Source organism: Streptomyces sp. NPDC058880 (assembly GCF_042742535.1).
GTDB lineage: Bacteria > Actinomycetota > Actinomycetes > Streptomycetales > Streptomycetaceae > Streptomyces.
Genome location: NZ_JBHYMC010000001.1, coordinates 1 through 113,418, shown reverse-complemented (window position 1 = coordinate 113,418; position 113,418 = coordinate 1). Strand labels below are relative to the sequence as shown.

At 72.7% G+C, this 113,418-nt stretch carries 101 protein-coding genes and 1 pseudogene (1 of these 102 only partly in view); 60 read left to right on the top strand and 42 right to left on the bottom strand.

Going from position 1 to position 113,418, the window contains the following annotated elements; translation table 11 throughout:
* On the top strand, window positions 1-1,328 hold the 3' portion of the coding sequence (locus ACFW2G_RS00510; protein ID WP_037922130.1) for a LuxR family transcriptional regulator. 1,438 nt of this gene lie to the left of the window's left edge; only the last 1,328 of its 2,766 coding nucleotides appear in the window; the start codon falls outside the window, past its left edge; it ends in the stop codon at window positions 1,326-1,328.
* Window positions 1,329-1,344: 16 nt separating this feature from the next.
* Here ACFW2G_RS00510 and ACFW2G_RS00505 read toward each other — a convergent pair whose 3' ends face one another.
* The 3 genes from ACFW2G_RS00505 to ACFW2G_RS00495 all read right to left on the bottom strand — a co-directional run bounded on the left by ACFW2G_RS00505 (window position 1,345) and on the right by ACFW2G_RS00495 (window position 3,181).
* Complete coding sequence (locus ACFW2G_RS00505; protein ID WP_384583396.1) at window positions 1,345-2,262, bottom strand: glycoside hydrolase family 19 protein; 918 nt, start codon at window positions 2,260-2,262, stop codon at window positions 1,345-1,347.
* 140 nt (window positions 2,263-2,402) lie between these two features.
* Window positions 2,403-2,813, bottom strand: coding sequence for a rodlin (locus ACFW2G_RS00500; protein ID WP_037922132.1), 411 nt, complete (start codon window positions 2,811-2,813; stop codon window positions 2,403-2,405).
* Window positions 2,814-2,989: 176 nt separating this feature from the next.
* Entirely contained in the window at window positions 2,990-3,181 is a 192-nt protein-coding gene (locus tag ACFW2G_RS00495; protein ID WP_037922134.1) for a DUF5302 domain-containing protein, read from the bottom strand.
* Window positions 3,182-3,398: 217 nt separating this feature from the next.
* Here ACFW2G_RS00495 and ACFW2G_RS00490 point away from each other — a divergent pair, with 217 nt between their 5' ends.
* Window positions 3,399-4,760, top strand: coding sequence for an FAD-dependent oxidoreductase (locus tag ACFW2G_RS00490; RefSeq protein ID WP_384583399.1), 1,362 nt, complete (start codon window positions 3,399-3,401; stop codon window positions 4,758-4,760).
* 170 nt (window positions 4,761-4,930) lie between these two features.
* Window positions 4,931-5,593, top strand: a complete 663-nt coding sequence (locus ACFW2G_RS00485) for an NADPH-dependent F420 reductase (protein WP_037922138.1) — start codon at window positions 4,931-4,933, stop codon at window positions 5,591-5,593.
* 243 nt (window positions 5,594-5,836) lie between these two features.
* On the opposite strand, the gene ACFW2G_RS00480 is transcribed toward ACFW2G_RS00485, so the two are convergent.
* Window positions 5,837-6,343, bottom strand: coding sequence for a DinB family protein (locus tag ACFW2G_RS00480; protein WP_384583402.1), 507 nt, complete (start codon window positions 6,341-6,343; stop codon window positions 5,837-5,839).
* Window positions 6,344-6,422: 79 nt separating this feature from the next.
* Window positions 6,423-7,937: an MFS transporter gene (locus tag ACFW2G_RS00475; protein ID WP_384450637.1), complete on the bottom strand. Its 1,515-nt coding sequence runs from the start codon at window positions 7,935-7,937 to the stop codon at window positions 6,423-6,425.
* Between the two features lie 153 nt (window positions 7,938-8,090).
* Between ACFW2G_RS00475 and ACFW2G_RS00470 the strand changes: the two genes are divergently transcribed.
* The 3 genes from ACFW2G_RS00470 to ACFW2G_RS00460 are packed head-to-tail and all read left to right on the top strand — an operon-like array spanning window position 8,091 to window position 9,483.
* The gene (locus tag ACFW2G_RS00470) at window positions 8,091-8,528 is read left to right on the top strand and encodes a MarR family winged helix-turn-helix transcriptional regulator (RefSeq protein ID WP_037922144.1); all 438 of its coding nucleotides are present in this window, start codon (window positions 8,091-8,093) and stop codon (window positions 8,526-8,528) included.
* Between the two features lie 11 nt (window positions 8,529-8,539).
* Window positions 8,540-8,911, top strand: a complete 372-nt coding sequence (locus ACFW2G_RS00465) for a DUF4180 domain-containing protein (protein WP_384450633.1) — start codon at window positions 8,540-8,542, stop codon at window positions 8,909-8,911.
* A complete protein-coding gene (locus tag ACFW2G_RS00460) occupies window positions 8,908-9,483 on the top strand; it encodes a HutD family protein (protein ID WP_037922149.1) in 576 nt (191 codons plus the stop codon). Before ACFW2G_RS00465 ends, ACFW2G_RS00460 begins: the two co-directional genes overlap by 4 nt.
* On the opposite strand, the gene ACFW2G_RS00455 is transcribed toward ACFW2G_RS00460, so the two are convergent.
* The 4 genes from ACFW2G_RS00455 to ACFW2G_RS00440 form a co-directional block, all read right to left on the bottom strand.
* On the bottom strand, window positions 9,480-9,605 hold the full coding sequence (locus ACFW2G_RS00455) for a hypothetical protein (RefSeq protein ID WP_269084547.1): 126 nt from the start codon (window positions 9,603-9,605) through the stop codon (window positions 9,480-9,482). The genes ACFW2G_RS00460 and ACFW2G_RS00455 overlap by 4 nt on opposite strands.
* The gene (locus tag ACFW2G_RS00450) at window positions 9,602-10,198 is read right to left on the bottom strand and encodes a hypothetical protein (RefSeq protein ID WP_384450629.1); all 597 of its coding nucleotides are present in this window, start codon (window positions 10,196-10,198) and stop codon (window positions 9,602-9,604) included. Before ACFW2G_RS00450 ends, ACFW2G_RS00455 begins: the two co-directional genes overlap by 4 nt.
* 153 nt (window positions 10,199-10,351) lie before the next feature.
* Entirely contained in the window at window positions 10,352-10,699 is a 348-nt protein-coding gene (locus tag ACFW2G_RS00445; RefSeq protein WP_037922151.1) for a VOC family protein, read from the bottom strand.
* A 120-nt stretch (window positions 10,700-10,819) separates the two neighbouring features.
* Window positions 10,820-12,625: a galactose oxidase-like domain-containing protein gene (locus tag ACFW2G_RS00440; protein ID WP_384583405.1), complete on the bottom strand. Its 1,806-nt coding sequence runs from the start codon at window positions 12,623-12,625 to the stop codon at window positions 10,820-10,822.
* Between the two features lie 272 nt (window positions 12,626-12,897).
* Between ACFW2G_RS00440 and ACFW2G_RS00435 the strand changes: the two genes are divergently transcribed.
* Window positions 12,898-13,548, top strand: coding sequence for a DUF4360 domain-containing protein (locus ACFW2G_RS00435; protein WP_037922155.1), 651 nt, complete (start codon window positions 12,898-12,900; stop codon window positions 13,546-13,548).
* Window positions 13,549-13,890: 342 nt separating this feature from the next.
* Here the strand turns inward: ACFW2G_RS00435 and ACFW2G_RS00430 are convergent, their stop codons facing one another.
* The 5 genes from ACFW2G_RS00430 to ACFW2G_RS00410 form a co-directional block, all read right to left on the bottom strand.
* Entirely contained in the window at window positions 13,891-14,934 is a 1,044-nt protein-coding gene (locus ACFW2G_RS00430) for a LacI family DNA-binding transcriptional regulator (RefSeq protein ID WP_037922158.1), read from the bottom strand.
* 256 nt (window positions 14,935-15,190) lie between these two features.
* Window positions 15,191-15,544 carry a hypothetical protein gene (locus tag ACFW2G_RS00425; protein WP_037922163.1) on the bottom strand — a complete coding sequence of 118 codons (354 nt, stop codon included), beginning with the start codon at window positions 15,542-15,544 and terminating at the stop codon, window positions 15,191-15,193.
* Window positions 15,545-15,700: 156 nt separating this feature from the next.
* Window positions 15,701-15,958, bottom strand: coding sequence for a hypothetical protein (locus ACFW2G_RS00420; protein ID WP_384583408.1), 258 nt, complete (start codon window positions 15,956-15,958; stop codon window positions 15,701-15,703).
* 100 nt (window positions 15,959-16,058) lie between these two features.
* Window positions 16,059-17,147, bottom strand: a complete 1,089-nt coding sequence (locus tag ACFW2G_RS00415; protein WP_384583411.1) for a glutamate--cysteine ligase — start codon at window positions 17,145-17,147, stop codon at window positions 16,059-16,061.
* Window positions 17,148-17,396: 249 nt separating this feature from the next.
* Window positions 17,397-18,233 carry a class II glutamine amidotransferase gene (locus ACFW2G_RS00410; protein ID WP_037922931.1) on the bottom strand — a complete coding sequence of 279 codons (837 nt, stop codon included), beginning with the start codon at window positions 18,231-18,233 and terminating at the stop codon, window positions 17,397-17,399.
* Window positions 18,234-18,387: 154 nt separating this feature from the next.
* Here ACFW2G_RS00410 and ACFW2G_RS00405 point away from each other — a divergent pair, with 154 nt between their 5' ends.
* Window positions 18,388-20,817, top strand: coding sequence for a SpoIIE family protein phosphatase (locus tag ACFW2G_RS00405; protein WP_384450614.1), 2,430 nt, complete (start codon window positions 18,388-18,390; stop codon window positions 20,815-20,817).
* Between the two features lie 48 nt (window positions 20,818-20,865).
* On the opposite strand, the gene ACFW2G_RS00400 is transcribed toward ACFW2G_RS00405, so the two are convergent.
* The 3 genes from ACFW2G_RS00400 to ACFW2G_RS00390 all read right to left on the bottom strand — a co-directional run bounded on the left by ACFW2G_RS00400 (window position 20,866) and on the right by ACFW2G_RS00390 (window position 26,531).
* Window positions 20,866-21,351: a hypothetical protein gene (locus tag ACFW2G_RS00400; protein ID WP_384583414.1), complete on the bottom strand. Its 486-nt coding sequence runs from the start codon at window positions 21,349-21,351 to the stop codon at window positions 20,866-20,868.
* Between the two features lie 185 nt (window positions 21,352-21,536).
* The gene (locus ACFW2G_RS00395) at window positions 21,537-22,946 is read right to left on the bottom strand and encodes a glycoside hydrolase family 16 protein (protein WP_037922215.1); all 1,410 of its coding nucleotides are present in this window, start codon (window positions 22,944-22,946) and stop codon (window positions 21,537-21,539) included.
* Window positions 22,947-23,135: 189 nt separating this feature from the next.
* A complete protein-coding gene (locus ACFW2G_RS00390) occupies window positions 23,136-26,531 on the bottom strand; it encodes a hypothetical protein (RefSeq protein WP_384680804.1) in 3,396 nt (1,131 codons plus the stop codon).
* A gap of 209 nt (window positions 26,532-26,740) precedes the next feature.
* On the opposite strand from ACFW2G_RS00390, the gene ACFW2G_RS00385 reads away from it, so the two are divergent.
* The 5 genes and pseudogenes from ACFW2G_RS00385 (at window position 26,741) to ACFW2G_RS00365 (ending at window position 30,403) form a co-directional block, all read left to right on the top strand.
* A complete protein-coding gene (locus tag ACFW2G_RS00385; RefSeq protein ID WP_384583420.1) occupies window positions 26,741-27,319 on the top strand; it encodes a MepB family protein in 579 nt (192 codons plus the stop codon).
* Window positions 27,320-27,331: 12 nt separating this feature from the next.
* A pseudogene (locus tag ACFW2G_RS00380) lies at window positions 27,332-27,577 on the top strand (transposase); the annotation flags it as partial.
* Between the two features lie 150 nt (window positions 27,578-27,727).
* Window positions 27,728-28,726, top strand: coding sequence for a teichoic acid biosynthesis protein C (locus tag ACFW2G_RS00375; RefSeq protein ID WP_384680802.1), 999 nt, complete (start codon window positions 27,728-27,730; stop codon window positions 28,724-28,726).
* Window positions 28,727-28,917: 191 nt separating this feature from the next.
* Window positions 28,918-29,340 (top strand): hypothetical protein, encoded by a 423-nt coding sequence (locus ACFW2G_RS00370; protein ID WP_037922223.1) that lies wholly within the window; start codon window positions 28,918-28,920, stop codon window positions 29,338-29,340.
* 475 nt (window positions 29,341-29,815) lie between these two features.
* Window positions 29,816-30,403: a GNAT family N-acetyltransferase gene (locus tag ACFW2G_RS00365; protein WP_384583423.1), complete on the top strand. Its 588-nt coding sequence runs from the start codon at window positions 29,816-29,818 to the stop codon at window positions 30,401-30,403.
* 217 nt (window positions 30,404-30,620) lie between these two features.
* On the opposite strand, the gene ACFW2G_RS00360 is transcribed toward ACFW2G_RS00365, so the two are convergent.
* A complete protein-coding gene (locus ACFW2G_RS00360) occupies window positions 30,621-30,839 on the bottom strand; it encodes a hypothetical protein (protein WP_030848328.1) in 219 nt (72 codons plus the stop codon).
* A gap of 272 nt (window positions 30,840-31,111) precedes the next feature.
* On the opposite strand from ACFW2G_RS00360, the gene ACFW2G_RS00355 reads away from it, so the two are divergent.
* Window positions 31,112-31,321 carry an acyl-CoA carboxylase subunit epsilon gene (locus ACFW2G_RS00355; RefSeq protein WP_384450597.1) on the top strand — a complete coding sequence of 70 codons (210 nt, stop codon included), beginning with the start codon at window positions 31,112-31,114 and terminating at the stop codon, window positions 31,319-31,321.
* 50 nt (window positions 31,322-31,371) lie between these two features.
* On the opposite strand, the gene ACFW2G_RS00350 is transcribed toward ACFW2G_RS00355, so the two are convergent.
* Entirely contained in the window at window positions 31,372-33,006 is a 1,635-nt protein-coding gene (locus tag ACFW2G_RS00350; RefSeq protein WP_037922227.1) for an FAD-dependent monooxygenase, read from the bottom strand.
* A gap of 276 nt (window positions 33,007-33,282) precedes the next feature.
* On the opposite strand from ACFW2G_RS00350, the gene ACFW2G_RS00345 reads away from it, so the two are divergent.
* The 10 genes from ACFW2G_RS00345 (at window position 33,283) to ACFW2G_RS00300 (ending at window position 41,187) form a co-directional block, all read left to right on the top strand.
* Window positions 33,283-34,380, top strand: coding sequence for a SchA/CurD-like domain-containing protein (locus ACFW2G_RS00345; protein WP_037922229.1), 1,098 nt, complete (start codon window positions 33,283-33,285; stop codon window positions 34,378-34,380).
* A 101-nt stretch (window positions 34,381-34,481) separates the two neighbouring features.
* Window positions 34,482-34,925 (top strand): cupin domain-containing protein, encoded by a 444-nt coding sequence (locus ACFW2G_RS00340; RefSeq protein ID WP_384450592.1) that lies wholly within the window; start codon window positions 34,482-34,484, stop codon window positions 34,923-34,925.
* Complete coding sequence (locus tag ACFW2G_RS00335; RefSeq protein WP_037922230.1) at window positions 34,922-36,193, top strand: beta-ketoacyl synthase; 1,272 nt, start codon at window positions 34,922-34,924, stop codon at window positions 36,191-36,193. The genes ACFW2G_RS00340 and ACFW2G_RS00335 overlap by 4 nt, the downstream gene beginning before the upstream one ends.
* Entirely contained in the window at window positions 36,190-37,428 is a 1,239-nt protein-coding gene (locus ACFW2G_RS00330) for a beta-ketoacyl synthase N-terminal-like domain-containing protein (RefSeq protein WP_037922231.1), read from the top strand. The genes ACFW2G_RS00335 and ACFW2G_RS00330 overlap by 4 nt, the downstream gene beginning before the upstream one ends.
* Before the next feature lie 49 nt (window positions 37,429-37,477).
* Window positions 37,478-37,732 carry an acyl carrier protein gene (locus ACFW2G_RS00325; protein ID WP_037922233.1) on the top strand — a complete coding sequence of 85 codons (255 nt, stop codon included), beginning with the start codon at window positions 37,478-37,480 and terminating at the stop codon, window positions 37,730-37,732.
* A 1-nt stretch (window position 37,733) separates the two neighbouring features.
* The gene (locus ACFW2G_RS00320; RefSeq protein WP_037922235.1) at window positions 37,734-38,213 is read left to right on the top strand and encodes an SRPBCC family protein; all 480 of its coding nucleotides are present in this window, start codon (window positions 37,734-37,736) and stop codon (window positions 38,211-38,213) included.
* Window positions 38,214-38,234: 21 nt separating this feature from the next.
* A complete protein-coding gene (locus tag ACFW2G_RS00315) occupies window positions 38,235-38,576 on the top strand; it encodes a TcmI family type II polyketide cyclase (RefSeq protein WP_037922236.1) in 342 nt (113 codons plus the stop codon).
* Between the two features lie 211 nt (window positions 38,577-38,787).
* Window positions 38,788-39,495 (top strand): NADPH-dependent FMN reductase, encoded by a 708-nt coding sequence (locus tag ACFW2G_RS00310; RefSeq protein WP_384583426.1) that lies wholly within the window; start codon window positions 38,788-38,790, stop codon window positions 39,493-39,495.
* 62 nt (window positions 39,496-39,557) lie between these two features.
* On the top strand, window positions 39,558-40,475 hold the full coding sequence (locus tag ACFW2G_RS00305; protein WP_037922238.1) for a MurR/RpiR family transcriptional regulator: 918 nt from the start codon (window positions 39,558-39,560) through the stop codon (window positions 40,473-40,475).
* A gap of 325 nt (window positions 40,476-40,800) precedes the next feature.
* The gene (locus tag ACFW2G_RS00300) at window positions 40,801-41,187 is read left to right on the top strand and encodes a hypothetical protein (RefSeq protein WP_030848295.1); all 387 of its coding nucleotides are present in this window, start codon (window positions 40,801-40,803) and stop codon (window positions 41,185-41,187) included.
* Window positions 41,188-41,209: 22 nt separating this feature from the next.
* Here ACFW2G_RS00300 and ACFW2G_RS00295 read toward each other — a convergent pair whose 3' ends face one another.
* Window positions 41,210-41,584 carry a hypothetical protein gene (locus ACFW2G_RS00295; protein WP_037922243.1) on the bottom strand — a complete coding sequence of 125 codons (375 nt, stop codon included), beginning with the start codon at window positions 41,582-41,584 and terminating at the stop codon, window positions 41,210-41,212.
* 204 nt (window positions 41,585-41,788) lie between these two features.
* Between ACFW2G_RS00295 and ACFW2G_RS00290 the strand changes: the two genes are divergently transcribed.
* From ACFW2G_RS00290 to ACFW2G_RS00270, 5 genes are all read left to right on the top strand, one after another.
* Window positions 41,789-42,298: a hypothetical protein gene (locus tag ACFW2G_RS00290; RefSeq protein WP_384450582.1), complete on the top strand. Its 510-nt coding sequence runs from the start codon at window positions 41,789-41,791 to the stop codon at window positions 42,296-42,298.
* A gap of 43 nt (window positions 42,299-42,341) precedes the next feature.
* Entirely contained in the window at window positions 42,342-42,590 is a 249-nt protein-coding gene (locus ACFW2G_RS00285) for a hypothetical protein (RefSeq protein ID WP_384450579.1), read from the top strand.
* Between the two features lie 333 nt (window positions 42,591-42,923).
* Window positions 42,924-44,084, top strand: a complete 1,161-nt coding sequence (locus ACFW2G_RS00280) for a hypothetical protein (RefSeq protein WP_157840249.1) — start codon at window positions 42,924-42,926, stop codon at window positions 44,082-44,084.
* Window positions 44,085-44,455: 371 nt separating this feature from the next.
* Window positions 44,456-48,232: a CDP-glycerol glycerophosphotransferase family protein gene (locus ACFW2G_RS00275; RefSeq protein ID WP_384583460.1), complete on the top strand. Its 3,777-nt coding sequence runs from the start codon at window positions 44,456-44,458 to the stop codon at window positions 48,230-48,232.
* Entirely contained in the window at window positions 48,225-49,733 is a 1,509-nt protein-coding gene (locus tag ACFW2G_RS00270) for a hypothetical protein (protein ID WP_384450576.1), read from the top strand. Before ACFW2G_RS00275 ends, ACFW2G_RS00270 begins: the two co-directional genes overlap by 8 nt.
* Here ACFW2G_RS00270 and ACFW2G_RS00265 read toward each other — a convergent pair.
* Both ACFW2G_RS00265 and ACFW2G_RS00260 read right to left on the bottom strand, forming a co-directional pair.
* Window positions 49,717-50,661, bottom strand: coding sequence for an endonuclease/exonuclease/phosphatase family protein (locus ACFW2G_RS00265; protein ID WP_384583429.1), 945 nt, complete (start codon window positions 50,659-50,661; stop codon window positions 49,717-49,719). The two genes, ACFW2G_RS00270 and ACFW2G_RS00265, sit on opposite strands and share 17 nt — an antisense overlap.
* Window positions 50,662-50,803: 142 nt before the next feature.
* On the bottom strand, window positions 50,804-51,139 hold the full coding sequence (locus ACFW2G_RS00260) for a hypothetical protein (RefSeq protein ID WP_037922254.1): 336 nt from the start codon (window positions 51,137-51,139) through the stop codon (window positions 50,804-50,806).
* A 295-nt stretch (window positions 51,140-51,434) separates the two neighbouring features.
* On the opposite strand from ACFW2G_RS00260, the gene ACFW2G_RS00255 reads away from it, so the two are divergent.
* The 4 genes from ACFW2G_RS00255 to ACFW2G_RS00240 all read left to right on the top strand — a co-directional run bounded on the left by ACFW2G_RS00255 (window position 51,435) and on the right by ACFW2G_RS00240 (window position 55,953).
* Window positions 51,435-52,376 carry an aldo/keto reductase family oxidoreductase gene (locus tag ACFW2G_RS00255; RefSeq protein WP_384450569.1) on the top strand — a complete coding sequence of 314 codons (942 nt, stop codon included), beginning with the start codon at window positions 51,435-51,437 and terminating at the stop codon, window positions 52,374-52,376.
* A 135-nt stretch (window positions 52,377-52,511) separates the two neighbouring features.
* Window positions 52,512-52,685, top strand: coding sequence for a hypothetical protein (locus ACFW2G_RS00250; protein WP_157840251.1), 174 nt, complete (start codon window positions 52,512-52,514; stop codon window positions 52,683-52,685).
* Window positions 52,686-52,844: 159 nt separating this feature from the next.
* On the top strand, window positions 52,845-53,894 hold the full coding sequence (locus ACFW2G_RS00245) for an AI-2E family transporter (protein ID WP_384450566.1): 1,050 nt from the start codon (window positions 52,845-52,847) through the stop codon (window positions 53,892-53,894).
* Window positions 53,895-53,925: 31 nt separating this feature from the next.
* A complete protein-coding gene (locus ACFW2G_RS00240; protein ID WP_384583432.1) occupies window positions 53,926-55,953 on the top strand; it encodes a prolyl oligopeptidase family protein in 2,028 nt (675 codons plus the stop codon).
* A 68-nt stretch (window positions 55,954-56,021) separates the two neighbouring features.
* Here ACFW2G_RS00240 and ACFW2G_RS00235 read toward each other — a convergent pair whose 3' ends face one another.
* On the bottom strand, window positions 56,022-57,872 hold the full coding sequence (locus ACFW2G_RS00235; protein ID WP_384583435.1) for a glycoside hydrolase family 15 protein: 1,851 nt from the start codon (window positions 57,870-57,872) through the stop codon (window positions 56,022-56,024).
* Between the two features lie 337 nt (window positions 57,873-58,209).
* Here ACFW2G_RS00235 and ACFW2G_RS00230 point away from each other — a divergent pair, with 337 nt between their 5' ends.
* Window positions 58,210-58,995 carry a class I SAM-dependent methyltransferase gene (locus ACFW2G_RS00230; RefSeq protein ID WP_384583438.1) on the top strand — a complete coding sequence of 262 codons (786 nt, stop codon included), beginning with the start codon at window positions 58,210-58,212 and terminating at the stop codon, window positions 58,993-58,995.
* A 33-nt stretch (window positions 58,996-59,028) separates the two neighbouring features.
* Here ACFW2G_RS00230 and ACFW2G_RS00225 read toward each other — a convergent pair whose 3' ends face one another.
* A complete protein-coding gene (locus ACFW2G_RS00225; protein ID WP_384583441.1) occupies window positions 59,029-60,018 on the bottom strand; it encodes an NAD-dependent epimerase/dehydratase family protein in 990 nt (329 codons plus the stop codon).
* Between the two features lie 78 nt (window positions 60,019-60,096).
* Window positions 60,097-60,603 (bottom strand): GNAT family N-acetyltransferase, encoded by a 507-nt coding sequence (locus ACFW2G_RS00220; protein WP_384450553.1) that lies wholly within the window; start codon window positions 60,601-60,603, stop codon window positions 60,097-60,099.
* 182 nt (window positions 60,604-60,785) lie between these two features.
* On the opposite strand from ACFW2G_RS00220, the gene ACFW2G_RS00215 reads away from it, so the two are divergent.
* Complete coding sequence (locus ACFW2G_RS00215) at window positions 60,786-62,216, top strand: Ig-like domain-containing protein (RefSeq protein WP_384450551.1); 1,431 nt, start codon at window positions 60,786-60,788, stop codon at window positions 62,214-62,216.
* 44 nt (window positions 62,217-62,260) lie between these two features.
* On the top strand, window positions 62,261-62,959 hold the full coding sequence (locus tag ACFW2G_RS00210; RefSeq protein ID WP_384583444.1) for an HAD family hydrolase: 699 nt from the start codon (window positions 62,261-62,263) through the stop codon (window positions 62,957-62,959).
* 69 nt (window positions 62,960-63,028) lie between these two features.
* On the opposite strand, the gene ACFW2G_RS00205 is transcribed toward ACFW2G_RS00210, so the two are convergent.
* The 3 genes from ACFW2G_RS00205 to ACFW2G_RS00195 all read right to left on the bottom strand — a co-directional run bounded on the left by ACFW2G_RS00205 (window position 63,029) and on the right by ACFW2G_RS00195 (window position 65,337).
* Complete coding sequence (locus ACFW2G_RS00205) at window positions 63,029-64,183, bottom strand: PP2C family protein-serine/threonine phosphatase (RefSeq protein ID WP_384450545.1); 1,155 nt, start codon at window positions 64,181-64,183, stop codon at window positions 63,029-63,031.
* A gap of 20 nt (window positions 64,184-64,203) precedes the next feature.
* Complete coding sequence (locus ACFW2G_RS00200) at window positions 64,204-64,581, bottom strand: VOC family protein (protein WP_384583447.1); 378 nt, start codon at window positions 64,579-64,581, stop codon at window positions 64,204-64,206.
* 102 nt (window positions 64,582-64,683) lie between these two features.
* On the bottom strand, window positions 64,684-65,337 hold the full coding sequence (locus ACFW2G_RS00195; protein ID WP_384450539.1) for a DUF4389 domain-containing protein: 654 nt from the start codon (window positions 65,335-65,337) through the stop codon (window positions 64,684-64,686).
* 241 nt (window positions 65,338-65,578) lie between these two features.
* Between ACFW2G_RS00195 and ACFW2G_RS00190 the strand changes: the two genes are divergently transcribed.
* Entirely contained in the window at window positions 65,579-66,436 is an 858-nt protein-coding gene (locus ACFW2G_RS00190; RefSeq protein ID WP_078556509.1) for a 2OG-Fe(II) oxygenase, read from the top strand.
* Window positions 66,437-66,541: 105 nt separating this feature from the next.
* On the top strand, window positions 66,542-68,974 hold the full coding sequence (locus ACFW2G_RS00185) for a SpoIIE family protein phosphatase (RefSeq protein ID WP_384450535.1): 2,433 nt from the start codon (window positions 66,542-66,544) through the stop codon (window positions 68,972-68,974).
* A gap of 64 nt (window positions 68,975-69,038) precedes the next feature.
* On the opposite strand, the gene ACFW2G_RS00180 is transcribed toward ACFW2G_RS00185, so the two are convergent.
* Together ACFW2G_RS00180 and ACFW2G_RS00175 are read right to left on the bottom strand one after the other, a co-directional pair.
* Complete coding sequence (locus ACFW2G_RS00180) at window positions 69,039-69,470, bottom strand: VOC family protein (protein WP_384583450.1); 432 nt, start codon at window positions 69,468-69,470, stop codon at window positions 69,039-69,041.
* Between the two features lie 116 nt (window positions 69,471-69,586).
* A complete protein-coding gene (locus tag ACFW2G_RS00175; protein WP_384583454.1) occupies window positions 69,587-70,513 on the bottom strand; it encodes an NAD-dependent protein deacetylase in 927 nt (308 codons plus the stop codon).
* Between the two features lie 211 nt (window positions 70,514-70,724).
* On the opposite strand from ACFW2G_RS00175, the gene ACFW2G_RS00170 reads away from it, so the two are divergent.
* Window positions 70,725-72,332, top strand: coding sequence for a phospholipase (locus ACFW2G_RS00170; protein WP_384583457.1), 1,608 nt, complete (start codon window positions 70,725-70,727; stop codon window positions 72,330-72,332).
* Window positions 72,333-72,425: 93 nt separating this feature from the next.
* On the opposite strand, the gene ACFW2G_RS00165 is transcribed toward ACFW2G_RS00170, so the two are convergent.
* Together ACFW2G_RS00165 and ACFW2G_RS00160 are read right to left on the bottom strand one after the other, a co-directional pair.
* Window positions 72,426-72,785, bottom strand: a complete 360-nt coding sequence (locus ACFW2G_RS00165; protein ID WP_037922290.1) for a helix-turn-helix transcriptional regulator — start codon at window positions 72,783-72,785, stop codon at window positions 72,426-72,428.
* A 195-nt stretch (window positions 72,786-72,980) separates the two neighbouring features.
* Window positions 72,981-73,355 (bottom strand): hypothetical protein, encoded by a 375-nt coding sequence (locus ACFW2G_RS00160; protein ID WP_037922294.1) that lies wholly within the window; start codon window positions 73,353-73,355, stop codon window positions 72,981-72,983.
* 553 nt (window positions 73,356-73,908) lie between these two features.
* On the opposite strand from ACFW2G_RS00160, the gene ACFW2G_RS00155 reads away from it, so the two are divergent.
* The gene (locus ACFW2G_RS00155; protein ID WP_157840252.1) at window positions 73,909-74,118 is read left to right on the top strand and encodes a hypothetical protein; all 210 of its coding nucleotides are present in this window, start codon (window positions 73,909-73,911) and stop codon (window positions 74,116-74,118) included.
* Window positions 74,119-74,270: 152 nt separating this feature from the next.
* Here ACFW2G_RS00155 and ACFW2G_RS00150 read toward each other — a convergent pair whose 3' ends face one another.
* Window positions 74,271-74,711: an STAS domain-containing protein gene (locus tag ACFW2G_RS00150; protein WP_384585163.1), complete on the bottom strand. Its 441-nt coding sequence runs from the start codon at window positions 74,709-74,711 to the stop codon at window positions 74,271-74,273.
* Window positions 74,712-74,901: 190 nt separating this feature from the next.
* The gene (locus tag ACFW2G_RS00145; RefSeq protein ID WP_037922300.1) at window positions 74,902-75,396 is read right to left on the bottom strand and encodes a MarR family winged helix-turn-helix transcriptional regulator; all 495 of its coding nucleotides are present in this window, start codon (window positions 75,394-75,396) and stop codon (window positions 74,902-74,904) included.
* Between the two features lie 65 nt (window positions 75,397-75,461).
* Between ACFW2G_RS00145 and ACFW2G_RS00140 the strand changes: the two genes are divergently transcribed.
* The 10 genes from ACFW2G_RS00140 (at window position 75,462) to ACFW2G_RS00095 (ending at window position 93,716) form a co-directional block, all read left to right on the top strand.
* Complete coding sequence (locus ACFW2G_RS00140) at window positions 75,462-77,582, top strand: MMPL family transporter (RefSeq protein ID WP_384585166.1); 2,121 nt, start codon at window positions 75,462-75,464, stop codon at window positions 77,580-77,582.
* Between the two features lie 183 nt (window positions 77,583-77,765).
* A complete protein-coding gene (locus tag ACFW2G_RS00135) occupies window positions 77,766-78,641 on the top strand; it encodes a heavy metal-binding domain-containing protein (protein WP_384585160.1) in 876 nt (291 codons plus the stop codon).
* 1 nt (window position 78,642) lies between these two features.
* The gene (locus ACFW2G_RS00130) at window positions 78,643-79,506 is read left to right on the top strand and encodes a heavy metal-binding domain-containing protein (RefSeq protein ID WP_037922302.1); all 864 of its coding nucleotides are present in this window, start codon (window positions 78,643-78,645) and stop codon (window positions 79,504-79,506) included.
* Entirely contained in the window at window positions 79,499-79,891 is a 393-nt protein-coding gene (locus ACFW2G_RS00125; RefSeq protein WP_037922304.1) for a hypothetical protein, read from the top strand. The genes ACFW2G_RS00130 and ACFW2G_RS00125 overlap by 8 nt, the downstream gene beginning before the upstream one ends.
* Before the next feature lie 658 nt (window positions 79,892-80,549).
* Window positions 80,550-81,896, top strand: coding sequence for an MFS transporter (locus ACFW2G_RS00120; RefSeq protein WP_384448838.1), 1,347 nt, complete (start codon window positions 80,550-80,552; stop codon window positions 81,894-81,896).
* Window positions 81,897-81,977: 81 nt separating this feature from the next.
* Window positions 81,978-83,291 carry a condensation domain-containing protein gene (locus ACFW2G_RS00115; RefSeq protein ID WP_384585157.1) on the top strand — a complete coding sequence of 438 codons (1,314 nt, stop codon included), beginning with the start codon at window positions 81,978-81,980 and terminating at the stop codon, window positions 83,289-83,291.
* A 332-nt stretch (window positions 83,292-83,623) separates the two neighbouring features.
* Window positions 83,624-86,839 (top strand): amino acid adenylation domain-containing protein, encoded by a 3,216-nt coding sequence (locus ACFW2G_RS00110; RefSeq protein ID WP_384585154.1) that lies wholly within the window; start codon window positions 83,624-83,626, stop codon window positions 86,837-86,839.
* The gene (locus ACFW2G_RS00105) at window positions 86,839-88,785 is read left to right on the top strand and encodes a non-ribosomal peptide synthetase (RefSeq protein ID WP_384585151.1); all 1,947 of its coding nucleotides are present in this window, start codon (window positions 86,839-86,841) and stop codon (window positions 88,783-88,785) included. Before ACFW2G_RS00110 ends, ACFW2G_RS00105 begins: the two co-directional genes overlap by 1 nt.
* A gap of 1 nt (window position 88,786) precedes the next feature.
* Window positions 88,787-90,616, top strand: a complete 1,830-nt coding sequence (locus ACFW2G_RS00100) for an amino acid adenylation domain-containing protein (RefSeq protein WP_384448850.1) — start codon at window positions 88,787-88,789, stop codon at window positions 90,614-90,616.
* Window positions 90,606-93,716, top strand: a complete 3,111-nt coding sequence (locus tag ACFW2G_RS00095; RefSeq protein WP_384585148.1) for a condensation domain-containing protein — start codon at window positions 90,606-90,608, stop codon at window positions 93,714-93,716. Before ACFW2G_RS00100 ends, ACFW2G_RS00095 begins: the two co-directional genes overlap by 11 nt.
* A gap of 88 nt (window positions 93,717-93,804) precedes the next feature.
* On the opposite strand, the gene ACFW2G_RS00090 is transcribed toward ACFW2G_RS00095, so the two are convergent.
* On the bottom strand, window positions 93,805-94,047 hold the full coding sequence (locus ACFW2G_RS00090; RefSeq protein WP_384448856.1) for a DUF6332 family protein: 243 nt from the start codon (window positions 94,045-94,047) through the stop codon (window positions 93,805-93,807).
* A 185-nt stretch (window positions 94,048-94,232) separates the two neighbouring features.
* Between ACFW2G_RS00090 and ACFW2G_RS00085 the strand changes: the two genes are divergently transcribed.
* Complete coding sequence (locus ACFW2G_RS00085; protein ID WP_384448859.1) at window positions 94,233-95,474, top strand: NAD(P)/FAD-dependent oxidoreductase; 1,242 nt, start codon at window positions 94,233-94,235, stop codon at window positions 95,472-95,474.
* Between the two features lie 14 nt (window positions 95,475-95,488).
* Here the strand turns inward: ACFW2G_RS00085 and ACFW2G_RS00080 are convergent, their stop codons facing one another.
* Window positions 95,489-97,006: a serine/threonine-protein kinase gene (locus ACFW2G_RS00080; protein WP_384680798.1), complete on the bottom strand. Its 1,518-nt coding sequence runs from the start codon at window positions 97,004-97,006 to the stop codon at window positions 95,489-95,491.
* A gap of 356 nt (window positions 97,007-97,362) precedes the next feature.
* Between ACFW2G_RS00080 and ACFW2G_RS00075 the strand changes: the two genes are divergently transcribed.
* Both ACFW2G_RS00075 and ACFW2G_RS00070 read left to right on the top strand, forming a co-directional pair.
* Entirely contained in the window at window positions 97,363-98,541 is a 1,179-nt protein-coding gene (locus tag ACFW2G_RS00075) for a 4-hydroxybenzoate 3-monooxygenase (protein ID WP_384585276.1), read from the top strand.
* A 117-nt stretch (window positions 98,542-98,658) separates the two neighbouring features.
* Window positions 98,659-100,410 carry a methyltransferase gene (locus ACFW2G_RS00070; protein WP_384448868.1) on the top strand — a complete coding sequence of 584 codons (1,752 nt, stop codon included), beginning with the start codon at window positions 98,659-98,661 and terminating at the stop codon, window positions 100,408-100,410.
* Window positions 100,411-100,521: 111 nt separating this feature from the next.
* On the opposite strand, the gene ACFW2G_RS00065 is transcribed toward ACFW2G_RS00070, so the two are convergent.
* Window positions 100,522-100,929 carry a RidA family protein gene (locus ACFW2G_RS00065; protein WP_037922319.1) on the bottom strand — a complete coding sequence of 136 codons (408 nt, stop codon included), beginning with the start codon at window positions 100,927-100,929 and terminating at the stop codon, window positions 100,522-100,524.
* 98 nt (window positions 100,930-101,027) lie between these two features.
* Between ACFW2G_RS00065 and ACFW2G_RS00060 the strand changes: the two genes are divergently transcribed.
* The 3 genes from ACFW2G_RS00060 (at window position 101,028) to ACFW2G_RS00050 (ending at window position 102,119) form a co-directional block, all read left to right on the top strand.
* Window positions 101,028-101,423, top strand: coding sequence for a helix-turn-helix domain-containing protein (locus tag ACFW2G_RS00060; RefSeq protein ID WP_037922321.1), 396 nt, complete (start codon window positions 101,028-101,030; stop codon window positions 101,421-101,423).
* Window positions 101,424-101,490: 67 nt separating this feature from the next.
* Window positions 101,491-101,691, top strand: coding sequence for a three-helix bundle dimerization domain-containing protein (locus ACFW2G_RS00055; RefSeq protein ID WP_384448874.1), 201 nt, complete (start codon window positions 101,491-101,493; stop codon window positions 101,689-101,691).
* Window positions 101,692-101,729: 38 nt separating this feature from the next.
* Window positions 101,730-102,119 carry a hypothetical protein gene (locus tag ACFW2G_RS00050; protein ID WP_384585279.1) on the top strand — a complete coding sequence of 130 codons (390 nt, stop codon included), beginning with the start codon at window positions 101,730-101,732 and terminating at the stop codon, window positions 102,117-102,119.
* Between the two features lie 77 nt (window positions 102,120-102,196).
* Here ACFW2G_RS00050 and ACFW2G_RS00045 read toward each other — a convergent pair whose 3' ends face one another.
* From ACFW2G_RS00045 to ACFW2G_RS00035, 3 genes are all read right to left on the bottom strand, one after another.
* Complete coding sequence (locus ACFW2G_RS00045; protein ID WP_384585282.1) at window positions 102,197-103,447, bottom strand: cytochrome P450; 1,251 nt, start codon at window positions 103,445-103,447, stop codon at window positions 102,197-102,199.
* A 307-nt stretch (window positions 103,448-103,754) separates the two neighbouring features.
* Entirely contained in the window at window positions 103,755-104,186 is a 432-nt protein-coding gene (locus ACFW2G_RS00040; RefSeq protein ID WP_384448884.1) for a subtilase-type protease inhibitor, read from the bottom strand.
* Window positions 104,187-104,604: 418 nt separating this feature from the next.
* Window positions 104,605-106,146 (bottom strand): fused MFS/spermidine synthase, encoded by a 1,542-nt coding sequence (locus tag ACFW2G_RS00035; protein WP_384585285.1) that lies wholly within the window; start codon window positions 106,144-106,146, stop codon window positions 104,605-104,607.
* A 318-nt stretch (window positions 106,147-106,464) separates the two neighbouring features.
* Here ACFW2G_RS00035 and ACFW2G_RS00030 point away from each other — a divergent pair, with 318 nt between their 5' ends.
* Window positions 106,465-107,217: an SOS response-associated peptidase gene (locus ACFW2G_RS00030; RefSeq protein ID WP_384448891.1), complete on the top strand. Its 753-nt coding sequence runs from the start codon at window positions 106,465-106,467 to the stop codon at window positions 107,215-107,217.
* 31 nt (window positions 107,218-107,248) lie between these two features.
* Here ACFW2G_RS00030 and ACFW2G_RS00025 read toward each other — a convergent pair whose 3' ends face one another.
* Entirely contained in the window at window positions 107,249-108,187 is a 939-nt protein-coding gene (locus ACFW2G_RS00025; RefSeq protein ID WP_052030682.1) for a glycoside hydrolase family 16 protein, read from the bottom strand.
* A gap of 436 nt (window positions 108,188-108,623) precedes the next feature.
* Between ACFW2G_RS00025 and ACFW2G_RS00020 the strand changes: the two genes are divergently transcribed.
* The 3 genes from ACFW2G_RS00020 (at window position 108,624) to ACFW2G_RS00010 (ending at window position 112,620) form a co-directional block, all read left to right on the top strand.
* The gene (locus ACFW2G_RS00020) at window positions 108,624-109,094 is read left to right on the top strand and encodes a hypothetical protein (protein ID WP_384448894.1); all 471 of its coding nucleotides are present in this window, start codon (window positions 108,624-108,626) and stop codon (window positions 109,092-109,094) included.
* Between the two features lie 173 nt (window positions 109,095-109,267).
* On the top strand, window positions 109,268-111,355 hold the full coding sequence (locus ACFW2G_RS00015; RefSeq protein WP_384449003.1) for a bifunctional polysaccharide deacetylase/glycosyltransferase family 2 protein: 2,088 nt from the start codon (window positions 109,268-109,270) through the stop codon (window positions 111,353-111,355).
* Window positions 111,356-111,357: 2 nt separating this feature from the next.
* Window positions 111,358-112,620 (top strand): acyltransferase, encoded by a 1,263-nt coding sequence (locus tag ACFW2G_RS00010; protein ID WP_236647652.1) that lies wholly within the window; start codon window positions 111,358-111,360, stop codon window positions 112,618-112,620.
* A gap of 110 nt (window positions 112,621-112,730) precedes the next feature.
* On the opposite strand, the gene ACFW2G_RS00005 is transcribed toward ACFW2G_RS00010, so the two are convergent.
* Window positions 112,731-113,357, bottom strand: coding sequence for a hypothetical protein (locus tag ACFW2G_RS00005; RefSeq protein WP_384585288.1), 627 nt, complete (start codon window positions 113,355-113,357; stop codon window positions 112,731-112,733).
* Between the last annotated feature and the right edge of the window lie 61 nt (window positions 113,358-113,418).

The following is a 113,418-nucleotide window of genomic DNA, read 5'->3' as shown; positions in this document are numbered from 1 at the left end:
CCGCCCTGCAGGCCGCCGTCCAACTGCGGATCGCCTGGAAGCACAACCTCAGCGACGGCGACCCCGTCCGCTCCCGCGACGCCGCCGCCGCGGCCGGCGCCCTCGCCGCGCAGGGCGGCGACCAGACCGCCGAGGCCATGGCGCTGACCGTGCGGGCCCGCATGGGCCGCATCCTCGGGGACGCGGGAGCCGAGGAAATCCTCGACGAGGCCCTCGCCCTGCCCGCGCCCGAGGTGCCGCTCGGCATGCGCAACGCACCGCAGTACCTCGCCGTCCGGCACGCACTCTTCGACGACCGGCTCGCCGACGCCCGCCGCCAGCTGATGGTGCTGCTGCCGGCCGTCCGGCGGACCGGTTCGGCCGAGGACGTCTTCGAGGTGCTCCGCAGCCTCACCGAGGTGGAACTGCGCAGCGGCCGGTGCGAGGCCGCCTCGGCCCACGCCCGCAGGGCCCTGGAACTGACCATCGAGGCGGGCCTCTCGCCCGGCCCCGCCTGGTACGTCGCTGCGACGGCCGAGACCATGGGCGGCAGTTTCGCGCGCGCCGAGAGTTACGCGCGACGCGGCATCCAGGCCTCCCAGGAGGAACAGGACCAGGTCTTCCTCTCCCGCGGGCTGCACGCCCTCGGGCTGATCGAACTGGCCACGGGCGAAGCGGCGAAGGCCGTCGCCACCCTGCGCCGCGTCGCCGAACTGGAGGCCGCCCAGCAGGTGGTGGATCCCTCGATCCTGCGCTGGCACGGCGAACTCGCCGAGGCGCTGATCGCCGCGGACGCACCCGGCGAAGCCGCCGACCTGATCGGTCCCGTCCGCACGGTCGCCCTCGGGCTCGGCCGCACCGGCGTCGTCGCCGCCCTCGACCGGGCCCGCGCCCTCTGCCTGTCCGCGCAGGGCGAGGCGGACGCCGCCGTCCGGCTCCTGGAGGAGACGGCGCAGCGCTTCGACGGGCTCCGACTGCCGCTGGAGCGGGGCCGTACGTTGCTGGCCCTCGCCCGGGTGGAGCGCCGTCGCCGACGGCGGGCGCCGGCCCGGGCGGCGCTCCGGTCCGCGGCCGAGGTGTTCGAGCGGGCCGGGGCCGCGCCCTGGACTGCGCTTGCCCGGGAACCGGCTCCGGGCGACGCGGCGGGCTCTCCGGTCACCGCGGCCGCGACCCTGACCGAGGCCGAGAGCCGCCTGGCGCTCCTGGTCAGCCAGGGCGCGAGCAACCAGGAGGCCGCGGCGAAGCTGTTCCTCAGCGTCAAGACCGTCGAGTCCCGGCTGACCCGCATCTACCAGAAGCTGGATGTACGGTCACGGGCCCAGCTGGCCACCGCGCTGCGCACGCGGTGACCGCACGCACCCCGCGTCAGCAGCTCAGGTTGGCGCCCGGGGTGACGCCCAGCAGCTGGGTGAAGCTCTGGTACTTGGAGATCCGGCTCTGGACCTGGGCGGGGTTGCCGCCGTTGCACTCCAGGGCGCCGTTGATGGAGCGGATGGTCTCGCCGAAGCCCGCGCCGCTCACCATGGCGGCGTGAGCGGTCATCGTTCCCGGCCCGTTCTGCGTATTCCAGTACCAGAGCGCCGTCTTCATGGCGACGGCCGGATCCTGCTCCACGAGGTAGGGGTTGGCCAGGAGGTTGATGCCGAGGGCGTCACCGGCTGCCTTGTAGTTGAAGTTCCAGCTGAGCTGGATGGGCCCGCGGCCGTAGTAGGCGGCCTGTCCGGCCGGACAGCCGTACGGCTGCGTCGCGTCGCAGTAGTGCGGGTAATTGGCGGTGTTCTGCTCCACGATGTGCACGAGGCCGCCGGTCTCGTGCGAAACGTTCGCGAGGAAGGCGGCGGCCTCGCGGCGTTTGACCGTGTCGTCGCCGGTCCTGGCGAAGCCGGGATAGGCGGACAGCGCCGCGACCAGGCCGTTGTAGGTGTAGAAGGGATTGCGGTTCGGGAACATCTGGTGGAACTGGGCCTCGGAGACGACGAATCCGGACGGGTCGGGGTCGGGGTCCGGGTCCTGGCCGCCCCCGCCGCAGGTGCCCTGGTCCGCCCACACGCCCCACTGGCCGGTGGTGCCGGGCGTCTCGCCCTGGGTCCACCACTTGGCCTGCCAGTTGCGACCGCCGTACGAGGCGCTCATGCCGTTGGTGTAGATGGCCGAGGAGGCCCACGGGGAGGCGCAGGGGGCCGCCGCGGCGGCGGGGGAGGACGGAAGGGCGATGGCGAGACCGGCCGTGACGGCCGCGGCGGCGACCAGGCTGAGGGCGCGGCGGCGAAGCGCACGTATCACGTAACTGCTCCTTCAGTGGGGGGACTTGCCGTGGGGGCAACAGCGCCCACTGAAACGGAATGGTCTGAACCTGTCAAGGTCTAGACCAAAAGGAGCGCCGGTGTCACGCGTGTCGCGTGACACCGGCGCGGAAGACTCGATCAGCTGCCGGCGGAGAGGTTGCCGGACAGGACCGGGATGTTGCTGGCGATGTGCGAGAGGGACTCGTCGCCCTTGGCCTGGGTGGAGTTCTCCGCGCACTGCTGGTTCTGCGGGTTGGACAGGACGTTGACGTCCTGGACGCCGACGTTGGCGAGGACCGCGACCAGGGACTGGGCGTTGACCTTGGCCGGCAGGCCGACGCAGAGCTTGTTGAGGGAGCCCTGGATCGGGGCGAGCTGCGGGCTCTGGTTCCCGCGGGTCTCCGCGTTGCCGTAGATCTGCGCCGAGTCGTTGCCGTTCACGGTGCTGACGCCGTTGTCGTTGCCGATCGCCATCGCGGGCGAGGCGGCGGCGCCCGCGCCGAGCACGGCGGCGGTGGCGGCGGCGGTGGCCATGAACTTCTTGAGCATCTGGGGGATCCTTCGGTCGCGCTGTCGCATCGGATGGCTGCCCACGGCGGGGCGCGCTGATCAACTGCTGACGGCGCCCGGGGTTATGCCCCGTCACCCGAGTGGCCCAACGGACCGTCGGACCGGCCGGGCCCCGCCGCGGTGGCGGCGGGGCCCGGATCCCGGAGTGGGGAGGGTCAGCCGCTCTTGCGGCGGACCTTCTTGGTCTTGCCGCTCGCGGCGCTGCTGGAGCCCTGTACCTTGGCCCGGTTCTGGTGCGCCTGCTGGGAGTGGGCCTTCGCGGCGTTGCGCTCCAGGGCCTCCCGGAACCGGCGCTTGGCCGCTTCGGCCGGGGACTCGTCCTGCGGGATGCCTGCTTCGTCAGCCATTCGTCCTCCTGGAGTGATCAAGCGGCCCCAGTCTGTCAGTCGCCGTACCTGCTGACCAGCGAGTTCCTGGATGCCCCAAGGGTGCCTTGGGGAGGTTATAAGTTTGAGTTATGGGGGCATAAACCGGCACCGGGTGCCGGGTTAGGTTTACCTTCATTTAGGGTTCCCTTTGATCCGACGTGATCCACCCTGCCGTCGCTCGAAGGGAACCTCTGCCATGCCTCGCCCTCTGCGGGTAGCAATCGTCGGTGCCGGCCCGGCCGGCATCTATGCCGCCGACGCGCTGCTGAAGTCCGAGGCCGCCGTTGATCCCGGTGTGTCCATAGACCTCTTCGAGCGCATGCCCGCGCCCTTCGGCCTGATCCGCTACGGCGTCGCTCCCGACCACCCGCGGATCAAGGGCATCATCACGGCCCTGCACCAGGTGCTCGACAAGCCGCAGGTCCGCCTCTTCGGCAACGTCGACTACCCCGGCGACATCAGCCTCGACGAGCTGCGCTCCTTCTACGACGCCGTGATCTTCTCCACGGGCGCCACGGCCGACCGCGCGCTCTCCATCCCCGGTGTCGACCTCGACGGCTCCTACGGCGCGGCCGACTTCGTCTCCTGGTACGACGGCCACCCGGACGTGCCGCGGACCTGGCCGCTCGATGCCGAGAAGGTCGCCGTGCTCGGCGTCGGCAACGTCGCCCTGGACGTCGCGCGCATCCTCGCCAAGACCGCCGACGAACTGCTGCCCACCGAGATCCCGGCCAATGTCTACGACGGCCTCAAGGCCAACAAGGCCATGGAGGTGCACGTCTTCGGCCGCCGCGGCCCGGCCCAGGCCAAGTTCAGTCCGATGGAGCTGCGCGAGCTGGACCACTCGCCCCACATCGAGGTGATCGTCAACCCCGAGGACATCGACTACGACGAGGGCTCGATCGCCGAGCGGCGCGGGAACAAGCAGACCGACATGGTCGCCAAGACCCTGGAGAACTGGGCGATCCGCGACATCGGCGACCGGCCGCACAAGCTCTTCCTGCACTTCTTCGAGTCGCCCTCGGAGATCCTCGGCGAGGACGGCAGGGTCGTCGGTCTGCGGACCGAGCGCACCGAACTGGACGGCACCGGGAACGTCAGGGGAACCGGCCGGTTCACCGACTGGGACGTCCAGTCCGTCTACCGCGCGGTCGGCTACCTCTCGGACGAACTGCCCAAGCTTCCCTGGGACGTCGAGTCCGGCACCGTCCCGGACGAGGGCGGCCGTGTGATCGACGCCGGCGGCCACATGCAGTCGACATACGTGACCGGCTGGATCCGCCGCGGCCCGATCGGCCTGATCGGCCACACCAAGGGCGACGCCAACGAGACCGTCGCCAACCTGCTCGCCGACCACGCCGAGGGCCGCCTGGGCGCGCCGTCGTCCCCGGAGGCGGAAGCCGTCGAGTCCTTCCTTGCCGAGCGCGGCGTGCGCTACACCACTTGGGAGGGCTGGTACCGGCTGGACGCGGCGGAGAAGGCCCTCGGTGAGCCCCAGGGCCGTGCGCGCGTGAAGATCGTGGAACGCGAGGAGATGCTCGACGCGAGCGGCGCCTGATCGCTGCGGGCCGGGACCGGACGGGCCCGGCCCGTCCGTGCGAGCGGTGGCGGAGGGGAGGCCCGCCGCCGTCCCCCGTACGGGGGACGATTGCGCCGGAACGGAATTGTGGGCCGTGCAAGGGAGTTGGACACGAGCAGGACTCTGACCCCGCAGGCACTGGAGAGCTCATGAAGATCGGCATCATCGGCGCGGGCAACATCGGGGGCAACCTCACCCGCCGCCTCACCGCCCTCGGGCACGAGGTCGCGGTCGCCAACTCGCGGGGGCCCGAAACCCTCACCGCCCTCGCGCAGGAGACCGGCGCCACCCCCGTCACCGTGGCCGAGGCGGCGCAGGGTGCCGAGGTCGTCGTCGTCACCATCCCGTTCAAGAACGTGCCCGACCTGCCGGCAGGCGTCTTCGACGGCGCCGCTCCTGGCCTCGTGGTCATCGACACCGGCAACTACTACCCCCGGCAGCGCGACGGCCGGATCGCCGGCGTGGAGGACGAGGGACTGACCGAGAGCCGCTGGACCGAGCGGCAGCTCGGACGCCCCGTGATCAAGGCCTTCAACGGCACCTACGCCCAGGACCTCCTCGACCGGCACCGCCCGGCCGGTGCCGCGGACCGGATCGCGCTGCCCGTCGCGGGCGACGACGAGGCGGCGAAGAAGACCGTACGCGACCTCATCGAGGAGCTCGGCTTCGACACGGTCGACTCGGGCGGCCTCGACGACTCCTGGCGGCAGCAGCCCGACACCCCCGTCTACGGACTCCGGGAGGGCGTCGAAGGGGTCTCCCGGGCCCTCGCCGAGGCCTCCCCGGTACGCCCGGCGGCCTTCCGAGGCTGAGAGACGGCGGACCGCGGCCGGTAGGCGGCCGGCCGGTGGCAGCGGCCCTGTCCGGGCAACGGGACGGTGTCGGCCCCGCACCGGCTGCGGCAGAGCCCGTCCACGCTGACGCCTCTCGGAGGGCGGTCCGGCAGTGGGGGACACCGGCGGGCGGCGGGTCCGGAACGGGTCTGCGGGGGCTGCCCGGACCGCAGGGCGGCCGACCCGTGCGGGCCCCGTGGGCGGAAGTGGACCCGTAGGGGCTCAGGACGTCCGGCCCCGCTCCAGCACCCCGCGGACGAAGGCCGCCTGGCCCGCGTGCTGGAGGTCGTCGGCGAGCACGCTGACCAGGCGGACTCCGAGGGTGACCGGCGGGTCCCAGCGCTCGTCGACCACCCGGTCCAGGTCGGCGGCCGCGAGCCCCCGGACGAAGCCCAGGGTCTGCTCGTGCACCGCGTCGAAGTAGCCGAGCAGGAGCTCTCCCGCATCCACCCTCACGGCGCCCGCCTGCCGCGCGGAATGGGCGTAGCCGGTGGATTCGGTGGGCAGCCGCAGGGCGAACCGGTCCGCCCAGCCCCCGGCCTCCCACACCTGCTCCAGGCCTGCCGCGGCCGCGATGTGGTCGTCCTGGATCCGGGTCAGGTGCCAGACCAGCCAGGTGACGGAGTTCGCGGCCGGGTCGACGCGGGCGTTCAACAGGTCCGCGGGCGCGCCGTCCACGGCCTCGTACACGGCCTCCCGGATCCGGCCGAACCCGTCCGTAGCCTTCATGCACCCACCATGCAAGGCCCGGCGGCCCACCCGGTGCGAACGACACGCGGGGGCGGGGCGCCGGGCCGGCGGTCCCGGGTCAGCCGACGGCGTCGGCCTGTGCGGGCTCGGCGGTCCGGCCCGGTCCGGCCTCGGCCGGCCGCGCGGCAGCCGGCGCGGCGGGCCGGTGGCCAGCGCGCAGGCCGAACCGGCCGATCAGCCCGACCAGGGCGAAGGCCGCGGCGCCGATCCCGAAGGTCAGGGTGAACCCGGACTCGGCGGGCAGCGGGGGCACCCCTGCGGGCAGGTGCTCGATGGTGTTGGACGCGAGGATCGTGGTGACGACGGCACTGCCGATCGCGCTGCCCGTCGAGCGGGAGATCGAGTTGATGCCGTTGGCGATGCCGCTCTGGTGCGGCGGGACGCTGGACATGATCACAGCTGGCATGGCGGCGTACCCGAAGCTGACGGCCGCACCGACGACCAGACCGGAGCCGATCACCGAGAACGCGTGGCCGTGGTCGACGGCGAGCCAGCCGAAGCCGGCCGTGCCCAGCAGGGCGGCCATGCCCAGTGCCGTGCGCGGACCGCGATGGCGCACGATCCGGCCGCCGATGGGCGAGGCCAGCAGCGAGACGATCGCGCTGGGCAGCAGGAACTGCACGGAGGCGCGCAGGATCGACGCGTCGAAGCCGTAGCCGGTGAGCGCCTCGGGCATCTGCACGAGGTACGAGACGCCGAGGAAGCTCGCGAACATGCCGAAGCCGACGAGGAGGCCGGCCAGGTTGGCCATCAGGACCGGGCGGTGCGCGAACATCTTCATGTCGACCAGGGGCTCGCGGACCTTGAGCTCGGTCACCACCCACACGGCGGCCATCACGGCGGCGCCGGCGAAGCTGCCCAGCGTACGGCCGGAGGTCCAGCCCCACTCATGGCCCTGCGAGATCGCCAGCAGGAGCAGCAGCAGCGCGGTACCGAGGGTCAGGGCGCCGAGCACATCGGTGCGCCCCCCGGATCCGGTGCGGGTGCGGGGGACCAGCAGGACCACCGCGAGCAGGGCGAGCACCGCGAGGCCGGTCGCCATCCAGAAGGCGTTGCGGTAGTCCGCGTCGGGGCCGGAGGTGAGCAGGCCGGTGGCGACGAGCGCGAGGCCGCTGCCGAACGCGAGCGTGCCGCTGACCAGCGCCATCGCGCCAGGCAGCTTCTGCGGGCGGACCTCTTCGCGCAGCACCGAGAGCGCCAGCGGGAAGATCGCGGTGGCGGCGCCCTGCAGGACGCGGCCCAGGATCAGCAGCGGGAGCGAAGGGGCCAGCGCCGTGAGGACGGAGCCGGCGACCATCACGCCGAGGACGGCCACCAGGGTGGGCTTCTTTCCGTGCTGGTCTCCGAACCGGCCGAGGAGCGGTGTGAAGACCGCCGCGGACAGCAGAGTGGCGGTGGTCACCCAGCTCACGTCGGCGGTCGAGGAGCCGAGGTCGTCGCGGATGAGGCCGAGGATCGGGACCGGCAGGGTCTGCATCATCGACACGACCATCGCGGCGAGGCTCAGGGCGAAGACGACGGCCGTCTCGTGGCGCTGCCGGGAGGCTGCCGCGGCCGGGGAGGGGGTGCTCATGGCTGGGGGGACCTTCTTCGTGTTTCGGAGCTGAGGAGCTTCGGAACCCAGATGTTTGATGTCATCAAGTAACGCGATCGAAGGTAGAGCTCGATATTTCAGGTAGTCAAGTAAACAATTGATAATGTGAAGCAACCTGGGTAGGCTCCTCGCATGAGCGAGACCGCCACCCACACCCCGACGAAGGTCCAGCTGCTGGAGCTGCTCGCAGCCATCGGCACCGCCCAGTGGCGCGAGTTCGCCGCGGCCGCCGCCCAGTACGGCCTCACGCCCACCCAGGCGCGGGTCCTCGCCCAGCTGGACGGCCCGGTGCCCATGCGCGGCCTCGCCGCCCTGCTCGTCTGCGACGCGTCCAACGTGACCGGCATCGTGGACCGGCTGGAGGCCCGCGAGCTCGTGCGGAGGGAACCGTCCGCCGCCGACCGCCGCGTCAAGAACGTGGTGGCCACGGAAGCCGGCCGGGAGGTCATCCGCCGGGTGCGGGAGGAGATGCAGGCGGCCCACGGCGCGCTCGACACGCTCGACGACGCCGAGAGCGCGACGCTCTACGCCCTGCTGGCCCGGCTGAGGCCGTCGATGGAGAAGAGCTAGTCTCGACCCCCGTGGACACTCTTCAGCGGATCAACGACGTGCCCGTGCTGATGTGCGCGGCCGAGGGCGAGACCATCGCGGGTGAAAGCGAAGCCCTGGACTGCATCGGCAACGCCTCCTACCTGGGCGCCGAGTGGGCCGTCATACCCGTCGAACGCCTCGACGAGACGTTCTTCCGGCTGAGCACCCGGGTCGCCGGTGGGATCATCCAGAAGTTCGTCCAGTACCGGGTGGGCCTCGTCGTCCTCGGCGACGTCTCCCGCCACACGGAGGCCAGCACGGCGCTGCGCGACTTCGTCCGCGAGTGCAACCGGGGCCGCCAGACGTGGTTCCTCGCTGACACCGACGAGCTGCGCGACCGGCTGACGGGCGCCGGGGCGTGAACGGCGACCACATCCGGATCCTGCGCGCGGCCGACCGCCCCGCCACGGTCTGGAAGAACGGCGGGGGAGTCACCCGGGAGATCGCCGTCTGGCCCGCGGACGCCGACATGGACTCGTTCCGGTGGCGGGCGAGTCTGGCCGAGGTGGCCGCCGACGGCCCCTTCTCGGCCTTCCCCGGCATCGACCGCACCCTGACCCTCGCCGAGGGCGCGGGCATGGACCTCGTGGTGGGAGGCGAGCGCCGGCTCGTCACCGAACGCTTCGCACCGCAGGACTTCGCCGGGGACGAGCCGACGGACTGCCGGCTCGTCGGCGGTCCGGTCGTGAACTTCAACGTGATGTACCGCCGCGGCACGACGACGGCGCGGACCGTCGTCGTCCGGGACAGCCTCGCCCTGGCGGCCGAACCGGGCGAGACCCTGCTGGTGGTCGTCCTGGACGGCTCGGCGGCGCTGGACACCCCGCAGGGCCCGGCCCGCACCCTGGGCCCGTACGACGCGCTCCTCGCCCGGGGCGGGTTCGCCGGACGCGTACGGACCGACGGCCGCGCGGCTGTGGTCCGCTTCCGCTAGGGCAGGGGCCGATCGATCGGGAGCCCGTCCAGCCCGTCCAGCCCGTCCAGCCCGTCCAGCCCGTCCAGCGCGTCCCGGCGGGCTGACGGCGGCACCGGCGAGGGCGGAGCGGCCGACGTCATCTCGCGGGCACGGTGGGGGCCGGGGGGTGAACCTCCAGGACGACCGCGGTGCCGGCCACGGTCCGGTCCTCGTACATCTGGATCTGCTGGCCGGTCTCGACGTGGGTCCAGTGGGCGGGGGTGAGGGGAACGAGGCGGACGGTGGCCCGGCCGCCCGGCTGCAGCAGGGGCATGTCCTCGACCCACAGTCCTGCGATGCTCACCGCGACACCTCCGGTCGGTGAGAGGTTCCCGATGTCCCACAGGGGCCGCAGGACACCGTGACCGGAGATCGGCGTCCTGCGTCGGGCCTCCGTGGTGGGACGAAGCGTCAGATCGGCCCGGACCATTCCGTTGCGGATCTCGGCACACCGCCAGTGGCACCAGGCCCGGCTCTGCTCGAAGCCGAGCTGCTCGGCCGCCTCGGCAAGCTGCTCCCAGAACGCCGAGGGCAGCGGCGGCCCGTCTCCGAGCTCCTCCAGCAGGCCCACGGCCGTCCGCCATTCGTCGTGGGCGAGATAGTCCCAGACGTCCAGCACGGTGAGGTCGTTCTCGGTGGCGAGCTCCTCCGGGACGAGGAGCGAAGCCGCTTCGAGTAGCTCGGTGACATGCATGCAGTCATGGTCGGCCATGCTGTCGGGCCGCGTCGCATCGTCCCGCTCCAGGTCCTGTGCGGCGTCGGGATGACGAGCCCTTCCCGTACACCGCGTCCTGGCGCGCATCGCCCCGCCGGACGGCAGGCGTGCGGTCCGGCGGGGCGGAGTACGTCAGCGGTGGCCCAGTACGTTGACCACCCGGCCGTTGGGGTCACGGACGAAGAACCGCCGCACCCCCCACTCCTCGTCCTGAAGAGGGTGGACGATCTCCGCGCCGCTCTCCCGCACGGCCGTGTAGGCGGCGTCCACGTCGTCCACCTCGATGCTCATGTCGGGAACAACGGGTGCGGTCTTGTCCCGGGACATGATGCTGATCTGCGCCGTCGGACTGGACGGGGACGCGAGCGTCATGATCCAGCCGTGGTTCATGACCTCCTCGAACCCGAGCAGGCCGTAGAACTCGCGGCTCTCCTGTGCAGCCTCCGACTGGACATTGGGTACGACACGTCGCGTGGCCATCGATGTCTCCAAGGTGGGAACGAGCCGGCGTTGGGGCTCCCCAGAGGTACTACGGCCCGCGGGCCGCCGCACGCGCTTTCGGCGCACGCTCCGAACAAGCCGCTGCCGGCCGGTCGCCGATCAGCGGGTGCCGAGCTTGATCCATTTCGCCGTGCTGGGGACGCCCTGCGCGTCGAGCAGGAAGAGCATGTAGGAGCCGGGCGGCGCGTCGGCGGCACCGGGTGGGGTGCGCAGCGCGATCCGGTGGCCCTGGATGTCGGTGATCCGCAGGTCGAGGTGGCGCTGGCTGGTGTTGACCGAGTGCGTTGCCGTCGTCGGGGCCAGCAGTACGGCGCGCCTGACGTCCTCGGCCGTCGAGCTGGACACCTGGAAGGCCGTGTCGTACCGGAGGTCGCCCGCCGGGACCCGGTCGAGCGCCGGCCGGGCGCCCCGGTGCAGATAGGCGGGCTCGTAGAGCTCGATGCTGCCGTCCATCCCGTCCCCGACGTCGGGATCGTTGGCGATCTGCTGGAGTTCGTCGCCGGTGACCATCATCCGTCCGTCCGGCAGCACCAGGGCGTTGGAGTGGTAGCCGCGCGGCAGCCGTTGGGCCGGTCCCGTCCTCCACCGGCCGCTCGCGTCGCGCACCTCGATCTGTCGGTACTTCGGGTCGGCCTCCGGGTTGAACGGGCCGTGGCCGTAGTCCCTGGTGTCCAGGGCCCCGTTGACAGTGAGCAGCGTGCCGTCCGGCAGGATCAGGGTGTCGTCCTGGGTGCGGCCGAAGGCCCTGGGCTCCTCGGTCGTCCAGCGTCCCCCGGACAGCCGGTATGTGTGCGGGTCACGCGGGTCGCCGCCGAGGACGAGGACGGAGTCCGGGCCCCGGAAGCCCGCCGGCAGCGGCACGGCCGAGCCGTAGCCCCGGAAGTCGGCGGGCCGCCGAGGAAGCTCGCTGCGTACGTCCCCGACCGGGTCGAAGAGCCACTGCTGGTCGGCGTCGCGGCCGAGGCCGTAGATCATCCCGTCGCGCAGCGAGAACAGGTGCGGGTAGTCGTTGCGGAAGGGGGCGTCCGAGCGGAGCCGCTCGGCGGGGACGCCGGCGGGGATGTCGTACGGCCGCCAGGGCACGCGGTGTCCGAGCGCGGGGAAGCGTTCCACCACCGGGGTGGGGGTGCCCGTGCCGCGCTCGGACTGGCCGGACATGATGATCTGCCGGCCGTCCGCCCCGGTCACGACCGAGGGGTACCAGCGGCCGACGGCCAGGTCGCGGTTGCGGAACCACTTCTCGGTCCACGGGTCGAAGACGAAGGACAGCCGGGCGCCGCTGCCGCCCCTGCCGCCGAGGTTGCCGCCGAAGACCCCGACCATCCCGTTGGGCAGGTAGGAGTGCCCGGCACAGAAGAACGGCGCCGGGCGGGGGGAATGGGTGCCGTCGGGCATCAGCACCACCGGCGGCGGTACGTTCCGGAAGGCCCGGGGCCCGGTCCCCGCAGCGGGGTTCCAGAGCCAGGCGCGGCCCGCGTTGGCCGGGCCGACGGTGTTCGTCGGCCCGGTCTCCTTCGTGGGGTCGGACTCCACGCGTTCGAAGGAGAACAGCAGCACCTTCCCGGTGGGCAGCAGGGCCACGTGGACGCCGAAGTCGGGGGAGGGGAAGAACTGCGTGAAGCGGCCGAACCGGGCGGGGGCGAAGCCGGCGTTGACCCTGCGCTGGGACTCCTCCAGACCGGCCAGGCTCGCCGTGCGCCTCGCCTGCGGGTACCCCGTGGTGTCCTGGGCGGCCCGGCGCAGCCGGGCGTGGGCGCGGGCATGCTCCTCGCCCAGGACGCCGGCTTCGTCGCCGGTGTGGTGGACCGCGGCCCGGGCCGGCGCGGGCGGCCCGGCGGTGGGAAGGGCCAGGGCTGCGACGAGGGCCAGCGCCGACAGGGCGGCGGACCGGGACGGGCGGGACATCGAACTCCTCACCGCAGGATGGCCCGGAGCGGAGGTCGGGGACGGCTCCGGAAGCCGCTGAGGGACTGAAGGAACCAGCCGATATTAGGGCATAAGTGGAGCTATGCCATGGATGACCGGCCCGGCCGGTGCTTCTCGAAGGTCTCTTGGGGCCGATTGCCGGGCTATTTGGGGCGATTTATCGTTTCTGCGGTGAATCGTTTCGGCCGTCAAGGTGAGACCGCGTGCCCACCGGCCGGCTCCGTCCGGCGCGGACCGCTATCCATGTCGGTGTGATCAAGTCGCTCCGTACCGGATTCACCGCAGCCGCCGTGACCGCAACGCTCGTCACGCTCAGTCCCGCCGCCGGGGCCTCCCCCTCGGCCCCCCTCGACCAAGTGGCCGTGGATGTCGCCACGGTCAACGGATCGGGCTGCCGTCCCGGCAGTGCCGCCGTCGCCGTGTCGCCCGACAACTCGGCCTTCACCGTCACCTACAGCGAGTACGTGGCCCAGGCGGGCGGCGGCGCCCCCGCCGTCGAGGGCCGCAAGAACTGTCTCCTGTCCCTCGTCGTGCACGTCCCGCAGGGCTACACCTACGCCATCGCGAAGGTGGACTACCGGGGCTTCGGCAGCCTCCAGCCGGGCGCGGTCGGCACGCAGAAGGCCAGCTACTACTTCCAGGGCATGAGCCAGACCGCTTACCGGACCCACCGGTTCGTCGGGGCGCTCGACGACAACTGGCAGGCCACCGACACCACCGGCATCGAAGCCCTGGCCTGGTCGCCCTGCGGCGAGCAGCGCAACTTCAACATCAACACCGAACTGCGTGCGGAGGTGGGCACGTCCGACCCGTCGAGGACCAGCTTCATGGCCCTCGACTCGACGGACGGCAGCATCAACAGCGTGTACCACTTCTCCTGGAAGCAGTGCCCCCAGCGCTGACCGGCAGAGCACGCTGCCGGCCCCGTCGGGGACCGGTTTGCGGCATCGCCTCGCGGACGGATCCGTCCATCGAGCGGCTGTGGCCCGTAGGGCGTGTCCGGCCGTTCATGTGACTACTTCGTGCCCGAGTCGTTCCTGTGGGCATGGGGCGGGGCGATCTCGCGGATGCCGAGTGGGAACGGCTTCGGCCGTTCCCACCGGTCGGCAGCGGGCCTTGTGGCACGGTAGACGCTCCGGTTCTGGCGCCGGGCGCCCGGCGCGTGCCCCTTTCCCCACCCGTGTTGCCGGCGTGCAGGAGAACCTGAAGAGGGTCCGGGGCCTGCGTCGGGCGCGGGCTCCACGTCAGGCCGACGCGCGCTCCACCAGGATCGTTTCGGTGATCACCGGCCCCGGCGCGGTCCGGCCCTCGCGGCCGTCTCCCAGCCGCTCCATCAGCAGCCGGGCCATCGTCCGCCCCATGCCCTCGATGTCCTGACGCACCGTCGTCAGCGGAGGGTCGGCGCTCTCCGCCACCGGTTCGGCGTCGTCGAAGCCCACCACCGAGACCTCCCCGGGGACCACCCGGCCGCGCTCGCGCAGCACGCGCAGTGCCCCGGTCGCCATCAGGTCGTTGCCGGCGAACACCGCGTCGATCGAGGGGTCCCGGTCCAGCAGTTCGGCCATCGCGCGGGCTCCGCCCGCCGCGGTGAAGTCCCCCACGGCGACCAGCTCGGACCCCGCGGCCGGGAGTACGTCGCGATAGCCGCTCAGCCGGTCGGCCGCCGAGGTCTGGTCGAGCGGGCCGCAGATGTGCGCGATCCGTCGCCGTCCCCGCGCCAGCAAGTGGCGTACGGCGTCCCGGGCACCCCCGCGGTTGTCCGCGTCCACGTATGTCACCCGGCCGTCCTCCCCGGGCCCGGCGGTCCAGCCCGGACGCCCGCCGTAGACCATGGGCATGCCGATGCGGGCGGCGATGGAGGGCAGTGGGTCGTCGGTGTGCAGGGAGAAGGCGAGGGCTCCGTCGACATGGCCGCCGGCCAGGTACCGCTCGATGCGGTCGTAGTCGCAGTGGTCCTCCACCAGCAGCAGCACCAGCTGGGCGTCGTGCGCGGTCAACTCCTTGCTGATGCCGCGTATCTGACGGGAGAAGAAGGGGTCCGAGAAGATCCTCGCCTCGGGTTCGGGAATGATCACCGCGACGGCGCCGGTGCGTCGGGTGACCAGTGTGCGGGCCGCGTGGTTCGGGATGTAACCCAACTCCTGGATCGCCGTCTGCACCCGTTCGGCCAGATGCGGGCGGACTCCGTCACCGCCGTTGACCACACGGGAGACCGTGGCCCTCGACACGCCCGCGAGCGCCGCGACGGCCTCCAGGGTGGGACGGCTGCCGGAACGCGGTTCGGGCACGTGATTTCCTCCATGATCAACAGGCGGTGGCCTCGCCGAACAGAAGGGTAACGGGTGATCAACGTCCGGGGTGAGCCCAGGAGGTGGACCGGAGCGGGGAGGGGTGTTCCGCCGGTACGGCCTCCCCGGCACGGACCGCTCCGGCAGGGTGCCGTCGGCCGGGGCCGCGGGCGACGACGCGCCCGTCGGCGGTGACCCGCGGGAAACCGCCCGGTCCCGCGCGACCCGGGCAGGGGCACGCACCCCGCGCGGGCCCCTACATGTGGGACTGCCCGTAGTAGTGGCCGAACCGGTCCATGAAATTCGGCTCACCGGCGTACTTGGCCTCGTCGTAGTCGGGCGCGTTCCTGATCTGCTCCTTGGTCAGGCTCAGGTAGACCTTCTCCTCGGCCGTGTCGATGCGCTCGACGACGCCGGCCGGCAGGAGGACGTGCTTGCCGAGGATCCAGACGCCCGTGTCGACGACGATGTGGGAGGAGCGGAAGTCGGCGGAGTGCTTGTCGACCTTTCCGATGTGGCCGTCGGTGGCCTCGACCTTGTAGCCGACGAGGTCGATGCCGCTGTGGTGGCCGGCAGCCTCGTGGTATCCCCAGATGTCCTTCTCGGTCACGACTCCCGCCTCTCTGCAACCGTACGCGTAGCCGGCCCCAGGCCCCGCCCGACCGGTGACTCCGGTGAGGAGCCGAGGACGCCGCCCCGGTGGACGGCAAGGAAGGTGGGGGCGCGGCCCGTGGGCGCCCCGTGGCTCCGGTGCACGGCGACCTCCTCAGGAGGAAGGTCGCCGGGGGCCGGCGGGCCGTTCGCCGTCCGGCCCCGTCCAGCGGGTGCCCGGGCCGGACCGGCCGGGCTCGACCGGCCGGTCGAGGCGGCTCGCCTCGTCCGTGTCCGCGGCCCGCGTGGTCCCGTCGTCCCCGCCCGCGTCCCCGGGCGCCTTCCCGGCCCGGGGTGCGGCGTGCGGTGCCCGGTGCCGGTCTTCGTCGCCGTGGTGCAGCGGTACTCCTCCTGCGCCGCCCTGGTCGTCCATGACAGCTCCTTCCATGTCCCCGGAGCCCCCTCACCCGGCGCGTTCCCGGCCGAGGTGACGGGAAACCCCTCTCCTCGCGCGGCCCTCGTGTCGTCTCGTGTCATGCGGCCGCCGTTGCCGCCGCCAGGCTGTCGACCACGTCGGCCAGCCGTCCCCGCCGGGCACGGGCGGCCCGCTGACGGCTCGCACCACCGCCCTCCGCACGCAGCCGGTCGAGCAGGGTGTCCACCAGGAGCAGGTCGCCGACCGCGGCGAGTCCGGGTTCGGCCCGCTCCCGCAGCCGATCGAGCATGTCCCACACCGGCACGTGCGCCCCGCCGACCGGGTCGAGGCCCCATCCGCCGTCCAGCCCGTGCAGGGCCGCGAGCCGGTGCGCCTCGCGCAGCCGCCCGCACTCCAGGAACGGCGCGGGCCTGCCCTCGTCGCGCTCCGGCAACAGCACCCCCGCGAGTCCTCGGACGAGCGCCGCCAGCAGGACGACGGTGTCGAGGCGGGCGTTCACGTCGGCGACGCGGATCTCCAGCGTCGGCACGTGCTCGGACGGGCGGGCGTACCAGTAGATCATCCGTCGGTCCAGCAGGGCCCCGCACCGCACCAGATCATGGGCGATGCGCTCGTAGGCGGCCTCGTCCAGGAAGGGAGCGGGCCCCACCGTGGGCCATCGGGCGTGTTCGACCGCCCGCCAGCTGGCGTGGCCGGTGTCCCGGCCGCGGTCGAAGGGGGAGTTCGCGCTCAGGGCCTGCAGGACGGGCAGCCACGGCCTGAGCCGGTTGGCCAGATCCAGGGCCTGCGCCCGGGAGGACACGCCGATGTGGACGTGGCAGCCGCACACCGGCTGGTCGTGGCCCGCCACGGCCGAGGCGAAGCGGACCGCCATGCGCCGGTAGCGCTCGTCCGGAGTAACGGTCAGCGGACGCTCGGGCGGGATCACTGGAGTGCCGGTGCCGACGAGCAGGCAGTCCTGTGCCCGCGCCGCCCGGACCAGCTCGGCCCGCAGCCACGCCAGCTCGGCCCGCAGCACCGCCGTGCTCGACGTCGGGCTCGTGCACGACTCGACCTGTGCGGTGAAGAACTCCGGCTGGACCAGCGGCCCGAGTCTGCCCGAGGCCGCCTCGATGACCCCGGCCGCGCGGCCCACCGGAGCCCTGCTGCGGCGCTCTACGAGCAGGAACTCCTCCTCCACGCCCATGGTCGGTACGGTGGCCGCGGCGGGGCCGCCGCTTCCCGGTCCGACCGGCGCGCGCGGGGACCGGCTCCCGTGACGAGGCGCCGACGTGAACACGGCCAGTGACATCGGGGGTCCTCTCGGTGAGGGTGGGGGCCTCCGGCCTCCGGTAGGAACCGGCATGGCCGAGGCGGTGGTGCCGTCCTTCCAGGCCCTCCTCCTGTGCTTCGCCCACCCGCCGGACCACCCCGCGCGCGGGGGCCGCGGCCGTGGCTAGAGCTCCGGAATGAAAGGGAGGTAGTCCACGTCCCGACCGGACGGGACGACCGCGTAACTGCTCTCGGGGAGTTCGTTCCACACACCCGGAAGGTCACCCAGCGGCTCGGACACCACGATGCGGGTCTCGTCCGACACCTCCCTGAGGTAGTCGATCTCCGGGTAGAGGTGCCGGACCGTGTCGGCCCTGCTGCTGTAGTAGAGCGAGCGCGACCTCCCCTGACTGGAATACCGGAACGCCCACACGCGCTCACCGTCGCTCACCGCCACCGTCATCTGGAGCGGTTCCGCCACGCCGTGCTCCTTGCCGAGGCGCTCCACGAGCCCCGCCATCCTCGCCACCGCGCCCGGGGGGTCCTGGTCGAGCCCGTAGGTGACCGCGAGGTAGAACATCACCTCGGAGTCCGTGGACCCCTCGATGCACGAGAACAGGGCCGGGTCGACGGCCATGCACAGATCGCGCTGGAGCCGGTGGAAGTCCCCGATCGCCCCGTTGTGCATCCACAGCCAGCGGCCGTGCCGGAAAGGGTGGCAATTCGTCTGTTGGATCGCCGAGCCGGTCGAGGCCCGCACGTGCGCGAAGAACAGCGGCGAGCGGACGTGCGCGGCGAGCTCCTGGAGGTTGCGGTTGTTCCAGGCCGGGCCGATGTCGCGGAAGACCGCAGGCGTCCCGTTGCCGTCCGCGCTGTACCAGCCGAGCCCGAAGCCGTCGCCGTTGGTCGATTCCACACCCAGCCGGGAACGCAGGCTCTGGTTGATCAGCGAATGCTCGGGGCGGTAGAGCACGGTGTCGAGCAGCACGGGCGTACCCGAGTAGGCGAGCCACCGACACATGCGCACCATCCCTTTCGCGGCCTGCTCCGAGGGTAACTCCGCGGACGGCGCCCTTCCCGCGGGGCGCAGCCGCGCCCGAAGCGCGGCAGGCCCCCGGGCCGCGGCGGGCGGGCCGAGACCGCACACCGGCTGCGCGCCGTGCCATCCTCGACGTATGACGCACGACGTCGGACCCCCCGGCGAAGGCACCTCACCCGAGGTGCTCGCGCTGGCCAAGGTGGTCGCCAGGCTGCGATCGGAGATCGCGGACCTGGAGGGCGTCTCCGCGTCCACGGCCGTCCTGGAGCGCGCCAAGGGCGTCCTGATGGCACAGGAGGGCATCTCCGCGGACGCGGCCTACGAGAGGCTGCTGGAGCGTGCGACCAGGCAGGGCAGCACCCTCATGGAGGAGTGCTGGCTTGTCCTGGGCCGGGTCGGCCCCGGCCGGCCGCCCGCCGTACCGGCCGGCCCGTCGGTGCCGGCCGCCCCGGACCGCGGTGCCCGGCCGGAGCAGGCCGTCGGCGCCGGGGGCCCCTGCGACGGTCCGCCGGACGCGGACGGGCTGCGCCCGCTGCTGGCCCGGATCGCGGAGTGCCTGGCCGAGGCACGGGACGAGGCAGACGTCGCGGAGCTGCTGCGCGCCGTGCTCGCCGAGGCGATCGGCGTGGACGCCGTGATGATCTACACGGTGACGGTAGCGGGCAGCCTGGACCTGACCGGGCACGCCGGCATCGACGAGGAACTGGCTTGCCAATGGGCCCACGTTCCGCCGCTGAGTGGCGTCGCCGCCCTCGAAGCCATCGCCGCCGGGCACTCCGTGTGGCTCGAGGACCCGGCGCAGGACGCGCGCCGCTACCTGCTGATCGGCAACCCGCCCGAGCGCTGGCCCTCGCGCGCCTGGGTCCCCGTACCGTCCGACGGAGCCGTCAGGGCGGCCGTGGGGTTCCTGCGCACCAGGCCCGGCGTCTTCGACGCAGGTACCCGCACGCTGCTGCGCCAGGCCGTGCGGCTGTGCGGTGCGCTGCTGCGAGCCTTCGGCGCGCCCGGCGGCGGCGCGGCCGAGGGCGCGGCGGCCCCCGACGCCGCGGAACAGGTGCAGCGCATCCTGGACGTGCTGTCCGGCCCCGCGGTCCTGCTCACTCCGCTGCGTTCGGCGGCGGGGGAGATCGAGGACTACCGCATCGACGCGGCGGCGCCGGAGTCGGTCGACGTGGCCGGGCGCCGGGGCAAGGAGCTCATCGGCCGCAAGGTCCTGGAGACGTATCCCACCGTGGCGGGCACCGCACTGTGGGAGGGCTACCAGGACACGCTCGCCACGGGGGCGGTGTACGAGGGGGAGCCCTTCCGGTACCACGACGTGGGGGCCGGATTCCCCCAGGAGTCGGTGTACTCCGTCCGGGCCGCCCGTCTCGGGGACCGCCTGGCGGTCTCCTGGATCCGGCACGACACCAGCGAGCGCGAGATCCGCAGACTGGCCGAACTGCAGCGCCTGGGCAACCTCGGCTGGGCGGCCTGGCACCTGACGACGGACCGCGTCGTCTGGTCCGACCAGGTCTACGCCATCTTCGACCGGGAGCCCGCCCTGGGGCCGATCGGCCTGGAGGAGCTGCCCCGCCACGTGCTGCCCGGGGACCGCGAGGGTCTCGCCGCGTCCGTCCGGCGGCTGCTGAGACTGGGCCACCCCGTGGACCGGCCCTTCCGGATCACCACCGGCGAGGGCGTACGGGACCTGCGGATCGTCGTGGAGGCGCAGACCGCCGCCAACGGCACCCCGGTCGAGGTCCACGGCTTCTTCCAGGACGTCACCGCCCAGCGGGACGCCGAACGCGCGCTGCGGGAGAGCGAGCGGGCCGCCCTGGTCCAGCGCGGGATGCTCCAGGCCGAGCGCGCGCTCGCAGCCCGGCTCCAGTCGACCCTGCTACCCATCCCCGAACAGTCCCTGGAACTCGCCGGCCTGTGCGTCGGAGTGGCCTGCACGCCGGCCGACAGCGGGGCCAACGTCGGTGGCGACTGGTACAGCGCCATCGAACTGCCCGACAGGAGCGCGCTCTTCGTCGTCGGGGACGTGGCCGGCCACGGCCTCGCGGCCGTCGGGACCATGGCTCAACTGAGGTTCACCGCCAAGGGCATGGCCATCACCGGATCGGCCCTCATCGACGTCCTGCGCCGGCTCAACAACCTGCTGCTCCACACCGACGCGGAACCATCCGCCACCGCGACGATGGTCATCGCCCGCTACCAGCCCGAGGACCGGCGCCTGACCTGGGCCCGAGCCGGGCACTTGCCGCCGCTGCTGCTCCGCGGCGGCCGGGCGGGCTTCCTGCCACAGCCCGACGGCTGCCTCCTGGGCGCCGCCCACGACTCCGTCTACGGACAGGCCGTCATCGACCTGCTGCCCGGCGACCGCCTGCTGCTCTACACCGACGGTCTCGTGGAGGAGCCGGGCGAGGACATCGACCTCGGACTGGACCGGCTCGCGCAGGACGCCCTCCGACTTCTGGGGAGCGGCACGGACGAGGAGCTCGCCCGCACGCTGGCGGGGCGGCGTCGGGCGAACCGCGACGACATCTGCGTCCTGGACATCCACCTCCCGGACGAGGCGTGACCCCGTCCGGGACGTGGCTGCCCGGCTGGTGCGAGGGCGGCTGTCGGTTCAGGTGATGAGGAGCCGGTTGAAGAACGAGCGGTAGTGCTGCAACGCGACCCTCAGGTCCTCCGTCGCCACCTGCTCGCCGCGGTCCCACCGGCCCTCCAGGCCCTGCTTGCGCGTGGAGAAGCTGCCCGCCAGGGCCTGCATGACCTCCGTGACCAGGGTGTCCGCCGACCGCACGGCGTCCTGCGGGTCGTCGACGAATCGGCCCTGGACCTCACTCCACTTCCTGCGGTACTCCTCGGTCTCCGTCGTGCCGAGTAGCGGTTCCTCCGTGTCGGCGTCCACCCGTTTGCCGGTGCTGGCCCGCTCGGTCGTATCCACCGCCGCGTCCGCTTCGGCCGCATGCACCGCGGCGTCCGCCCTGTCCGGCCCGTTCGTCGCGGAACTCCGAGCGGGCTCCTCGTTCCGCACGCCCTCCGCCTTCTCGCCCGTGGCATCACCGGGGTAGAGGGGCGCCTGCCGCTCGTCGCCCGCACCGGACTTCACGATGTCCTCCGTGGTCGGCCCGCCCGATCCGGTAAACCCGGACCTTTCCCGCCCCGCGCCCGCCCACCCGCCCGTGCGGTCGCGGAGAGTGCCGTACGGGGGGCACGGCGGCAGGGAGGGGACGGCGCAGCGCGGCCGGTGCGCACCGGCCGCGCCCGCGAGCGGAAGCGGATCCCGCCGTCCCGTCAGTGGCCGAAGTCGAACCAGTTGACGTTCACGAAGTCGGCCGGCTGGCCGCTGGTGAAGGTCAGATAGACGTCGTGCGTGCCCGTGACCGCGGTGATGTTCGCCGGGATCGTGCGCCAGCTCTGCCAGCCGCCGGTGTCGGCGACGGAGAAGCTGCCCACCGGGGGCGAGGTCCGGCTGTCGAGCCGCACTTCGACGAGCCCGCTGACCCCGCCGGCGGCGCCGCCGGCGACCCTGCCGTGGAACTGCGTCGCCGGGGCGGAGCCGAAGTCCACGCCTCGGAAAAGGGCCCAGTCGCCGTTGCCGAGGGCCGCGAGGTTCTGGCCGCCGCCCGCGTCCGTGCAGGTCTCCTTGGCCACGCCCGACTGGTCGTCGTAGGACTCGGCCTGGATGGCGGCGTACGCGTCGCGGTTGCCGGACGGCGGGGTGGTCGGGGGAGTGGTGGGCGGAGTCGGGCCCCCCTCCGACCGCAGGACGGACACGTAGTCGACGACCATGGAGTGGCCCGGCTCGGTACCGGCGTCGGGTCCGCCCCCGAACGCGTCGGGGAAGCCGCCGCCCATCGCGACGTTCAGGATGATGAAGTAGCCGTGGTTCGTGGCGTCGGCCCAGGTCGCCGCATCGACCTGATCGGCGCGCACGGTGTGGAAGCCCAGTCCGTCGACGGAGAACCGCATCTGCTCGACCGCGGTCGAGCGGTCCCACTCGACGGCGTAGGTGTGGAAACCGGCCTGGCAGCCGGCCCCCGGGCAGGTGCGCTGGCCGCCGATCCCGGACGTCTCGCCGCAGGGGCCGCCAGGGCTCGTGCCGCAGTGCAGCGTCGCCCAGACGGTGTTGAGGCCCTGCACGTTCTCCATGATGTCGATCTCGCCGATGCCCGGCCAGTTCCACCAGTTCCCGCGGTACGGGGTGCCGAGCATCCAGAAGGCGGGCCAGTAGCCCTTGGCCGCCGGGCCGGTGACGTTGGGCATCTGGATGCGGGCCTCGGCGCGGAGCGTGCCGCCCGGCGGGGGCTGGAAGTCGCCCCGACGGGTCTCGACGCGGCCGGACGTCCACCGGCCCGCGGCATCCCGCCGGGGTGTGATGCGCAGGTGGCCCGCGCCGTCGAGCGACACGTTGGCGGGGTCGGCGGTCATCGTCTCGATCTCGCCGGTACCGAAGTTCGCGGGTCCGCCGGGGTAGCTGGTGCCGGTGGTGTACTGCCAGTCGGCGGTGTCCACCCCGGAGCCGGCGGGCCCGTCGAACTCCTCCAGGAACAGCTGGGTCCAGCCCGCGGGCGTGGGGGGAGCCGCGGCGTTCGCGGGCAGTACGGCTCCGGCCGCGGCGGTGGCGACCAGGGCGGTCGTGCCGATCGCGGCGAGGACGGCCCGCCGTAAGGCGGCTCGTTTCCTTCCTGATGTCTCGCGCATGGGTGCCCTCTCTGAAGCGCGCGCCGGGGCGCGGGTGCGGGGGGACGGGTAGCCCGGGTCCATCGTTCTGAGAGCGCTCTCAGAACGATGGCCACTGTGCTCTGCACCCCTGCGGCCGTCAAGAGCCGCGACAGCCGTCTCCCCGCCGGGTACGACCCGGCAGGGAGACGCAGGCGGGAGAACGACCCCTCAGCCGAAGTGGCCGAAGAGGTCGACGACGACGTGGGCGGAGCCCCAGCCGAGATTGGCGAGCTCGACCTTGCCGTCGGTGCCCACCGGTACCGTGACGAGGTTGGCGACGGTCCGTCCGGTCGTCCAGTTGAGGTTGGAGGAGTCGGGACGGGTGGTGCCGGAGGGCCAGACGGTCAGGTGTCCGTCGGACTCCGGGTCGGTGACGGTCACGTTCAGTACGACCGCCCTGGCCCGGCCGAGTTCACCGTTTCCGGAGAGGTCGAGCAGCGTGCTGCCACGGGCGGGCACGGAGCTGCCGGTCCGGGTGTCGAGCACCCGCTGGGGGGCGGCGGCATGGAAGCCGGCGCCGGCCTGGTCCTCGGAGTAGTAGCCGAAGACGTCGGCGATCAGGTGGGCGGTGCCCCAGCTCGCGTTGAACAGCTTCACCGTGCCGTCCGCGCCGACCGGGACCACGACGTGGTTGGGCACCGTCCGGCCCGCCGTCCAGTTGAGGTTGGAGGAGTCGGGCCGGGCGACGCCCGACGGCCACACCGTCAGGTGCCCGTCGTCCTGCGCGTCCGTCACCGTCACGTTGAGCACGACGGCCCTCACCCCGGACTGCGGCACCCCGTCACGGCCGGCCACCTGCAGCGACACCTCGCTGCGGGCGGCGACCGGGGCGGTGCCGGGCCGGCCCACGCCCGTACGGGAGTCCAACAGACGGGCCGGGCCCGCCGGGGTGAAGGTGCTGCCCGAGGTGTCCGCGGAGTAGTAGCCGAAGACGTCGGCGATCAGGTGCGCCGTGCCCCAGCCGGCGTTGTGCAGGGAGACCCTGCCGTCCGCGCCGAGCGGCACCACGACCTGGTTCGGCACCGTCCGTCCGGTCGTCCAGTTGAGGTTGGAGGAGTCGGGACGGGTGGTGCCGGAGGGCCAGACGGTCAGGTGTCCGTCGGACTCCGGGTCGGTGACGGTCACGTTCAGCACGACGGCGTCGGCCCCGGACTGCGGAACGCCCGCCCGGCCCGAGACCTGCAACGACACCTCGCCGCCGGCCGCCACCGGTGCCGTGCCGGGGCGGCCGACGCCCGCCCGGCCCGAGACCTGCAACGACACCTCGCCGCCGGCCGCCACCGGTGCCGTGCCGGGGCGGCCGACGCCCGCCCGGGTGTCCAGCAGCCGGGCCGGGGTCAGCGTGGTGAAGCGGTCACCGGCCTGCGCCGCGGCGATGCCGTTGTTGACGACGTGGATGCGCTGCCCGTCGGCGTCGGTCCACGCGATGTTCGGCCCGGTACGGTCCACCGCCCAGGACCGGTTCGGCCGCCGCTGGAGCTTCCACTCCTCGCCCTGGGCGAGCGTGCGGACCCGCACGGTGCTCTCACCGCCGGACGTCGTGATGCCGTCGTGGAAGTCGAGCAGCAGCAGCCGGCCGGCGGCCAGGTCCTGACGCACCAGATAGCCGTCGCCCAGCAGCGACTCCCGGCCCGAGATCCTGTTGGTCGCGTCGGTGCTCATCACCGGCAACGAAAGGGTCTGGCGGGTCGTGGTGTCGTACACGCCGCTGGTGCGCACCGTGCCCTGGCTGTCCTGGCAGGCCCAGCCGACGTAGCGTCCGACGGCCTCCAGCAGGGTGGCAGGGCAGGGTGTGGTGAAGGTGCCCCGGTCCGCCGAGCCCTGCATGTCCCTGGCGTAGACCGTCCTGTCGCCCTGCAGCGAGAGCCAGAGCGTGTCCCCCTGGATCGCGACGCCGGTCGCCTGCGTCGTGTACACCTGAGCGCGGGCGTCGAGATCACCGATCACGACCTTGTGGTTGGACGTCCAGTTGCCGTTCGCGGTCTGCGCGAGCGCCACGTAGCGGCCCGCGGCGTCGGCGGTCCGGAGGCCGTCGACGTCACCGGTGGGGATGGTGCCCGCCCAGTCGGGGTAGCCGATCCTGCGGAAGACGGCCGCCTTCCGCTGCACCGGCGCCTCCTCCAGGTACCGGCCGTCGCCGGTGGACCGCAGGCCGACGCAACCGGTTGCGTGGCTCGTGCACGTGTTGATGGAGTGCGTTCCGTCGAGGTTCTCGAAGGTCTTGACCGGGGTCGGGTCGTCGGAGATCCGGTAGCTGCGGAATGAACCGGTGGTGTCGCTCGGCTGGAAGCGCACGGTGTCCGACGCGGCGGTGAGCACCCCGCCGCCGATCGACAGGCCGAAGACGGTGGCCGGGGCCGGCGGGACGTCGGTGAGCTTCGCGGCCTGCGGCGTGCCGGTGCCGGCCGCGGTGATCCGCTGGACGGCCACCCGCGGCTGGGTGGCGTACGCGGGCGCCTTGGGGCTGCCGACCGCGATGAGCGAGCCGTCCGGCGCGGGCAGCAGTTGGGAGTCGGCGAGCTCCAGCACGTACTCGACCGCTCCGGACGTCGAGCCGACGGACGTGAAGCGCAGCGGACGGCCCCGATTGTCGCCCGGGGATGCCGAGACGGATTCGGTCACGACCAACCAGTCGCCGAGCAGCCTCAGTTCGCCCGAGAACAGGCCGAGATCGGTGGAACTCAGCACGTTCTGCGGCTGTGCCCGGTCCAGGACGTCCACCATGGTGCCGTCGCCGGTGCGCAGCACTCTGCCCCCGGCCAGCCTGAAGGTGTGCGAGGGCTCGGACCCGTCCCCGTCCGGAAGCGCGCTGGTCTGCCCCGTGACGACGTCGACGAGGGTGGATCGGTGCAGTTCGTCCAGGCGGTGACGCAGGATCAGCGAGTCCCGGTCGCCGTCCTGCACTGTGGTATCGAGGGTCGCGCCGGCCGGCAGCACCACCTTGGTGCGGATCGTGGAGCCGCCGTCCAGCCGGTTCAGGAACCAGCCGGTGACCGCGGAGCTGCTGCCCTCGAACGTCAGCACGGTGCGCCCGTACGTCCCCGCGTAGCTCTGCCCGGTGGGGATCGTGACGGTACCCGCTGCGACGGGCTTTCCGGTGGTCAGGTCGAACAGGTCGACCCGGGCGGGTGCCTGCGCCGTGGCCTCCGTGGGGACGGCGACGGTGTCGGAGGAGGTTCCGTAGCGGTGGTCAGGGGTTCCGCGGTATCCGCCGGCGGGCTGGCCCTGCTCCAGGTCTCCACTGACCGGGGCCGGCAGTCGCAGGCCGGTGTCGGTGGTGGCGCCGGTGTCGTAGCGGGTCCACAGCAGCTGGTCGCCGCCCTCGCGGGCGTGCAGGAGGCCGGTGTCGCCGGCCACGAAGAGCTGGTCCCGGGCGGGGAGGCCGCGCGGGGCAGCGGGCAGTACGAGTTCTGTGGGGCCTCCCGCGGCCGAGGCCCCGGCCGCCGGGGCGGCAGCCGCCCCGGCCGGTGCCGTGGCCAGTAGCGCGGCGGAGGTGACCAGGGCCAGCGCGGCAGCCCCGATCCCTCGGTGCGGGCGTGACGTTCGTCTTGCGGTGGGGTCCACAACCACCCTCTCCTGGGCGAACACGGAGGAAGGGGTCGTCAGGGAGCAGGCCTCGGGCAGCCGCTCGCGCGGGCCGGCCGGCCTGGCTCTTCGTGATCGGCCCCCTCCGATCGTGCGGGAGCATACCAACGGTGATCATTCGATCGCACAGGAGTTCAAGAGAAAGTCTCTACTCGTTCGCGTGTTCGATATCTGGCAAGATGGCTGGCATGCCGATGGAACGCGAAGTCCTCGAAGCCCGCGAAGGTCCTTCGCGGGTCCCTGGCGACCTGCTGAAGGCCATGGACCTGGCCTACGGTCCGGGCGGATTCACCTGCTCGCCGCCGGTGCCCGAGGCGGAGAGCGCCGACTACGGGGCGTGCGCGTTCACCCTGGACGGTCTCTCGGTCCGATTCCGTGTCGCCCGGACGACCCCGGCGAAGGCCGGCCAGTTCGTCACGGTGTGGAAGAGGTCCGCGGGCGGGCCGATCCAGCCCTTCGATGCCGCGGATCCCGTCGACCTGTTCGTCATCAGCGCCCGTCAGGGCGAGGACTTCGGGCAGTTCGTCTTCCCGCGGGAGGTGCTGCGCGAACGGAACGTCGTGTCGACGAACGGCTCCGGCGGGAAGAGGGCGTTCCGCGTCTATCCGCCATGGGCGGCCACCACGAGCCGGCAGGCCCGCAGTACGCAGGCCTGGCAGGTGGAACACTTCCTCCGGCTCTCCGGAGACGGCTCGGTCGACCTGTCCCGTGCGTACGCACTGTGTCACCCGGGGCAGGCTGGATCCTGGGACGTCCGAACGAAATGATCTTCGAGATGGTTGGATCGCTGCGGAAGCGACGATCCGGGATGCGGGGTCACTCGGCTGAAGCCGTGGCGTGTTGACGACGGGTCGTGGGCGGTGATCGAGCCGCTGCTGCCCAAGGTTGCAGGTCGGGAGCGGTATCCAGGACGCAAGCTGCATCCGGACCGGCTGGTGTTCCAGGGTGCTCTGTTCCTCCTGCACGCCGGGGTGAGTGGGGAGCGTCTCCCGCGGGAACTCGGTTTCGGGTCGGGCATGACCTGCCGGCCGAGCTCTGCAGCGTGAGCGCCCTGGACTTCTCCCGGGCACCAGGCGCTGTGGACGGCTCTCGCAACCGGGCGCGCACAGCCGTACGGCTGTGCCGCAGGCCCACATCCCGCCGGGGGCGCCCCGTTAGACTCCCCGAAGCGATCAGTGCGCACGACACTCGTCCAATCGGGGGAACTCATGCCGCAGGAACGTTTGAACCGCCGGAGTCTGCTGCGCGCGGGCGGCGGAATCGGGCTCGCGTCGCTCGGCCTGGGGTACGGAGCGGGAGTTGCCTCCGCGGCGGTGTCCGCGTCGCCGCGCTTCGATCTGACCAAGCCCTCGTATGACCTGTTCCGGCACAAGCCGCTGCACGACGACACCGTGCAGCAGAGCTTCGCCTTCGACAGCGTCAACAAGCGTCTGTTCGTGGCACAGCGGCGGAACGGCACCGACACCAAGGCCGGCGATCTGTGCATCACCCAGCTGGACTTCGCCGGCAACCATGTTTCGTACATGCATCTCAGCGGCTTCGGCCACGGGGTGTCGTTCGGTGTGGAACCCCGCGGCAGCGAGAGCTGGCTGTGGACCGAGGTGGACGCGAACTCGAACGGCTACGGCACCCGGCTTGGCCGCTTCAAGTTCGTGAAGGGCGGTTCGCTGTCCCGCACATCGTCGGCGATCACCAAGTACAGCCCCGTGTCGGGGGCCGTGGAGTACACCTGCTCCATCGACCCGGTCTACGACAACATGGCCGTCCGTCACCACAAGGACGGCGCGAAGTACATAGCGGTCTACGCCATGTCGGATGCAAAGGCAGGAGACTTCAGCAGTCCCAAGGCCTACTTCAAGCAGCCGTCGATTCGGGGCACCGCGCAGGGCTATACGACTTACGGTCAGCACCTGTACTACCTGACAGGCAACGCGTACTCGTCGAGCAACCCGGTGCCGGGCAACGCCGAGCTCACGAGCGTGAACCTGAACACGGGTGCGATAACGCAGGGTCCGGTTCTGACGAAGGCGGGCGGCACGTTGGAGTTCCGTGAGCCGGAGGGACTGGCGATCTACCGCACGAACGCCGGACAGTCCCGCCTTTTCCTGGGCTTCGCGTCGGGCGCCGCTGGTGACCGGCGCTCGAATCTGTTCTACAAGAACGTCCTGGTATAGCCGCTGATCAGGCCTTGGCAGGCCGGTCCGCACCCGCGCATACGTTCTCGACCGGGAAGCGGCAGGGCCATAGGATCCCCCACGCGCTCGAACGCGTATCCAGGCAGGGGACCTGGATGCGGCAGACCAGTCATGCGGGGGGACCCATGAACACGCGTCTCACCGCGGCCCGCCCTGACCAAGGAGGACCCATGAAGCGCACGATGAATCTGACCGCCAAGGCCGTCACCGCCGGTGCGGCCGCCGTCGGGATGATGGTCGGTTTCAGCGGTCAGGCCGCTGCATCCACCAGCGTGGAGATGACTGCCTACTATGGCGGCAAGTTGGCCGGCAGCGGCTACTTCAACGCCGACCCGTCCGGCTCCGTCCCGGGTGACGCCATCCGGGCCTGTGATCTCTACGCCGACGGCGTGGGCATCGAGGTCCGTATGGACATCAACCCGAGCGGTGCCTGGCACACCGACCGCGTCGCCAGCACCCGCGGCCACAATTCGCCGTACTGCTCGCCCTGGAAGAGCGGCAACATAGCCGAGGAGACCACGGTGGCTCTCAAGATCTGTGCGGTGAAGGGGACCTGGGAGGACTGCTCCCCGGTGCACTACGCCAAGGCGTGAGCCCGCGGCGGCACTGTTCGCCGTGACATCACTGACACGGCCCCGGACCAGGCGTCCGGGGCCGTGTCGCCGTTCAGCGGCGCGTCCGCCGGTCTGCTCGGTCGTGCGCAGCCCGGTATGCGCAGTCATCTTCTGGCGCCGTGCCTCACGGCCGGTCCGGGACGCCCCTGCCCCATAGCCATTCCTGGACGCTCGGGGAGCTGTCCAGCGGTGACGTCCCTCGGCCGCCGCATTCGCCCGCACCCATGCCGGGTCCAACCGCTGGTCGAGGCTGAGCTCGCATGCCCGTTCCTCCAGCCCGACCGGCGAGTTCGTATCGAGGACCTTCAACTCCCGAGGAACCGGCTCATGCGAGTTCATCGCCCCAAGCTGCCCGACAGCAACCCAGCGCCTGCAACCGCCCCTTCGAAGACCATTTCGTTGGGAGTTCTTAATGCCTTGCCGCAGGGAGCAGGGCCGAGAGAGCATCCGGTGCATGGAAGCACCGGCCGAAAGCCTTCGTTCGGACCACGTCGTCCTGCGCCGCTGGCGGACGGGCGATCTCGACGCTCTCGAACAGGCGATCCGCGAGTCGCTCGACCACCTGGTGCCGTGGCTGCCTTGGGCCGCCGACCCCGGCAGGCGGCAGACTGCCGAATACCTCGCCAGGGCCAAGGAGCAGTGGGAGGCCGGGCAGGACTTCAGCTACGCGATCACCTCGGGCGCCGAAGTGATCGGAGGCTGCGCCCTCATGCGCCGCGTCGGAGCGGGCGGCCTCGAAATCGGCTACTGGCTCCACCCCGCGTGGACCGGACGGGGCCTGGTCACCGCGGCCGTCGCCGGTCTGGTCGGCGAGGGCTTCCGGCTGGAGGGCATCGACCGCATCGAGATCCACCACGACGCCGCGAACCAGGCCAGCGGGGCCGTTGCCCGACGCTCGGGATTCACCGAGATCGGGCGCGGACCGGCGCCCGAAGAACCGCTCGCGCCCGGCGAATCGGGGATCGACGTCATCTGGCGGATGACGGCGGACCAGTGGCGGACGCGGACGGCCGAGGCCGTTGCCGCCCGCCGGTCCGGCTGACCGGCGAACCGGCGCACCGGTGTGCGGCGGGAGCCGGCCGGCGTCCGGCGCGGCTGCACCGACGACCGCTCCCGCTCCACGGCATCCGCGCCCGACCCGGCAGCCCGGGCGCGGGGCGGCAGTGTTCCGTCAGCAGGACCGGGACCCCGGCCGACTCGTCCGCCGCCGGATGCCGGCGGTGGACGGAACCCACCCGTTCGGCCCAGTCCGCCGGACTTCAGCGGCGGGGGCCCAGGACCTCCTCGGCGCCGGGCAGGTCGTGGACGCAGACGCCCCGCCCGGTCAGCGGCAACAGCCCCGCCAGCGGACACGACACCGGCATCTCGTGGTCGACCTCCCATTGCCCGACCTTGTTCCCACCCGTGTGATCCGTCGTGCAGACGGCGTACAGGTGGCCGGCGCACCCCCGGCAGAGCAGGGGCTGGTGGCCGCTCACGGCCGCCCCGCATGGTGCCGCGGACTCGCCGTGCCGCGCCCGGCGGGCGCTTGTACCGTCGGACGCGACAGGGGTCCTGGCGATCCGACCGGACCCCAGAGGCCGGTTCGCGCCTGCGGAAAACGTCCCGTCGGCGCGCCGAGCCACCCGTGTGCCGCCCGCGTCGACGCCGAGCCGGTCCGGCCCGCGCGATGCGACGGGGCGCACGCGCAGCCCCCGTGAGAGAGGCCGTGCCGATGCCGAACGATGCTCCGACAGCGAGCCTGCTGCGTGTGGAACGGGGCGTTGCCGCCCCGGAGGAACTGGCCGCGATCGCGGTCGTCGTCGCCTGCTACGCGAACCGGACCTCCCTCGACCGCGACCGTGGCCGTGACGGCTGCGCGACGGGCGGCGCCGGGACGGGGGCCGGCAGCGGCTCCGGCCGCCGCCCCACCGCCCAGCCCGACGCCGGCTGCTGGGCAGGTTGCTGGACCTGCCGCTGAACCCCGTCCGCCGGCCGCGCGCACGGCCGGCGGACGAGGGGCACGAGTGGTCACGCCCGGCGCAGCACCGTCGAGAGGACCTCGCGCAAGACCGCCGCGGGGTCGGCCGCGGCCCCTTCCGAGCGCCAGGCCACGAAGCCGTCAGGGCGTACGAGTACGGTGCCGTCGGCGTCCAGTCGGTGGACCTCGGTCCAGGGGGCGCCGCCCTCCGGGACCAGGTCCGCCCCCGGACCCGAGCCGATCGCGTACGCCTCCAGCCGCACCCCCAGCTCCCCGGCCACCTGCTCGGCCGCCGCCCGCCACGGCGTACCCGTGGCGCTGAGCAGCACGAAGGAACGCTCGTACAGGTCCAGGGTGGAGATCCGCTCACCGGCCCTGGACAGCCACATGTGTGGGGCGCGGGTCCCGGTGTCGCCCATCGAACCCAGCGTCTCCGGGATGACGGGCCGCCCCGGGTCGCCGCCGACGAGCGCGCCCTGCGGGTAGCAGTACGCCATCGCGGTGGTCAGGACACCGCTGCCCGGCCCGCCGCCCATGGTGGGCGGAGGCGCGTACCCGGGGTGGCTGTGCTCGGCCGAACGGGCCGACGCCCGCTCGCTCGTGGCCCTGGCCACCGGAAGCCGCTCGGCCTGGTAGGTGTCGAGGAGTCCGATGCCCGCCGCCCCGCCGAGCACTGCGGCGATCTTCCACGCGAGGTTGTGCGCGTCCTGGATGCCCGTGTTGGAGCCGAAGGCCCCGGTGGGAGACATCTCGTGGGCGGCGTCCCCGGCCAGGAACACCCGGCCGGACGCATACCGCTCGGCCACCCGTTCGGCCGCGTGCCACGGCGCCTTGCCGCCGATCTCCACGTCCAGATCGGGAACGCCGACCGCCTCCCGGATCTGGTCCACGCACCGCTCGTCGGTGAAGTCCTCCAGCGTTTCGCCCTGGTCGGGGTGCCAGGGAGCGTGGAACACCCACTGGGTGTCGTTGTCCACGGGCAGCAGCGCCCCGTCGGCACCGGGGCGCATCAGGTAGCAGACGATGAAGCGCAGGTCGCCCAGTACCTTCACCAGCCGCTCCGAGCGGAAGGTGACGCTCACGTTGTGGAACAGCTCGCCGTTGCCCGTCTGCGGGATCCGCAGCTGCTCGCGGACGGGGCTGCGCGGTCCGTCCGCCGCGATCAGGAAGTCCGCGCGCACCGTGATGTGCTCGCCCGTGGCACGGTCCTTCACCACGGCGTTCACCCCGGTGGCGTCCTGGTCGAAGCTCATCAGCTCGTGGCCGAAGCGGATGTCGGCACCCTGTGCCCGGCTCTGCTCGGCCAGCACCGGCTCGATGTTGTTCTGGCTGCACAGGCACCACTGCGTCGGGCTGAAACGCGCCAGTGCGCCGGACGGGTCGATGGACTTGATCAGCCAGTTGTGGTTGGCCGTGTCGGTCAGTGACTGCGCTTGCAGAATGCCCTGAATGCCCTCCAGTACGGACGCCGCCCGGCGGATCGCGTGCTCCGCCCCCGCTGTGCGGTACAGCTCCATCGTGCGGGCGTTGATGCCACGGCCGCGCGGGTGCGGGGAGGTACCGGAGTGCTTCTCGACCAGCAGGTGCCTCACTCCGTGGCGGCTCAGAAAAAGCGAGGTGGACAGGCCCACGAGGGAGCCGCCCACGACGAGAACCGGTACGCGAACATCGGCGTTGTCTTCCATCAGCTGCGGGCTCCTGTTTTCTGTGTGGGGGAGTGGACTCTTTATGCCCCCGATCCTGGACGAGGCCCGGTTGATTCGCCGGTTGTCACCCGCTTGATGCGGACATGTAGCGGTACGCCCCTCTCCGGATGACGATGAGCGACAGCGGCTCCCCCGGGACGCGCCGGTTTGTCCTTCCCCCGGTGAGGAGGCCGCCGGCCCGGGCGGATGCCACCGGTGACGGACGAGGGGTCCGTACGCGATGGATCTCCACCCCCCTCAAGAAGGAGTGAGTAGATGACAACCACCCTGCCCGAGCGGGTGTCGCAGTCAGCCTTCGACGGCTCCATGCTCCGGGTCGTCCTTCTGATGGACCTCCACGAGGGGACCCAGCAGCGGTTCTTCGAGGCGTACGAAAAGCTCCGCGACGACATCGCCTCAGTTCCGGGACACATCAGCGACCAGCTGTGCCAGTCCTTCGAGAACCCCTCACAGTGGCTCATCACGAGCGAGTGGGAGAGCGCCCCGCAGTACCTCGCCTGGGTCAACAGCGACCACCACGCCGAACAGGTGCGGCCGCTCGGTGCCTGCGCCCGCTCGATGCGCCCGCTGAAGTTCACCGTCCTGCGCGAGACCGGCCGCGGCTACGAGCAGACGTCCCGCCCTTCCTCGGCGCGTCTGCAGTCCACGCCCCGCCTGGGCGCCGGGATCGTGCGCCACGCCCTCACCTTCACCGTCAAGCCGGGCAGCGAGAAGGACGTCGCGGCCATCCTCTCCAGCTACGCCTCTCCGGCGGCCCGCGTCGACGACCACACCCGGCTGTGCCGCACCTCGCTGTTCATGCACGGCAACCGGGTGGTGCGGACGGTCGAGGTCCAGGGCGACCTGATGGCGGCCCTGCGGCACGTGTCGGAACAGCCCGAGGTCCGCGCCGTCGAGGAGGCCATCAACCCCTACCTCGAACAGGACCGCGACCTCGGCGACCCGGAATCGGCCCGCATGTTCTTCATGCGCGCCGCCGTTCCGGCCGTCCACCACATCGCCGCACCGGAGCCCGAGTCCGACGAGGTGCAGCGGCACGCGATCTACTACCCGGCGAAGCCCGGCTGCGGCCAGGCGCTCGCCCGGTTCCTGGCCGGGCAGGACGAGGCGGCAGCGCGCAGGTCCACGAGCCCCGTCCGGAGCAGCAGCATCTTCCAGCGCGACGACATCGTCGTCCGGCTGATCGACGTGCGCGGCCCGCTCGACGCCGACCCGGAGACCGTCCACGGCGTCGCGGGCCCCCGCAAGGCCGCGGTGCTCGCCCGCCTGACGGTCGCACCCGGCGGGCGGGGCCGTGCCGCGCACCACACCATGAACCTGATCACCGACCGCCGGGCACCCGCGCAGTCCTGATCCCCCGGGGCCGTCCGGCCCCACCCCCTTCCCCTCTTCCCCACCCTCTCCCCACCCCGATCTCCGTCGAGGCTCTCCCCACACGCCAGGAGGCAACCACCATGACCCAACAGCGCCCACGCATCGTGGACCTGAGCGAGACGCCGCCCAACCGCCGGCGCGGTGGCGACCTGAGGGCCGTACTCACCCCCACCTCGGTGGGTTCGACCAGCGGCTTCATGGGCCTGGCCATCATGGCCCCCGGGGAGTCGATCGCCGAGCACTACCACCCGTACTCCGAGGAGTTCGTGTACGTGGTCAGCGGCCGGCTGGAGGTCGACCTCGACGGGGAACCCCACCCGCTGCGCACCGACCAGGGGCTGCTCGTCCCGCTCAACACCCGTCACCGCTTCCGCAACGTCGGGGACATCGAGGCCCGCATGGTCTTCCACCTCGGCCCGCTCGCCCCGCGCCCCGAGCTGGGGCACGTGGACACCGAGCAGGCCCCGAATCCGGAGGGAACCGCGTGGGAGCAGCCGCCGGACCGCACGGGAGCGGTCTCGTGACCCGCCGGAGGGTGGCCGTCACCGGAGTGGGCGTGGTCGCCCCCGGTGGCATCGGAGTCCGCGACTTCTGGGACCTGCTGGCCGGCGGGCGCACGGCGACACGGGGCATCAGCCTCTTCGACCCGACCGGATTCCGCTCCCGGATAGCCGCCGAGGTCGACTTCGACCCTGCCGCGCACGGCCTCGACGACGAGGAGGCGGCCCGCGCGGACCGCTACATCCAGTTCGCCCTGGTCGCCGCCCGCGAGGCGGTGCGCGACGCCGGACTCGACCTCACCTCGGACGAGGCCTGGCGGACCGGTGTCTCCCTCGGCACCGCCGTCGGCGGCACCACCCGCCTGGAACACGACTACGTCGCCGTGAGCCAGTCCGGCTCCTGGTGGGACGTCGACCACAAGCTGGCCGGCCGCCACCTGCACCGCGCGTTCACGCCGGCCACCCTCGCCTCCGCCGTCGCGGAGCAGACGGGAGCACGCGGCCCCGTCCAGACCGTCTCCACCGGCTGCACCTCGGGACTCGACGCCATCGGGTACGCCGTGCACGCCATCGCCGAGGGCCGGATGGACGTGTGCATCGCCGGAGCGTCGGACTCGCCGATATCTCCGATCACCGTGGCCTGCTTCGACGCCATCAAGGCGACGTCGCCGAACAACGACGACCCGGCTCACGCCTCCCGCCCGTTCGACGCCGACCGGGACGGCTTCGTCCTCGGCGAGGGCGGCGCGGTCCTGGTGCTCGAAGACCTGGAACGGGCCCGCGCCCGCGGTGCGACCGTCTACTGCGAGATCGGCGGCTACGCCACCTTCGGCAACGCCCACCACATGACGGGCCTGACCGCCGAGGGCCTGGAGATGGCGAGGGCCATCGAGACCGCCCTCGCCCAGGCCGGGATCGCCGCCGACGAGATCGACTACGTCAACGCGCACGGCTCCGGTACCAAGCAGAACGACCGTCACGAGACCGCGGCGGTCAAGAAGGTCCTGGGAGACCACGCCTACAGGACGCCGATGACCTCCATCAAATCCATGGTGGGGCACTCCCTCGGGGCCATCGGCGCCATCGAACTCGCGGCCTGCGTCCTCGCCATGGTGCACCAGGTGGTGCCGCCGACCGCCAACTACGAGACGCCCGACCCCGAATGCGACCTGGACTACGTGCCCAAGGTCGCCCGGGAACGGAACCTGCGCAGTGTGCTCTCCGTGGGCAGCGGCTTCGGCGGCTTCCAGTCCGCCGTGGTCATGACCCGGCCGAAGGAGGAGGTCTCGTGACCAGCCGTACGGTCATCACGGGCATCGGGGTCGTCGCGCCCAACGGCGTCGGCGCCGACGCCTTCTGGAAGGCGACCCAGTCCGGCGTCAGCGTCCTGGACCGCGTCACCCGGGCGGGCTGCGAGCACCTGCCGCTGCGCGTCGCGGGCGAGGTCCGGGGCTTCGACCCGGGATCCCTGGTCGAGGACAAGTTCCTCGTGCAGACCGACCGGTTCACCCACCACGCCCTCGCCGCTGCCGACCTCGCCCTGGAGGACGCCCGGCTCGGCCGCGCCGACTACGAGGACGACCCCTTCTCCTTCGGTGTCGTCACCGCGGCCGGCTCCGGCGGCGGTGAGTTCGGCCAGCGCGAACTGCAGCACCTCTGGGAGCAGGGGCCGCGCTTCGTCGGCCCGTACCAGTCGATCGCCTGGTTCTACGCCGCGAGCACCGGCCAGATCTCCATCCGCCGCGGACTGAAGGGGCCCTGCGGGGTCGTCTGCAGCGACGAGGCGGGCGGGCTCGACGCCTTCGCGCACGCCGACCGGGCGATCCGCCGGGGCAGTCGGGCCATGCTGGTCGGAGCGACGGAGGCGCCCCTCGCGCCGTACTCCATCGTCTGCCAGCTGGGGTACGAGGGGCTGAGCACGCGGGACGACCCGGAGCGCGCCTACCGGCCGTTCACCGACCAGGCCTGCGGCTACGTCCCCGCCGAGGGCGGCGCCATGTTCGTCGTCGAGGACGAGGACGAGGCCCGACGCCGCGGCGCCACCGTACGCGCCGTACTCGCCGGCCACGCCGCGACCTTCAGCGGCACCCTGCGCCGGGACGAGGCGGGCGAGGGGCTGGCGCACGCCGTCCGCGGCGCCCTCCGGGAAGCCGGCTGCGGCCCCGAGGACATCGACGTGGTCTTCGCCGATGCCCTGGGGACCCCGGAGGCCGACGCGGCCGAAGCGGCCGCGATCCTCCACGCGCTCGGCGACCACGGGCGGAAGGTGCCGGTCACGGCACCCAAGTCCGGTATCGGCAGGGCGTACTGTGCGGCTCCCTCCCTCGACACCGCCGCCGCGGTCCTGGCACTGGAGCACGGAGTCGTCCCACCGACCCCGAACGTCTACGACGTGTGCCACGACCTGGACCTGGTGACGGGCCGTGCCCGCACGGCCGAGCTGCGGACCGCGCTCGTGCTCAGCCGCGGCCGAATGGGATCCAACTCCGCGCTCGTCGTCCGCAAGGCATCCCCGGCGGGCCCCTAGTCCGCCAGTGCGCCGCAACCGAGTGTCCCCCACAGGAAGAGAGCACGCGATGTCCGACCGACTGACAGTGGAGGAGCTGGCGGCCCTGATGAAGACCGCCGGCATCACCGTCGATCCCACCGAGATGGCAAGCCGTCCGGACTCCTCGTTCGACGAGTACGGCCTCGATTCGCTGGGCCTGCTCGGCATCGTCGGTGAGCTGGAGAACCGGCGCGGACGGGCCCTGCCCACCGACGCCGACCGCTGCAAGACCCCCGGGGAATTCCTCGACCTCGTCAACCACAGCCTGATGACTGGAGCCTGACATGCCAGGACACACCGAGAACGAGATCACCGTCAACGCGCCCGTGGAGCTCGTGTGGGAGATGACCAACGATCTCCCCGGCTGGCCGCAGCTGTTCAGCGAGTACGCCTCGCTGGAGATCCTGGAGCAGAAGGGGGACACGACCACCTTCCGCCTGACCATGCACCCCGACGAGAACGGCACGGTGTGGAGCTGGGTCTCCGAGCGGACCGTCGACCGCAAGGGCCTCACGGTCCGCGCACGGCGGGTGGAGACGGGCCCCTTCGCCCACATGGACATCCACTGGCAGTACTTCGAGGTGCCCGGCGGCACCCGGATGAAGTGGACCCAGGACTTCGCGATGAAGCCCGACGCGCCCGTGGACGACGCCTGGATGACCGACAACATCAACCGCAACTCACCGATCCAGATGGCGCTCATCCGGGACAAGATCGAGCAGCGCGTACGCGACGGCCACGCCCCGGCCGCCAGCCGTCTCTGAAACGAAAGGCGAGCACGTCGGATGAACGACACGCACCGCGCTCTCATCGTCGCCCGTATGGCGCCGGGATCGGGCCCCGACATCGCCGGGCTCTTCGCGGACTCGGACGCGGGTGAACTGCCGCACCTGGTAGGGGTCACACGCCGGAGCCTCTTCCAGTTCGGCGACGTGTACATGCACTTCATCGAGGCGGACCGGCCGCCCGGACCGGCCATCGCCAAGGTCACGGACCACCCGGAGTTCCGGATGCTGAGCGAGCGCCTCACGGCCTACGTCAGCCCGCACGACCCGGAGACCTGGCGCAGCCCGAAGGACGCGATGGCCCACGAGTTCTACCGCTGGGAGAACCCCCGCGCGAAGTGACCCGGCGGCCCGGACGGGACCCGCACACCGGCGTGTGCGGGTCCCGCCGCGCGTGGGCCGCGCCGTCCGCCGGTGTGGCGGGGAGGTGCGAAGCGGGAGGGGAGGGGAGCGGGGGAGGGAGCGGCGGCCGGTCCGGCAGCCGAGCAGTCCATAAGCCGAGCAGCCGAGCAGCCGAGCTGGGAAGCAGAGAAGCAGAGAAGCAGGAGGCGGCATGAACCCGACAGACACCGACCATTTCCCGGTGGACCCCGGACGTCCGCACGACGGCGAGCACCCGCGTTCCTCGCTGCGCGTGCTGGTCCTGTCCGGGTCCTCCCGGACCGGCTCGGTCAACGTCCGGCTCGCCGCCCTCGTCGCGGCGATGGTGCGCGAGGCCGGGGCCGTGGCGGAACCCGCGACCCTGCGCGACTTCCCGATGCCGCTCTACGACGGTGACGCCGAGGCCGGCGAGGGGCTGCCGGAGGGCGCCCTGGCCCTGTGCCGGCGGATCGAGGCCGCGCAGGCACTGATCATCGCCTCTCCCGAGTACAACGCCTCCGTGCCGGGCGTCCTGAAGAACGCCGTCGACTGGGTCTCCCGATACCGTCCGCAGCCCTTCAAGGACCAGCAGACCCTGCTGGTCTCGGCGTCGCCCTCGATGGTGGGAGGCAACCGCGGGCTGTGGGCCCTGCGCGTCCCCCTCGAACACCTCGGCGCCCGCGTCTACCCCGACATGTTCAGCCTGGCGGGCGCCCACCACGCCTTCACCGGGGACGGCACCCTCGGCGACCCGGACCTCGGCGAGCGGCTCGGCGCCACGATCGGCTCCTTCCTCGACCTCGCCGAGGCGGACACCCGCTATCTGTGCCTCCAACGGCGCTGGTACGAGTTCCTCGGCGACCGCACCGACGCTCCGGTCACCTCGCGCGCCCAGGACTGATCATCACCGGTCCGGGGGGTGAGCTATGTTTGGCGCGAGTGACGTGAGAAGGAGGCCCTCCGGTGTCATCGGGGCAGCAGGCACGCGCACAAGCGGCTGCGATCACGCCGAGCGGCCAGTCGTCCGTGGAGGTCCGCCCTCCGGCCGACCGGCTCCTCGCGCTCTTCGACGGCCGCCGCCTGTCCCCGGGCCAGCGGCGCATCGCGCAGTACCTGATCGACCACCTCACCGAGGCGGCGTTCCTGTCGATCACCGAGCTCGCCGAACGGGTGGGCGTCAGCCAGCCCTCCGTCACCCGGTTCGCGTCCTCCCTCGGCTTCAGCGGCTACCCGGCTCTGCGCGACGTGCTCCAGCCGATCGCACTGAGCGCGGTGGCCGGCGCCCCGGACACCCGTGAGCAGATCCGCCGCAACGAGCTGCAGGCGGCCGTCGACGCGGAGATCGAGAACCTGGAGAACGTGCGCCGGCTGCTCGCGGACACCAACCAGGTGCTCGACATCGGCCGTGAGCTGGCCGCCTCGGTCCCCCTGACGATCCTCGGCCTGCGCATCTCGGTCTCCCTCGCGGAGTACTTCGCGTACGCCGCCCGGCGCATCCACCCCGACGTACGCCTCGTCACGCGCGGCGGCAGCGTGGCCTTCGACGCGCTGCTGCAGTCCAGGGCGGCCGGCGGGACCTGGGTCCTGGCGTTCGCCATGCCGCGGCACGCCAGGGAGACCCTCTCCGCCGTCCGGGCGGCCCGCAGTACGGGGCTGCGCGTGGTCCTGATCACGGATCCCACCCTCGGGCCCTTGGTGGACGAGGCCGACGTGGCCCTGACAGCGGCGACCGGTTCCCGCCTGGTGTTCGACTCCTATGCGGCGCCGGGGATGCTCTCGGCGGCCCTGCTGCAGGCGATGGCGGACGCGGATCCCGAGCGGACACAGGCCCGTCTGGAGGACTACGAGCAGGTGGCCGACCAGCACGGCTTCTTCCTGTAGGCGTTCTTCGGCCCCCACGCCGACTTCACCAGGCGATATTCACCCTTTGATGTGCATGAAATTTTTCATGCGCTTGCTTACTCGACGGTATATATGTTTACTGACGACGGCGCTCCTGATCCACCAGATGCCAAGGAGGACGACCCCACGTCCTCTCGAACGCACCGCGGTACGGCGAACCTCCTCCTCACGTCGTGACCGCGGGTCGAGTCCAGGCTTTCGGATCCCGCTGAGCGCCCATGGCGGCCTCGGTCAACCCCTGGGCCGAGGCCGCCCCTCAGACACGTCTCGATCAGAGCTTCGAAACCACTCGGAAGTGACGAGAATGCCCCAGACGGCCACGTTTACGCTCAGCCCGGACTGGCCCCTGCAGGTCAAGGCACCCGGTACGCACGACTGGGAGCGCACGGCCACGCGCTGGCTGCGGGACCTCCTCCCGGCCCGCTACGGCGGCTACCTGACGCTGACCCGTCACCACGCTCTCCTCGCCCGGCACGTCCAGCTCCAGCTGCAGCACGAGATGCGCGCGGTGCGGGCGGCCCTGCAGACGAGCCGCGCGGAGCTGCCCACGATGGGCATCGCCGAATCGGTCATCGAGAACTCGATCAGGATGTACGCCCTGGAGCTGGAGCAGCTCGGCCGGCTCGCCCGCGGTGCCCGGCTGGTCTCCGACGCGCTCCTGGTGGGCACCCCCGCCCAGCGCCGCCGCTGACCGGCGCCCCGCCCGGCGGCTCTCAGGCGGGCTGCCACGACCGCAGCCGGGCGGCGACGTCGAAGACGCTGACGCGCAGCATGCGGATGTCGGTGATGAGCTCGCGCCACTGCTCGTAGGAGGCCTCCACCGCCTCTCCGGAGGCCTCGATGTAGGCGACGGCGACGCCGTAGGCGAAGTACTCGTTCGAGGCGGGCAGTGGTCGCAGCAGTACCAGCGCGTCGAGCAGGGCGGCCGCGCGCCAGTAGGCGTCGGGGTCGTCCACCGCCAGGCTGGGCGTGTTGACCCGGTGCCGGGCAACGGCGGCGACCAGGGCGGAATGGTCGGCCACCGCCACGTCCTTGAACAGCGCCTCCTGCCGCTCCAGCAGCCAGCGGTGATCGATGTGCAGTTCCACGCATCCGAGTATCCCCGCCCCGGGCCCGGCCGTGGGGCTTTTCGCACCGGGCGGCGGACGCGCGTGGGGCCGCGGCGGTGGACGCGGGCCGGGCCACGCGCACGTCCGGGGCGGAGGGCCGCGAGATCCGTCCGCGCAGAAGTGTTCCGCCGCGGGACTTCGCCTCCTACGGTCTGTGCACACAGTTCCGGACCAGGAGGCAGCGTGAAGCGCGAGATCGACATCGACATCGACCAGCTGGTGGCGGCGATGCAGGCGGTCGACGAGGCGGGGCGCCTCTTCGAGGAGGCGCTCGCGGTGTACGAGTCGCGGGGCCTGAAGCGCACCAGCGACGACTTCAAGGTGGCGGGCGGCTCCGTCCAGACGCTCCAGGGCGCCGAGGAGATGGCGCTGGGCACCCGGAAGTTCCTCGCCGAACTCGCGCTGATCCTCGGCTACGCGACGGCCGGCGTCGAGGACCGGGTGCCGGCCCGGCCCGCGGGCGCCCGGGCCGGCTTCACCGGCATCAGCGGCGGCGGCGCCCGGATGGCGAGACCGCTGCTGGACCCGACGCTGCGCGGACTGCGCCTGCTGCTCGGCGTCGGCTTCTTCGAGCCCGCCTTCAAGGCGGAGATCGAAGCGGTCCTCCTGGCCGAGAAGGCGACCTACCCGGACCCGGCCGCCTTCCGCGTCCGCCCGTCGGACGCCGCCGCCTCCGTCGCCAGAAGGCGCTGACCGCCGGGATGCCGGACCGGGCCGTCCCGGCGAGGCTGGGGGTATGCATCATGCGCCCGTCGTCGTGCACCGGATCCTCCCGTCGGGCGGCCGGCAGGTCACCCTGCGGACCGCCGGACGGGAGGAGCCCCTCGGCCTGGCCCGCTCGGACGAGGACGTCATCGAGTTCCTGCGGCGGGCGGGCATGCCGGACCCCGACGACGTCGTCCTCGGCGGCACCGGGCCGGTGGAGTGGGAGTCGGACACTCCGCACGTCTACGAGGCCGACCCGCCGACGGCGGACCTCCCCTGAACCCGTCCCCCCGGACGGCCGCACTGGAGGGGCCCACCGGTCCGTGCACCGCCCCCGCCCGGCCCGCAGGCAGAGCCGGACCCCCAGCGCCGCCTGAGGGGCGGTCAGGAGTCGTCCGCCCGCAGGCACCGCGCGGATCGCGGCGCCTGCGGGTACGGGGTGGGGAGGGGCGGCCGTCGGCGCGAACGGCGCCGTCACCCGGGGGCCTCCGCCGCGAGGAAGCGGATATTCCGGCCCTGGCGCCGACGGGTTCGCGTACTGACGTACATTGTCCAACGGCCCGCTGGGCCGGACGGACAAAACAGGGCGAGTGTGGGCAGGAGTGGCCAGGGCATGGCGCGACGCGGACGTGACGGGGTGGACCGCGGAGTCGGCTCCGTCGAGCCCGCGGTCCCGGGCCCCGAGATAGCCGCGGCGGCCGGCGAGGGGCACCTCGCGCCGGGATGGCTGCGCCTGGGGCGGGACGGCCGGCTGACCGCCTACGCGAGCTGTGCCGGGGGCCTGGTCCGCTGGACCGAGTCGGCGCCCGGCTCGGACGTCTGGCGTGGACCCGAACTGTTCCCCGTGGAGGGGTGGGCCGGCCGGTTCACCCTCAGCCAGGACGCGGGCGGTTTCGTCTGGTTCGCCGGCACCCGCCATCGGGACGGGGCGCCGGACGGTCGTGAGCTGGTCGTCGCCGCCCAGTACCAGACAGGCCGTCCTCTCGGAGAATGGCGAGCGCTGGGCAACCCCTTCCCGAAGGCGGAGGAGGGGGAGGGGCCGCGAGCCCCGCAGGGCGACCCGGTCGTGCTGTCCGACGGCGCCGGCGCACTCCACGTGCTCGCCACCCGGTTCGGGACCGGCGTCCGGGGCAGGACCCGCCGCCCGGACGGCATATGGGGCAATTGGCAGGACTATCAGGGCAAATGGGTGCGCGGTCCGCTGGCGCCGCTCGTGACGGCCCAGGGGCGTGCCGAGTTCCTCGCGCCCTTCCGAGGGGGCGCCTCGTACTGGGGCCAGGGTGGGCCGGGTGCCGCCTTCACCTGGCTCGGCCGCATGGAGGCCGACGCGGTCGAGGGGACGTTCAGCTCCCACGAGACGAGCCCCGGCTGCGGTACCTACTTCTGGCGCCACCCCGCGGACGGGGGAGTCGTCGCCTACCGCCCCCGGACGCCCGCCGGGGCCCCGAGCGCGCTCATGCCGCTGGGTGGTGCCGGGGGTGTCGGCCCCGTCGGCGTCACCCGCGCCCGGATCAACGGCTACGACTGCACGATCCTGCTCCAGCGGGGAGCCGAGGGGTGTCCCGAAATCGCTGCATATCCTACGGAGGGTGAACACTACGGCGCGTGGTGGGCGCCGGTGGGGGAGCGGTGCGCGGGGCTGCCCGCCCTCGCCCGCGACGCGCGGGGCGCCGTCACGATCGCGATGATCGACACGGACGGCGGGCTGCGGATCGCCCGACAGGACCTGACGGACGCGGGCCTCTCCTTCGGGCCCTGGTGTCACGTGGGGTGACCTACCTCACCGTACGCACGGGTGTGATGGCGCCGGAGTGACCCTCCCCGCGCAGGCCGCCCCAACTCGTGGGTAGTTGACGCGTCCAGTACTGCTTCGGCATCGCCGTCCGTTCGCGTGCGTGAAGGTTTGGACGCCTTGAGAGCTTGTGAATAGTTGCTCGTCGTCGAACGGTTGGCCTACGCTGCGCACACCCTGTGAAGGTCGTATAAGTGTGCGGTCACCGCGAGTGCGGTCACAGGCTGTAGGGGGAATCGAGCGTGCGGGGAGCGGTGGTGACCAGATCCCGGGGCGGGTCTGGGGGCGCGCCGCAGCACCTCCCTGCGCGCCGCGAGAAGTGTGTCTATCGAGGAGTTTGCTGAGTGGCAGGTATGCCCCGCCTGAGCGTCGTCGTGCCCTTCCAGGACGTCGAGATCTACCTCCAGGAGTGCCTGGAATCGATAGCCAGGCAGACGTTCCGCGACCTTGAGGTGATCATGGTCGACGACGGCTCGACCGACTCCTCGACCGCGATCGCCGCCGACTTCGCCCGCCGCGACCCGCGCTTCCGGCTCCTGCGGCAGGAGTCGATGGGCCCCGGCCACGCCCGCAACGTCGGCATCCGTGCCGCACACCCGCAGGCGGAGTTCCTCGCGTTCGTCGACGGTGACGACGTCATACCCGAATACGCCTACGAGTTGCTCGTGCAGACCCTGGAGGCCTCGGGCTCCGACTTCGTCTCCGGCAACGTGCAGATGATGAACTCCACCAAGAGGTGGCAGTCCCCGCTGCACAAGGCGCCGATGCGGGCCAACAAGCGCGGCACGCACATCACCAGGCTGCCCGACCTCATCTACGACCGCACCGTCTGGAACAAGCTGTTCCGGCGGTCCTTCTGGGACTACCACTACATCGCCTTCCCCGAAGGCGTCATGTACGAGGACTCCTGGGTGAACATGTTCGCCCACTTCCGGGCCGCCAAGGTCGACATCCTCACCGACATCGTCTACTTCTGGCGCCGGCGCGAGGGCGGGGCCGCGCCCTCCATCACCCAGCGGCACACCGAGTTCAGCAACCTTCAGGACCGCGTCGCCGCGGTGCAGTCGGTCAGCCGCTTCCTCGCCGGGCACCGGGCGCGGTCCTACTCCGACCACAAGCGCAAGTACGACCTCGCCTGCCTGAAGTCCGACCTGATGCTGCACCTGAAGGTGCTCCCGGACGCCGACGAGGAGTACCGCGACGCCTTCATGCGGTGGGCGAACGACTTCCTCGACGAGGCCGACGACGACATCATCCAGGAGCTGCCCGCCGACGCCCGCGTCAAGTGGCTGCTCGTGCGCGAGGGCCGGCTCAAAGAACTGCTCGACGTGGTCGAGTTCGAGCGCAAGGGCGGGCCCATGCCCGTCCAGCGCCGCCTCCACCGCTACCTCAACTACCCCTACCTCGGGGACCGGTCGGTGGGCATCGACAAGAGCGCCTATCGGCTGGACAAGGAGCTCTCGCTGCACGGCTCGCTGAGCAGCGCAGAGTGGGACGACTCCGACCACCTGGTCCTGGAAGGGGCCGCCTACGTCCGCTTCATCAACGTGCACAAGCGGCACATGTCGATGAAGGCGATCGCGCTGCGCAACAAGAAGCAGGGCCGCGTGGTCGTGGCCAAGGCGAAGACCACCTACTACCCGCAGGCCACCGAGTACTCGAACCAGAGCCGCTACTGCTACGACTGGTCCGGATTCCAGGTCCGCTTCGACACCGGCCGTCTCAAGCGCAAGGGCGAGTGGGTCGAGGGCACCTGGGACGTGGCGGCCGGCGTCCTGAGCCGCGGCCTGTTCCGCTACAAGGGGATCGTCCGGGGCGGAGCCGGCAGCGCGGCCAACCCGCCCTACCGGTACGTGGAGAAGAACACCCGCGTGGTGCCCCTCTTCCTCCAGGGCAAGCTCAAACTCCGGGTCGAGCGGGTCCGCTGCCGCATCACCCAGCACCGGATGGCCGGCGACCACCTCGAACTGCGCGGTGTCTACCTGGGCCCCGTGCTTCCCGAGTGGGGCAAGTTCCGGGTGACCAGCATGGGAGGCGCCGGCCGCCACGACGCGTGGGTCCATTTCACGCAGGGCGGCGAGGGCTGGTACACCTTCGTCACCCGCATCCCGGCCAAGGCGCTCGTTCCCGGCCACCGCACGAACTCCTCCGACGGGGTTCCGGAGACCTGGAGCACCGGGGCCAACGGCTGGAAGACCACTCTCCACGTCGAGGGACGCAAGGCCCCCATCTACCCCGTCATGGCCGAGGAGGCCGAGGACGGCCACTACCGCGTGCCGGCCGGGCTGCAGACCGAGGGCGGGGACCGCGAGGTCTTCGTCCACCGCAACGGCTCCGGCTACGTGGTGTTGTTCGAGCGGGACACCCTGCCCCTGGCCAAGTCCGCGACCTGGCTCCAGGACGGCTCCCTCGAGGTCGTCGCCGGCTACGCCGCGCAGGACCGGCTCGACGCGTCCGAGTACGCCACGGCGCACGTCGTCGTACGCTCCCGCGCCCACGGCGCGGAGCGCGTCGTCCCCCTCACCTGGCACGGCAGCGACTTCAGCTTCGTCGTCACCCCCGCCGCGATGCGCACGCTGGCCGGCGACATCCCGCTCGCCGCGGGCCGTTGGGACTTCTTCCTGCGCCGCCAGGACCCCTCCGCCGTCCGGCCCGAGGACCGCTCCGACGACCTCGTGGTCAAGATGACCCAGGAGCTGATCCCCACCCTGCCCCGGGACATGAGCAGCAACGACCGCAGGTACGAACTCCAGTCGGAGGCCTACGACCGGCTCTCGCTCCTGGTCCATTCGGCGATGCCGGACGAGGCCCGCGGACCCTACCGGCAGAAGCTGATGCGCACCAAGACGTACCCGGACGCCCGGCGCAAGCCGGTGACCGCGGCCGTGCTCTTCGACGCCTTCAAGGGCACCCAGTACTCCGACAGCCCGCGCGCCCTGCACGAGGAGATGGTCCGCCGGGGCACCGACCTCGAACACCTGTGGGTGGTGCGCGACGACCAGGTCGCCGTCCCGCCCACCGCCCGTCCCGTGCGCATGTGGTCCCCGGACTGGTACGAGGCCATGGGCCGGGCGAAGTACATCGTCGCCAACAACCACCTGCCCGACTGGTTCGAGAAGCGCGAGGGCCAGGTCGTCGTACAGACCTGGCACGGCACCCCGCTCAAGCGGATCGGTCACGACATCGAGGCCGTGCACTTCGCGGACAAGCGGTACCTGGAGCGCGTGGAGAAGGAGGTGCAGAACTGGGACATGCTGGTGTCCCCGAACAGCTTCAGCACCCCGATCCTCCAGCGCGCCTTCCAGTTCCCGGGGGAGATGGTCGAGAGCGGCTACCCGCGCAACGACATCCTGCGCCGGGCCGACTCCGGACGGGCGGCGCAGGTCCGCCGCCGCATCGGCCTGCCCCCGGGCAAGAAGGTCGTCATGTACGCGCCGACCTGGCGCGACGACCAGTTCTACGCACCCGGCAAGTACAAGCTCGACTTCCGCATCGACCTCGACGACGCCAGGGCGCGGCTCGGCCACGACCACGTCCTGCTCGTCCGGCGCCACCCGAACGTGGTGGACCCGGTACCCGGTGCCGGCGACGGCTTCGTCTTCGACGTGTCCGACTACCCGGACATGGCGGACCTGTCGCTCATCGCCGACGTGATGATCACGGACTACTCGTCCCTGATGTTCGACTTCGTCAACACCGGGCGGCCGATCCTGTTCTTCACCTACGACCTGGACCACTACCGGGACACCCTGCGCGGCTTCTACTTCGACTTCGAGCAGTCCGCACCGGGCCCGCTGGTGTTCACCTCTCCCGAACTGATCGGCGCGATCCGCAACGTCGACCGCATCCAGCACGGCTACGCCGCCCGCTACCGCTGGTTCCAGCAGGAGTTCTGCGACCTCGACGACGGCTACGCCTCGGCCCGGCTGACCGACCGCATCCTCATCGCGGGCGGGGACCTCGACCCGGCGCGGGCGCAGGCGCCGGCGGTCGGCAGGGCATCGGGCGGTGCGTCGGGCCACACGGTTTCTGCGGACCACCCCGCAGGCCAGCCAGGTCCCTGGAACGCTGGCACCCTCGGCCAGGTGCCGCGCCAGCCGGTGAGAAGAACGGATTCCGAGCATGTCTAAGGCAACCCAGAGCACACGCCGCGTCCTCAGCGGCGTGGACTCCGCCGGAGCGGTGCCCATCGAGTACAAGTTCTCGCACGCGCGCAACGGCAACCGCCACCTGGTCGTCGTCTTCGCGAACCGCTACGCGCCCGGCGAATGGGGGTGGGCGACCGGAAAGCTGGACCTCCTCCGGTCCAACATCCTGTGGATCCGCGACCTGTTCGACGGAGCGAACACCTACTACCTGTGCAAGCGGATGGACTTCTCCCTGGAGCAGTCCGTCGCCGGCGTCATCTCCCGCGTCATGAACGCTCTGGAGCTTTCGCCGGACCAGGTGACCATGTTCGGCAGCTCCAAGGGCGGCAGCGCCGCCCTCTTCTTCGGACTGAAGTACGGCTTCGGGAACATCGTCGCCAGCGTGCCCCAGTTCCAGATCGGCACCCGCGTGGCGGAGGGCAACCCCGACGCGGTGCGGGTGATGATGGGCGAAGCGACGGAGCAGAACATACGCGTCCTCGACTCGGTCCTCCCCGACCTCGTCCGCAGCGGTGCGAACCCGTCGGCCAACATCTACCTGATCACCTCGCCCCAGGACGAGCAGTACGCACGCCAGGTCGAGCCGTTCATCGGGCACTTCCAGGGCCGCGAGAACTTCAACTTCATCTACAACGACTCCTCCCTCATCACGGACCACGGGAAAGTCACCCTGCGCAACCTCCCCACCCTCATGGGACTGCTCAACCTCCTCGTCGAGGGCATGGCCCCCCGCCTGGGCATGGTCCGCAACGGCTACGAGCAGCCGGAGCGCGACAAGTCGGCCATCGAGGCCTTCCTCACGCAGACCTCCCTGGTGCAGTCCGGCGACTCCTTCCCCCGGCCGGTGGTCCGGACCCCGACGCCGGAGGAACGGGTCCCCGCCAACCAGGTCCGCTTCGTGGGAACGGCCGTGGGCGCGGCTCGGGTCAGCTTCTGGGAGGACGGCAAGCACAAGGGCTCCGCGCCCGTCGCCGCCGACGGTACCTGGGTCTGGGAACGCACCACCCCCTGGGCCAAGGGCCGGCACGTCATCAGGCTCTTCGCCGCGGACGTGAACAACTACCAGACCGAGCGCACGGAAGTCGCGTTCACCGCTGTGGAGCACGCCTTCGAGCCGCTGCCCGAGTACGCGGCGGCCCCGCCGCCGCCACCGCGCCCGGTCGAGCGCCTCGTGCTGACGGTGACCGCCCCGGCCGCCCACCAGCAGGTGCCCGCCACCGCCGTGGGATTCGCCGGCTATGCCCCCGGTGCCGTGCGCGTGGACTTCCACGAGGGCGGAGTGGGTCTGGGGACCTGCGAGGTCCGCTCCGACGGGAGCTGGGTGTGGGAGCCCGGCTGGGCCTGGAACGCGGGCGACCACTTCGTCGAGGCCATCGCCGTGGATGCCGTCGGCAACGCCTCCCCGTGGACGGCGGTCCCCTTCACCGCGACGACTGCCTACGGGACCCCGGCCCAGGGCGGTTACTTCAACGCGAGGCACTGACCTGTGGGGTGGCTGACGCCTCGGCCGTCCGGCGTACCCGGATCACCAGGGGCCGGTGGTCCGAGGCATCGGTGTCCACCACGTCGCAGCCGGTGCGGGGCAGCGCGGTGAACAGGTAGTCGAGCTTCGAATCGTCGGTGTGGGTGGGGCGGCCCTTCCGGGAGCCGCCCTTCTGATCGCACTCGCGGAACGTCGTGTACGCCTCCGACGGCCAGATCCAGGCGGACCTGTTCCCGTCGCCCACCGGAGGCGGAGAGTTGAAGTCCCCGCCGAACACCGTGCGGTCGTCCGTCGACGCGGCGGCGACCAGCGAGCTCAGCTGGTCGTCTCGCAGGTCCCAGTCCGGGTGCTCGGCGTCGCTCTTGCGCAGCGAGAGGTGGGCGTTGCACACCCGCAGGCCCTGGGCCGGGACGCGCGCGCACAGGATCCCCCGGTGCAGCCCCACCGTCGGCTGCTCGGTCGGGATCACCTCCACGTCCTGGAGCCGGGAGGCGGCCAGCAGCCCGAAGCCGGCCTGCCCGCGTCCCTGCCCGGTGCACTGGACGGCCGCGCGGGCACCCGCCGAGTCCACGTTGGCGTAGGGCTCGAAGGCGGTGTTCCATTCCGGCCCCAGTCGCGCCGCGGAGGACGACAGGTCCTCCGAGCACACCTCCTGGAGCAGCAGCACGCGCACGTCGGAGTCGCCGATCAGGTCGCGCAGCTGCTGGAACTTGTCCGTCGGGCTGCCCGTCCGCTCACAGCTCCACTGCTGCACCCCGCACATGTTCCAGGTCGCCACGGAGACCTCGTCCGGCTCCGCCGGGCCCAGGCCGGTGCCGGCGACGGGGGCGGACGTACACGCCGCCGCCGTCGACAGGGCGAGCGCCGTCGCCGCGCGGCCGAACCGGCGGCGGAGCGACCGCGGTCCGGTCTGCTTGTGCTTCTGCATTCCGACATCATTGGGTATCCCCCGGTCAGCCGCCGAACCGGCCCCCTCCGAGCCGTTCCGGAACGCGGCCCGAGCCGGTCACCGTCAGGTCTCCTCCGGCGGTGCGGGTGCGGTGCGGCGCTGCGCTGCGCCGCACCGCGCGTCAGCCCAGCGTCCAGGGCACGCGGCAGATGTGCGGAGCCGATCCCTGCGGGCACAGGGCGGTCGGCACGGCCTTGCGGACGGCCCGCCACGTCCGCAGGGAACACCGCAGGCGGACCTCCATGTCCACCGGCTGCCGTGTTCCGCTGCTCCGGCCGGGGTGCTCGATGCGCCACTGTTCCACCAGGAAGTCCAGCGAGTCGTCGTCCGCGTGCGCCACGCTCACGTCGAGGATCCGGGCCCGCCGGGAACCCGCGGCGTCCTCGACGAGCCCCTCGACCCAGGCCAGCCCCTGCTCGTCCGCGTACAGGCCCAGCCTCAGCAGCCGTCTCCTCATCCCACCGCTCCTTCGGGACGGCCGCCTCCGGCGCGGGCGCGGGCGGCACCCGTCGCCCGGTCGGGCGCGTCGAGTCCGTGGAGCCTGAAGCGGAGGGTCGCCACCGGCGGGCCGGTGCGGCGGGATGGTCCTCCGACGGAGCGGAGCACGTCGCTGTCCATGCCCCCAGCTTGGGGCCTGCCCTCACAGGAGCCACAACCGCCCCCTCCACCCGGACTGGCCCGCGGCCCCTCGCCCACGGCATGATCGGCACGACACGGCCCGGGGTGGCGTGGTGACGAACGAGGGTGTGGGCATGAGCGACGAAGACCGGGTGCTGTACGGGTGCATGGGCCTGGGCGGGAGCTGGGATCCACAGCCGTACGGGTCCGGGGACATCGATGCCGCCGAGGCGGCCGTCGAGGCTGCCCTCGACAGCGGGATCACCGCCTTCGACCACGCCGATATCTACCGGCACGGCAAGTCCGAGGCCGTGTTCGGCGAGGTCCTCAAGAGGACGCCGGGTCTGCGCGACCGGATCACCCTCCAAACGAAGTGCGGGATCCGGCTCGGCGACGAGCACCGCCCGGGCATGTACGACCTGCGCGGGGAGTCCATCACGCGACGCGTGGAGGAGAGTCTCACCCGGCTGCGGACCGACGTGATCGACGTCCTGCTCCTGCACCGGCCCGACCCCCTCGCCGATGTGGACGCCATCGCCTCCGCACTGGCATCCCTGCACCGGCAGGGCCTCGTGCGGCGCTTCGGGGTGTCCAACATGGGCGCGGCGCAGATCGCCCACCTCCAGGCCCGGCTGGACCAGCCGCTCGTGGTCAACCAGCTGGAGATGAGCCTGCACAGCCGGGACTGGGTGGAGGCCGGGGTCCTGCTCAACACCCCCGCGTCCACAGCAGGCGGTTTCCCCTTCGGGACCCTGGAGCACTGCCGCGACCACGGCATCCGCCTGCAGGCCTGGGGCGCGCTGGCCCAGGGCCGCTTCACCGGCCGCCAGCAGACGCCCGCCGAGACGGCCACAGCAGAGCTGCTGGCCGAACTGGCCCGCCGCAAGGGCACGACGCCCGAGACGGTCCTGCTGTGGTGGCTGATCCGGCACCCGTCGCGGATCGCACCGGTCATCGGCAGTGCGCGCCCCGACCGGATCCGTGCCTGCCGCGACGCGGCCCTGAGCGAACCCGACCTCACGCACGAGGAGTGGTACGCGCTCTGGGTCACGGCCCGCGGCGTTCCTCTGCCCTGACCTGACGGCGCCGCCGTTCCGTCGCGGCCATGTCATGCAGTAATCATCCGTACTTGTGGGTACTGCGGCCGAACGGCGCCGGATTTGATAGTTCTGGACAGGTCCGGTGTGAGAAACCTGCGGGAAGGACTGGGCATGTTCGATCTGCTGCGCCCGGAGACCGTCGTGTGCCCCTTCTGCAAGGCCACCGCCGCCGACGGCGCGGCGCGCACGCTGCGGACGGGCTCGGGCTCCCTCTCGGTGACCTGGCACGCCCTGAACTGCCCGCACTACGCGGCCGACCGGATCCTCGCCGAGAAGGAGGGCTGAGGGTCCGCACCCGACCCCGGGGGCCACACCGCCAGGCCTGCCTCCGCACCGCTCGGCCCGGCCACCCGCCCCGGCCACCCGCCCCGGCCATCCGCCCCGGACGGGCGAATCCGGGCCGCGGCGCGTGGTATCGCCGGCCCCGCGTGGCACCCATGGACCATGCCGCCGGTGTCCCCGTTCCTGCGTACGGCCGCGGCGTACGCCTGGCGCCTGCTGGTCGTCGGTGCCGCCGTCTACGCGGTCTTCGCCCTGCTCGGCCGCTTCCACGAGATCGCCGTCGCGGTCTTCCTCGGCCTCGTCGTCACCGCACTGCTGTGGGTGCCCACGCGGCGCCTGACCCGCGCCCTGCCCCGGGCGATCGCCGTCGCCCTGACCCTCATGGGCAGCGCGCTGCTCCTGCTGGGCGTACTGACCCTGGTCGGCGAGGCGGTGGCGGGGGAGAGCACGACCCTGGCCCGGGAGTTCCGGGAGGGACTGGCCAGCATCGAGGAGTGGCTGCAGAGACCGCCCTTCCGGCTGAACCCCGAGGCGCTCTCCGACGTCCAGTCCCGGATCGGCGAGTACCTCTCCAGTCACCGCTCCACGGTGCTCAGCCAGGCGGTCAGCGGGGCCGGGCGGCTCGTGCACGTCCTGACCGTCCTCGCGCTCGCGGTCTTCTGCTCGTTCTTCTTCCTCCACGGCGGCGACCGGCAGTGGGCGTGGTTCTGCGCACAGCTGCCCGAGACGGCCCGGGAGCGTGTGGCGATCGCCGGGCGCGCCGGCTGGCGCACCTTCACCGGGTACACCCGCGGGATCGTGGTCGTCGCGGCGACGAACGCGGTCCTCGTCGGGCTCGCCCTGTACTTCCTCGGCGTCCCGCTGGCCGTCCCGCTGGCCCTGCTGGAGTTCTTCGCGGCCTTCGTCCCCCTCGTCGGGTCACCAGTCGCGCTGGCGGTCGCCGCGGTGGTCGCCCTGGCCTCGAAGGGGCCGCTCGTCGCGGGGATCGTCGTCGCGCTGATCGTGGTCATCGGCCAGATCGAGGGACACCTGCTCCATCCGCTGGTGATGAGCCGCGCGGTCCGCCTGCACCCGCTGGTCGTGGCGATCTCGGTGGTCGCGGGCGCGATCGCCGCAGGCGTGGTCGGCGCCGTGGTCGCGGTCCCGCTGGTCTCCGTCGTCTGGTCGGTCCACTCTGCCCTGCGCGAGGCCCGGGGCACGGCCGACGAGTGACCACGCCCGCGGCTTCCTGCACAATCGCCTGATGAGCGATGACGACCCCTACCTGTGGTTGGAAGACGTATCCGGCGAGGAAGCCCTCGCCTGGGTCCGGGAGCGCAACGCCGAGACCGTGGGCGCGCTGACCGGCGCCCCCGGCTTCAAGGTGCTCGAGCAGGAGATGCGCGAGGTGCTGGACGACGACGGCCGGATCCCGTACGTCGTCCGCCGAGGCCCTCACCTCTACAACTTCTGGCAGGACGCCGACCACGAACGCGGACTGTGGCGGCGCACCACACTGGAGGAGTACCGCACCGACTGCCCGGCCTGGGAGGTCCTCCTGGACCTGGACGCGCTGGCCGAGGCCGAGGGGGAGAAGTGGGCCTGGGCCGGCAGCAGGGTCCTCGCCCCCGAGCACCGGCACGCCCTGGTCCTGCTCTCCCGGGACGGCGCCGACGCCTGCGTCGTGCGCGAGTTCGACCTGGAGGCCCTGGAGTTCGTCACGGACGGGTTCACGGTTGCCGAGGCCAAGACCCGGATCGGGTGGATCGACCACGACCGGGTCTGGATCGGTACGGACTTCGGTGCCGGTTCGATGTCCGCCTCCGGCTACCCGCTCCAGGTGCGCCGGTGGCACCGCGGCACCCCCTTGGAGGACGCCGAGCTCGTCTACCAGGGCCGCCCCGGCGACCTCTCGGCCTCCGGCTGGCACGACGACACCCCGGGCTTCGGGCGGGACTTCGTGCACCGGCAGATCGACTTCTGGAACCAGGAGCTGTTCCTCCTGCCCGAGGATCCCTGCGCCGCGCCCGTGAAAATCGACGTCCCGGACGACGCGAGCGCCTCCGTCCACCGGGAATGGCTGACCGTCACCACCAGGACGCCTTGGCTCGGCCACCCCGCGGGCAGCCTGCTGGCCTTCGACCTCCAGGCCTTCCTGGCCGGTGCGCGGCAGGCCGAGGTGCTGTTCACCCCGGACGAGCGCACCGCGCTCGCCGGATACAGCTGGACCCGCAACCACCTCGTCCTCGCCACCCGGGTCGACGTCTCCTCCGGCCTGGAGCTGCTCACCCCCGGGCCCGGCGGCTGGAGCCGCGCACCACTGCCGGGTCTGCCGCCGCTGTCCACCGCCTCGGTCACCTGCACCGACCCGGACGTCGGCGACGAGTACTTCCACCTCGTCACCGGCTTCCTCCAGCCCTCCACCCTCTACCGGGGCACAGCGGGCGAACAGGACGCCAGCGAGCCCGTCAAGCAGAGCCCCGCGCTGTTCGACACCGCAGGGCTCAGCGTGCGCCAGTTCTTCGCGACCTCCGCGGACGGCACCCGGGTGCCGTACTTCGTCGTCGGCCCCGAGGAGCGGTCCGGCCCCGGCCCCACCCTGCTCTACGGGTACGGCGGCTTCGAGATCTCCATGGTCCCGTCGTACAGCGCGGTCACCGGCCGCGCCTGGCTCGCGCGCGGCGGTACCTACGCCGTCGCCGGCATCCGGGGCGGGCACGAGTACGGGCCGGCCTGGCACCGGGCGGCGCTCGGCGCCCACCGGGTCCGGGCCTACGAGGACTTCGCCGCCGTCGCCCGGGACCTCGTCGCCCTGGACGTCACGACCCCGGCCCAGCTCGGCATCGAGGGTGGCAGCAACGGCGGCCTCCTCATGGGCGCGATGCTCACCCGCGAACCGGAGCTGTTCGGCGCGGTCGTCGCGCACGTGCCACTGCTCGACATGCTCCGCTTCCACAAGCTGCTCGCCGGCGCCAGCTGGATCGCCGAGTACGGCGACCCCGACGACCCGGCGGACCGGCTTCACCTGGAGGGCATCTCCCCCTACCACCGGATCCGGACGGACGGTCCCGCCTACCCGCCGCTGCTCCTGCTCACCTCGACCCGCGACGACCGTGTCCACCCGGGGCACGCCCGCAAGATGGCCGCCCGGCTGCGCGAGGCCGGCCATCCGGTGCTCTTCCACGAACACATCGGCGGCGGCCACGCGGGCGCCACCGACCACCGGCAGTCGGCCTTCAACGAGGCCCTCGTCCACACCTTCCTGTGGGAGCGGCTGGCCCCGCCGAAGTGAACGCCCAGCCGGGCACGCGCACACCGCGTGCCCGGCGCGACCGCGGCGCCCGGTCCGCCCCGGCGGCGTCAGCCCCCGGGGCCGCTCTCCTCCACGTGGTCGAGCTGCTCGTCCAGGGCGAGGGCCGCCGCGATCAGCGACAGGTGGGTGAAGGCCTGCGGGAAGTTGCCCAGCTGCTCGCCGGAGGGTCCCATCTCCTCGGCGAACAGGCCGACGTGGTTGGCGTAGGTGAGCATCTTGTCGAAGGCGTACCGGGCCTCATGCGGTTTGCCGGCCCGGGCCAGCGCCTCCACGTAGACGAAGCTGCAGAGGTTGAAGGTGCCCTCCGATCCTCGCAGCCCGTCCGGGGAAGCCTCCGGGTTGTAGCGGTAGACCAGGCTGTCGCTGACCAGTTCGCGGTCCATGGCGGCGAGCGTGCTGAGCCAGAGCGGGTCGGTGGGGGAGAGGAAACCGACCCGAGGCATGAGCAGGAGGGAGGCGTCCAGCACGTCGGTGTCGTAGTGCTGGACGAACGCCTGCTTGTCCGCGTTCCAGCCGCGCTCGACGATCTGCGCGAAGACGGTGTCGCGCACCCGCCTCCACCGGTCGACGTCGGCGGGGCGGGCGAAGGTGGAGGCGAGGCGGATCCCCCGGTCGAAGGCGACCCACGTCATGAGACGGCTGAAGGTGAAGTTCTGGCGGCCGCCCCGGGTCTCCCAGATGCCCTCGTCGGGACGGTCCCAGTTCTCGGCGAGCCAGTCGAGGACGCCGGCGTACGCCGTCCAGCCCTGGATGCCACCCATGTCGCGGGTCTGGGCCAGGGCGTCGGAGGCCTCGCCGTAGATGTCGAGCTGGATCTGGTCGGCGGCCGCGTTGCCCGCGCGCACCGGCTTGGAGCCCTCGTAGCCGTCGAGGTGGTCCAATATCTCCTCGGTGAGGCGGGCCTCGCCGTCGACGCGGTACATGATCTGCAGGGGTTCGCCCGACGCGGTGCCGCCGGCGGCGAGCCGGTCGAGCAGCCAGCGGCGGAAGGCGGAGGCCTCCTCGACGAACCCGAGGTCGATCAGGGCCCTGACGGAGAGGGAGGCGTCACGGACCCAGGTGAACCGGTAGTCCCAGTTGCGCTCGCCGCCGACCTGTTCGGGCAGCCCCATGGTGAGCGCGGCGATCGGCGCGCCGGTGGGCGCGTAGGTGAGCATCTTCAGGGTGATCGCCGAACGGTGCACGATGTCGCGCCAGCGGCCGCGGTAGGTGCAGGAGCGCAGCCAGGTGTGCCAGAAGCCGCGGCAGGCCTGCAGTTCGGCGCTGATCCCCTCGGCCGACAGCGGAGGTGGCATGGGGCCGTCGTCAGCGTCGCTGGTCAGCACCATGGCCGCCGCCTGCCCGGCCTCCAGGGTGAAGCGGGAGACGAGGTCCTCGCCGTCGCGCCGCAGCACGATGGGGCCGGCGGCGGTGGCGACCTGGAGGTGCAGCTTGGTGCCCGGACCCCGGAAGACCACCGACGTCCGGTCGAGCTCCTCGAACGTGTGGGGGGCGCGGCCGTAGTCGAACCGCGGGCGGCATTCGAGGTCGAAGTCCAGACGGCCCCGCACCACCCGCACCACCCGGACCAGACGGTGGCGCTCGGTGCGCGCGGTGGTGTTCAACGGCACCATGAAGTCGGCGACCTCGCCGACCCCGCAGGGCCCCATGTACCGAGTCACCAGCACGGCCGTGTCCGCCTGGTAGAGCTGACGCACCACGGCTCCCGGCTCGTGGGCGAGATCGGCCGCGAGCCGGCAGTAGCCCCCGCGCTCGCTGTCGAGCAGGGACCCGAAGAGGCTGGGGGAGTCGAACCGGGGGGTGCACCACCAGTCGACCGTTCCCCGCGAGGACACCAGCGCGGCGGTCTGGAGGTCGCCGATCATTCCGTGATCGGCGATGGGCGGGTAAGCGTTCACACGTGCCTCCCTCGCTCGGACCGGGATCCGGCACATGCCGACCGGCGCCTTCCCGGCCCGTGTCCCGGTGCCGCGACAGCCTGGGACCGCCCCGTCCGCGGCGTCCGGGCTGCCGCCGTGCTCCGTCACCCCCAGCGTGCACCGCGGCCGTGACCGCCGCACTTCCGGCGCGGGCCGGGAAACACCGGGCGGACGCCGCCGGAACGCAGGATGGCGGGAGAACGGCCCCCAGGGGTTCCGCGCGGACATCCGATCGGGGGATTCGCGGCCCACGGCGGCGGCGGAAGCCGCTCGGATGCACCACGATCGGCGGGTGCACTTCCGAAGGGAGGACCCCATGAGCACCCCGTTCGCGTCCGCCGCCCCCTACTACGCCCGCTACCGGTCCCCGTACCCGAGGGAGATCCACACGCTGCTCGCGGACCGCTTCGCGCTCGACGGATCCCAGACCGTGCTGGACCTCGGCGCCGGCCCCGGCACGCTCGGCCTGCCCCTGGCCTCCCTGGCCGACCACGTGTACGCCGTCGATCCGGAGCCGGCGATGCTCGCCGAGGGGACCCGGCTCGCCGAGGAGCGAGGCCTGACGAACATCTCGTGGCTGCGCGGCGACGCCGCCCGCGTCACCCGGCTGTGCCTGCCCCGGATCGACCTGTGCGTCATCGGCAAGGCGTTCCACCGGATGGACCGCGGCCGGCTGCTGGCCGACCTGGACGACGTGCTCGCGCCCCGGGGCGGGCTCGGCGTCGTCGTCTCGCTGCGCCGGCCCGGTGATCGGGGACCGGCCTGGCTGGCCGCCGTCGAAGAGGTACGCGAGCGCTTCCTGGGCCCCGGCATCCCCGGGCAGTCCGACCTCGACGACTGGGAAGACCTCGGCGACCTTCTCGCGAAGTCGCCGTTCTCCCGGGTCGAGACCCACCAGTGCGACCTGCTCGTCCGCCGCACGGTGGACGAGGTGATCGGCCTCCAGCTGTCCTTTCCCTCCTCCAGCCCGGCCGTGCTGGGCGACCGGATGGCCGCCTTCGAGGCGGAGCTGCGCCGGGCCCTGCTCGACCACGACCCCCGCGGCACGTACGCCCGGACCCTCCGCATCGGGGCCGCCGTGGCCACCAGGCCGCGGCGCTGAGCCCGCTCCGGCCCCCGGGGCGACCGATCCGGCTCAGCCGTCGAGCGCGGCGAGGAGTTCGCCTTCGCGGACGGCACTCAGCCCGGCTCGCCGGGTGCGGTCCAAGCCCTCGGAACGCTCCCACTCCAGGATGTCCGCGAGCATCTCCGCACGCGGCCGGTGCCGCAGCCCGGCCGCGTGCGCCGCGGCTCCGCTGCGGGCGCTGAAGCCCGCCCACTGCGGGTCCGGCAGCCACATGGCCAGCGACTCCGGCCCCATGAACGGAGCCACCCCCTGGTCCAGGAGCCACTGGGGGTCCGCCTCCACGACCTCCCCGGCGTGCCCGCCCACACGGCGCGACAGGGCGACCCACTCGTCGAACGGCACGACGGGCCCCACGGCGTCGAAGGTCCCGACCGTGCCCTTCTGCGCGAGGTCGAGCATCCAGCCCGCGAGATCGCGCACGTCCACCACCTGCGTCGGCAGCCCGGGGGAGCGCGGTACGAGCATCGGCCGATCCACCGCGCGGGCGGCTCGGGCCACCCAGTAGCCCGAGCGCCCCGTGTGGTCGCCGGGGCCGCCGATCAGGCCGGCCCGGGCGACCACCAGGCGGTCACCGACCGCCGCGCGCACCGCCGCCTCACAGGCGACCTTGGCCTCGCCGTAGTCCTCCCGTCCCACGTACTGCTGCTCGGTGGGTGCCAGCAGCGCGGCCGACTCGTCGGCGCCGACCGTGCCGTGGTCGGCGTAGGCGCTGGCGGACGAGACGTACGTCCAGTGCCGGGTCCGCTCCGCCAGTGCCACGAGCGCGTCGCGAACGAACGCAGGCTGCCACGACACCTCCAGCACGGCGTCCCAGTCGCGGTCCAGGAGCCCGGCGTAGGCGTCCGGGTCCTTCCGATCAGCCGTCACCAGCCGCGCCCCGGGCGCGACGTCACCGCTCTCGCCGCGCGCCAGACACGTGACACCGTGTCCGCGCTCCACCGCCTGCCGCGTGATCTCACGGCCCAGCCACGCGGTCCCGCCCAATATCAGGAGATCCATCGGCCCACCCCAGCACACTGCCGACCCGACCGCGACCCCGGTTCGCGGTCGGCGAAGAGCGGGGCGCGGGCCCGGGGGTCACAGGTCGCGGCGCATGCAGACACGCGGCCACCGGTCCAGGCCGTGTGCCGCCTCACGCGCCCGGATCTCCCGCAGGCCGGGAGTCAGCGTGGCCTCGCCGAGGGGACGGAAGCCGCAGCGGACGTAGTACGGCGCGTTCCAGGGGACTTCGGCGAAGGTGGTGAGCGTCAGCGCCGGCACACCCCCGCCCACCGCGACCGCCGCGAGGCGCTCCAGCAGGGAGCGGCCGATGCCCCGGCGGGAGTGGTCCGGGTGCACGGACACCTGCTCGACGTGGAGGTTACCGTCCACATGATCGGCGATCAGGTAGGCGACCGGGACGTCCGCCCCGTCCACCGCGACCCAGGCGAGGCCCGCCTCCCGGAAGGCGGCGAGCACGGCGAGCGGCGGCGGCTCGTCGTCCGCGATCTCGGGCATGCCGATGTCCCGGAAGCAGAGCCCCGCGGCCCTCTCGATGTCCTGGAGGGCGGTCAGTTCGTCCTGACGTACAGCGCGCACAGACATGGGGCCATTGTCCGTACGGAGCCGCGCGGGGGCACGCGGGTTTCCGCGGCCCCGTCCGGCCGTGTCCACCCCTTCGCGGACTGTGCTCCGTACGAGTTCACTTCGGGTGCCCGTTCGGCCCCAGGGCCGAGCGCGTGATCATCGGGTTGGCTCCTCATCGGTTTGATACGGCTATGCCACGAATGCGACGCACACGACCGACCACGACGTGGGGCGCGGTGGCTGCGGTGACGGGGGCCATGCTGGTCGTCGCCGCAGCGCCGGGACGGGGGCCCGATGCGGACACCGCGGACGCGACCTCGGCCGGCCCCCCGCGGGAAGCGGCGGTCACGCTGCTGGTGGGAAGGGTGCTGGAGGGGGCCCGCCAGGCCGGCGAAGGGCGGTGCGCGGCCCGGCTGTTCCGCACCCGGCTGTGCGACGGCTGGCAGGAGCAGAGGGTACGGGCCACGGCGCGCGGGGTGGGTTCCGTCCTGGAGGAGCCCGCCGTCGCCGGCGCCGCCTGGGCGCAGGCCCTGCCCACGGACTCCGGCGGGCCGCTGGAGATCGCCCTCACCGAACCGGGCCGCATCACGGACGTGACCGTCTCCGACGCGCACGGCCGCCACCTGTCCGGTGAACTCGGCCCGCACGGTGACCGCTGGCTGAACACCGAGTCGTTGCGCGCGGGGGAGGAGTACACCGTGCGGGTCGGCGCGCAGGACGCGGCCGGTCACCCGGTCGCGGTGACGATGGCCTTCCGGACCGCTCCGCCCGCGGACGGCGGCAGGCTGACCGTCGAGTTCGGGCCGCGCCCCGGCACGTACGGGGCCGGCGAGATCGTGACGGCCGCCCTCAGCCGCCCGGTACCCGCCGACGACCCGGTGGCGCGCGCCCGGCTGGAACAGGCGCTGGAGGTGACCTCGCAGCCGCACGTCGAGGGCGCCTGGCACTGGGTCGACGCCTCGACCCTGCACTTCCGGCCCCGCACCTACTGGCCCGCGCACGCGGTGGTCCGCGTCCGCAGCGGGCTGGACGGGGTCGAGGTCGGGGACGCCCACGGCGGCCCCTCCGAGGACCTGCGTTTCACCATCGGCGACCGGATCGAGGCCGTCACCGACTCCGCCACCCACCGGATGACCGTACGCCGCAACGGACGGGTCATCAGAACGATCCCGGTCACCACCGGAAAGGAGGGCTTCCGGACCCGCAGCGGCATCAAGGTGGTCCTGCGCAAGGAGTCCAAGGTCCGCATGCGCGGCGACACGGTCGGCATCGAGCGCGGCACCAAGGAGTTCTACGACCTGCCCGTCTCCTACGCGACCCGGGTGACGTGGAGCGGCGAGTACATCCACGCCGCGCCCTGGTCGGTCGAGGCGCAGGGCGAGGAGAACGTCAGCCACGGCTGCACGGGCATGAGCACCGAGAACGCTGCCTGGTTCTTCGAAGCGGTCCGCGAGGGGGACATCGTGGAGGTGGTCAACAGCGGGGGACCGCCGATGGCCCCCTTCGGCAACGGGTTCGGCGACTGGAACCTGGACTGGCGCGAGTGGCTCGCCGGCAGTGCGCTGGCCAACGTCGACGCCGCCGCGCCCCGTTCGCCGCTGGCCCCGTCCCGCCTGCACCCCACGACCTGAGCGCGGCCGCCCGGTGCCTGACCTGCCTGACCTACGATCACCACATGATCACAGGTGTGATGTTCGACTTCTCCGGCACGCTGCTGCGCATCGAGTCGACCGAGGACTGGCTCAGCGCGGGCCTGGCGGCCACCGGCGTCCGGCTGTCCGACGAGGAGTTCCGCGAGACGGCCGGAAGGCTCGCGGAGTACGGGGCCCTGCCGGGCGGCCGCCCGCCCCGGAAGGTCCCCGCCGACCTCGAAGCCCTGTGGCACGAAAGGGATGTGAGCGCCCGTCGGCACCGGGCGGCCTACCAAGGCCTGGCGCTGGCGGCCGGCCTCCCGGAGCCGGCGGCCGAGCTGGCCCGGGCGCTCTACGACCGCCACATGAGCCCGGCCGCCTGGCGGCCCTACCCGGATACCGCACCGACCCTGCGCGAACTGCGTCGCCGGGGCATCGCGGTGGCCGTCGTGAGCAACATCGGATGGGACCTGCGGCCGGTGTTCCGCGCACACGGCCTGGACGGACTGGTCGACGTCTACGTGCTCTCCTACGAGCTCGGCGTCCAGAAGCCCGACCCGCTGATCTTCCGGACGGCCTGTGACGGGCTCGGGCTGCCGCCGTCGAAGGTGTTGATGGTCGGCGACGACCGCACCGCGGACGGCGGCGCCGCCGCGCTCGGCTGCCCCGTGCACTTCGTCGAGCACCTGCCGGTCGAGCGGCGGCCGCACGGCCTGGCACCCCTCCTGGACCTGCTGGGGTAGCACTCCGGGCGCCGGCGGCGTTCCGACGGCAGGGCGGCGGCCCGACCGCGCAGGACGCCCGCGGAGCCGTCACCGCGCCGCCGCCTCCGGGGGCGGCCGGAGGCGGAGACGGGCGGCGAGTACGGCCACGTCGTCCTCGGCGTGCCGCGCGTCGAGGCCGGTGCAGACCCTGTCCACCACCTCCGGGGCCCCGCTGCCGGCGGGCATCCTCAGGGCCGCGAGCCGGGCCAGGGACGCGTCGATGTCCTCGCCGCGGCGCTCGACCAGCCCGTCCGTGTAGAGCAGGATCGTCTGGTCCGCGGTGAAGGGCAGGGCGACGGCCTCGTAGCCGCCGATGCCGGTGCCGAGCGGCGGGCCGACGGGCACGTCGAGGAGGGTCCCCGGGCCGTTCGCTGTGAAGGCCGCGGGCGGCAGGTGACCCGCGCTCGCGTACGCAGCCGTACGGCGGGCCGGATCGACCCGGACGAGGAGGCAGGTCGCGGGACGGCGGTCGTCCTCGGCGGCGGCCAGCGTGTCCAACTGGCGCAGCACGCGGTGCGGGGCGAGATCGGTGGAGGCCACGTCGCGCAGGGTGGAGCGGTAGGCGTTCATGTCGACGGCGGCCTCCAGGCCGTGGCCCATGACGTCCCCGATCACCAGTAGGGTGCGGCCGAAGTGGAGCCGTACGGTCTCGAACCAGTCGCCGCCGACGAGGGCGCGCGAGCCCATCGGCAGATAGCGGCTGGCGACTTCCAGGTTCGGGTGCGGCCGGCCGGGCTCGGCGACCAGGGCACGCTGGAGGTCGAGTGCGATCTCCTCGGTGGCCGCCAGCCGGCGGGCGTGCCCGACGTGCGCGCACGCCAGGCGTGCTGCGAAGCGCACGGTCGCCGCCTCGTCGGCGCCGAAGGCGGTGTCCGCGCGGGCCGCGAGCAGCCGTCCGTAGACCTCGCCCCGGCCGGCCAGGGGCACCGGGACGACGTGCGTGGAAGCGGGCGGACCGTGCGGAGGGTCGAGGAGGCCCGCCGTGTCGCCCGCGGCGGCGACCCGACCGCCCGGGCCGTTCCGGCCGCCGGTCAGCTCCACCGCCACGGCGTCGCACGGGCCGCTGACGAGGAACTCGGCGAGCTCCCGCCAGACCGCCACTTCGTCGGAGGACGTACCGATCCGGTCGACGGCCTCCTCCATGGCGCTCATCCGTGCCCGGGGGCCGTACGGGTCCGACGGGTCCGACGGGTCCGACGCCATGGTCCGGTGTCCTGCGCGGGTCAGCCGCCCGCCTCCAGCACGGACAGGACGTTCCCCGCCGGATCCCTGAACCAGGCGATCGGGGGGCCGCCTGCGGTGCGCGAGATGCCCTTCGGGTCCTGTCCGAAGCCGTCGTAGCGCTCGAAGGCCACACCGCGGGCGCCGAGGTCGTCGACGGCCCGGTCGATGTCGGGTACCGGGAAGTTCAGCACGGTGAAGGTGGCCGGGACGTGGTTCTCCTTGGGGTACACCAGCACCTCGGTGTCACCGCCGAGATGGAGGGACAGCATCCCGTTTTCCTCGGAGACCCGCAGGCCGAGGGTCGAGCCGTAGAACTCTCTGGCGGCGTCGATGCTGTCGACCGAAAAGCCGCTGAACGCCCTGCTGTCTCCCAGCATGGTCTTCCTCCGCCCGTCCCGACTCCGGCCGATGCGGCCCTGCCCGCCCTCATCGTCCCTCCGAAGCCGGGCAGCCGCACGGCCGGCGTCGGGGCCGCCGCCTCAGACCGGGGCGTCCCCGGGCTCGTCGCCGCCCATGTCGAGACGGAATGGCGGGTAGGCGTCCGTCATCAGGGAGGCGTAGGCGGTCACCCGGAGCACCCACCGGTTGAGGCCGATGAGCAGGTCGAACAGGTCGCGCGGGTACTTCTCCGTGAAGGCCAGGGTGACGACCGCGATCAGGGCGAGGAGTCCGATCAGACCGCCGGCCGACCAGCCGGAGTGCGCGGCGCCGGTGAACAGGCCGATGACGAGGTACTGCGGGATGGCCAGCAGCCACCACTTCACCAGGACCAGGCCGCGGGAGAGCCGCTCGGGGTAGACGATGTCCAGCCGGGCCGGGTAGTCGGGCTCGGGGCCCAGGCTGAAGGGCGGGTACCGGTCCGTGCCGAGGGCGCCGTAGGCGTAGTAGGAGACCCGCCAGGACCAGCGGAGCACTCCGAGGTTGAAGTCGAACAGGGCACGCGGATAGCGCTCGGTGAAGAGGATCGAGAAGAACGCGATCACGCTGACCACCAGGAACGCCAGCCACAGGAAGGCCAGCACGACGTAGTGGGGGATCGCCAGGAGCCACTTCACCAGCCACAGCCAGCGCGACAGCGGCGTGTCCAGCCTGGCCGACACCGTGACCGGCGGATAGCGGGTCTGCAGGGTCATGGCGCTCACCTCATCGCGTCGCCCGGTTCTCCTCCATCTTCCTTCCCGCCCGCGCGCACCGCACCGTGCGGCCGCCGGATGGCGGTGTGCGCCGGCGTACGCCCTAGGCCGCCGGGAGCGGCCCCGTGCGGCGGGGGCGGGCCCAGCCCGCCGCAAGCGCACGGCGCCCGGCCCGTGTTCTCCCTTGCGCCCCCATGTGCCCCTACGGCGGGTCCCGCCACCGCGCGTACGGTTCCGGGCCATGAGCGGATACGCGATGGAATCGGCCACCCCGGCGGAAATCGGCGCCCAGGCCCTGCCTCCCTCCGACCAGTGGTCCACGGCCCCCGTGGTCCCGGCACCGGTGTGCCGCTTCGAGAACTTCCTCGGCGCCGAACGCGCCGCCACCCTCCTGTCGTACGCGATCTCCCGCGAGGCCGACTTCCGTGCAGGGACGGTCCTCGACCCCCTCTCGGGCCAGGTCTCCCACAAGGGCCGCAGCTCACTCGTCCTGCCCGTCACGAGCTCCGTGTTCAGCGCGCACCTGGCGGACTGCCTGCCGCTCGTCCAGGAGGTCCTCGGCCACCGGGCGGCGCTCACACAGACCCGGACGGTCCTGACCGCGCACGGCGAAGGGGGCCACTACGGCATCCACACCGACGCCTCACGGGTCCGTGACGTCGCGACGGCCCTGTCCGCCGTGTACTACCTCCACCGCGCCCCGCGGGGATTCGGCGGCGGCCGGCTCCGGCTGTACGACACGGTGCTCGCGGACGGCGGCGCCCGGCCGGCGGATTCCTACCGCACCATCGAGCCCGAACACGACACGATCGTGTTCTTCCCGGCCGGCGCCTTCCACGAAGTCGTCCCCTCCACCTGCCCCAGTGGGCACTTCGCGGACCACCGCTTCACGCTCACGACGTGGATCAGCGGCACCGGGTCCGCGGCGACGGCGCCCGACGAACCCTTCCGGATCTGGCCGTGGCTGGCCCAGGCGGCCGAACGCACCCGCCCGCTCGCCGACGTCGAACACGATCACGACGGCGCCGACCCTGTCGCCCTGCCCGTCGCGGACCCCGCCACCCGTCTCACCCTTCCAGCGCCCCGCAGGACGCGTTAGGGCCTGTCCGACGCCCTCCGACTCGCCCGAAAGGTCTCGGGCGCGACAGCATGGAGGGAGAGCGGGCGCTCGGCGGGACGGCGTCGGGAGGAGGCGACACGCGCAGTGAGCAGACATCGCTTTGCGTTCTGCGGGGCGCAGCTCGCCGCCGTCTACGTGGCTGCCGACCAGGACCGGGAACTCCATCTGGCCGAGCTCACCGGCAACCGCGGGGTCCTCTACGGGCTGCCCGCGATCCTCGCCGTCGCAGGCCATTCACCGGCCGCCAACGCCTTCCGCACCGGGCGCCCGCTGTGGTTGACCCCCAAGGAACTCGCCGCGTTCATCGAGGAGGACCCCCACCACTTCCCCAGCCGGGTCCGGGACGGGGCGCCGAGCTCGCCGGCCCGGGTCTCGCTGGGCGCCCTGCCCCTGGGACACGGCGATCAGGAGCTCGGCTGCCTGATCGTCGCGGGCGACGTGGGGGAGGGCTTCAGCGCCGACGACCGCAGTCTGCTGGAGCTGTACGCCGACCAGGTGGCGGCCCGACTCGAATCGGTCGCCGCCCGCTTCGCCGGGCGCCGGGCCCCGCAGGCCCACCTGGTCCAGTCACTGGTCCCCGACCAGGGCGGCGCCTTCATCCTGGACCTGGCCACCGGCCGGATGGAGGCCCACGCGCACGTGCTGGAACTGCTCGGCCTGGCTCCCGAGCAGTTCGACGGACAAGTGGAGACCCTGCTCGCCTGCGCCGTGCCCGACGACATGCCCGCGCTGATGGCGATCGTCGAGCCCGACCGGCTGGCCACCACCGGTCAGCAGCTGGCGTTTCGCATCCGTCGGCCGGGCGGGGAGCTGCGCTGGCTGGGCCTGCGCTGCCGGGTGGAAGTGGACTCCGACGGCGCCCCGCGGCGCGTCCTGGGCGTGGTGGCCGACGCCTCCTATCTGCGGCCCAGCGCGGACGAGGTGTCCCTCGTACAGCGCCTGTCAGCCACCCTCGCGGGGGCCGCGACCATCCGGGAGGTCAGTCGGCTCGCGATCGCGGCCCTGCGCGAGCCGCTCGGCGCGTCCCGCGTCGCGGTGGGCGAACTGGAGCCCGAACACCTCATCGTCACCGCACTCGACCCCCCGGAACCCGATGCCTGGCCGGAATCCTGGCGCGCGGAATGGCGCTCGGAGTGGCCCGACGTGTCACTGGGCGACCTGCCCACCCTGCAGAGCGCGCTCCGCGCCGGTCACATGAGCCTGTGGCCGCCGGGCGCGGCCCTGGAGCCCGGGCTCCAGGGCGTCGGGCCCGGCGGTCTCGCGGTGCTGCCGCTGCCCGCCGAGGGCCGCATGGTCGGGGTGTGCCTGGTGGGCTGGGGCGAGGAGCACCGGTTCGCCCCCGAGGAGCGTTCGCTGCTGACCGCGACCGCCGGCCTGCTGGGCCAGGCCCTGGTGCGCGCCCACGCTCTGGACGCGGGCCACGAACTGGCCACGATGCTTCAGCGCAGCCTGCTGCCCCGTAAGCTCCCCGAGCTGCCGGGCGGGGTCGCCGTCGCCCGCTACCTGCCCGCGACCGCGGGACTGGAGGTCGGCGGGGACTGGTACGACGTCATCCCCCTCGGCGACGGCCACGTGGCCTTCGTCATCGGGGACGTCCAGGGCCACAGCGCCGGAGCCGCCACCATCATGGGCCAGATGCGCACGGCGGTCAGGGCCTACGCCGTGGAGGGGCACCCGCCCGACGTGGTGGTGGCGCGCGCCAACCGGCTGCTCGTCGGCATGGAGACCGACCTCTTCGCCACCTGCACGTACGTGGACCTCGACATGGAGGAGGGCATCGCCAGGGTCGTACGGGCCGGCCACCTGCCGCCGGTGCTGCGCCATCCCGACGGCGTGGCCGAGGAGTTGGCGGTGGAGGGCGGGCCGCCTCTGGGCGTGCTCGCGGAAGCCGCCTTCCCCATGACCGAGACGGGACTGCTCCCCGGAACCCTGCTCGTCCTGTTGACGGACGGCCTGGTGGAGTCCGCACGGCTGCCCCTGGAGGAGGGCATGCACCGGGTGTGCGAGGCGCTCACCGAGTCGGACCCGGTCGATGTCGGAGGGGTGGCCGACGACCTGGTCGCGGGCGTGGGCCGGCGTGACGACGACGTGGCGCTGCTGCTGCTGCGCTACGACGGTACGGGCGGCCGGCCCAGGCGGAGCCACTGGACGGTGTGGCGCCTGCCCAAGGCCGTCCTGCACGCGCGCCGCTTCACGGCGCGCACGCTGCGGTCCTGGGGAGTGGTGGAGGAGATCGACACGGCCCTGCTGATCGTGTCCGAGCTGGTGACCAACGCGATCGCGCACACCCAGGGCGAGGTGGGCATGGACCTGACCCTGTCCACCGACCGGCTGCGGATCGCCGTGAACGACGCGTCGCCGCGCAGCCCCGTCAAACCGGTGTCGGTGAGCTGGGAGTCGACCGGAGGCCGCGGCCTGCTCATCGTCGAGGCGACGGCGACGGCTTGGGGCTCGGTGCCGCTCAGCGGCGGCAAGCAGGTCTGGGCCGAGATCCCCTGGCACCCGCGGACCGCCTGATCCGGCACGGCCGGAGCTCCCCGCCCGCCCCCGGCGGCGGCCCGGACGCCGTGCGGCCGGACCGTCAGCCGGGCCCGGGGCGGCTGCCGGCCACCAGTTCGACCTCGAACCCGTCGGTGTTGACCAGGTACGCGGCATAGGTCCGCTCGCCGCCGGCGTACGGGTGGCGGTCGGGGTACATCAAACTCCAGCCGTGCCGCTTCCCCTCGACGACCAGGAGTTCCACCGACGCGTGGTCCTCCAGGTGGAACGCCAGGTGGTTCAGCCCGGGCCGGCAGCGGTCGTGGTGGTCGTCGGTGAGGGCCGGGGACCGCTCGAACACCAGATAGGTCGCGCCGAGCCGCCAGCTCCGTCCGTCGCCCCAGCTCTGGTACGGCGTGTAGCCCATGGCCTCCAGCAGCCAGCCGAAGGAGGCGACCGCCCGGTCGAGGTCGGGCACCCAGATCTCCACGTGGTGCAGCATTCCGGTGGTCCCGGCCGACGGTACGTCGGACATCGCCCGTCTCCCCCTCCTCGTGTTCCTCCTGCTCCGCTGACGGCGCTCCCCATGATGACGGACGTCGGCGGTGCGGCCGTCCGGCGGCCGCTGTGGCAGCCGTCGCTGCCGCGGCTCTACGCCTGCGGCCGCGGGCGTCCCCGTACCGACGCGTCACCGCCGTCGACCGGGATGCCCAGGCGGTCCGCCAGAGTGGTGAGGGCCGTGCCCAGAGGGAGGGCGACACGGGTCACGGCGTGGCGGTCGCCGCGGGTCGGGTCCCGGTTGACGATCAGTACCGGCTTGCCCGCCTGGGCCGCCTGGCGGACGAACCGGAGGCCGGACATCACCGTGAGTGACGATCCCAGGACCAGCAGCGAGGTAGCGCTGTCGACCAGCTCGCGGCAGCGTTCGACGCGCCGAGGGGGAACCGTTTCTCCGAAGAACACCACGTCCGGTTTCAGGACGCCCCCGCACTGTGCGCACGGCGCTACGGAGAAGTCCCCGACCTGGTCGTCCGTGAGGTCGGCGTCGCCGTCCGGGTTCAGCCGTGGGGCGACCGGCTCGAAGCCCGCGTTGGCCTCCTCCAGTCGTCGCGCCAGGTCGCGGCGCGAGCCGGAGGCGCCGCAGGCGAGGCACACGACCCGGCCCAGGCTGCCGTGGAGTTCCACCACGTCCTCGCTGCCGGCCGCCTGGTGCAGGCCGTCGACGTTCTGGGTGATCACTCCTGCGAGCAGCCCGTGCCGCCCGAACGCCGTCACGGCGCGATGTCCGGCGTTGGGGGCCGCGCGGCCGAAGGTCCGCCAGCCGAGGTGGCTGCGCGCCCAGTACCGGCGCCTCGCGCGCGCACTCGCGGTGAACTCCTGGTAGGTCATCGGGGTGTGCCTGCGCAGGCTCCCGCCCTCCCCCCGGTAGTCGGGGATGCCCGACTCGGTGGAGAGGCCCGCCCCGCTGAGCACCAGCACGCCGCCGGCCCGCAGCGCGTCGGCGACCGGCCCCGGATCCGCGGTCCCGGGCGGCAGGTCATCGGTGGGCGTCCAGCTCAGAGTGGGGCGCGTGCGCATGCGACCAGCGTACGGAAGCAGCCGGCTGGACACCGCCCCGCCCGCGTGCCGACCGAGGTGGCCGGAACTCGCCCGGCGAAGGTGAACAGAGGTCTACCTACTGGTAACTTGCGCGAGTTGATCAAGGCCAGGGGCGTGGTCGACCCACGCCACGGGCCCAGCCCCCCGGTCGGCCCCCCGGCCCCAGCCACCCCCCAGTCAAGGACCCACATTGGCACGCACCGTCCGGACGACGGCCATCGTCTCCACGTCGGCCCTCGCCCTCGGCCTCTCCCTCCTCGGAGCCGCCGCCCCCGTCCACGCCGCGGAGGCGCCCACACCGCACCTGGACTCGGTCGAGCAGACCCTGCGGCAGGTGTCACCGGGCCTGGAGGGCTCGGTCTGGGAGCGCACCTCCGGCAACCGGTTCGGCTCCTCGGCCCCCGGCGGCGCCGACTGGCTGCTCCAGACACCCGGTTGCTGGGGCGACGCCGCGTGCACCGACCGGCCCGGATCGCGCCGCCTCCTGGACAAGATGCGCCAGGACATCGCGGCCGCCCGGGAGACGGTGGACATATCGACGCTCGCGCCCTTCCCCAACGGCGGCTACCAGGACGCGATCGTCGCGGGTCTGCAGGAGTCCGCGCAGAAGGGCAACCGGCTCAAGGTGCGCGTGATGGTGGGCGCCGCACCCCTTTACCACTCCACCGTGATCCCCTCGTCCTATCGGGACGAACTGCTCGGGAGGCTCGGCCCGGCCGCCGCGGCCAACATCACCCTCAACGTGGCCTCGATGACCACGTCGAAGACCGCCTTCTCCTGGAACCACTCCAAGCTGATCGTGGTGGACGGCGGGTCGGTGATCACCGGCGGCATCAACAGCTGGAAGGACGACTACCTGGAGACCGCGCACCCGGTCGCCGACGTCGACCTCGCGCTGTCCGGGCCCGCCGCCGGCTCCGCGGGCCGCTACCTGGACTCCCTGTGGGACTGGACCTGCCGCAACAAGAGCAACTGGAGCGCGGTCTGGTTCGCGGCCTCACCCGGCGCGGACTGCATGCCCTCCCTGCCCCGGCCCGCCTCCCCGGCGGGCGGCGGGAACGTACCCGCGCTCGCCGTCGGCGGTCTCGGCGTCGGCATCCGCCAGAACGACCCCACCTCGCCGTTCCGTCCCGTACTGCCCACGGCCGGCGACACCAAGTGCGGGATCGGGGTGCCCGACAGGACCAACGCGGACCGGGACTATGACACCGTCAACCCGGAGGAGAGTGCCCTGCGCGCCCTCGTTTCCAGCGCGACCTCGCACATCGAGATCTCCCAGCAGGACATCCACGCCACCTGCCCGCCACTGCCGCGCTACGACGTGCGCCTCTACGACGCCCTCGCCGCCAAGCTCGTCGCCGGTGTGAAGGTCCGCATCGTGGTCAGTGACCCGGCGAACCGCGGCACCATCGGCAGTGGGGGCTACTCGCAGATCAAGTCCCTCTCCGAGGTGAGCGACGCGCTGCGCGGCCGGGTGGTGGCCTTGACCGGTGACGGTGGCCGTGCGCGGACGGCCATGTGCGAGAACCTCCAGCTGGCGACGTTCCGGGCGTCCGACCGACCGACGTGGGCGGACGGCAAGCCCTACGCCCAGCACCACAAGCTGGTCTCGGTGGACGGAGCGGCCTTCTACATCGGATCCAAGAACCTCTACCCGTCCTGGCTCCAGGACTTCGGCTACATCGTGGAGAGCCCGACCGCGGCCGGACAGCTCAGGAGCGACCTGCTGGACCCGCAGTGGCGCTACTCGCAGGCCACCGCGACGTACGACTACGCGCGCGGCCTCTGCCGGGCCTGACGCGCCGCAGGCAGGGCCGACGCGCCACCCCGCACGAAGCCGCCGGGGCACCTCGACAGAGGTGCCCCGGCGGCTTCGTGTACTGGCGCCCGGCTACAGCGACGGAGGGCCCGAGTGGACCGAGGTGTCGGCGTGCCGGAGCTCGGCGAGCAGTTCGCTCTGGCCCACCAGGAGTTCGGTGAGGATGCGTCGTGCGGCTCTCAGGAGCTCCGCCACATCGCCGCCGGCCAAGGCGTAACTGACCGTGGATCCGTCACGTATGGACACCACGATGCCGGACCGGCGCAGTACCGCCAGCTGTTGCGAGAGGTTGGACGGTTCGATCTCGATTTCGTTCAGCAGCTCGCGCACGGGTACGGGGCCGTTCTGGAGGAGTTCGAGTACGCGGATGCGGACGGGGTGTCCGAGCATCCGGAAGAACTCCGCCTTGGCCTGGTACAGCGGGACCTGCATGTGGCAACGCTCCTACCCGGGTTCCGACCTATGGACGGGGACGGCGTCCGGTTCCGCCGGGCCCGCCCCCGTTGACCATGACCAGCCATTCTCCTGTACCCCGGCTTGGCCCTACCCGGCGCTGACTGAATTCGGATGTGCCGAGTTGAAGATTTCTTCAATTCGTGGGCAAAAAAAGATGCGGGGTACGGGCGGCTAGAGTTCCAGGTCCGCTTCGATGCGCTTGAGCTGGTGCCGGGCCATGGCGAGGTTCGACTTGCCCTTGTCCAGGACGATGTAGAGGAACAGGCCGTTGCCCCCGCGCCCCTTGAGCAGTCGGATGAGGTGGTACTGGCTGCCGAGGGTGATCAGTACGTCCTCGATGTCCTCCTTGATGCCCAGCATCTCCATGGTCCGGGCCTTCGCCCGGATCACGTCGGTGTTCCCCGCTGCCGCGACCGTCAGGTCGAGGTCCTTGCCGCCCCCCAGCATGCCGAGGGCCATGCCACTCGTGTAGTCGACCAGTGCCGCGCCGACGCTCCCCTCGATCGAGGTCATCGCCTCTTTCAGGGACGTCTCCACGTTCACCATTGCAGCCTCCTCGTTTTTTTCACGGCCCTGGTCGGCTTCACGTCTCCGACCGGGTTGCAGGAGGGACGCTACGCGCCCGCGGCCAGGATCGTGGCGAACATCAGGTTTCTCGGCAGGATATGGAGCTCGATCCGCTAGTGTGCGGGCCCGTGATCGCCCGACTGCCGGAAAACGTAAGGGAGTCGGGGTCGTGTCGGCAGTCCCCGGCCGGGCCGGCGGGAGCCCCGGTAGAGCGCATCCGTGCAGCTCGGAGCCGGTCGGTGGGCCCACTGCGGCCTCCGGTGCGCCCAAGTTGCGTGCACGGCGAAGCGGTTGGCGGGATTGGCCGAGAGGTGCCGGTCGGCGGGCGGTGGGGCGGTCCGCGCTGCCCGCGGGCCGAAGTCGGCTTGCCCGAGAGGGGATCGGCGCCCGGACGGAGACGGGGGCGCCCACCTGCGGGGCGAGGCGGCGTAACGCGCTCCGCTATCACTCAACGTGTTTAGAGCCGTGGATTCTGGAAACGCTGAGTAGCCACAAGGTGTAAAGGTCAAGGCGAAAGGTGGGATTCATGTCCGTGAGCATTGCAATCATCCTCGTCGTGGTGGCGGCGTCCGTCGCCGCGATCGCACTCTTCCCGGCGGTTGCACCCGCGCCACCCGACCAGACCGCAGACCGGTCCGGTGGGGAGGACCCCCGCGGGAGCGAATCGGGCCGGCCCCCGGCCCGCCGACTGCGCAACATCCCACCGCAGCAGACCAGGGAACGACGGCGAAGCTTCGGCTGATTCGGTGCCCCACCCCACCCCACCCCACCCCACCCCACCCCGCCCCACGCGCGTCGTCCCGGGCAGGGCGCGGTGCCGTCGCAGGGGGGCGCGGGGTGGCCGGTGCCGGTGGTGGGCCCGCGGGGCGAGCGGCCCCACCACCGTTGCGTCGGCTACCCCGTGGGGCTCAGCAGAGGGGGCACCGGGCGGCCGTGGCCGGCGGGTCCGAGCGGAAGCCGTGCCGTCCCGGCCGCCGCGCGCAGGAGGCGCTCCACGGCCCGGGAGCGGTGGGTGAGCCTGAGGTGGCGTCCCTGTCGGAGCCACCCGTCCAGAGCCGCCAGGAAGCCGGAGTCGCAGAAGGTGACCCGTGAGCAGTCCAGGACCAGCCCGGTGTGACCGCGGTCGGCCGCCGAGGCCAGAAACGCCCGCAGTGGAGCGGCGCTGAAGTGGTCGATCTCGCCCGCGAGGTGGGCGACCAGGGTGGCGCCGAGGGTGGTGCAGGAGCGGATGAGTATGACGCCGGGCGCGGGGTCCGCGCCCGAATCGTGCACGGTGGGCGGGGCCCCGGTCGCGAGAGGGGCGGGCAGTATCGGGGCGGTGCTTGAGGTATTCACGTCCCCGTCAACGCCTCCCGCAGGGGGTCGGGAAACGACCGGCGGGTTCCTTTCACCCCATGTGATCAGCGGGGATCCCCAGTCGAGGGAAAGATTCCACCCGGACGGGGCATGGGGGCACCCGGGTGCGTCCGCGCGTGGGGCGGCCCGCCGGCAGACGTCGGCGCCGGCTCCACGACGCGGGAGGCGCTCAGCGGCGCACGCGTGACAGCTGGTCGTTCATCTCGCTCAGGAAGCGCACCACCGTGTGCAGTTCGTCCGGGCTGAAGCGGGCGCGCGCCGCGTCGGTGGACCTGGCCAGCGGCCGGAAGTACTCGCGCGCTGCCGCGCGCCCGGCCGGTGCGTAGTGGATGTGGACCACGCGCCGGTCATCGGCCGCCCGGACCCTTCGGATGTGGCCGGCCTTCTCCAGCCGGTCCAGGCAGGCCGTCGTCGCGCCCGAGGTGAGGTTCATGTGGGCGCCCAGCCGTCCGGGGGTCATGGGGCCCGCCTCCTGGTCCCGCTCGGCGTCCAGCACGGCGATCAGAGCCTGTACATCGGTCAGGTGCAGGCCCTGGGAGTGCGCGAACTCCTGGGCGATCCGGTTGAACTCGGCGTTCATGGCACGCAGCAGCACCGCGAAGGACTGCAGCCCGATCGGGTCGTCGGGCGGAAGGTCGTTCGGGGGTGTGCCGGCGCTGCGCATCTCCTCAGCATATGATGTCTCGATCGTTGAGATACTTTATGGTCGAGGGAGTGGGAGCTGTGTCCATGAGGAACCCGTCGTGGTGGTTGCGCCGGCTGGTGCCGGCGGTCCTGCTGGTGGCCTGGCTGGCGATCGGCGGCACCCTGGGCCCCTACGCCGGAAGGCTCGGCGAGGTCGCCACCAACGACCAGGCGGCCTTCCTGCCCCGGAGCGCGGAATCCACCAGGGTGCTGGAGGAGCGCCGGGCCTTCGAACGGTCCGAGTCGGTGCCCGCGATCATCGTCTGGCAGGAGTCGGACCGCGGCTCCGTCACCGACGCCCAGCAGGAGGGGGCCACCCGCGCCCTGGCCTCGCTGGCCGGCAAGGCGGGCGTCGTCGCGCCTCCCACCCCCGCCCTGCGCTCACAGGACGGCCAGGCCCTCCAGGCGGTCGTGCCGCTCTCCCCGGACCTCGGTGACGAGCTGCCCACCGTCCTGGACGAGGTGCGCGCGGCGGCGGCCTCCGTACCAGGTCTGAGCGCGCGGATCGCCGGCCCGGCGGCCACGCAGGCCGACCTCGCGGACGCCTTCTCCGGCATCGACGGCCTGCTGCTCGGCGTGGCGCTCGGCGCCGTGCTCCTGATCCTGCTGCTCGTCTACCGCAGCCTGCTGCTCCCGCTGGTGATCATCATCAGCGCGGTGTTCGCCCTCGGCCTGGCCTGCGCCGTCGTCTACGCCCTGGCCGACCGCGGCATCGTGCGGGTAGACGGCCAGGTGCAGGGGATCCTGTCCATCCTGGTCATCGGGGCGGCGACCGACTACGCGCTGCTGCTCGCCGCACGGTTCCGGGAGGAACTCGCCGCCCGGGGCGACCGTACGGCCGCGGCGCTGGCCGCAGTCCGTCGCTCGGCAGGTGCGATCACCGCCAGCGCCGCCACCGTGGCCCTGGGCCTGCTCGCCCTGCTGGCCAGCGACCTGACCAACAATCGGGCCCTGGGTCCGGTCGGCGCCATCGGTATCGTCTGCTCGGTCCTGGCCACCCTCACGTTCCTGCCCGCCGTACTGGTCCTGCTCGGCCGGGCCGCGTTCTGGCCCGCCACGCCCGAGGCCGGCGGAGCTCCGGCCGAGGGGTACGGCGTGTGGCGCCGCATCGCGGCCGTCATCGACCGCGCGCCCCGCCGGGTCTGGGCATCGACGACCCTGCTCCTGCTCGTCCTGGCGGCCTTCGCTCCGGCCCTGTCCTCGGGCGGTGTCCCGCTGGACGAGATCTTCGTCAAGGACGCCCCTTCCGTCGCCGCCCAGAAGGCGCTCGGCCGACATTTCCCCGGCGGATCGGGCCAGCCGGCCGTGATCATCGCCGACGCCACCCATGCCGCCGATGTGCAGGCTGCCGTACGCGCGACCCCCGGCGTCGCCTCGGCGGCGGCCGTGACGGCCTCCGGACGGCCGGGCGAAGGCGAGCCCCTCGCCGTCGGCGGCCGGGTCCGCGTCGACGCCACCCTCGAGGCGGCCGCCGACAGCGACTCCGCGCAGCAGACGATCGCCGAACTGCGCACCCGGCTGGCCGCGTTGCCGGAGGCGGACGCCATCGTCGGGGGCTACACGGCCCAGCAGTACGACACCGGACAGACCGCGGCCCGCGACCGAACCGTCATCGTCCCGGTCGTCCTCGGCATCATCCTCCTCGTGCTCGTCCTGCTCCTGCGCTCCCTGCTGGTCCCGGTCCTGCTCGTCGCGACCGTGGCCCTGAACTTCCTTGCCACCCTGGGTGTGTCCGCACTCGTCTTCGAGCACCTGCTCGGGTTCAGCGGCACGGACGCCTCGGTACCCCTGTACGGCTTCGTCTTCCTCGTGGCACTCGGAGTCGACTACAACATCTTCCTGATGTCCCGTGTTCGGGAGGAGTCCCTCGTCCACGGCGTACGCCAAGGGGTGTTGCGCGGCCTGACGACGACGGGCGGCGTCATCACCTCGGCCGGCGTGGTGCTCGCCGCGACGTTCGCGGCGCTGATGGTGATTCCGCTGGCCTTCCTCGTCCAGATCGCCTTCATCGTCGCCTTCGGCGTCCTCCTGGACACCCTCGTCGTGCGGTCCCTGCTGGTGCCGGCCCTCGTGATCGACATCGGCCCGCGTAGCTGGTGGCCCGGCGTCCTGGCCCGCGAACCGCGCTCCGCGCCGCCCGGCACCGGGCAGCCGGGCGCCTCGTAGGGCGTCGCGCGGGACTGCCGGTCCGGTCTCGGCCGAGGTACCGCCGTCACCCTCGCGCCCCACCGCTCCGGCGGCTCAGCCGCGCCCCACCGTTCCGCCGATGCCGCCGATCCCGTCGATGACGTAACCTGCCGAACGGGCGCGCGATGTGCGCGGTGAGACGGCAGGCTGATGGCGGGGGCGATGGTACGTCGGGAGAACGTCGGTCTGCCGGGCGCCGCCGGACCGGCGGCGCGGGTACGGCCGGCCACCACCTGGGATTCCGCCCTGTCGGCCCGGGAGTTCGCGGCCATCGGCGACGTCGGGTTCGAGCCGGTCGGGCAGGTGCTCGGCACCGCCGTCTTCAACATCGGGTACACCGGTGTCTGGGGCTGCCCCGGTAGTTGGCCCGCGACCGACGACACCAACCGGGTGCCGTCGTCGAGATGGACCTCCTCCTTGTCGCAGCTGGCGCGGACGATGTACGCGGCACGCAGATCGGCCCTGGCCCGGGCGGTGGGTGAATGCGGCGCGCTCGGCGGCGACGGGATTGTCGGCGTGGAACTGCGGGTCGGTGAATTCCCTGCTGGCGGAACGGAGTTCACGGTGCGCGGCACGGCGGTCCGGGCCCGCTCGCGCATTCGGCCCCGTACCCCCTTCACGTCGCACCTGAACGGCCTGGACTTCGCCAGGCTCCTGCACGCCGGGTGGGTCCCGGTCGGACTCGCCTTCGGCCTGGCCCTCGCGACCCGGCACGACGACTGGCGCACCTCCTTCCGCATCCCCCTCACCGCCCGCAACCAAGAGGTCGGCGGCTACACCACTCTGATCGGCCACGTCCGCCGGGAGGCACGCGAACAGCTGGTCGCGGACGCGCGGAAGTGCGGCGGCGACGGAGTGGTGGTCGACGACCTGGAGCTGCGGGTGGGGGAGAACGAGTGCCCCGGCTACGGATCGACGCGCGACCTCACCGCGCAGGCGCTCTTCGTCGGCACCTCCATCGCCCGGTTCGGCCGCTCCGAACGGCCCGCCGGCACCAGACCGCCACTGACCATCATGAGACTGGAGCGCGAGGGCTGACATGACCGAACGAACGGGGCCGGACGTACGCGGGGAGTCTGCGCCGGCGGTGGCGCAGGACGTGGCCGAGGACGCCATGCGCAGGCTCTCCGGGCCGGAGTCGGGGGAGAAGGGCTCGCTCTTCACCTCGGACCTGACGGTGAACGAGTTCCTGCTGGTGCGCGAGGCCGGCTTCCGCCCGCTCGGCCTGGTCCTCGGGACGTCCGTCCACCATGTCGGCCTCCAGCTCGGCCGGTGGTCGAAGAACCAGGAACTGACCAAGCTGTCACAGGCCATGTACCAGGCCCGCGAGCTGGCGATGAGTCGGATGGAGGCCGAGGCGAGTGCCGTGGGGGCGGACGGGATCGTCGGCGTGCGGCTGGACATCGAGTTCAAGGAGTTCGGCTCGGACATCGCCGAGTTCATCGCGGTCGGCACGGCCGTCAAGGCGGACGGAGCGGACCCGGGGCCGGGCGGGACGTGGCTCAACAACAAGGGCAGGCCCTTCACCTCGGATCTGTCAGGCCAGGAGTTCTGGACGCTGATCCGGGCCGGCTACGCGCCGCTGGACCTCGTGATGGGGTCGTGCGTCTACCACGTGGCACACCAGCGCTTCACCCAGGTGCTGGGCAACGCGGGCCGCAACGTCGAGATCGAACCCTTCACCCAGGCGCTCTACGACGCGCGCGAACTGGCCATGAGCCGCATGCGGGCGGAAGGCGAGGCCCTGGAGGCCGAAGGCATCGTGGCCGTGCAGCTGAAGCAGCACACCCACGGCTGGGGAGGCCACACCACCGAGTTCTTCGCCATCGGGACGGCCGTGCGCCCGCTGCGCGACGCGCACGTCATCGACCGTCCCACCGTGGTGGTGAGCCTCGATGCCTGAGGCGGACGTGGAACTGCTGGCTGCGGCGTTGCGACGGGACAGCGCCGACCTGGAGCTGTACGCGCGGGTACTGTCGGCCAACCTGTCGGACTCACTGCCGGCCGGCGCCGTGCGGGTCCGGCGCAGGCGTTCCCTGGCGGAGCGGGTGGCCGGGCGGGAGGGTTCCGTCGTGGAACTGGACGTCGTGCTCGGAGAACAGAGGCTCGGACTGCGGACGGACCACGGGCGCGTGACCGGGGAGGTCCTGCATGAGGTACGCGGCATCGTGCTCTCCCGGCGCCGGGTCGAACTGGACGAGTGGGTCGACCGTCTGGCCCGAGCCCTGACCGAGGCCGCGGTCTCGAACGCGCGCGCCCGCGAGGCCCTGGAGCGCTTCCTGGCCTGAGAGTTCCCGGTACCGCGATCCGCCCGGGCAGCCGGTTCCGGGCGCTCCCGTGGCCGGGGCGCCCCGCTTCCCGGGCGTGCGCATGCCCGGGCCGAGACCGCCGAAGGGCTCCGGCAGGGTCTGCTGCAGCCCGGTCGGCCTGCCACGGGCTCCCTCGTGGCGCTCCTCCCGGCCCGCGAGCCCACCGGGGACCGGCTCGGCTGCTGCGAGCCGCGGGAGGGCGATGCCGGCGCAGCCCCCCGGTGCCCGCTCCGGCACAGGACCGCCCGCTGGTGCGGGTTCGATCGGCCCCACCTCCTCCGGCGCGGCGTCCCGTGTGCGGCGAGACGGCCCGTGGTGACAACTGCCGCTGTCCCCAACGGTGTTCATAACGGACGGAATGATCTCCTCCGCGGTGGTGCAGCTGCGGAGGAGGGTTTTCGGTCAGGGTGTGGGGTGTTACTCAGGGTAGGGGTGGCCGCCTGCCGCCTCACCAGGCCCCCTTGCCCCCCTTGCCCCACCCGCCCCAGGCCATGTGCGCAAGCGACAGGAATTCACGTCGTCTTACCCCGGGTTGTGCGAAAAATTTCCAGATGCACGCCCGGGAGGCCGCAAAACAAGTCCGAAAGTGACAGGTTTGCTTTGACTCTTGACCGATGGATCCGTGAATGTCGTTCACATGTCCGACACATCCGGAGCCGCCACCGGTGGCCCCATGCGCCAGCGCGACTTCCGCCTGCTGCTCGCGGGAGCCGCCACGGGGCAGTTCGGCGCCCAGGTGACGCTGGTGGCGCTGCCCCTCGTGGCCGTCCTCGTACTCGACGCCCCCGCCTTCCAGGTCGGCCTCCTGACCGCCGCCGAGACCGCCGCCTTCCTACTCGTCGGGCTCCCCGCCGGTGCACTCACCGACCGCATGCGCAAACGCCCCCTGATGATCCGCGCGGACCTGGTGCGCGCGGTGGCCATGGCGAGCATCCCCGCCGCCGCGTTCGGCGGCGTCCTGACCATGGCCCAGCTGTACGCGGTCGCGCTCGTGACCGGAGTGGCGACCGTGTTCTTCGACGTCGCCCATCAGAGCTACCTGCCGCAGATCCTGCCCCGTGACCAACTCGTGGCCGGCAACGGCGCACTGGAGACGGTCCGTTCCACCGCCCACGTCACCGGACCCGGCATCGGTGGCGGACTCGTCCAGCTCGTCGGCGCGCAGTTCGCCGTCATCGTCGACGCCGTCGGCTACCTGCTCTCCGCACTGTTCCTCGCCCGTGTCCACACGACCGAAGAGGCGCCCCGACGCACCGCCGGGGGCTCCCTGCGCAAGGAGATCGGCGAGGGCGTCCGCTTCATATTCGGCCACCCACTGCTCCGGGTCATCGCCTTCACCACCGGCCTCGCCAACTTCTGCACGGCCGTCCTCATGGCGACGCAGACCGTGCACCTGGTCCGCGTCGTCGGCCTGGAGGCCGGCGGACTCGGCCTGGTGCTGTCCGCGTCGGCCGTGGGCGGCCTCCTGGGCGCCCTGTGCGCCGGACGCATCGCCGACCGGCTGGGGCAGGCCCGCGTCATCCTGCTGTCCCTCCTCGCGACCGGCCCGTTCGCACTGCTGTGGCCCCTGTCCGGGCACGGCACGGCCGGGGCGGCCCTGTTCGCCGCCGGATCGGCGGTCGTCTCCTTCGGCGCCGTCGTCTACAACGTCGCCCAGGTCAGCTTCCGCCAGGGCATGTGCCCGCCCCGCCTGCTCGGCCGGATGAACGCCACCCTGCGCTTCCTCATGTGGGGCACCCTCCCGCTCGGCGCGCTCCTCGGCGGAGCCCTCGCCCAGTCCTACGGCTCGCGCACCGCGCTCGCCTGCTGCGCCGTCGGCATCCTCGCCGTACCCGTGCCGCTGCTCCTCTCCCCGCTGCGACGGATGCGGGACCTGCCCGCCCCGCCGGACGCCGACGCCGCCGACGGCACCGCCCACGGGGCACCTTGCGGCACCGTCTCCGCCGGAGACGACGAACGCCCGGCCGTGACACCCGCCGGCTGACCACCGATCCACGGCGCAGGGGGAGCGCCGCCCAGCCGCCGCACCGTGCCACGCGAGCGCGGCCACGACGAAGAGGACCACGTGCCCAGCATCACCAGCCAGTACCTGGCCCGTTACCGGCGTCTCGCCGGCGACCGGTCCGACACCTTGCTCCCGGTCACCGGGGCACAGCGCCGCTTCGTGCTGGTGCGTTCGCTGGACCCGGCGGGACGACCCGACCTGGTACCGATGTTCTTCGCCTTCCCGTCGGGCATCGTCGATCCCGAACGCCTGAGGGCCGCCGCGCGCAGGCTCGCCGCCCGGCACACCGCCCTGCGCTCCCGGCCCTCCGTGGTCCGCGGCACCCCCGTCCTGCGCGTCGCCGCCGACCCGGACATCCGTCTGACCCGGCCGGGGCGTCTCGTAGCGGGGGAGTCGCCCGCCGCCGTGCTCCGCCGCGCGCTCGGCTCCTGGGACGTCCGAGGGCCTTCCCTGCGCCTCTTCCTCGTATCTGACGAGGAGCGCGAGGAGGACATCGTCGCCGTCGTCCTGGACCACGCCGTCTGCGACGGACGCTCGCTGGCGCGCATCGTCGGCGAACTCGGCGCCGCCTACACCGAGGAGGCCACCGGGCACCACACCGCACCGCGGGAGACGGAAGCCGAACTCACCGCCTACCGCGACGCGGTCCTCGGCCAACTCGCGGCCGAGGAGAAGGCGGAGACTCCCCAAGCGGCCGCCTACTGGGCCGACCGGCTCCGCGCGCTGCGCACCCACGCCCCGGCACCCCGGCCGGACCGGGTCGCCGAGGGCGCGAAGCCCAGCGGCGCCGCGCAGGCCCGGCTGCCCGCGCACGACGGCGGGGTGTCCTTCCCCGGGCTGCTCGACGCCTGCCGCGCGGCCGCCCGCGAGCTGTACGGCACCGGCCGCATCGTCCCGCTGGGCTACCCGTGGGGCGGCCGCCCCACGGGAGCGGAGCCCGTCGTCGGCTGCTTCCTCAACACCCTCGCCTTCCCGGTCGACACCGGCACCGACACGGGTACCGGTCCCGGCCCCGGTCCGGAGGCGACCGCCGATGCCTGGTGGGACGACCTCGACCGGGCCGACGTCCCGTTCGACGCGGTCGTGACCGCCGTCCGGGCCGCCGGTTCGGCCTGGACCGGAAGCCTCGACGGCCTGCTCACGGTGGACGACGACACACGCCGCCCGCCGCTCGTGCTCGACGGCGTCGAGGGGCGGGAAGTCCACGTCGACGGCAGGCCGGTCCGCGGGCCCTTCGCCGTCTCGGTCACCCAGGGAGAGGAGATCCGCCTGCGGATGGTGTGGGACCGGGCGGTGATCGACGACGAGGGCGCGCACCGGGCGTTCGACGCGCTGACGCACGCGCTGCGCCCCTCGGACCACACCGTGCAGTGATCCTGCTGCCCGGGCGCCCCCGCCGCCGCCCGGACGTTCGGCCGCCCCGCCATCCGGGCCGACCGCCGCCCCGCTGGCGCCCCGCGCGCCCCCGGTACCCGACCGCCCCGCGCCCGCCCCCACTCCACCCCACCGCGCCCAGCCGCGCCGTACCGGCGCGGCCCCCCGGACCGCGGCCCCCGATACGCCCGCCGCCGCCCGCACCCCGAGCCCCCACGGCAATCCCCCCCCACGCAGACAACGGCATCGTGCGACCCGCGATGCCGCCCGCACGACCACCGGACACGACCGTGACCGGCGCGAAGACCGACCCACAACCTCAGGGATCGCCCATGCTTCCCCTCTCCTCCTCGCAGGAGATCGTCTGGCTGCACGAGCAGATGCAGCCCGGCAGTCGCGCCTACAACTTCACCGCCTCACTCGACCTGTGGGGCACGCTCGACCCCGCGGCGCTGCACAAGGGGCTCGCCGCCACGTTGGCGCGCCACCCCGGCCTGCGCCTGGAACTCGTCGCCTCCGCAGGCTCCGTACCGGCACAGCGCGTCGCGCCGCAGTGTGCGCCGAGGCTGCGCACCAGCGACCTCAGCACGGAGGAGGACCCCGAGGCGGCCTTCGCCCGCCTCCTGCGCGCCGAGGCCGAGACCCCGCTGGACACCTTCGAGGCACCGCTGATCCGCTGGACCCTCGTACGGCTGTCCGAGCACCACCACCGGCTGGTCCACGTCGAGCACCACCTGATCCACGACGGGCACTCCTTCGCGATCCTGCTCGACGACGTCTTCCGGGTCTACCGCGCCCATGTGCTCGGCGAGCCCCTGGAGCTTCCGCCCGCCTCGTCGTACGAGGACCACGTCCGGGAGCGTGCCGAAGCCGGGTACGCCGGCGCATCGCTGGACTTCTGGCGGACCGAACTGCTCGACCAGCAGCACGACATGCCGCTGCCGGGCCTGACCCGCCCCGGCGCCCGCCGGCGGCACCACGGCGGACAGCTGCGCCAGACGATCGGTGCCGATCTCGCCGAACGCCTGCGCGAGCACGCCCGTTCCCGGGGACTGACCCCCTTCGCCACGCTCCTCGGACTGTTCGCCGAGCTCCTGCGGCGGCACAGCGGTCGCTCCCGGATGGTCATCGGCACCGCCGTCGGCAACCGTCCCCTCGGATACGAGGACGCCGTGGGCATGTTCGTCAACACCATCCCGCTGGCGATCGTCCTGGACGGCACCGCCCCCGCCCAGGACGTCATGGACGAGGTCACCGACACGCTCATCCGGGCCCTGCCGCACCAGGACGTTCCCGTCCAGGAACTGACCCGGGCCCTCGGCATGCACACCTCCGGCGCCGACAACCCGCTCTTCTCCGTCATGTTCAGCGCCCACGACGCACCCCTTCCCGAGATCGACGTACCCGGCCTCGACATCACCCTCTTCGAGGGCTTCAACACCGGCACCACCCGCTTCGACCTCGACGTGGTCCTGCTCCCGGACGACCGGCGCGGTGTCACCACCCGCCACGGCGCGCCCGGCATGACGCTGGTGTGGGACTACGACGCGGACCTGTTCGGCGAGGACGTCGCCCGTCTGGTCTCCGGCCGCTTCCTCGACCTGCTGCGCGCCTATCTCGACCGTCCCACGACGCCCCTGGCCGACCTGGCCCCGACCGTTGCCGAGCCGGCCGCCGAGGCCCCGACCGTCCCGGCCGACCGCGATCCGCTGGACCCCGCGGCCGCACACCACCCGTCCCTGCCCGCCCTGCTGTGCGGTGCCCGCCGCATCACCTACGGCGAACTCGACGCACGTGTCGGCTCGCTCGCCGAGCGGCTGAAGGACGCCGGTGTGACCCCCGGCCGGCCGGTGGCCGCCGTCCTGCCCAGGGGGACCGACGCGGTCGTCGCCCTGCTCGCCTGCCTGCGGACCGGCGCCGTCCACTGCCCGCTGTCCCCGTCCGACCCGTCGGCCCGGCTCGGCCTGCTGCTGGAGCGGCTCGACCCCGCGATCGTCCTCACCGGTGACGACGCCCCGGACCTGCCGGAAGGACTGCCGACCGCCCGGATCGACGCCCCCGTACTGCCACCCGCACACGGGACCGCCGAACTGCCCGGCACCGCATACGTCATCCACACCTCCGGCTCCACCGGGACGCCCAAGCCCGTCGCCGTCGGCCACGCGGCGCTGGTCCACCATCTGACCGCCACCGCCGACCGGTTCGGCCTCACCACTTCGGACCGGGTCCTGATGTTCGCCCAGCCGTCCTTCGACGTGTCCTTGGAGGAGGTCCTGCCCACCCTGTACGCCGGGGCGTGCCTGGTGCTGCCCGAGCAGGAGGTGCCCACCGGTACGGAACTCGCCGGACTCCTCGCGTCGGCCCGGGTGACCGTCGCGAACCTGCCCACCAGCTACTTCCTCGCCACCCGGGAGGACCTGCGCCCGGTCCTGCGCGACGGGAGCTGGACCCCCGGGCTCCTGGTCCTCGGTGGCGAACGCCTCCCGGCGCAGGCGCTGCGCGGGATCCTCGCCGACACCGACGCCACCGTGCTCAACGTGTACGGCGTCACGGAGGCGGCCATCAGCTCGACCGTCCACGAGATCTCCCGCGACGCCCTCGCCGAGGGGGTCGAGATCCCCCTGGGCACCGAGCTCCCGGGCGAGCGGATCCACGTCCTCGACGCCCACCACCGCCCTCTGCCGTCCGGCGCGGTCGGCGAACTCGCCGTCGCCGGGCCGGGCCTCGCCGAGGGCTACGCGGGCAACGCGGAGGCCACCGCCGCCCGGTTCGTCACCGTCGACGCACTCGACGGGCAGCGCGTCTACCTCACCGGTGACCTGGGCTACCGCGGTCTGGACGGTCTGCTGTACTTCCTCGGGCGGCGCGACAACCAGATCAAGCTGCGCGGTCACCGGATCGAACTGGAGGAGATCGAGGCGGCGGCCTCCGCGGTGCTCGGCGGCCGCTCCTGCGCCGTCGTGCTGGACCGGGAGACCCCCGGCGGCCCCCGGCTGGTCGGCTTCCTCGCCGACGGAGCCGGGGCCGGTGGGGCTGGCGGAGCCGACGGTGCCGACTTCGACGAGAAGGCCCTGCACACCGAGCTGAGCCGCCGCCTTCCCGGCCCGCTGGTCCCGGCCCGCTGGGCGCGGCTGGAGAGCATGCCCACCCTCGCCGGAGGCAAGCCCGACCGTGCGGCCCTGTCCCGCCGCGCCGCCGCGCTCGAACCCGGCGGGACCGTGGCACCCGATTCCGACACCGGTAGCGGGTCCGGCAGCGAGTCCGACGCCCCGGCCGGCACCGGGCCCGAGCCGACGCCCGCCGCCTCGGGGGATCCGATGACGGCCCTGCTCATCGAAGGCTGGCGCAAGGTGCTCGGCCACAGCCGGTTCGACACCGGCTCCCACTTCTTCCACAGCGGGGGCCACTCCCTGCTGGCCGCCGAGCTGGCCGCCTGGTTGGAGCCCAGGCTGGGCACCCGCCCGCCGCTGAAGGTGCTCTTCCGTAATCCCGTGCTCGCCGACCAGGCCGCCGCCCTCGCCACCACCGCACTTTCCACGGAGTCGTGATGATCCAGTCCCCGACCGCAACAGCCCTTCCCACCACCCCCCACGACACCGGCCTCGACGCCTTCCCGGGCACCGGGCCGAGCATCGCCCAGGGGCCCGCCGCCGCACCGAGCAGCGTCCTCGCCCGCTTCGAGGAGTGGGCCCGGCGCGCCCCGCAGGCCCCGGCAGTGATCGACTCCACCCGGACCTGGACGTATCAGGACCTCGACGTCGCTGCCACGCGGGTCGCGGCAGCCCTGGGCGACCGCGTCCGGCCCGGCGACCTCGTCGGCGTCTGCCTCGACCGCTCCGCCGCCCTGGTGGTGACCGCCGTGGCCCTGGCCCGGATCGGTGCGGTCTACCTGCCGCTCGGTCCCCGCCCCGGCGAACGCCGTATCCGGGCCGTCACCGAGGACCTCGACGTCGCGTGCCTCGTCGGCGACCCCGGTGCCCTGCCCCCGGAGCACCGCGGCGGGGAGCACACCCCGCTGCCGCTGCCCGTCGACGGGGTCAACGCCCCCGCCACCCCGGTGGCGGCCTTCGCCGGCCCCACGGGCGGCACCCGGCGCGCCCCCGACGGCGCCCTGTACGCCGTACTCACCTCCGGTTCCACCGGCCGCCCCAAGGCAGTGGCCGTGGCCGAGTCCTCGCTCTCCGTCGCCCTGGACTGGTACCGGGCCGAGACCGGCCTCGCACCGGGCGACCGCCAGTCCCTGCTCATCGGTGTCGCCTTCGACCCGCACCTGATGGAACTGTGGGCCGCCCTGACCGCGGGAGCCGCCCTCGTCCCCGCCCCGGACGACACCCGCTGGGACTCGAACGTCCTCACCGACTGGTGGCGCGACACCGCCCTCACCCACGCCGTGGCGGCCACCCCCACCGTCGAACCGCTGCTGGACCGGCCGTGGCCGCAAGGCCTGAAGCTGCGTCACCTCGTCGTCGGCGGAGACCGCATGCGCCGCCGCCCCGGCAGCGACGTCACCGCCACCGTCCACAATGCCTACGGCCCGGCGGAGGCCACCGTCCTCACCACCGCCCACACCATGCACGGCACCGACCCGCAGGCCGGCGACCGGACCCCGCCCCCGATCGGCACCGCACTGCCCGGCGTCACCCTCGTCGTCACGGATGCCGAAGGCCGCCCCGTCGCCCGTGGCCAGGAAGGCGAACTGCGGGTCGGCGGCCACTGCCTGGCGCTCGGCTACCTCGATCCGGAACTCACCGCGGCCCGGTTCACCGCGCCCCCGAGCGATCCGGCGCTGTCCGAGGTCGACCGCGTCTACCGCACGGGCGACCGCGTACGGATGAACGCCGACGGCAGCCTGGACTTCCTCGGCCGCCTCGACGACCAGGTGAAGATCAGCGGAGTGCGGATCGAACCGGCCGAGGTGGAAGCCGCTTTCGAGCAGGACCCCCGCGTGCGCACCGCCGTCGTCACGGTGCTGCGCGACAGCTCCGGCCACGGCCGTCTCGTCGCCCATGTACGGCCCGCCGACGGCACCGGCCCGGCGCCCGGCGAGCTCCTCGACGCGGTCCGTTCCTGGCTCCCCGAGCAGGCCGTCCCCGCGGCCGTCCGGATCGTCGACGGCTTTCCGCTCGACGCCAACGGCAAGGTGGACCGCCCCGCCCTGGCGGCCCTGGCCGAGCTGGCCACCGGGGTCCCGGCCGACGCGGCGCCCGCTGCCGGGACCGCGCACGACCCGGCCGAGGCCACCGGCACCGCGACCGAGCTGCTCGTGCTGACCACCGCCCGTGAGCTCCTCGGCCGGCCCGGAGCCGGCCTCGGCCTCGGCGACAACTTCACCGATGTCGGCGGCACCTCCGTCATCGCCGCCCGACTGCTGGCCGCCGTCGAACGCGAGACCGGAGTGCGCCTGCGCGCCCCCGAACTGCTGCGCAGCACCGACCTGCGCGCCGTCGCCGCCCTCATCGACCGTCGCCGGACCCCGCACCCGGAAGGAAACTGACATGACGAAGCCCGCCATGACCCCGACCGCCGCGCAGTCCGCGACCACGCTGCCGGCCCTGGTCGCGCGGCACGCCGAGCTCACCCCCGACGCACTCGCCGTCGTGGACGGCGACACCACCCTCACCTACGGCCGCCTCCTCCAGGCCGGGCACGCCCTGGCCGCACGCCTGCGCGGACACGGAGTGACCCGCGGCGACCGAGTGGCTCTGCTGACGACGCGTTCGTACCGCACGGTCGTCGCCCAGCTCGGCCTCTGGCTCGCCGGAGCCGCGTGCGTACCCCTCGACCCGGCGCAGCCCCGGCCGCGCACGGAGGCGGTGATCGCCGACGCGGAGGTGACGCTCACCGTCGGCGACGCGAAGCTGCTGGACGCGGCCCCCTTCCCCGGCCCTGTCCTCGCCCTGCCCGAGGAGCCGCTGACGGGCAGCCGGGCGGCCGACGGCTGCGACCCGGACGGCGCGGCGTTCATCATGTTCACCTCCGGCTCGACCGGCCGCCCCAAGGGCGTCCTCGTGCCCCACCGGGCCATCGCCGAGCTGGTCACCGAGCCCGACTACGTCACCCTCACCGGCCGCGACCGCGTCCTGTTCCACTCGCCCATGACCTTCGACGCCTCGACGTTCGAAGTCTGGGTCGCGCTCGCCAACGGCGCCGCGGTCGTCGTCTGCACCGAGCAGAGGCCCTCCCTGGAGGACCTCGCCCGGCAGGTCGAACGCCACGGCGTGACGGTGGCCTTCTTCACCACGGCCCTCTTCCACCAACTCGCCGCGCGCCGCTCCCGCGTCTTCACCCAGCTCCGGTCGGTCGTCGTGGGCGGCGAGGCAATGGCCGCCGCACAGGCCCGCGACGTGCTCACCGCCTTCCCCTGGCTGGAGCTCGTCAACGGCTACGGGCCGACCGAGACGACCACCTTCGCGACCGCCCACCGGGTCACCGCGCAGGACTGCGACGCGCAGATACCGATCGGCAGGCCCGTCCACGGGGCCACGGCCCACGTCCTGGACCCCGCCGGACACCCGGTGGCCGACGGGGAGCGGGGCGAACTGTGGATCGGCGGGAGCAGGCTCGCGCACGGCTACACCGGCCTGCCCGAACTCACCGCCGAACGCTTCGTCGAGCACCCCGACGGCGGCGGCCGGCTCTACCGCACGGGAGACATCGCCTCCCGACGCCCCGACGGTGTCCTGCAGTTCCACGGCCGCAACGACGACCAGGTGAAGGTCCGCGGCTTCCGCATCGAACCCGCCGAGATCGAACACGCCCTGCGCGAGCAGCCGGACGTCGACGACGCCGCCGTCACCGTCGACGGCGGCGGCACCCCCGAGGCGCGCCTCGTCGCCTTCGTCGTCGCCGCGCCCGGCCCGGTGCCCGCCGGAGCCGCCCTGCGGGAGCGCCTCACCACCGTCCTGCCGGCCCACCTGGTGCCCGACGCCGTCGCCGTGCTGGAGCGGCTTCCCCTCACCCCAGCGGGCAAGATCGACCGGCGCGCCCTCATCGGGCGCGCCCCCTGCACCGCCGACAGCGCTGCCGGCGGAGAGCCGGCGGCCCGGATGACACCGCTGGAACAGGCCGTCGCCGAGGTGTGGGGGCAGGCACTGGGGATCGAGGTCACCCGCGCCGAGGACGAGTTCCTCCTGCTCGGCGGACACTCCCTGCTCGCCCTCGCCGTCACCGAGGACCTGCGCGAGGAACTCGGCGTGGAGATCCCCCTCGCCGACTTCTTCGCCGCACCGACCGTCGCCGCACAGGCCGCGCTGGTCGAACGCGCCCTCCTGGCCACCCACCGCGACCTCCACCCCGACACCCCGGAGCACAGCGATGCCCACTGACGCCGACCCCGCGGCCCGCGACCGGCAGCAACTCCAGCGGGAACTGCTGCGCCGGGCCCGCGCCGGAACGGCCCGGCGCACGACGGCCGACGCCGGAACCGTCGGGGGCACCGCCCCCGACAGGGTTGCCGGCGCCCCGGCCGCGGGCCGGCCCGGCCGGGCCCCGCAGGCCGAGGGCGCACCCCTGTCCCGTGCCCAGCGCCGCATGTGGCTGATGGAGCGGCTGGGCGGCGCGGGCGACTCCTACCACGTACCGTTCGCCACCCGCGTGCGCGGCCCGTTCGACGCCGCCGCGTTCGCGACCGCGCTCACCTCGCTGGTGGCCCGACACACCATCCTGCGCACCCGCTACACGGAGCACGGGGGCGAGCCCCGGCAGGAGGTGCTCCCGACACCGCACACGGTCCCCGTCCGCGTGGTCGACACCGACCCGGCGCAGGCTGCGGTGCTGCTGCGGCGCGAGGCGGCCCGGCCGTTCGACCTCGCGGCGGGCGACGCCGTACGGGCGCTGGTGCTGCGCCACGGCCCGCAGGACCACACCCTGCTGCTGACGTTCCACCACATCGCCATGGACGGCGCCTCGCTGGAGACCGTCGCCGCCGAACTCGCCGTCCTCTACGCGGCGGCCACCGACGGCACCGACACCCACACGCTCACGGCGGCGCCCCAGTACGCCGACCACGCGCGCCGCGAACACGACGGCCTGCCCGGCCTGGAGGCGGACCTGAAGCGCTGGGGCGACCTGTTGGCGGACGCCGCCCCACCGAGCCTTCCCGGGCCGACGCCGGACGCGGCCGGGCGCCCCGCAGCAGCGCGCAGCCTGCCCCTCGCGCCCGCCGTGCCCGAGTCCCTGCGGGCGCTGGGCGCGCAGCGGCGGGCCACGCTCTTCGCGGTGTCCCTCACCGCGGCCTTCGCCGCGCTGCACCGGCTCACCGGCGACGACGACCTCGTCATCGGCGTGGCGGGCACCCACCGCAGCGGAACCGCCATGCGCGGCCTGGTCGGACTGTGCGTCAACACCCTGCCCGTGCGGGTGGAGGTCTCCGGCGACCTGTCCTTCGCCCAGCTGCTGCGACGCGTGAACGACGCGCTCCTCGAAGCCCAGCGCCACCGGCACATCCCCTTCGACCTGGTCCTGGAACGCCTCGGCGCCGGGGCGCGCGGCGCCGACGGGACCGCGCTGGTGCGCGTCACCTCCGACGTCCTCGGGGAGCCGACCGTGCTCCAGCTGCCGGGTACGTCCGCCGAGTACGTCGACATCCCCTCCGACGGCGCGAAGTTCACCCTGTCGTACGGCCTCGCCCTGGGCAGCGCCGACCGGCCCGAGGCGCTCGTCCAGTACGACGCGAACACCCTGGACGAGGGCACGGCGCAGGCGGCCGTACAGGACTACGCGGACCTGCTGCACGCGGTGGCCGCGGACCCGGAGCGGCCCCTCGGCTCGCTGCCCCCCGCCCGCCACGGCCGCGCCCCCGGAGCCGGGGTCGTGGACGCGGACGCGGACGGGCGGAACGCCGGTTCCGCCGCACCGCGGAAGCCGGCGACCGCCGGCCCGGACCACGGCACGCCACGGCCCGCCGGCGGGGAGGAAGATCCGGACCCGGGTGCCGGCGCCACTGCCCGGGACGGCTCGGCGCCGCAGGGCGACCCCCATCCGGCGGCGCAGGCCCTGCGCGCCCACCCGAAGGTCGCCGATGCCGCGGTGGTCCGGCTCCCCCACGGGCTGTCCGTGGCCTATGCCGTCCTCCACGACAGCACCGGCCCGTCCGGTCACGAACTCCTGGGTCTGCTGCGCCGGTCGCTCGCCCCCGAGACGGTACCCGCGGCGGTCACGCTGCTCGACGCGCTGCCGCGGACGGCCGGCGGCGCGCTCGATCCCGCACGGTTGCCCGGGGCGCCGGTGCCGAGCCTCCCGCCCGGCCCCCGGGCCGAAGCGGTCCTGGAGACCTTCACCGGCGTGCTCGGCGTCCGGCCGTCGCCGGACGACGACTTCTTCGGGCTCGGCGGCCACTCCCTCAAGGCGGTGCAGCTCGCCGAACGGCTGCGCACGGACCTCGGGCTGCCGCTCACGGGCCTCGACGTGCTCCAGGCCCGTACGCCCCGGGCACTGACCGCGCTCCTCGACGAACGGGCCGCGCAGCAGAATGCGGCGAAGGCTGCGAGCCGGCCGGCCCCGCGCTCCCGGGACGCCCGCTCCGGGACGGTGCTGGTCACCGGCGCGACGGGCGGGGTGGGTGCCTTCGTGGTACGTGAACTGGTGGCCCAGGGGCGTCCGGTGCTGGCATTGGCCCGGCCCGAGTCCGCCCACCTGATCGCCACCGAGGGCGTCGACGTCGTCGAGGGCGACCTCACCGACCTGGCCGGACTGCGCGACGCCGTCGCACAGGCGGACGCCGTCGTCCACGCTGCCTGCACCTTCACCCGGCACGACGTGGACCTGGCGGCGATGGAGGCGATGGTCGGCGCCTGGCGGCGCGGACCGTTCGTCTTCGTCAGCAGCGTCGACGCCTACGGGCACCCCGGCACGGACCGGGTCGCCGAGGAGGCACCGCCCCACGAGCCGGTCAGCCCGTACGGGAAGGCCAAGCTCGACTGCGAGGCCATGGTGCTGCGTGCCGCGGGCAGCGCGGGACGCGGGGGAGCGAGCGCGGTGCGGTCGCCGATCGTCTGGGGCGCGCACGACCGGCTGCGCGAGCAGCTGCGCTGGGGCGCCATCGGCTCCCTGTACCAGGCGGCCCGTCAGGGTCTGCCGATCGAACTCCCGCGTCCCGGAACCGGCGGACACGACTGGTACGGCGCCGCCTGGGTGCATGCGGCCGCCCTGGCCCGCGCGGTGGCCGAATGCCTGGACCGCCCCGTGCACGGGATCGCCAACGCGTGCAGCGGCCACGTCTCCTGGCGTGACCTCGCCCAGGATCTCGCGGAACTTTCGGGCACCCGGCCGGCCTTCGACGAGATCGGATCCGTCCCCCGCGATCTGGACCACCGCTGGCACTACGACAGCGCTCGCCTGGCCCGACCCCTGCGCCCCCGGGCCGGCGAGGACCGCCGGACGGTCCTCGCCGAGATGACCGCCCCCATGGCCGTGGGCGGCGCCTGACACACCTGCTGCCGCGCCCGGAGCCCGTACGCGGCTCCGGGCGCGGCGCCCGGCAGCGCGGCCCCGGCAGCCTGCGGACGGCACGGTCCTAGCGATTGCGTCCGTGCTGCCAGAGGACGTGGACGACCCGAAGCACCCCGAGGACTCCGCCCATCGACGCGCCGGCCAGTACGAGGAAGTCCTCGAACCCGCCCGGCAGGTCCCACACGGCGACCGGCCCGGCGATCGCCGCAAACACGACGGCGCCGAGGAAGCAGGCGCTCAGCAGCGCGTATCCGATCTCGACCGTCATCGCGTCCCGTTCGGCCTGGCCCCGTCGTCTCGTCGTCATGCTCGAAGGATCGCATGCGGTGGCCGGCGGGCGCCGCGGCAGGGGCGCACGAGGGGGCCGCGGGGGGCCGGACGGGCGGCGGCCGAGCCCCCGGGCGGTGTCGCATCCGTGTCCGGGCGATGAGCGGAACACAGTGAACGGGCGGCGCGGGCCGTATCGGAGCGACATGTGAGAGAGGTGGTCGTATGTCTTCAGCCCTGGAGGCGACGGACGCACTGGTCGTCGGGGCCGGAGTCGCCGGGCTGGCGTGCGCCCGGGATCTGGCCGCGGCCGGCGTGAGCGTACGGGTCGTGGAGGCGGGCGACGCGGTCGGCGGCCGGATGCGTTCCGACCGGATCGGTGGCTTCGTCGTCGACCGCGGGTTCCAGGTGTTCAACACCGCTTACCCCCAGGTGCGGCGCAGGTTCGACCTGAAGCGACTCCGGCTGCGGCCCTTCACACCGGGCTTCCTCGTCCACACCCCGGCCGGTCGGCTCCGCTTCAGCGATCCGACCCGCCGGCCGCGCGCGCTGCCCGGACTGCGCGCGGTCCGCACGGCCGGACCGCGCGACCTGACCGCCCTCGGCCTGCTGTCCGCCCGCGACATGCTGCTGCCCCCCGGCCGGATCAAACGGCGTCCGGACACCGCCACCCGCACCGCACTGGCCGACGCGGGGCTCTCCGAGGAATTCGTCGAGAGGTTCCTGCGCCCCTTCCTGGCAGGGGTCTTCCTGGAGGACGAACTGGAGACCTCCGCCCGGGTGTTCCACCTGGTGTGGCGGAGCATGCTGCGCGGGACCGTGTGCCTGCCGGCCGAGGGCATCGGGGCGGTCCCGCGGGCCCTCGCGACCGGCCTGCCGGAGGGCACCGTACGGCTGGAGACCCCGGCGGCCGGGCTGACGGAGGACGGCGTCCTGACCGCCGAGGGCGCGGAGGTCCCCGCCCGCGCCGTCGTGGTCGCCACCGGCCCGGGGACGGTTCCGGCACTGCTGCCCCAGGTCGCCCTGCCCGACTACCGGATCGTGACGACGTACTACCACGTCGCCGAGCGGTCGCCCCTCGGCGAACCCACGCTGCTCGTGGACACCCGCCGCCGCTTCCTGAACACCTGCGTCCTCAGCGAGGTCGTGCCCTCCTACGCCCCGCGGGGCCGCAGTCTCGTCGCCACTTCGGTCCTCGGCAGGGACGGCCAGGGCCGCGAGCGCGAGCTCCGGGCGGCGCTCGCGGAGGCGTACGGCACGGACACCGACGGCTGGGACCTCCTCACCGTCCGCACCGTCGAGGACGCGCTGCCCGCCATGGCACCGCCCCAGGCGCTGACCCGCACCACGCGGGTGGCGCCGGGCCGGTACGTGTGCGGCGACCACCGGGCCACCGGCTCCGTCCAGGGCGCGATGGCCTCCGGCGCGCGGGCCGCCCGCGAGGTCCTGCGCGACCTGCGGCGCTGAGGCGGACGGGGGATTCAGCCGGTGCAGGTGATCGAGAACGGCACCGGGCGGGAGAGGACCCGGGCGGGGCTCTGGAGTTCCACCGCCATCCCCGTGGTCAGGGTGCCCGTCTTCGCGTAGGCCGCCAGGCGTACGGTGTCGCGTCCGGTCGGGTTGGCCTCGCCGCCGACGGACATGGTGCGCCACTGGGGGTCCACCACCGAGCCGTCGCCGGACACCCAGCGGTAGGAGATCAGCGTGGGCTCGGACGCGCTGAACGTCGCGGTGAACGCCGGGGCCCGGCCCTCGGGAGTCGGGCAACTGCCGCTGTAGGTCGTGTTCGTGCCCGTCACCGACATCCGTACGCCGGCACCCGCCGCGGCGGCGGTGCCGGCGCCGCCACCGTCGCCGCGGGTGAGCGCGTGGGCCAGACCGCCGGCGACCAGCAGGCAGGCGGCCGCGCCGGCGGCGAAGGCCGCCGTCCGGCGTCGGCGCGGCGGGCCGGAATCCGCACGGGGCCCGGCGGGCGGCTCGGGCGCGTCCTGCCGCCCGGCGGACACCTCCTCCGGTGCGCGGGAGACGGCGGTGGCCGTCGCCGAGGCCGTCCCTTCGACGGTCTGCGCGGGGGCCGGGACGACGCGGGAGGAGGCCGTGACGGCATCCGTCCCCTGCGCGATGTCCCGCAGGGCTGCGGCGACTTCGGCGGCGGGGGTTCGCTCCGACGGCTCCTTGCGGAGCAGTCCGGCGATGACCGGGGTGAGCGGGCCGGCCCGCGTCGGCGACGGCGGCTCCTGTTCCACCACGGCCCGCAGGGTGCCCAGCACGGTGTCCTGCCGGAACGGGGAGATCCCCTCCACGGTCGCGTACAGCATCACACCGAGGGACCACAGGTCGGACTCCGGGCCCGACGGACGGCCCAGTGCCCGTTCCGGCGGCAGGTATTCGGGGGATCCGACGACCTCGCCGGCCATGGTCAGGGCGGTGCTGCCCTCGACCGTCGCGATGCCGAAGTCGCCGAGTACCACCCGCCCGTCCTCGGAGAGCAGCACGTTCGCCGGCTTGACGTCCCGGTGCTCGACCCCGACGGCGTGCGCGGCGCGCAGCGCGCCCAACACCTCCGCGCCGATGCGTGCGGCGTGCCGCGGGGCGAGCGGTCCCCCGGCACACAGCAGATCCGCCACCGACGGCCCGCGGATCAGTTCCATCACGATCCACGGCCGGTCGTCCTCCATGACCACGTCGTGAACCGTCACCACGTTGCGGCCGCCTATCCGGGCGGCCGCCCACGCCTCCCGCTCCAACCGGCCGTACATCCGTGCGATGTCACCGGCCGGCAGGCCGGCCGGAACCCGCACCTCCTTGACGGCGACCTCCCGGTGCAGGGTCTCGTCGCGGGCCCGCCAGACGGTGCCCATGCCGCCTGCGCCGAGCCGGGACAGCAGCCGGTAGCGGTTCGCGATCAGCACGTCACCGCCCGCCGCGCTCGCTGTCGGGGCGGCAGTGGCGGCCGTGAGTGCGGGCCCCGCCGGGGTCTCGGATTCCTCGTTGTGCATGGGGTGGTTCTCCCTCGTATCGCCGGCCGACGCGAACATCACGTACGGGCGCGGCGCCGGGTTCAGCGGAGCTCGGAATCCGTCGGGTGCCGGGCCGGGGCGATAGGCCGAACGGCCGGGCACACGGTGGGGCGTGCGCGAGAGCGCGCGTGCTTCCGTACGCCCGGCGCGTACCACCGGAAGGGCGTGGAATCCGGCCTGGGGGCCCGGATTTGCCGGGGAGCGACAGCCGTACCGATAGTCACTTTATTCCCGCCTTCGGATGGCTTGGGTAGGTCGGTGGATCTACGCGTGCTTATGCTTCACCCGTTATGACGGAACGTAACGACCCTCACACATCCTGTAGATCGGCCGACGTGGTGGTCCTCGGAGCGGGCCCCGCCGGGCTCGTACTCGGAGTCCTGCTGCACGCCGCCGGGATCGACTGCCTCATCCTTGAACGCGCCTCCCGCGCCCGGGTGCAGACGCGGGCCCGCGCCGGGTTCCTCGCCCCGAACACCGTGCGGATCCTGGACCGCTACGGCCTCGCCGGCGGCCTGCACCGCGACGGCCGCCGCCACGGCGCATGCGAGTTCCGCACGCAGGACGGCCGGTTCCGCCTCGACTACGGAACTCTCGGCCAAGGCGGTCGGCACCACGTCTACCCGCAGCAGAACCTGGTCACGGACCTGCTGACCCACTACCTCGACATCGGTGGACGCATCCGCTTCCACACCGACGCGCTCGCCGTGCACGACGCCGACAGCGCCCGGCCGTCCGTCACGACCCGCGAGCCCGACGGCCGTTCCATCCGGTGGAACGCCCGGTACGTCGCCGGCTGCGACGGCCGGCACGGGGCCGCCCGCCGCTCACTGCGGCCGGGCACCGCCCGCTACCACCACCACGACCACGGCGTGACCTGGCTCGGCCTGCTCGCCGAGACGCCGCCGAGCCTCGACGCCGTCGGATACGCGGTCCACGGCCGGGGCTTCGCCGGACACATGGCCCGCACCGCGGACGTCACCCGCTACTACCTCCAGTGGCAGCGCGGCGCGCCCGCCGACGCCTGGCCCGAGCAGCGCCTCTGGGACGAGCTCGACCTCCGCATGCGCGCGGCGGACCACGGCCCGCTGCAACGGGGCCGACTCCTGGAACGCGGGGTCTTCGACCTGACCTGCGACGTCGTCGAACCGCTGCGGCACGGTTCGCTGCTGCTGGCGGGCGACGCGGCGAGCCTGCTCGCCCCGGCCGCCGCGAAGGGCGCCAACCTCGCCGTCCTGGAGGCCGAGATCTTGGCGGAAGCCCTCGCGGACGCCCTCCTGCGGGGGGACACCGCGGGACTCGACGCGTACTCGGACCGGTGCCTGGCGCACATCTGGCGGGCGCAGGAGTTCACCGGATGGATGACCCGCCTCCTGCACGCGCCACCCGAAGGGAGCCCGGGCGCCGGTGCCGGACCGCACTTCCAGGCGGGTCTCCAGCGCTCCCGGCTCAACTCGCTGCGCACGTCCCGCATCCACCAGGACTGGTTCGCCGAGAACTACGTCGGCGTGTGACCCGCCGCGGCGCACCTCCCCGGTCTCCCCTTCCGCGCCGCCTCCCGTGACGCTCAGCCCTCCGCCTGCTTCGCCCTGCCCTGCTCAGCCCCGTACCGGCCCGAGGACACCCCCACGATGACGACGACCCTGCCCGACAAAACGTTGCTTCCGGACGACGTCGCAGACCTGCGCGCGGCCGCCCGGTTCGTCCGCGAGCACGACAGCGCCGACCTGCTCCCGCTCCTCCTGCCCGGACTCGACGGGCCGGACCTCCGCGCGCTGGCCGGGCGCTGTCGGTTCGCCCACGCGGGGCTGCTGGTCTTTCCGCCTGACGTGGAAGGCCTGCGCGCCCAACTCGCCGCCTGCGAACTAGACATCGACACCCCGTCCCACCCGAGCGTGGTGGTCCGTGAACGGCTCGCCCGCCGCCACGGGCGCGACCCGGCGGAGCTCGACGTCCGGATCCTGCGCCCCCCGGTGTACGGCTCCGCCGGGCAACGGCGCGCGGTCGAGGTGTTCGCCCTGACCGTGCCTCCGCATTCCGGCCTGGAAGGGATCGCCGCCCACGAACGCGCGCGCCGGCACGAGGCGCACCTCGCCTTCGAGATCGATCACCCGGAACCAGTGGCGCTGCGGGGCCTGTGCGCGATCCTCGTCCGCCACGGCGCGAGGCCCGACGGCGGCGGCTACAACCCGCACGAGGACGGTACGGTCCTCTACTTCACCCTCCCCACCGAGGCGTCCTGCGCCTACGGGCGGCTGGAACTCTACGCCCGCGGTGACCACCGGGACACGCTCGCCCATCTGGACCGCCCGGACCGCTTCGGCCGTGCCCGCCCCGATGCCCGACCGCCTGCCGAAACGCTCCTCCACCTGCTCACCGGCGCGTGGACGACCCAGGCACTGGCCGCCTTCGCCCGTCTGGGCCTGCCCGACGCCCTGCAGACCCGTACCGCGTCCCGCCCCGAGGACCTCGCCCGGCGGATGGGCGCGCAGCCCCGAAGCCTCGCCGTGCTGCTGCGCCACCTGGCCATGATCGGCGCCGTCGCCGAGGAGCGGGAGGGATTCCGCCTCACGGAACTCGGCGCTCTGCTGCGGGCGGACGCGCCCGGCTCGATGCGGCCACTGGCCCTGATGTACGGCGGCCCGTTCTACCGCTCCTTCGGCGGCCTCGACCACGCGGTGCGCACCGGACAGCCGGCCTTCGACCAGATCTTCGGGGAGAACCACTTCGACCACTTCGCCCGCGACCCCGAACTCGCTTCGCTCTTCGATCAGTCCATGGCGGCGAGCGCACGGATGTTCCAGCCGCTCCCCACCCACCCGGTCATCACAGCCGCCGCCCAGTCCCCCGAGCCCGCGACCGTCGTCGACGTCGCAGGCGGCAACGGAGAGCTCCTCGGCCGGATCCTCTCCGCTCACCCGCGCCTGCGCGGCGTCCTGCTGGAACGGCGGCACGCCGTCGAGGCCGCCCGCCGCCGGCTCGACGCCGGAGGCTGCGGAGCGCGCTGCGACTACCAGGTGGGCGACTTCGCCGACGTGCCGCCCGGCGGCGACGTCTACGTCCTCTCCCGCGTGCTGCACGACTGGGACGACGACCGCTGCAGGGCCATCCTGCGGTACTGCGCCCGTGCGATGCCCACCCACGCCGACCTGCTCGTGGTGGAGCGCCTCCTGCCCGCCGACGGCTCGCCCTCCCTGGCTACCGCCTGGGACCTGCACATGCTGTGCAACGTCGGGGGGCGAGAACGCCGCGCCGACCACTACGCCCGCCTCCTGGCCGATGCCGGCCTCGAACTCGTCGGCCACAGCTCCCTGCCGCTGGACGCCCATGTGCTGCACGCCCGCAGGGCGGCCGTACCGGATCCCGTCACCCGGCGGGGCTGAGGCTGCGGCGCCGCGCGTACATCCGTCCCGTCTCCGCCTCGGTCCGCCGGCCCGGGACACGTCGGATCCACCTGGTGACTGACGCACCCCGGGGCCGCCGACCGGGCCCGGTCAGTCCAGGACGGCGGTGGCTTCGACCTCCACGAGGTGCTCGGGCACGTCCAGGGCCGCCACGCCCAGGAGCGTGGCCGGCGGGACCGGGGTGACCCCCAGCTTCGCGGCCGCCCGGGCGATCCCCTGCATCAGCCGGGGCATCTTGTCGGGGGTCCAGTCGACGACGTGGACCGTCAGCTTCGCCACGTCCGCGAAGGAACCGCCGACCGCGGCCAGGGCGATGCCGACGTTGAGGTAGCACTGCTCGACCTGTGCGGCGAGGTCGCCCGCGCCGACCGTTGCCCCGTCTTCGTCCCAGGACACCTGCCCTGCGACGAAGACGAGCTTCGACCCGGTCGCGACCGACACCTGCCGGTAGGCGCCGATCTCCGGCAGTCCGGTGGGGTTCATCAGGGTGATGGCCATGCCGTCCCTCTCTTTTGGCTCTCTTGTGGTTACTCAGGAACCGTAGGAGAGTGAACGCTGACGTGGAAGAACGCACTTTTCAGTGACGGGGGAACCTCATGGTGACCAAGCAGTTCAGCGGCTCGCCGGACGAAGCGGACCTGCGGCGCGCGGACTCCCTGGCGCGGGAGATCTTCTCGGACGTCGCCAACAAGTGGGCGCTCCTGATCATCGAGGCCCTGGGGGAGCGGACCCTGCGCTTCAGCGAACTGCGCGACGACGTCGAGGGCATCAGCCACAAGATGCTCACCCAGAACCTGCGCATGCTGGAGCGCAACGGTCTGATCGAGCGGACGGTGTACCCGGTGGTGCCGCCACGGGTGGAGTACGTGCTCACCGAACCGGGTCAGGCCCTGCGGGTGACGATCGACTCCCTGTGCGCGTGGACCCACCGCTACCTCGGCCATATCGAGGCGGCCCGCCACCGCACGGACGGGGCACAGGACGGCCGGTGATCGACTTCCCGGCCGGAGGACGCTCCGCGAAGATGAGGTGAGGGGATCCATCGGGAGGCTGAGGCGTGTGACCGCGGATTCAGAGGACGCACTCACCATCCGCGCCGTCGCCGAGCGGCTGATGAAGGCGCACCCGCAGGTCGACGCAGGCCTGGTGCAGAGCTCGGTACAGACCGCGTACGAGGAGCTCAAGTACGCGCGGGTGCGCACCTACCTGCCGGTACTGATGGAGCGCAGGGCGCGGGACCTGCTTCCTTCCGATGATTAGCGGCCACGGACGGCCGTGCGAGTGACAGGACGAACCCCATGACCATCGAAAGCGTGCAGATCACAGCGGCCACGGGGCACGGGTCGGCGGGCGCCCGGTCGCGGTGCCGGAGTGGCAGCTCCGGCCTCTCCCTCTGGTCCAGGGATTCGGTCCTGTCGATCGGGTCCGTCGGCTCGGTCCTGTCGATCGGATCGGTCGGCTCGGTGCTGTCCGTCGGCTCCGTGGGCTCCGCCCTCTCCGCGGCGTCCGCCGGATCCTCCCTCTCGCTGCTCTCGGCCGGGTCCTGGCTCAGCCTGGGCTCGGTACTGTCCGCGCGGTCCCGCTGGTCGGTGCTCGCCTGGCGCTCGCGCGGCGGTTTCCTGACCGCGGGGGCGGTCACCGCTGCCGCCCTGTACGCGCTGCACCGCCACGGCTGCGGAGACGCGTGAGGTACGACGGGCGGGCGGGCGGGCGGGACGGGGCTCGGGCACTGCCTGCGCCCGCCGGGGCACCCGGACGGGTGATGTCAGGGGGTGCGGATACCGTCGCAGGCGATGGGCAGGTGTCGGGGGCCGCGCAGCACCGCGTTGCGGCGGTATGGGGGCGGGTCCTCCAGCAGCCGGGGGTTGTCCAGGCGCCGGGCCAGCTCGCTCAGCGCCAGCTGGGCCTCCAGTCGGGCCAGCGGGGCGCCGAAGCAGCTGTGGATGCCGCTGCCGAGACCCAAGTGCTGGATGTCCTCGCGGTCGGGGTCGAAGCGGTCGGGGTTCTCGAATCGCTTCGGGTCGCGGTTGCCGGACGCCAGGACGAGGGAAACCGTGGCGCCTTTGGGAATGGTGACCCCCGCGACCTCGATGTCGGCGAGCGTACTGCGCCGCGGCAACATGTGCACGGGCGGTTCGTACCGCAGCAGCTCCTCCACGATCGGGACGGACAGGGCGGGGTCCTCGCGCAGCCGCTGCAGCACGTCCGGGTGACGCAGCAGGGTCAGCATCCCGTTCGTGATCAGGTTGACCGTGGTCTCGTGACCGGCGATCAGCAGCAGCGCCGCGGTACTGACGATCTCCAGCGTGCTCAGGGAACCGTCCGGTTCCTCGTCGATGGCCGCCAGCTGGGACAGCATGTCCTCGCCCGGGTGTGTGCGGCGCTCCTCGATCAGCCCGCCCAGGTACATGCCGAGTTCCAGCTGGGCGGCGGACGCCTCACTGCGGCGTTCGGCGGGGTCCGCGCCGGGTGCGGGGTCGAGGCTGGCGGCGATGGTGTCGGCCCAGACGTGGAAGCGCGACTCGTCCTCGTGCGGTATGCCGAGCAGCCGGCAGATCACCGTCACGGGGAACGGGTAGGAGAAGTCTTCGACCAGGTCGATCCGGTCTGGGTTCCCGGAGGCGGCGATGCCGTCGATGAGGCCGCCGACGATGCCGTCGAGCTCACCGCGCATGTCGTGGACCTTGTGCGGGGAGTGCGGGGGCCCGAAGGGACGGTTGGTGATGCGCCGCAGCCGGTCGTGGTCCGGGGGGTCGAGCTTGAGGAAGACCGGAGGCAGGGCCGCCTCGTCCCCTTCGTCCTGCGTCAGCGGATCGCTCGACGGCATGGTCAGGTTGTGGGGGTCGGAACTGATGCGTGGGTCGTGCAGCAGGCCGTGTATCTCGTGGTAGGTGCTCACGAGGTACGGCCCGTCCTCGTCGTGGAACACCGGTGTCTTGCGTAGTTCCTCGTACAGCGGGTAAGGGTCGGCGCGGTTGGAGTAGTCGACGATCTGCCGGAGCATGGCTCTGCCCATGGGATGTCCTCGTGCGGCTCGCGGGGTCGGGGCGTGGAACTGAGCGCGGGCTGGTGGCGCGCCCGGCGCGGCCTGGCGGAGTGGGCGGCTCCGGCCCTGAGTCGGCTTTCGCCGTCCGGTCCGCCCGCGTCCTGCTCGTCGGTCGACTCCGGGCCCGGTCCTACCCAGCATGCACAAAGGCCCCCGGTATCGCCTGCCGGGCGGGGGAGCCGCAGGTCATGCCCTCGTTCGGGCGGAGGGCGGCGCGGCCCCGGGCCCCGGGAGCGCGGCGGGGCAGCGCCGGGCGAACAGGGGCCGGGGCACGGGCTCAGAAGGCGTACACCGGGTTTCCGTTCAGGGTGGTGGACATGATGCACGTGTTGGAGAAGGTGTGCTCCCAGGCCACGCGCCTGCCGTGCAGCACACCGTCCGCGGTGACCGTGACCGGGTCGAAGTACAGGGGGCAGGCCCGCGAGGTGTTCGGATCCGCCAGCAGGCGGTTGAGCTCGCCACCGGTGGCGTTGAGGGCGTCGCACGCGGCCCTCGGGTCGGGGTGGGTGCCCTCGGCGGCGTAGGCGCAGCTGAGGGTGGCCGCGCGCACGGCCCCGTCCGTGTCCGCGGGCGTTCCAGAGGCATGGGCGATGGTGAAGACCATCGCGGACGGGCCGTGCCCGCCCGCGGGTTGGGCCTCGGCGAGCCCCGTGGTGCCTGCAACGCAGAGAAGGCTGAGTGCGGATGTGGCGATGATGCGGCGGCGCATGACAGATTTCCCCTTCGAATCCAGGTCGATGACGGTTCGGCACCTCTGGTCCGGTGCTCAACCGGGGACGAGCCTGGCAGGTTCGAAGGAGGGCCGCCAACGGGCGGTCGTTTTACGGACAGTTCGTTCGGATACCGGTGCCCTCTGCGGTGTTCGCGCAGCTGGCGGGGCACTTCCCGGGCCCGCCGCGCGGCTCAGGGGACGATGTGCGCCGCGCGCCCCGCAGCGCCCGGCCTGGTGGCGGCGGTGGGCGGTTCGCCGGATTGCCCCGCAGGGTGACGGGATGGATGCGCTCGGGCCGCGCCGGACGCCCCGGCGTCGCCGTGCCGGCGCGGCGTCCGGTGCTGCTCCGCGAGCGCCACGACCCGGGGGCGTGGTCCTCGCCCGTCACCGGCCTCGGGGCGTGGGCCGCTGCCCGTCACCGGCCGCTCGGTGGGCCGTAGGGCTGGAGGAGCTGGTCGACGGGCGCGTAGTCGTCGGTGAGTGGTCGGGCGCCCCCGGTCCAGGAGGCGAGTTCGGCACCGCTGACGATCTTCCAGCCGCTCTGCCGGGCGTCCAGCGCCTTCTGGGCCGCGCCGAGGTCGACCGGTCGGTCGGACGCGAGGACGACCAGGTTGCCCCCTTTGGGGGCGGCGGTCGGGTCGAGGCCGATGTCCGAGGGCTCGCCGACGAGCGCGACGTGTGCGAAGGTCTCGCCGAGGGTGGCCACTTCGGCTCGGGCGAAGGCCAGAGCGCCGTGGTCGATGAGGTTGGCGACGTAGAGGCCGTCCTCGCCGAGCACCCGCCGTACGTCGGCCATCGCTTCCAGCGTCGTGAGGTGCCACGGCACGCTCACGCCCCCGAAGGCGTCACCGACGACGAGGTCGCGACTGCCGGTGTCCAGTCGCCGCAGACCGATCCGGCCGTCCTCCACGCGTACGCCGATGTCCCGTCCCGGCCCCTTCCCGAGCCCGAGCCGGTCGCGGTCGATGCGCACGACCCCGCCGTCGATCTCGGACACGAGGCTGCGCGTCCCGGGCCGCGTGGCCGCGAGGTAGCGGGGGAAGGTGAGTCCTCCGCCGCCCAGGTGGTGGGCGGTCAGCGGCTCACCCGCGGGAAAGGCGGCATCGACCACCGACGCGATGGCGCGCACGTACGCGAACCGGAGGTGGGTCGGGTCGTCGACGTCCACGTAGGAGTGTCGTACGCCGTCCAACACGAGGGTGCGGCCGCTGCCCCGCTCGGGATCCGCGACGACCCGCGCACAGTGGTACCTGGTCTCCATGTCGCAGCCGCCGGGTGCGACGGCGGTGCCGAGGCCGCCTGCGAGGAGCGCGAGGATGAGGGCAGGGGCTCCGGTCCACCCGCGCGATCGCCCCTCCACCAGCGCCGAAGCGGTCACCAGGAGTGTTCCGAGTCCGATCAGGATGGCGCTGACGGGCAGCCGCGCGATGAGGACGAAGCCGGTCAGGACCGTGCCGGCGATGGAGCCGGCGGTGCCCACGCCGGAGAGCCGGCCGACGACCGTTCCCGTCTCGGCGAGGCTGGTCAGGTGCAGCTTGGTCACGATCGGCGTGACCGCGGAGAGCAGCGCGCCCGGCACGAGGATGGTCAGGGACGCGATCAGCAGGAGCAGCGCCGGTGCCCACTCCGCGGTGGTGCGCAGCACCGCCGGGGTGAGCGCCACGGCGGCTCCCGACACTCCGAGCGAGGGGCCGATGAGCCGGCGCGGATCGACCTGGTCGGCGATGCGCCCGCCCAGCCAGGAGCCGGCGGCGATCGCGGTGAGGGCGATGCCGATCACCAGCGTGCTGGTTTCGAGGGTGAGGCCGAGGTAGGGAGCCAGCAGGCGCAGCGCGACGATCTCCACCACCAGGACCGACGCCGAGGCTCCGAACACCAGCGCGGCCGCTGTACGGGGACCCGGTCCGCAGGCGCGGGGCGTGCCCTCGGCGATGGGGGAGGAGGACGATCCGGTCACGGCCGACATCCTTGCACGCACCGCAGGGACCGTATGGAGAAAGCGCGCGCTCCGGCCTTCCCGTGGGGTGGCCGGCCGCACCGGCGGTGCCCGGGGCGAAGCGCCGCCACCCCTGCCGCCGTTCTGCCGGTTCCTGCGCTCCGACCACCCGGAACGTCCCGCAGAGCCCTCGGACGGGATGCGCCCGAGGCAGCCGCCGCGCCATCCTCGCCGGGCCCCGGGGGTGCGTCGCCGCGAGCCCGGCCAACTGCCACGATCGAGTGGTGCGGGTTCGCGGCGCGCCCGGCCGAAGCCGTGCGCAGGTGGCAGGGTGGAGACATGTGCGGCCGATACGTCTCCACCCGGGGCCCCGAGGACCTCTCCGGTCTCTTCCGGGCGAGGCCCCCGGACCCCGGGCAGGAGCTGGAACCCAGCTGGAACGTCGCCCCCACCGACGCCGTCTGGGCGGTGCTGGAGCGCGCGGACCGGGAGACCGGTGTGCTGGAGCGCAGGCTGCGGCCCCTGCGGTGGGGGTTGGTGCCGTCGTGGTCCAAGACCCCGTCCGGCGGCGCGAAGATGATCAACGCTCGGGTCGAGACGGTGCACGAGAGGCCCGCGTACCGGCGCGCCTTCGCCAAGCGCCGCTGCCTGCTCCCGGCGGACGGGTTCTACGAGTGGCGGGCCGTCCCCGCGGCGGCCGGCGTGAAGGCCCACAAGCAGCCGTACTTCATCCGGCCCGAGGACGGCGCCGTGATGGCGATGGCCGGGCTCTACGAGTTCTGGCGCGATCCCGGCGTCGCCGACGAGGACGATCCGGCGGCATGGTGGGCGACCTGCACGATCATCACCACCGAGGCGACCGACGGGGCCGGCCGCGTCCACCCCCGTATGCCGCTCTCGCTCGCCCCGGCCGACTACGAGGCCTGGCTCGACCCGTCCCACCAGGACGCGCAGGAACTGCATGCCCTGCTCGCCGCGCCCGGGGGCGGCCGACTGGACGTCCGGGCGGTGTCGACGGCGGTCAACAACGTGCGCAACAACGGGCCCGAGCTCCTCGACGACCCCGCGGACCCGGCGCCCGCGGCGTGGTGAGAAGGGCCCTGCGCCCGCCCTCGGACGGAGGTCAGGCCTTCGGCACGGTGTTCACGTAGTCGGTGCCCGCACTGTAGAAGCCGTCCACCGTCTTCTGGACGTCGGCCTGGGACACCGCCTCGTCGGCCTTGTAGTAGACCCAGTTGACCTTCAGGTCCCACGTGCGGGGACCGCCGGCGAAGGGCAGGTCGATGAACCAGTTGCTGAAGTGGATGTCCATCTTCTCGCGCGGGACGTACTTGCCGGAGCTGGTGAACAGCTCCTTGCCGTCCAGGGAGTAGGTGACCGATCCGTTGACCGCGGTGATCATGAGGATGTGCCAGCCCCCGACGCGCTGCTTGAGCGTGTGGCTGACCCGGTCCGGCGGATCGGCCTTGTACCAGCTGACGTTGTCGAGGCGGGGCCCCGTCGTACCCCAGCCGCCGTTCGGCAGGTACTCGAAGTCCAGTTCGCTGTAGTGCTCCGAGGAGTCCGAGGGGGAGATCGGGAAGAAGGTCTGGACGATGTGGTCGCCGTTGCGGCCGCTCGTGGGCTCGTCGCTGAAGTGGACCCGGGCGGCGAAAGTCCCCGTGAAGAGGTTCTTGCCGGTGCCCTGTATCTCGACCTGCCGGGTGCCCTGCGCGGTGCCGTCGGTGGAGGACTGCAGCCGCAGGACCCTGCCGCCCTGGGCGGTCTCGTCGGAGGGGAAACCGGCGCCGTCCTTGGCCCAGGTGCCCTTGATCCCCGGACCGCCGCCGCCGGTGCGGACCTCCCAGCCGTGGGCGGCGAGCGCCGGGTCGTCGGGGCCGCTGTAGTGGAAGCTGTCGAACAGGGTTCCCGGCGGGCCGGACGGGGTGGGCGAGGCGCTGGGGGCGGGCGCGGAGGCATCGTCGGCGGGGCCGCCGGAGCACGCGGCGAGTACGCACAGCAGGGCAGGCAGCGTGAGCGCGGTCCACACGCGGGAACGGCGGGTGCGGCGGGGCTGGCTCACACAGGGCTCCTTGGAAGGGTAGAGGCGGCACACGGCCCCGCCCCCTGCGGGGGATCGGCTGGTGATCCGGTGCGGGCGTCATCCTAGGCACGCGGTGACGGCCGCAGTGACCGCCGGGTCGGCTCCGGAACGGCTGGCGGAGCCCTGGCGCTCCCCGTTCCGGGGGAGCGACTCGGGCTGACCAGGCACTGGCCAAGGCTCGGGCGCGGGCTGGCCGAACCTACTAACCGGTATTACATATTCCGTTTCGATCTGATCACGACCCCCGGGTAGATCGTTTCAATCCGGACATTCAGCTCAAGTCGCCCTGGTTTGGTGCACTAGCGTTCGGCCTGCGATCCCCACGGTCTACGTACCCTGCACTGAAAGGCCTCGCAAGGTGCGCCCAGTCATCACGCCCGTCCACAACGGATCGCCACGCCAGGCAGAATCCGAAATGTCCGATTCTGCTTCCGGGGAACCCTCCCCCGCACCGGTGTTCGTCGACCAGTCCGGTCTGCGCGGCCGTCTGCTGCGGGGCTTCGGCTGGCCGGTCTCCGTGATCGGCGCCATTCTGGCGGTCGCGATGAGCAGCAGCCTGATCGGCATGCAGGCGGACGCCCCGGCGATGGGCATACCCGTGCGGCCGTCGCTGTCTCCGTCTCCGGTGCCGGCCCCGTCGTCCAGCACGACCGCGTCCCCCGGGGCGGCCGTGCCGTCCTCACCCCGCGCGGTCACGCGGTCCGCGACTCCCAGGGCGAAGACCTCCGCCGTCGCGACGGAGCCCGCGGCGACGCCCTCGAAGTCCGCGGCCGCCCCCTCGAAGTCCGCGGCCGCCCCGACGAAGCCGGCGGTCCCCGCGACGAAGCCCGCGGTTCCCACGCCGGGCGTGGCGAAGTCCTCGGGCCATCCGGCCGAGCAGCCCTGATCACGCTCACCCCCGACCACGCTCACCCCCGACCACGCTCACCCCCGACCACGCTCACCTCCGAGCGCCCTCACCCCTGATCACTCTCACCACTGTCTCCAGGAGCGTCATTGTCCCGCCACCAGCGCCGCCGGCAGTCCCTGCTCAGGCCGCGCCGACTGGCCGCGCCGCCACTGCGCTTCTTCATGCCGCTGTCCCTCCTGGCGTGCCTGCTGGCCCTCCTGGTCCTGCGCGGCCTCGCCACGAACGAGGCGTTCCACGACTCCCGTATCGCCATCTCCGTCGACAAGACGACCGTGCCGGAGAACCTGCTCAAGGGCGGTCCGGTCATCGACGCGCGCGGTGCCAAGAACGAGCAGCCCGTCAGCTACCGCATCCCTGACCGCACCGCGGTGCTGAGCTTCGACGACGGTCCCTCCCCGGAGTGGACGCCGAAGATCCTGGAGGTGCTCGCGGCCCGCGACATCCGTGCGGACTTCTTCGTGACCGGGGCGATGACCACCCGCAACCCGGAGCTGATCCGGCAGATCGTCGCGGGCGGCCACGAACTCGGCGTGCACACCTTCACCCACCCCGACCTGGTGTACCAGTCCCGCGCCCGGATCAGCTGGGAGCTGGCGCAGACGCAGCTGGCGCTGGCCGGCGTCGCGGGCGTCCACAGCGCGCTGTTCCGCCCGCCGTACTCCTCCGACGCCACCGCGATGGACGACTGGAACTATCCGGTGATCAAGTACGTGGGTGCGCGCGGCTACCTCACCGCGTTCATCGACCGCGACACCGACGACTGGAAGCGCCCCGGCGTGGACGCGATCGTCAAGGCGGCCATGCCGGCCAAGCCCGGTGCGGGCGCACTGATCCTGTTGCACGACGCGGGTGGCGACCGCAGCCAGACCCTCACCGCGCTCGTGCAGATCATCGACAGGCTGCAGGCCCAGGGCTACCGCTTCACCACCATCTCCGAGGCGCTCGGCGCCTCCAGCGCGACCGTGCCGGTGGACGGATTCCAGCTGTGGGCGGGCAAGGGATTCATCTGGGCCACCCAGGCCGCCGTGCTCACCCTGCCGGTGCTCGTCGGGCTGCTGGCCGTCGTCGGCTTCCTCAACTTCGGGCGGTTCGCGCTGATGCTCGTCCTCGCGCCGATCCACGCCCGCCGCTCCCGACGCGGGGACGCGTGGGGACCGCCCGTCACCGAACCGGTCACCGTGCTGGTGCCCGCCTACAACGAGCGCGAGTGCATAGCCAACACCCTCCAGTCCCTGGCCGCCAGTGACCACCCGATCGAGGTGATCGTCGTCGACGACGGTTCCACGGACGGCACGGCGGACATCGTGGAGGAGATGGACCTGCCGTTCGTCCGGCTGATCCGCCAGGTCAACGGCGGCAAGTCCAGCGCGCTCAACACCGGTATCGCGGCGGCCTCGCACGACATCATCGTGATGATGGACGGCGACACCGTCTTCGAGCCGTCCACCGTGCGCGAGCTGGTCCAGCCCTTCGGGGACCCGGCGATCGGCGCCGTCGCGGGCAACGCCAAGGTCGGCAACCGCGAGAGCCTCATCGGCGCCTGGCAGCACATCGAGTACGTCCTCGGCCACAACCTGGACCGCCGGATGTACGACATGCTGGGCGTCATCCCGACCATTCCGGGCGCGGTCGGAGCCTTCCGCAAGGAGGCCCTGCGGCAGGTCGGCGGAATGAGCGACGACACCCTCGCCGAGGACACCGACATCACCATGGCAGTGCTCTGCGAAGGCTGGCGGATCGTCTACGCCGAGAACGCCCGTGCCTGGACCGAGGCGCCCGCAAGCCTCCAGCAGCTCTGGTCCCAGCGGTACCGCTGGAGCTACGGCAGCATGCAGGCGATGTGGAAGCACCGCCGCGCCGTGACCGCACGCGGTCCGGCCGGCCGCTTCGGTCGCGTCGGGTTGCCGCTCGTCGTGCTGTTCGGCGTGATCGCCCCGCTGCTGGCGCCACTGGTCGACCTGTTCCTGCTGTACGGCGTGCTGTTCGGCGACGCCCCGATCACCCTCACCAGCTGGGGCGGCTTCATTCTGCTCCAGGCGGTGCTGTCCTGGTACGCCTTCCGCCTCGACCGCGAGAAGCCCTGGCACCTGATCAGCCTGCCCATCCAGCAGCTGGTCTACCGGCAGCTGATGTACATCGTCCTGTTGCAGTCCGCGATCACCGCGATGACCGGTGGCCGACTGCGCTGGCAGAAGCTCCGGCGTACCGGCGAGGTCGCCGTGCCGGTGGAGGCCTGAACGTGACCGCATCCATCGACCTCGGACGTTTCCGGGACACCGTCCAGCTGAGGGTTCCCCCCGCTCTGCGCACCGAGGCGGAGCCGGAGCCGGACCCGCAGGCGTCGGAGCCGTCCGGGCGCACGGGCGGCCGTGACCGCTACTTCGACCTGCTTCGCGCGCTGGCACTGGCCCGCGTGGTGCTCTACCACAACTTCGGCTGGTTCTGGCTGCCGCTGGTCTTCCCGTCGATGGGCGTGATGTTCGCCCTGGCCGGACTGCTGATGGCCCGTTCGCTCAGCCGTCCCGCGCTCGGCGTGATCCGCGGCCGACTGCGCCGGCTGCTGCCGCCGATGTGGCTCTTCGGCGCGGTCCTGATCACCCTGCAGGTCTACGCCGGCTGGGGCCCGCACTCCGAGGGCCACCCCACCTGGTGGTGGTCCAAGATGGCGTTCTGGATCCTGCCGCTGAGCACCCCGCCGTACGCGGACGAGCTGTCCGGGTTCTCCTTCGTGGAGCACACCTGGGCGGCGCAGATCACCGTCCCGCTGTGGTACCTCCGGGCCTACCTCTGGTACGTCCTGCTCTCGCCGCTGCTGCTGCGGGGTCTGCGACGTTTCCCGGTGGCGACGCTGTCCGCGCCCCTGGCGATGGTGATCGTCATGAACGTGTTCCTCCTCGACCGGGACCTCGTCTACGGCCGGGTCTGGGAGAACGCCAACGACTTCGCCACCTTCGGCGCCTGCTGGATCCTCGGCATGGCCCACCAGGAGGGGCTGCTCAGGAAGATCCCGCAGTACGTGCTTCCGTCGGTGGCACCGCTGATCATGGTGGCCGGCTTCTGGTACCTGCAGACCCGGCCGGTCGACCCGACCGTGGCCACCGACATCGAGGCTTGGCCGATCGCCCAGGCGCTGTGGTCCTTCGGCTTCGTCGCGATCCTCCTCCACGTCAGTCCGTCCTGGGACCGATGGCCCCGGCCGCTGGAACGCTGGAACGGCCTGGTCGGCCTGCTCAACGCACGCGCCGTCAGCGTCTACCTCTGGCACCAGGTGGCCCTGGTGGCCGCCGTGCCGCTGATCGACCCGCTCTGGAGCGTCCCCTTCGTCTACGCGAACTTCCAGTGGCTGCTGGCCAGCCAGTGGTTCACGCTGCTGGTGGCCATCCCGCTGATGGGACTGCTGGTGCTGGCGTTCGGCTGGGTCGAGGACGTGGCCGCCAGACGCCGGCCGCGGCTCCTGCCGTACGACCGCCGCCAGCGGGGCAAGCGCCGGGCGGCCGACTGACGCGGGCGGACCTGCGTCCGGGGCCGGCCCCGCCCCGACCCCACGGCTCCGGACCCCGCTCGGCGCGGCCGGAGGGGGCGCCGCCCCCGGCCCGGCCGGCGGACGAGCGGCTACGACGTCCGGCAGGCGCCCCGCATCCGGCGCCTCCGCAGCAGCAGGCCCACGCCGGCTCCGGCCAGCGCGGTCACCGCCACACCCGCCGTGGTCCACCAGACGGCGTCCCCGCGGGCGCCGGACGAGGCCTGGGTCCCGGAGGGAGCCGGCGACGACGCGTCCGCGGAGGCCGATGCGGCGGCGTCGGGAGTCGGGGCCGAGACGGCCGGAGTCGCTCCGGTGGACGGAGCGGTGGACGGAGCGGGGTCCACCACGGGCACACCGACTTCGAGCTCACCCTTGCCGAGAGCGGGGAAGCCCACCTCGATCGTGACCTTCCACGAACCGGGCGGCAGGGTCTCGGCCGTGGTCCAGCCGGCGGGCGCCGCCGCGGGGTCGCGGACCAGGCGCCAGGGGCCCATCGTGCGGGAACCGTCGACGCTCACCGCGTTCACGGTGGCGGCGACGGTCTCGTCGACGGCGTCCCCGTCGTTCTCCCACGTGATGTCGGCGGTGACGTGGCCGGCGCGCTCCCCGGTCACCAGCACCTTCAGGGTGTCGCCGTGGGCATGTGCGGCAGCGGGGATCAGGAACATGAGACCGAGTGCGGTCAGGGTGGCCGAGAGAACGATTCTTATGCGCATCGTCAGGTGCTCCGGTCGGGATGAGAGGAACCCGGCGGACGGGCGCCCCGGGGGGGGCGGC

Coding starts and splice junctions, on each gene's coding strand:
- ACFW2G_RS00205 (WP_384450545.1), bottom strand. CDS start 64,183: ATGGCGTCGGACCCGTCGGACCCGTCGGACCCGTACGGCCCCCGGGCA.
- ACFW2G_RS00260 (WP_037922254.1), bottom strand. CDS start 51,139: ATGAGGAGACGGCTGCTGAGGCTGGGCCTGTACGCGGACGAGCAGGGG.
- ACFW2G_RS00345 (WP_037922229.1), top strand. CDS start 33,283: ATGACAACCACCCTGCCCGAGCGGGTGTCGCAGTCAGCCTTCGACGGC.
- ACFW2G_RS00440 (WP_384583405.1), bottom strand. CDS start 12,625: ATGTCCCGCCCGTCCCGGTCCGCCGCCCTGTCGGCGCTGGCCCTCGTC.
- ACFW2G_RS00200 (WP_384583447.1), bottom strand. CDS start 64,581: ATGCTGGGAGACAGCAGGGCGTTCAGCGGCTTTTCGGTCGACAGCATC.
- ACFW2G_RS00470 (WP_037922144.1), top strand. CDS start 8,091: ATGAGCGAGACCGCCACCCACACCCCGACGAAGGTCCAGCTGCTGGAG.
- ACFW2G_RS00445 (WP_037922151.1), bottom strand. CDS start 10,699: ATGGCCACGCGACGTGTCGTACCCAATGTCCAGTCGGAGGCTGCACAG.
- ACFW2G_RS00030 (WP_384448891.1), top strand. CDS start 106,465: ATGTGCGGCCGATACGTCTCCACCCGGGGCCCCGAGGACCTCTCCGGT.
- ACFW2G_RS00120 (WP_384448838.1), top strand. CDS start 80,550: ATGTCCGACACATCCGGAGCCGCCACCGGTGGCCCCATGCGCCAGCGC.
- ACFW2G_RS00085 (WP_384448859.1), top strand. CDS start 94,233: ATGTCTTCAGCCCTGGAGGCGACGGACGCACTGGTCGTCGGGGCCGGA.
- ACFW2G_RS00225 (WP_384583441.1), bottom strand. CDS start 60,018: ATGGATCTCCTGATATTGGGCGGGACCGCGTGGCTGGGCCGTGAGATC.
- ACFW2G_RS00310 (WP_384583426.1), top strand. CDS start 38,788: ATGAACCCGACAGACACCGACCATTTCCCGGTGGACCCCGGACGTCCG.
- ACFW2G_RS00325 (WP_037922233.1), top strand. CDS start 37,478: ATGTCCGACCGACTGACAGTGGAGGAGCTGGCGGCCCTGATGAAGACC.
- ACFW2G_RS00490 (WP_384583399.1), top strand. CDS start 3,399: ATGCCTCGCCCTCTGCGGGTAGCAATCGTCGGTGCCGGCCCGGCCGGC.
- ACFW2G_RS00220 (WP_384450553.1), bottom strand. CDS start 60,603: ATGTCTGTGCGCGCTGTACGTCAGGACGAACTGACCGCCCTCCAGGAC.
- ACFW2G_RS00250 (WP_157840251.1), top strand. CDS start 52,512: ATGTTCGATCTGCTGCGCCCGGAGACCGTCGTGTGCCCCTTCTGCAAG.
- ACFW2G_RS00105 (WP_384585151.1), top strand. CDS start 86,839: ATGATCCAGTCCCCGACCGCAACAGCCCTTCCCACCACCCCCCACGAC.
- ACFW2G_RS00350 (WP_037922227.1), bottom strand. CDS start 33,006: ATGGAAGACAACGCCGATGTTCGCGTACCGGTTCTCGTCGTGGGCGGC.
- ACFW2G_RS00140 (WP_384585166.1), top strand. CDS start 75,462: ATGAGGAACCCGTCGTGGTGGTTGCGCCGGCTGGTGCCGGCGGTCCTG.
- ACFW2G_RS00410 (WP_037922931.1), bottom strand. CDS start 18,233: ATGTGTCGGTGGCTCGCCTACTCGGGTACGCCCGTGCTGCTCGACACC.
- ACFW2G_RS00265 (WP_384583429.1), bottom strand. CDS start 50,661: ATGCAGAAGCACAAGCAGACCGGACCGCGGTCGCTCCGCCGCCGGTTC.
- ACFW2G_RS00135 (WP_384585160.1), top strand. CDS start 77,766: ATGGTACGTCGGGAGAACGTCGGTCTGCCGGGCGCCGCCGGACCGGCG.
- ACFW2G_RS00475 (WP_384450637.1), bottom strand. CDS start 7,937: ATGAGCACCCCCTCCCCGGCCGCGGCAGCCTCCCGGCAGCGCCACGAG.
- ACFW2G_RS00385 (WP_384583420.1), top strand. CDS start 26,741: ATGCCGATGGAACGCGAAGTCCTCGAAGCCCGCGAAGGTCCTTCGCGG.
- ACFW2G_RS00320 (WP_037922235.1), top strand. CDS start 37,734: ATGCCAGGACACACCGAGAACGAGATCACCGTCAACGCGCCCGTGGAG.
- ACFW2G_RS00050 (WP_384585279.1), top strand. CDS start 101,730: ATGACCATCGAAAGCGTGCAGATCACAGCGGCCACGGGGCACGGGTCG.
- ACFW2G_RS00175 (WP_384583454.1), bottom strand. CDS start 70,513: ATGCGCACGCGCCCCACTCTGAGCTGGACGCCCACCGATGACCTGCCG.
- ACFW2G_RS00130 (WP_037922302.1), top strand. CDS start 78,643: ATGACCGAACGAACGGGGCCGGACGTACGCGGGGAGTCTGCGCCGGCG.
- ACFW2G_RS00090 (WP_384448856.1), bottom strand. CDS start 94,047: ATGACGACGAGACGACGGGGCCAGGCCGAACGGGACGCGATGACGGTC.
- ACFW2G_RS00495 (WP_037922134.1), bottom strand. CDS start 3,181: ATGGCTGACGAAGCAGGCATCCCGCAGGACGAGTCCCCGGCCGAAGCG.
- ACFW2G_RS00340 (WP_384450592.1), top strand. CDS start 34,482: ATGACCCAACAGCGCCCACGCATCGTGGACCTGAGCGAGACGCCGCCC.
- ACFW2G_RS00450 (WP_384450629.1), bottom strand. CDS start 10,198: ATGCATGTCACCGAGCTACTCGAAGCGGCTTCGCTCCTCGTCCCGGAG.
- ACFW2G_RS00270 (WP_384450576.1), top strand. CDS start 48,225: ATGTCTAAGGCAACCCAGAGCACACGCCGCGTCCTCAGCGGCGTGGAC.
- ACFW2G_RS00180 (WP_384583450.1), bottom strand. CDS start 69,470: ATGTCCGACGTACCGTCGGCCGGGACCACCGGAATGCTGCACCACGTG.
- ACFW2G_RS00395 (WP_037922215.1), bottom strand. CDS start 22,946: ATGCGCGAGACATCAGGAAGGAAACGAGCCGCCTTACGGCGGGCCGTC.
- ACFW2G_RS00415 (WP_384583411.1), bottom strand. CDS start 17,147: ATGGGCGTGGAGGAGGAGTTCCTGCTCGTAGAGCGCCGCAGCAGGGCT.
- ACFW2G_RS00420 (WP_384583408.1), bottom strand. CDS start 15,958: ATGGACGACCAGGGCGGCGCAGGAGGAGTACCGCTGCACCACGGCGAC.
- ACFW2G_RS00480 (WP_384583402.1), bottom strand. CDS start 6,343: ATGAAGGCTACGGACGGGTTCGGCCGGATCCGGGAGGCCGTGTACGAG.
- ACFW2G_RS00125 (WP_037922304.1), top strand. CDS start 79,499: ATGCCTGAGGCGGACGTGGAACTGCTGGCTGCGGCGTTGCGACGGGAC.
- ACFW2G_RS00020 (WP_384448894.1), top strand. CDS start 108,624: ATGTCCGATTCTGCTTCCGGGGAACCCTCCCCCGCACCGGTGTTCGTC.
- ACFW2G_RS00110 (WP_384585154.1), top strand. CDS start 83,624: ATGCTTCCCCTCTCCTCCTCGCAGGAGATCGTCTGGCTGCACGAGCAG.
- ACFW2G_RS00245 (WP_384450566.1), top strand. CDS start 52,845: ATGCCGCCGGTGTCCCCGTTCCTGCGTACGGCCGCGGCGTACGCCTGG.
- ACFW2G_RS00405 (WP_384450614.1), top strand. CDS start 18,388: ATGACGCACGACGTCGGACCCCCCGGCGAAGGCACCTCACCCGAGGTG.
- ACFW2G_RS00060 (WP_037922321.1), top strand. CDS start 101,028: ATGGTGACCAAGCAGTTCAGCGGCTCGCCGGACGAAGCGGACCTGCGG.
- ACFW2G_RS00100 (WP_384448850.1), top strand. CDS start 88,787: ATGACGAAGCCCGCCATGACCCCGACCGCCGCGCAGTCCGCGACCACG.
- ACFW2G_RS00230 (WP_384583438.1), top strand. CDS start 58,210: ATGAGCACCCCGTTCGCGTCCGCCGCCCCCTACTACGCCCGCTACCGG.
- ACFW2G_RS00190 (WP_078556509.1), top strand. CDS start 65,579: ATGAGCGGATACGCGATGGAATCGGCCACCCCGGCGGAAATCGGCGCC.
- ACFW2G_RS00370 (WP_037922223.1), top strand. CDS start 28,918: ATGAAGCGCACGATGAATCTGACCGCCAAGGCCGTCACCGCCGGTGCG.
- ACFW2G_RS00280 (WP_157840249.1), top strand. CDS start 42,924: ATGGCGCGACGCGGACGTGACGGGGTGGACCGCGGAGTCGGCTCCGTC.
- ACFW2G_RS00215 (WP_384450551.1), top strand. CDS start 60,786: ATGCGACGCACACGACCGACCACGACGTGGGGCGCGGTGGCTGCGGTG.
- ACFW2G_RS00315 (WP_037922236.1), top strand. CDS start 38,235: ATGAACGACACGCACCGCGCTCTCATCGTCGCCCGTATGGCGCCGGGA.
- ACFW2G_RS00065 (WP_037922319.1), bottom strand. CDS start 100,929: ATGGCCATCACCCTGATGAACCCCACCGGACTGCCGGAGATCGGCGCC.
- ACFW2G_RS00210 (WP_384583444.1), top strand. CDS start 62,261: ATGATCACAGGTGTGATGTTCGACTTCTCCGGCACGCTGCTGCGCATC.
- ACFW2G_RS00455 (WP_269084547.1), bottom strand. CDS start 9,605: ATGACGTCGGCCGCTCCGCCCTCGCCGGTGCCGCCGTCAGCCCGCCGG.
- ACFW2G_RS00365 (WP_384583423.1), top strand. CDS start 29,816: ATGGAAGCACCGGCCGAAAGCCTTCGTTCGGACCACGTCGTCCTGCGC.
- ACFW2G_RS00255 (WP_384450569.1), top strand. CDS start 51,435: ATGAGCGACGAAGACCGGGTGCTGTACGGGTGCATGGGCCTGGGCGGG.
- ACFW2G_RS00145 (WP_037922300.1), bottom strand. CDS start 75,396: ATGCGCAGCGCCGGCACACCCCCGAACGACCTTCCGCCCGACGACCCG.
- ACFW2G_RS00080 (WP_384680798.1), bottom strand. CDS start 97,006: ATGCACAACGAGGAATCCGAGACCCCGGCGGGGCCCGCACTCACGGCC.
- ACFW2G_RS00500 (WP_037922132.1), bottom strand. CDS start 2,813: ATGCTCAAGAAGTTCATGGCCACCGCCGCCGCCACCGCCGCCGTGCTC.
- ACFW2G_RS00040 (WP_384448884.1), bottom strand. CDS start 104,186: ATGCGCCGCCGCATCATCGCCACATCCGCACTCAGCCTTCTCTGCGTT.
- ACFW2G_RS00005 (WP_384585288.1), bottom strand. CDS start 113,357: ATGCGCATAAGAATCGTTCTCTCGGCCACCCTGACCGCACTCGGTCTC.
- ACFW2G_RS00165 (WP_037922290.1), bottom strand. CDS start 72,785: ATGCAGGTCCCGCTGTACCAGGCCAAGGCGGAGTTCTTCCGGATGCTC.
- ACFW2G_RS00160 (WP_037922294.1), bottom strand. CDS start 73,355: ATGGTGAACGTGGAGACGTCCCTGAAAGAGGCGATGACCTCGATCGAG.
- ACFW2G_RS00485 (WP_037922138.1), top strand. CDS start 4,931: ATGAAGATCGGCATCATCGGCGCGGGCAACATCGGGGGCAACCTCACC.
- ACFW2G_RS00045 (WP_384585282.1), bottom strand. CDS start 103,447: ATGGGCAGAGCCATGCTCCGGCAGATCGTCGACTACTCCAACCGCGCC.
- ACFW2G_RS00095 (WP_384585148.1), top strand. CDS start 90,606: ATGCCCACTGACGCCGACCCCGCGGCCCGCGACCGGCAGCAACTCCAG.
- ACFW2G_RS00240 (WP_384583432.1), top strand. CDS start 53,926: ATGAGCGATGACGACCCCTACCTGTGGTTGGAAGACGTATCCGGCGAG.
- ACFW2G_RS00285 (WP_384450579.1), top strand. CDS start 42,342: ATGCATCATGCGCCCGTCGTCGTGCACCGGATCCTCCCGTCGGGCGGC.
- ACFW2G_RS00195 (WP_384450539.1), bottom strand. CDS start 65,337: ATGACCCTGCAGACCCGCTATCCGCCGGTCACGGTGTCGGCCAGGCTG.
- ACFW2G_RS00300 (WP_030848295.1), top strand. CDS start 40,801: ATGCCCCAGACGGCCACGTTTACGCTCAGCCCGGACTGGCCCCTGCAG.
- ACFW2G_RS00275 (WP_384583460.1), top strand. CDS start 44,456: ATGCCCCGCCTGAGCGTCGTCGTGCCCTTCCAGGACGTCGAGATCTAC.
- ACFW2G_RS00070 (WP_384448868.1), top strand. CDS start 98,659: ATGACGACGACCCTGCCCGACAAAACGTTGCTTCCGGACGACGTCGCA.